General features: G+C 71.7%; 86 protein-coding genes and 1 tRNA gene (2 of these 87 running past the window's edge). 43 read left to right on the top strand and 44 right to left on the bottom strand.

Going from position 1 to position 115,343, the window contains the following annotated elements; all coding sequences use genetic code 11:
- Positions 1-349, bottom strand: the 5' portion of a protein-coding gene (locus tag ACZ67T_RS03130) for an ATP-binding protein (protein WP_469981235.1). The gene continues 2,324 nt to the left of window position 1, outside the view; only the first 349 of its 2,673 coding nucleotides appear in the window; its start codon is at positions 347-349; the stop codon falls past the left edge of the window.
- Between the two features lie 174 nt (positions 350-523).
- Between ACZ67T_RS03130 and ACZ67T_RS03125 the strand changes: the two genes are divergently transcribed.
- Entirely contained in the window at positions 524-1,585 is a 1,062-nt protein-coding gene (locus tag ACZ67T_RS03125) for a DUF2510 domain-containing protein (RefSeq protein ID WP_469981234.1), read from the top strand.
- A gap of 191 nt (positions 1,586-1,776) precedes the next feature.
- Here ACZ67T_RS03125 and ACZ67T_RS03120 read toward each other — a convergent pair whose 3' ends face one another.
- Complete coding sequence (locus ACZ67T_RS03120; RefSeq protein WP_469981233.1) at positions 1,777-2,397, bottom strand: TetR/AcrR family transcriptional regulator; 621 nt, start codon at positions 2,395-2,397, stop codon at positions 1,777-1,779.
- Between the two features lie 149 nt (positions 2,398-2,546).
- Between ACZ67T_RS03120 and ACZ67T_RS03115 the strand changes: the two genes are divergently transcribed.
- Together ACZ67T_RS03115 and ACZ67T_RS03110 are read left to right on the top strand one after the other, a co-directional pair.
- Positions 2,547-3,602, top strand: a complete 1,056-nt coding sequence (locus ACZ67T_RS03115) for a phosphatase PAP2 family protein (protein ID WP_469981232.1) — start codon at positions 2,547-2,549, stop codon at positions 3,600-3,602.
- Positions 3,599-4,660 (top strand): DMT family transporter, encoded by a 1,062-nt coding sequence (locus ACZ67T_RS03110; protein WP_469981231.1) that lies wholly within the window; start codon positions 3,599-3,601, stop codon positions 4,658-4,660. The genes ACZ67T_RS03115 and ACZ67T_RS03110 overlap by 4 nt, the downstream gene beginning before the upstream one ends.
- Positions 4,661-4,741: 81 nt before the next feature.
- Here ACZ67T_RS03110 and ACZ67T_RS03105 read toward each other — a convergent pair whose 3' ends face one another.
- A complete protein-coding gene (locus ACZ67T_RS03105) occupies positions 4,742-5,332 on the bottom strand; it encodes a TetR/AcrR family transcriptional regulator (protein ID WP_469981230.1) in 591 nt (196 codons plus the stop codon).
- A 306-nt stretch (positions 5,333-5,638) separates the two neighbouring features.
- Between ACZ67T_RS03105 and ACZ67T_RS03100 the strand changes: the two genes are divergently transcribed.
- Positions 5,639-7,123 carry an MFS transporter gene (locus ACZ67T_RS03100; RefSeq protein ID WP_469981229.1) on the top strand — a complete coding sequence of 495 codons (1,485 nt, stop codon included), beginning with the start codon at positions 5,639-5,641 and terminating at the stop codon, positions 7,121-7,123.
- A 28-nt stretch (positions 7,124-7,151) separates the two neighbouring features.
- Here ACZ67T_RS03100 and ACZ67T_RS03095 read toward each other — a convergent pair whose 3' ends face one another.
- From ACZ67T_RS03095 to ACZ67T_RS03080, 4 genes are all read right to left on the bottom strand, one after another.
- Complete coding sequence (locus ACZ67T_RS03095; protein WP_469981228.1) at positions 7,152-8,099, bottom strand: LURP-one-related family protein; 948 nt, start codon at positions 8,097-8,099, stop codon at positions 7,152-7,154.
- A gap of 160 nt (positions 8,100-8,259) precedes the next feature.
- Positions 8,260-10,317 carry a phosphocholine-specific phospholipase C gene (locus ACZ67T_RS03090; RefSeq protein ID WP_469981227.1) on the bottom strand — a complete coding sequence of 686 codons (2,058 nt, stop codon included), beginning with the start codon at positions 10,315-10,317 and terminating at the stop codon, positions 8,260-8,262.
- A gap of 172 nt (positions 10,318-10,489) precedes the next feature.
- Positions 10,490-13,567, bottom strand: a complete 3,078-nt coding sequence (locus tag ACZ67T_RS03085; RefSeq protein WP_469981226.1) for an alpha-mannosidase — start codon at positions 13,565-13,567, stop codon at positions 10,490-10,492.
- 106 nt (positions 13,568-13,673) lie between these two features.
- Positions 13,674-15,002, bottom strand: a complete 1,329-nt coding sequence (locus tag ACZ67T_RS03080; RefSeq protein ID WP_469981225.1) for a 6-phospho-beta-glucosidase — start codon at positions 15,000-15,002, stop codon at positions 13,674-13,676.
- 57 nt (positions 15,003-15,059) lie between these two features.
- On the opposite strand from ACZ67T_RS03080, the gene ACZ67T_RS03075 reads away from it, so the two are divergent.
- The 3 genes from ACZ67T_RS03075 to ACZ67T_RS03065 all read left to right on the top strand — a co-directional run bounded on the left by ACZ67T_RS03075 (position 15,060) and on the right by ACZ67T_RS03065 (position 18,547).
- A complete protein-coding gene (locus ACZ67T_RS03075; protein ID WP_469981224.1) occupies positions 15,060-15,899 on the top strand; it encodes a hypothetical protein in 840 nt (279 codons plus the stop codon).
- 51 nt (positions 15,900-15,950) lie between these two features.
- On the top strand, positions 15,951-17,306 hold the full coding sequence (locus tag ACZ67T_RS03070) for an MFS transporter (protein ID WP_469981223.1): 1,356 nt from the start codon (positions 15,951-15,953) through the stop codon (positions 17,304-17,306).
- A gap of 101 nt (positions 17,307-17,407) precedes the next feature.
- Positions 17,408-18,547: a lactonase family protein gene (locus tag ACZ67T_RS03065; protein WP_469981222.1), complete on the top strand. Its 1,140-nt coding sequence runs from the start codon at positions 17,408-17,410 to the stop codon at positions 18,545-18,547.
- A 67-nt stretch (positions 18,548-18,614) separates the two neighbouring features.
- Here the strand turns inward: ACZ67T_RS03065 and ACZ67T_RS03060 are convergent, their stop codons facing one another.
- A complete protein-coding gene (locus tag ACZ67T_RS03060; RefSeq protein ID WP_469981221.1) occupies positions 18,615-19,229 on the bottom strand; it encodes a hypothetical protein in 615 nt (204 codons plus the stop codon).
- Between the two features lie 398 nt (positions 19,230-19,627).
- Here ACZ67T_RS03060 and ACZ67T_RS03055 point away from each other — a divergent pair, with 398 nt between their 5' ends.
- From ACZ67T_RS03055 to fxsT, 12 genes are all read left to right on the top strand, one after another.
- Entirely contained in the window at positions 19,628-19,855 is a 228-nt protein-coding gene (locus ACZ67T_RS03055; protein ID WP_469981220.1) for a type A2 lantipeptide, read from the top strand.
- A gap of 101 nt (positions 19,856-19,956) precedes the next feature.
- Positions 19,957-20,760: a hypothetical protein gene (locus tag ACZ67T_RS03050; RefSeq protein WP_469981219.1), complete on the top strand. Its 804-nt coding sequence runs from the start codon at positions 19,957-19,959 to the stop codon at positions 20,758-20,760.
- On the top strand, positions 20,745-23,000 hold the full coding sequence (locus ACZ67T_RS03045; protein WP_469981218.1) for an NHLP family bacteriocin export ABC transporter peptidase/permease/ATPase subunit: 2,256 nt from the start codon (positions 20,745-20,747) through the stop codon (positions 22,998-23,000). The genes ACZ67T_RS03050 and ACZ67T_RS03045 overlap by 16 nt, the downstream gene beginning before the upstream one ends.
- A gap of 1 nt (position 23,001) precedes the next feature.
- On the top strand, positions 23,002-25,857 hold the full coding sequence (locus tag ACZ67T_RS03040; protein WP_469981217.1) for an NHLP bacteriocin export ABC transporter permease/ATPase subunit: 2,856 nt from the start codon (positions 23,002-23,004) through the stop codon (positions 25,855-25,857).
- A gap of 283 nt (positions 25,858-26,140) precedes the next feature.
- Positions 26,141-28,765 carry a TIM-barrel domain-containing protein gene (locus ACZ67T_RS03035; protein WP_469981216.1) on the top strand — a complete coding sequence of 875 codons (2,625 nt, stop codon included), beginning with the start codon at positions 26,141-26,143 and terminating at the stop codon, positions 28,763-28,765.
- 324 nt (positions 28,766-29,089) lie between these two features.
- On the top strand, positions 29,090-29,251 hold the full coding sequence (locus ACZ67T_RS03030) for a hypothetical protein (protein WP_469981215.1): 162 nt from the start codon (positions 29,090-29,092) through the stop codon (positions 29,249-29,251).
- 506 nt (positions 29,252-29,757) lie between these two features.
- Positions 29,758-31,089, top strand: coding sequence for a type VII secretion protein (locus ACZ67T_RS03025; protein WP_469981214.1), 1,332 nt, complete (start codon positions 29,758-29,760; stop codon positions 31,087-31,089).
- Positions 31,090-31,211: 122 nt separating this feature from the next.
- On the top strand, positions 31,212-33,083 hold the full coding sequence (locus ACZ67T_RS03020) for an AMP-dependent synthetase/ligase (RefSeq protein WP_469981213.1): 1,872 nt from the start codon (positions 31,212-31,214) through the stop codon (positions 33,081-33,083).
- Between the two features lie 180 nt (positions 33,084-33,263).
- A complete protein-coding gene (locus ACZ67T_RS03015) occupies positions 33,264-34,253 on the top strand; it encodes an effector-associated domain 2-containing protein (RefSeq protein WP_469981212.1) in 990 nt (329 codons plus the stop codon).
- A complete protein-coding gene (locus ACZ67T_RS03010; protein WP_469981211.1) occupies positions 34,250-35,752 on the top strand; it encodes a VMAP-C domain-containing protein in 1,503 nt (500 codons plus the stop codon). Before ACZ67T_RS03015 ends, ACZ67T_RS03010 begins: the two co-directional genes overlap by 4 nt.
- Positions 35,749-36,858: an AAA family ATPase gene (locus tag ACZ67T_RS03005; RefSeq protein ID WP_469981210.1), complete on the top strand. Its 1,110-nt coding sequence runs from the start codon at positions 35,749-35,751 to the stop codon at positions 36,856-36,858. Before ACZ67T_RS03010 ends, ACZ67T_RS03005 begins: the two co-directional genes overlap by 4 nt.
- Positions 36,855-41,285: an FxSxx-COOH system tetratricopeptide repeat protein gene (fxsT, locus tag ACZ67T_RS03000; protein WP_469981209.1), complete on the top strand. Its 4,431-nt coding sequence runs from the start codon at positions 36,855-36,857 to the stop codon at positions 41,283-41,285. The genes ACZ67T_RS03005 and fxsT overlap by 4 nt, the downstream gene beginning before the upstream one ends.
- A gap of 14 nt (positions 41,286-41,299) precedes the next feature.
- Here the strand turns inward: fxsT and ACZ67T_RS02995 are convergent, their stop codons facing one another.
- The 3 genes from ACZ67T_RS02995 to fxsA are packed head-to-tail and all read right to left on the bottom strand — an operon-like array spanning position 41,300 to position 44,441.
- Positions 41,300-42,970 (bottom strand): aKG-HExxH-type peptide beta-hydroxylase, encoded by a 1,671-nt coding sequence (locus ACZ67T_RS02995; protein WP_469981376.1) that lies wholly within the window; start codon positions 42,968-42,970, stop codon positions 41,300-41,302.
- 5 nt (positions 42,971-42,975) lie between these two features.
- A complete protein-coding gene (locus ACZ67T_RS02990) occupies positions 42,976-44,232 on the bottom strand; it encodes an FxsB family cyclophane-forming radical SAM/SPASM peptide maturase (RefSeq protein ID WP_469981208.1) in 1,257 nt (418 codons plus the stop codon).
- Entirely contained in the window at positions 44,229-44,441 is a 213-nt protein-coding gene (fxsA, locus tag ACZ67T_RS02985; RefSeq protein WP_383080540.1) for an FxSxx-COOH cyclophane-containing RiPP peptide, read from the bottom strand. The genes ACZ67T_RS02990 and fxsA overlap by 4 nt, the downstream gene beginning before the upstream one ends.
- A gap of 240 nt (positions 44,442-44,681) precedes the next feature.
- Here fxsA and ACZ67T_RS02980 point away from each other — a divergent pair, with 240 nt between their 5' ends.
- A complete protein-coding gene (locus ACZ67T_RS02980) occupies positions 44,682-46,277 on the top strand; it encodes a chloride channel protein (protein WP_469981207.1) in 1,596 nt (531 codons plus the stop codon).
- A gap of 41 nt (positions 46,278-46,318) precedes the next feature.
- Here the strand turns inward: ACZ67T_RS02980 and ACZ67T_RS02975 are convergent, their stop codons facing one another.
- The 3 genes from ACZ67T_RS02975 to ACZ67T_RS02965 are packed head-to-tail and all read right to left on the bottom strand — an operon-like array spanning position 46,319 to position 49,488.
- The gene (locus ACZ67T_RS02975) at positions 46,319-47,206 is read right to left on the bottom strand and encodes an HpcH/HpaI aldolase/citrate lyase family protein (RefSeq protein ID WP_469981206.1); all 888 of its coding nucleotides are present in this window, start codon (positions 47,204-47,206) and stop codon (positions 46,319-46,321) included.
- A complete protein-coding gene (locus ACZ67T_RS02970; protein ID WP_469981205.1) occupies positions 47,203-48,096 on the bottom strand; it encodes an HTD2 family dehydratase in 894 nt (297 codons plus the stop codon). The genes ACZ67T_RS02975 and ACZ67T_RS02970 overlap by 4 nt, the downstream gene beginning before the upstream one ends.
- 6 nt (positions 48,097-48,102) lie before the next feature.
- Positions 48,103-49,488 (bottom strand): MFS transporter, encoded by a 1,386-nt coding sequence (locus ACZ67T_RS02965; protein WP_469981204.1) that lies wholly within the window; start codon positions 49,486-49,488, stop codon positions 48,103-48,105.
- A gap of 282 nt (positions 49,489-49,770) precedes the next feature.
- Here ACZ67T_RS02965 and ACZ67T_RS02960 point away from each other — a divergent pair, with 282 nt between their 5' ends.
- The 4 genes from ACZ67T_RS02960 (at position 49,771) to ACZ67T_RS02945 (ending at position 54,216) form a co-directional block, all read left to right on the top strand.
- Complete coding sequence (locus tag ACZ67T_RS02960; RefSeq protein ID WP_469981203.1) at positions 49,771-50,976, top strand: MmgE/PrpD family protein; 1,206 nt, start codon at positions 49,771-49,773, stop codon at positions 50,974-50,976.
- Entirely contained in the window at positions 50,973-52,205 is a 1,233-nt protein-coding gene (locus ACZ67T_RS02955) for a CaiB/BaiF CoA transferase family protein (RefSeq protein WP_383662043.1), read from the top strand. The genes ACZ67T_RS02960 and ACZ67T_RS02955 overlap by 4 nt, the downstream gene beginning before the upstream one ends.
- Positions 52,202-53,368 (top strand): acyl-CoA dehydrogenase family protein, encoded by a 1,167-nt coding sequence (locus ACZ67T_RS02950; protein ID WP_469981202.1) that lies wholly within the window; start codon positions 52,202-52,204, stop codon positions 53,366-53,368. The genes ACZ67T_RS02955 and ACZ67T_RS02950 overlap by 4 nt, the downstream gene beginning before the upstream one ends.
- Positions 53,369-53,472: 104 nt before the next feature.
- Positions 53,473-54,216, top strand: a complete 744-nt coding sequence (locus ACZ67T_RS02945) for a GntR family transcriptional regulator (RefSeq protein ID WP_469981201.1) — start codon at positions 53,473-53,475, stop codon at positions 54,214-54,216.
- A 77-nt stretch (positions 54,217-54,293) separates the two neighbouring features.
- Here ACZ67T_RS02945 and ACZ67T_RS02940 read toward each other — a convergent pair whose 3' ends face one another.
- The gene (locus ACZ67T_RS02940; RefSeq protein WP_469981200.1) at positions 54,294-56,261 is read right to left on the bottom strand and encodes an oxidoreductase; all 1,968 of its coding nucleotides are present in this window, start codon (positions 56,259-56,261) and stop codon (positions 54,294-54,296) included.
- A gap of 61 nt (positions 56,262-56,322) precedes the next feature.
- On the bottom strand, positions 56,323-56,931 hold the full coding sequence (locus ACZ67T_RS02935; protein ID WP_469981199.1) for a TetR/AcrR family transcriptional regulator: 609 nt from the start codon (positions 56,929-56,931) through the stop codon (positions 56,323-56,325).
- Positions 56,932-57,099: 168 nt separating this feature from the next.
- On the opposite strand from ACZ67T_RS02935, the gene ACZ67T_RS02930 reads away from it, so the two are divergent.
- Positions 57,100-58,566, top strand: a complete 1,467-nt coding sequence (locus ACZ67T_RS02930) for an APC family permease (RefSeq protein ID WP_469981198.1) — start codon at positions 57,100-57,102, stop codon at positions 58,564-58,566.
- Here ACZ67T_RS02930 and ACZ67T_RS02925 read toward each other — a convergent pair.
- The 3 genes from ACZ67T_RS02925 to ACZ67T_RS02915 all read right to left on the bottom strand — a co-directional run bounded on the left by ACZ67T_RS02925 (position 58,512) and on the right by ACZ67T_RS02915 (position 60,237).
- Positions 58,512-59,240 (bottom strand): Mut7-C RNAse domain-containing protein, encoded by a 729-nt coding sequence (locus tag ACZ67T_RS02925; RefSeq protein ID WP_469981197.1) that lies wholly within the window; start codon positions 59,238-59,240, stop codon positions 58,512-58,514. The genes ACZ67T_RS02930 and ACZ67T_RS02925 overlap by 55 nt on opposite strands.
- A 94-nt stretch (positions 59,241-59,334) precedes the next feature.
- Entirely contained in the window at positions 59,335-59,862 is a 528-nt protein-coding gene (locus tag ACZ67T_RS02920) for a hypothetical protein (RefSeq protein ID WP_469981196.1), read from the bottom strand.
- 287 nt (positions 59,863-60,149) lie between these two features.
- Positions 60,150-60,237 (bottom strand) — tRNA-Leu (locus tag ACZ67T_RS02915).
- A gap of 142 nt (positions 60,238-60,379) precedes the next feature.
- Here ACZ67T_RS02915 and ACZ67T_RS02910 point away from each other — a divergent pair.
- Positions 60,380-61,717: a DUF2254 domain-containing protein gene (locus ACZ67T_RS02910; RefSeq protein ID WP_469981195.1), complete on the top strand. Its 1,338-nt coding sequence runs from the start codon at positions 60,380-60,382 to the stop codon at positions 61,715-61,717.
- Positions 61,718-61,834: 117 nt separating this feature from the next.
- On the opposite strand, the gene ACZ67T_RS02905 is transcribed toward ACZ67T_RS02910, so the two are convergent.
- The 3 genes from ACZ67T_RS02905 to sucC form a co-directional block, all read right to left on the bottom strand.
- The gene (locus tag ACZ67T_RS02905) at positions 61,835-63,424 is read right to left on the bottom strand and encodes an aldehyde dehydrogenase family protein (protein WP_469981194.1); all 1,590 of its coding nucleotides are present in this window, start codon (positions 63,422-63,424) and stop codon (positions 61,835-61,837) included.
- 109 nt (positions 63,425-63,533) lie between these two features.
- Positions 63,534-64,412: a succinate--CoA ligase subunit alpha gene (gene sucD / locus ACZ67T_RS02900; protein ID WP_469981193.1), complete on the bottom strand. Its 879-nt coding sequence runs from the start codon at positions 64,410-64,412 to the stop codon at positions 63,534-63,536.
- Between the two features lie 43 nt (positions 64,413-64,455).
- The gene (gene sucC, locus ACZ67T_RS02895) at positions 64,456-65,586 is read right to left on the bottom strand and encodes an ADP-forming succinate--CoA ligase subunit beta (RefSeq protein ID WP_469981192.1); all 1,131 of its coding nucleotides are present in this window, start codon (positions 65,584-65,586) and stop codon (positions 64,456-64,458) included.
- Between the two features lie 144 nt (positions 65,587-65,730).
- Between sucC and ACZ67T_RS02890 the strand changes: the two genes are divergently transcribed.
- The 5 genes from ACZ67T_RS02890 (at position 65,731) to ACZ67T_RS02870 (ending at position 73,718) form a co-directional block, all read left to right on the top strand.
- Positions 65,731-67,413 carry a thiamine pyrophosphate-binding protein gene (locus tag ACZ67T_RS02890; protein WP_469981191.1) on the top strand — a complete coding sequence of 561 codons (1,683 nt, stop codon included), beginning with the start codon at positions 65,731-65,733 and terminating at the stop codon, positions 67,411-67,413.
- A gap of 11 nt (positions 67,414-67,424) precedes the next feature.
- Positions 67,425-68,657: a formyl-CoA transferase gene (gene frc, locus ACZ67T_RS02885; protein ID WP_469981190.1), complete on the top strand. Its 1,233-nt coding sequence runs from the start codon at positions 67,425-67,427 to the stop codon at positions 68,655-68,657.
- A 3-nt stretch (positions 68,658-68,660) separates the two neighbouring features.
- Positions 68,661-70,814 (top strand): acetate--CoA ligase family protein, encoded by a 2,154-nt coding sequence (locus ACZ67T_RS02880; protein ID WP_469981189.1) that lies wholly within the window; start codon positions 68,661-68,663, stop codon positions 70,812-70,814.
- A 122-nt stretch (positions 70,815-70,936) separates the two neighbouring features.
- The gene (locus ACZ67T_RS02875; protein ID WP_469981188.1) at positions 70,937-72,322 is read left to right on the top strand and encodes an OFA family MFS transporter; all 1,386 of its coding nucleotides are present in this window, start codon (positions 70,937-70,939) and stop codon (positions 72,320-72,322) included.
- A 1-nt stretch (position 72,323) separates the two neighbouring features.
- On the top strand, positions 72,324-73,718 hold the full coding sequence (locus tag ACZ67T_RS02870) for an OFA family MFS transporter (RefSeq protein ID WP_469981187.1): 1,395 nt from the start codon (positions 72,324-72,326) through the stop codon (positions 73,716-73,718).
- An 85-nt stretch (positions 73,719-73,803) separates the two neighbouring features.
- On the opposite strand, the gene ACZ67T_RS02865 is transcribed toward ACZ67T_RS02870, so the two are convergent.
- From ACZ67T_RS02865 to ACZ67T_RS02790, 16 genes are all read right to left on the bottom strand, one after another.
- Positions 73,804-74,961, bottom strand: a complete 1,158-nt coding sequence (locus ACZ67T_RS02865) for a sugar phosphate isomerase/epimerase family protein (protein ID WP_469981186.1) — start codon at positions 74,959-74,961, stop codon at positions 73,804-73,806.
- 52 nt (positions 74,962-75,013) lie between these two features.
- Positions 75,014-76,438: a nucleotide pyrophosphatase/phosphodiesterase family protein gene (locus ACZ67T_RS02860; RefSeq protein ID WP_469981185.1), complete on the bottom strand. Its 1,425-nt coding sequence runs from the start codon at positions 76,436-76,438 to the stop codon at positions 75,014-75,016.
- Positions 76,435-77,604 (bottom strand): metabolite traffic protein EboE, encoded by a 1,170-nt coding sequence (gene eboE, locus ACZ67T_RS02855; RefSeq protein ID WP_469981184.1) that lies wholly within the window; start codon positions 77,602-77,604, stop codon positions 76,435-76,437. The genes ACZ67T_RS02860 and eboE overlap by 4 nt, the downstream gene beginning before the upstream one ends.
- 3 nt (positions 77,605-77,607) lie before the next feature.
- Entirely contained in the window at positions 77,608-78,456 is an 849-nt protein-coding gene (locus ACZ67T_RS02850) for a TatD family hydrolase (protein ID WP_469981183.1), read from the bottom strand.
- Entirely contained in the window at positions 78,456-79,103 is a 648-nt protein-coding gene (locus ACZ67T_RS02845; RefSeq protein WP_469981182.1) for an EboA domain-containing protein, read from the bottom strand. Before ACZ67T_RS02845 ends, ACZ67T_RS02850 begins: the two co-directional genes overlap by 1 nt.
- Complete coding sequence (locus ACZ67T_RS02840; RefSeq protein WP_469981181.1) at positions 79,100-79,951, bottom strand: sugar phosphate isomerase/epimerase family protein; 852 nt, start codon at positions 79,949-79,951, stop codon at positions 79,100-79,102. The genes ACZ67T_RS02845 and ACZ67T_RS02840 overlap by 4 nt, the downstream gene beginning before the upstream one ends.
- The gene (locus ACZ67T_RS02835) at positions 79,948-80,856 is read right to left on the bottom strand and encodes an SCO3242 family prenyltransferase (protein ID WP_469981180.1); all 909 of its coding nucleotides are present in this window, start codon (positions 80,854-80,856) and stop codon (positions 79,948-79,950) included. Before ACZ67T_RS02835 ends, ACZ67T_RS02840 begins: the two co-directional genes overlap by 4 nt.
- The gene (locus ACZ67T_RS02830) at positions 80,853-81,971 is read right to left on the bottom strand and encodes an inositol-3-phosphate synthase (protein WP_469981179.1); all 1,119 of its coding nucleotides are present in this window, start codon (positions 81,969-81,971) and stop codon (positions 80,853-80,855) included. The genes ACZ67T_RS02835 and ACZ67T_RS02830 overlap by 4 nt, the downstream gene beginning before the upstream one ends.
- 96 nt (positions 81,972-82,067) lie before the next feature.
- The gene (locus tag ACZ67T_RS02825) at positions 82,068-83,426 is read right to left on the bottom strand and encodes a ThuA domain-containing protein (RefSeq protein WP_469981178.1); all 1,359 of its coding nucleotides are present in this window, start codon (positions 83,424-83,426) and stop codon (positions 82,068-82,070) included.
- 15 nt (positions 83,427-83,441) lie between these two features.
- Complete coding sequence (locus ACZ67T_RS02820) at positions 83,442-85,895, bottom strand: PQQ-dependent sugar dehydrogenase (RefSeq protein WP_469981177.1); 2,454 nt, start codon at positions 85,893-85,895, stop codon at positions 83,442-83,444.
- A 217-nt stretch (positions 85,896-86,112) separates the two neighbouring features.
- Positions 86,113-87,117, bottom strand: a complete 1,005-nt coding sequence (locus tag ACZ67T_RS02815) for a sugar phosphate isomerase/epimerase family protein (protein WP_469981176.1) — start codon at positions 87,115-87,117, stop codon at positions 86,113-86,115.
- A gap of 13 nt (positions 87,118-87,130) precedes the next feature.
- On the bottom strand, positions 87,131-88,342 hold the full coding sequence (locus ACZ67T_RS02810) for a Gfo/Idh/MocA family protein (RefSeq protein WP_469981175.1): 1,212 nt from the start codon (positions 88,340-88,342) through the stop codon (positions 87,131-87,133).
- A 54-nt stretch (positions 88,343-88,396) separates the two neighbouring features.
- Positions 88,397-89,440 carry a substrate-binding domain-containing protein gene (locus tag ACZ67T_RS02805; protein WP_469981174.1) on the bottom strand — a complete coding sequence of 348 codons (1,044 nt, stop codon included), beginning with the start codon at positions 89,438-89,440 and terminating at the stop codon, positions 88,397-88,399.
- 20 nt (positions 89,441-89,460) lie between these two features.
- Positions 89,461-90,471 carry an ABC transporter permease gene (locus ACZ67T_RS02800; protein WP_469981173.1) on the bottom strand — a complete coding sequence of 337 codons (1,011 nt, stop codon included), beginning with the start codon at positions 90,469-90,471 and terminating at the stop codon, positions 89,461-89,463.
- Positions 90,472-90,592: 121 nt separating this feature from the next.
- Positions 90,593-92,113: a sugar ABC transporter ATP-binding protein gene (locus tag ACZ67T_RS02795; RefSeq protein WP_469981172.1), complete on the bottom strand. Its 1,521-nt coding sequence runs from the start codon at positions 92,111-92,113 to the stop codon at positions 90,593-90,595.
- Between the two features lie 98 nt (positions 92,114-92,211).
- On the bottom strand, positions 92,212-93,393 hold the full coding sequence (locus ACZ67T_RS02790) for an ROK family transcriptional regulator (protein WP_399968049.1): 1,182 nt from the start codon (positions 93,391-93,393) through the stop codon (positions 92,212-92,214).
- A gap of 209 nt (positions 93,394-93,602) precedes the next feature.
- On the opposite strand from ACZ67T_RS02790, the gene ACZ67T_RS02785 reads away from it, so the two are divergent.
- The gene (locus ACZ67T_RS02785) at positions 93,603-94,790 is read left to right on the top strand and encodes a low temperature requirement protein A (protein WP_469981171.1); all 1,188 of its coding nucleotides are present in this window, start codon (positions 93,603-93,605) and stop codon (positions 94,788-94,790) included.
- An 80-nt stretch (positions 94,791-94,870) separates the two neighbouring features.
- Here the strand turns inward: ACZ67T_RS02785 and ACZ67T_RS02780 are convergent, their stop codons facing one another.
- From ACZ67T_RS02780 to ACZ67T_RS02765, 4 genes are all read right to left on the bottom strand, one after another.
- On the bottom strand, positions 94,871-95,548 hold the full coding sequence (locus ACZ67T_RS02780; protein ID WP_469981170.1) for a GntR family transcriptional regulator: 678 nt from the start codon (positions 95,546-95,548) through the stop codon (positions 94,871-94,873).
- A 131-nt stretch (positions 95,549-95,679) separates the two neighbouring features.
- The gene (locus tag ACZ67T_RS02775; RefSeq protein ID WP_469981169.1) at positions 95,680-96,627 is read right to left on the bottom strand and encodes a beta-ketoacyl-ACP synthase III; all 948 of its coding nucleotides are present in this window, start codon (positions 96,625-96,627) and stop codon (positions 95,680-95,682) included.
- A 146-nt stretch (positions 96,628-96,773) separates the two neighbouring features.
- Positions 96,774-96,911: an MFS transporter small subunit gene (locus ACZ67T_RS02770; RefSeq protein ID WP_199841638.1), complete on the bottom strand. Its 138-nt coding sequence runs from the start codon at positions 96,909-96,911 to the stop codon at positions 96,774-96,776.
- Entirely contained in the window at positions 96,877-98,214 is a 1,338-nt protein-coding gene (locus ACZ67T_RS02765) for an OFA family MFS transporter (protein ID WP_469981168.1), read from the bottom strand. Before ACZ67T_RS02765 ends, ACZ67T_RS02770 begins: the two co-directional genes overlap by 35 nt.
- A gap of 191 nt (positions 98,215-98,405) precedes the next feature.
- On the opposite strand from ACZ67T_RS02765, the gene ACZ67T_RS02760 reads away from it, so the two are divergent.
- Genes ACZ67T_RS02760 through fdhD form a run of 5 tightly spaced genes read left to right on the top strand, consistent with a single transcriptional unit; the run spans position 98,406 to position 104,946 of the window.
- Positions 98,406-99,383, top strand: coding sequence for a 2-dehydropantoate 2-reductase (locus ACZ67T_RS02760; protein WP_469981167.1), 978 nt, complete (start codon positions 98,406-98,408; stop codon positions 99,381-99,383).
- Positions 99,380-101,320 (top strand): molybdopterin oxidoreductase family protein, encoded by a 1,941-nt coding sequence (locus ACZ67T_RS02755; protein ID WP_469981166.1) that lies wholly within the window; start codon positions 99,380-99,382, stop codon positions 101,318-101,320. The genes ACZ67T_RS02760 and ACZ67T_RS02755 overlap by 4 nt, the downstream gene beginning before the upstream one ends.
- 8 nt (positions 101,321-101,328) lie before the next feature.
- A complete protein-coding gene (locus ACZ67T_RS02750; protein WP_469981165.1) occupies positions 101,329-103,233 on the top strand; it encodes an NAD(P)H-dependent oxidoreductase subunit E in 1,905 nt (634 codons plus the stop codon).
- Positions 103,230-104,090, top strand: a complete 861-nt coding sequence (locus ACZ67T_RS02745) for a 2Fe-2S iron-sulfur cluster-binding protein (protein WP_469981164.1) — start codon at positions 103,230-103,232, stop codon at positions 104,088-104,090. The genes ACZ67T_RS02750 and ACZ67T_RS02745 overlap by 4 nt, the downstream gene beginning before the upstream one ends.
- A gap of 7 nt (positions 104,091-104,097) precedes the next feature.
- Complete coding sequence (fdhD, locus tag ACZ67T_RS02740) at positions 104,098-104,946, top strand: formate dehydrogenase accessory sulfurtransferase FdhD (RefSeq protein WP_469981163.1); 849 nt, start codon at positions 104,098-104,100, stop codon at positions 104,944-104,946.
- 182 nt (positions 104,947-105,128) lie between these two features.
- On the opposite strand, the gene ACZ67T_RS02735 is transcribed toward fdhD, so the two are convergent.
- The gene (locus ACZ67T_RS02735) at positions 105,129-105,575 is read right to left on the bottom strand and encodes a MarR family winged helix-turn-helix transcriptional regulator (protein WP_469981162.1); all 447 of its coding nucleotides are present in this window, start codon (positions 105,573-105,575) and stop codon (positions 105,129-105,131) included.
- 94 nt (positions 105,576-105,669) lie between these two features.
- Here ACZ67T_RS02735 and ACZ67T_RS02730 point away from each other — a divergent pair, with 94 nt between their 5' ends.
- From ACZ67T_RS02730 to ACZ67T_RS02720, 3 genes are all read left to right on the top strand, one after another.
- A complete protein-coding gene (locus tag ACZ67T_RS02730) occupies positions 105,670-106,593 on the top strand; it encodes a quinone oxidoreductase family protein (RefSeq protein ID WP_469981161.1) in 924 nt (307 codons plus the stop codon).
- Positions 106,594-106,728: 135 nt separating this feature from the next.
- Complete coding sequence (locus ACZ67T_RS02725; protein ID WP_469981160.1) at positions 106,729-108,645, top strand: exo-alpha-sialidase; 1,917 nt, start codon at positions 106,729-106,731, stop codon at positions 108,643-108,645.
- A gap of 9 nt (positions 108,646-108,654) precedes the next feature.
- Entirely contained in the window at positions 108,655-109,905 is a 1,251-nt protein-coding gene (locus ACZ67T_RS02720; RefSeq protein WP_469981159.1) for a hypothetical protein, read from the top strand.
- Here ACZ67T_RS02720 and ACZ67T_RS02715 read toward each other — a convergent pair.
- Positions 109,841-110,854, bottom strand: a complete 1,014-nt coding sequence (locus tag ACZ67T_RS02715) for a bile acid:sodium symporter family protein (protein ID WP_469981375.1) — start codon at positions 110,852-110,854, stop codon at positions 109,841-109,843. The genes ACZ67T_RS02720 and ACZ67T_RS02715 overlap by 65 nt on opposite strands.
- A gap of 158 nt (positions 110,855-111,012) precedes the next feature.
- On the opposite strand from ACZ67T_RS02715, the gene ACZ67T_RS02710 reads away from it, so the two are divergent.
- From ACZ67T_RS02710 to ACZ67T_RS02700, 3 genes are all read left to right on the top strand, one after another.
- Entirely contained in the window at positions 111,013-111,885 is an 873-nt protein-coding gene (locus ACZ67T_RS02710; RefSeq protein ID WP_469981158.1) for a LysR substrate-binding domain-containing protein, read from the top strand.
- 569 nt (positions 111,886-112,454) lie between these two features.
- A complete protein-coding gene (locus ACZ67T_RS02705; RefSeq protein ID WP_469981157.1) occupies positions 112,455-114,281 on the top strand; it encodes an AMP-dependent synthetase/ligase in 1,827 nt (608 codons plus the stop codon).
- Between the two features lie 155 nt (positions 114,282-114,436).
- Positions 114,437-115,343: the 5' portion of an ABC transporter substrate-binding protein gene (locus ACZ67T_RS02700; RefSeq protein ID WP_469981156.1), read on the top strand. 350 nt of this gene lie beyond the right edge of the window; the window shows 907 of its 1,257 coding nt (coding positions 1-907); it begins with the start codon at positions 114,437-114,439; its stop codon lies off the right edge, out of view.

Raw genomic sequence — 115,343 nt, 5'->3', positions numbered from 1 at the left:
GGGCGGGGCCGGCGATCTCGTACCAGTCGCCGAAGTACTCGCGGGCCTCCTCCTGCGAGAGCGCGAGGAGGGCGGGCTGCAGCAACTGGCGTACGACGTTGAAGGGGACGGAGGTGACGGTCTCGCCGCCGCGGGCCGACCAGACCGTGGCCCGTCCCCCCGCGATGCGGCGCACCTCTTCGAGGAGGGCGGTCTTGCCGATGCCCGCTTCGCCTCTGAACACGACGAGGCTGCCCGACGACGCCGCGTCCCCGCAGAGTTCATCGAGCGCCCGTTCGACCTCCGCGATCTCCTTGTCCCGCTCCCACAGGGCTGCCGAGGCGGCTCCCTCAGGCCGACTCTGCGTCATCCCGCACCCTCCCGAAGTCGCTCGATCGACGTACAGATGTCGAGAGTAGCCGGAGCCGGGGGATTGTGGGTGGGGGTCCGCGCAGGTCTTCGCCGTAAGTGGGAAGGTGCCCTTCCGGAACCGGACCCGGCCCCTCTCATGCCTCTTTCACGCACGCCTCATACTGTGGCGCACATGACCCAGGTGACTCCCCCCGGCTGGTACCCCGATCCCGGCCAGAAGCCCGAAGGCCCCCGCACCGAACGCTGGTGGGACGGCAGTGTGTGGACGGAGCAGACCCGTGCCGCCGAGGCCGGCGCCGCGCCCGCCCCGCCCGCGTACGCGCCGACGGCTCCCGGCGCGCATCCGCAGGCGTACGGCTATCCGCAGACCGCCCCGCCGCAGGGGCAGTTCGGCCATCCCGGATACCCGGGCTACCCCGCGTACCCGGAGCCGAAGCCGCGACGCGGCCTCAAGATAGCCATCGCCGCCGTTGTCGCCGTGGTGGTGCTCGGCGGCATCGTCGGCGGGGTGTACGCGCTGACGTCCGGGGACGGCGACGGCAAGAGCGACCGGGCCGACTCCTCGTCAAGTCCCTCTGTTTCTCCGGGACTTCCCCAGGGACCGGGGAACGGGGCGGGGGGCAGCGGGGGCGGTGACGGGTCCGGTGGCTCCGGTGGCGAGAGTGGTGCTCCGCAGGCACCGGGTTCCGGCGACGGCTTCGCCGCCGACCTGGTCAACGGGGTGTCGATGCCCGTGCTCGACGGCTGGACCGGCGGCACGACGAAGGGCGGCAACGCGGGGGTGACGACCGGCCCGTACGCCTGCCCCGGCGACACGAAGCAGCAGTGTGTGCGCGGCGGCGCGTTCTCGGCGTCGGCCGAGGCGCTGAAGCTCAAGGCGACCGACGCGGAGGCCGCGGCCAAGGAGGACATCTCCAAGAACGCGCAGGAGTCCTACGGCGGCGCGATCTACGGAAAGATCACCTCGCACAAGGAACTGGCCTCCAAGGCCGTCACCGTGGCGGGCCGGCAGGGCTATCTGGTGCGCTGGCAGGTCGTCACGGCCAAGGGCGACGACGGCTACGTCGAGTCGCTGGTCTTCCCCGCGCCGGCCAACCCCAAGTCGCTGGTCGTCGTCCGCTTCGGCATCGACGTGAACGACAAGGCCCCGGACGTGACTGCGATGGACAAGATCACCAAGGGCATCAAGAAGTCCGCGATCGCCGAGGGCGGCGGCAACGGGCAGGACGTGTAGGACCCCGCACCACACGTGCAGGACCCCGCACCACCCGTCGGGCGCCACAGGGGGAAAGCCCAGGGGCCGGGCGGGTCCCCCTCCGCTCAAGGAGGGACCCACCCGGCCCGGGGGTGCGCGCCGCGCCCGTCCCCACGGTGCGGCGCGGGCAGACCGCCGTCCGGTCATCCCGACAGACGACGGCCTCCCGTTCAGGTGGCTTCGCCCAGGCCGAGTGCGGGCAGCACCACGGCGTCGACGAAGCGGGTGAGGTAGTCCGCGTCCGCGTACCGGCCCTCGAGGACCGGGCGGATGCGCTGCACCCCGAGCAGCTGGGCGGCCAGGAACTCGAGGGCCGGATGGTCCGCGGCGATCTCGCCGCGCGCCACGGCCCGGTCGACCATCGCCCCGAGCGCGGCCAGCTCCGGCTCGACCAGGGCCTCGCGCAGCGCCCCCTGGAGTTCCTCATCACTGAGGACCGCGTGACCGAGGGCCTGGACGAGCTGAGTGTCGCGTCCTGCCTGCTGCGCCGCCGCGCGGGCGGCCGAGCGCAGGTCCCCGGCGAACGTACCCGTGTCGACACTGGCGAACTTCACGCAGCGCCCCGCCCGCAGTGCGGCGGCCACGAGCTGCGGCTTCGTCTTCCACTGCCGGTAGAGCGTGGACTTGCTGCAGCACGCCTGGGCCGCGACGCCCTCCATGGTGAGCGCCTCGTAGCCGTTCTCGCGGAGCTGGTCGAGGACCGCGTCGTAGAACTCCCGCTCGCGCTCCGGAGTGATCTTGGAGCGGCGCGAAGTGGTCACTGATGTGCCTGCCTGCTCCTGGGACTCCATGGCTCTTCTCCTCGCGATCTCCGCTATCGATACGTCAGTGTACCGGTACGCCAGCGTTTCGGTACACTGGCGTATCGATGAGCGCGGTTCACGCCGTGCTCACCTCCGCATCACCGCACCACCCAGTCGTCATGAAAAGGGGCCGGGGGATGAATTCCCTTACCGAGCCTGCCGAACCGGAGCCGGACACAGCCGGCCGCGAGACGGACGCCGTCGGCCACCAGCCGGATGTCGTCGCCCGCCCGCCCCTGGTCCGGGAGCTCCTGCTGGTCGTCGGACTGTTCCTCGTCTACAAGTTCGGCAGGCAACTGGCCAATGGCCACACCGACGAGGCGTTCCGCAACGCGCACCGCGTGTGGGACCTCGAACGCGCCGTCCACCTGCCGGGCGAGGGCGCCGTGCAGCATGCCCTGCTGCACAGCGACGGCCTCGTCCACATCGCGAACACGTACTACGCGACGGTGCACTTCCCGGCGACGGCCGCCTTTCTGATCTGGCTGTATCTGCGCAGGCCCCGGCACTACATATGGACGCGCCGGGTACTGGCCGTCCTCACCGCGGCGGCCCTTGTGCTGCACCTCACCTTCCCGCTGGCCCCGCCCCGGATGCTGGCCGCCGCACACCTCGTGGACACCGGGCAGGTGTACGGGCCGACCGTCTACGGCGCGACGCCGCAGACCGACACGATGGCGAACCAGTTCGCCGCGATGCCGTCCCTGCACTTCGGCTGGGCGCTGATGGTCGCCGTCGGCCTGATCGCCGCGACCCGCTCCCGGCTGCGCTGGCTGTGGCTCCTGCACCCGGCGCTCACTCTGTTCGTCGTCGTCGGCACGGCGAACCACTACTGGCTGGACGCGATCGTGGCGACGGCTCTCCTGGGCATCGCGCTCGCGGTGATCCGGCTGCCCGGCACCACGCAGGCCACGAAGCCCGGTCAGTCCATCGGCCGGCGCCTGCTGCCCGCCCCGCGCTCCGCGGCCTCGCTCACGGCGACCGCGGAGACCATGGGCGCGGCGGTCCCCGCCCCCTGGACCCCGGCGCATCAGCGCGGCGGCTCCCTCTCCGCGTCCGAAGTGCTCGCACGCATCCCGGTGTCGGCGACGGCGGGCTCCGCCTCCGCCGTCGACGCGCCGGTCCCGTCGGCCACCTCGGGAGCGGCACGCCCTGGGCGCACAGTCCTCACGGCGTCAGGAGCACACCGGTGAACGCCACGCTCCTCGCCGTCGCACTCTCCCTCGTCTCGGCGGTCGCCTACGCCGCTGCCGCCGTCGCCCAGGAACGCCTCGCGTCACGCATCACGGGGACCGACTCGGGCGTCCTCGGCCTGCTCGGCAGGGGCGCCTGGTGGGGGTCGGTCCTGCTCAACGCGTCCGCCGCGCTGCTCCATGTGGCGGCCCTCAAGTACGGCCCCCTCACCCTCGTACAGCCCCTGGGCGCGCTGACGCTCGTCGCCGCCGTGCCGCTCGGGGCGCGCCTGGCCGGGCGGCGCGTCCTGTCCGTCGAATGGCGCGGCACCGCGCTCACGCTCGCCGGGCTCGGCGCGCTCCTGCTCACGGCCTCGGGCCCGGCCCCCGACGACACGCTCAGCCTCGGCGAGGCGCTCGCCGTCGCCGGTGCGACGGCCGCCCTGATCGGTCTCCTGTCGCGGCGCGGCGCGAAGCCGGGGCTGCGGCACGCGACGGCCTCCGGTCTCGCCTCGGGCATCGCCTCGGCTCTCGCCCAGACCGTGACCGTCGCGGTCACCGACCGGACGGGGCCGCTGCTCAGCGTCGAGGTGATCGTCGTGGCGCTGCTGATCGCGGCGTTCGCGGCGGGCGGCCTGCTCCTGTCCCAGGTCGCCTACCGCGGTGGCCTCGGCGCCCCGCTCGCGATGGTCACCCTCTCCAACCCGGTGGCCGCGGCGATCATCGGCGTCACGCTGCTCGGCGAGCGGCTCCAGGGCGGGATCACGGGGATTCTGCTCACGGCGGCGGGGGCGACGCTGGCGGCCCGCGGCGTCCTGCTCCTCACGCGCACGTCACCGGAGACAGAGGAGACCCAGCAGACCCAAGAGACTCCGCAGGCCCGACCGCAGCCGTCGCTCACGGCGGCGGAACCGCTGCCCGAGCTGCCGCCCCGCGCGACGGAGCCGGGCCCGGTCGCGGGCCTGCCCGGGCTGCCGGGCCTGCAGAACCTTCCGCCGATGCCCGTACTGCCGGGCACGGTGGTCATCCTGCCGTCGATCCCGCCCCAGCAGGAATCGGGCGCACTCCAGGCGTCCTGAGGGCGACGCCTTCACGGCCTCCGCGTCACGCCATCCGCTTCACGGCCTCCGCCCCACGCGATCCGCTGCACGGCTCCCGCGTCACGGCTTACCGGGCGCGGGACGCATCCTCATCCCGTCGAGCGTGATGCCGTAGACCCGGTCGCGCTGCTCGGTGTCCACATAGGCCGCGCCGGTGACGCCGGAGATCAGGCGGAGCAGGTCGTCGAAGGACATGTCCTCGCGGACCTCCCCGGCGGCCTGCGCGCGCTGCAGCAGCGGTTCACCGGCGCCGATCATGGCGCTGCGGCAGGAGGCGAAGATGTCCGACTCACCGCTGAGTGCGTCCCTGATGGCGCGCTTGGTGACGGTGTAGTCCACGAACCGGCGCAGCCACGTGGCGAACCCGTCCCACGGCGCGGCGTCCGCGAGTTCGTCGGCCAGCCGGCACAGGGCGTCGACCTCATCCGCGTAGACCGTCTCGAAGAGGTGTCTGCGCGTGGGGAAGTTGCGGTACAGCGTGCCGATGCCGACGCCGGCCTTGCGGGCGATGTCCTCGAGCGACGCCTCCGCACCCTTCTCGGCGAACGCGTCGCGGGCCGCGTCGAGGAGCGCGTCGAAGTTGCGGCGCGCGTCCGCGCGGCGCGGGCGCTGGGCCGCGACGATCCCGCCGACGAGTTCCCTGTCCGTCATGCGTGCCACTCCCGGGGTGAGGCAGCGCGGGCTGCCGAGGTTGTACCGGAGGCACCCCTCCGCTATCGTTATCCAAGTCGAGGGGTGCCTCCACTTTAACAGTCGGCGCACCCCGCGCCCCTGCCGCACAGTGCTGCGGTCAGACCGGCCGAGACGGCCGGATCCCACCATCCTCCCAGCTCGCGCGCGCCGACGGACCGCGGCCCTTGCCGCAGGTCACGCCGGTGTGCCCGGCCACCTTCCGTTCAGAGAGACACCGCCTTGAACCGGAATCGCACGACGTCCTCTCGCACGACCCGAAAGCCCGTGTCCCAGAATCCCGCGGCGCCGAGCCCGGCGCCCAGAAGCTCCAACCGCCTCACCTTCGCGGTCCTCGCGACGGGTGCCGGCGTGTTCTCGATGATGCAGTCGCTGGTCGCCCCGGCCCTGCCCACCGTCCAGCACGCCCTGCACACCAGCCAGGCCACCTCGACCTGGGTGATGACCGCCTATCTGCTGTCCGCCTCGATCTTCACGCCCATACTCGGCCGGGTCGGCGACCTCGTCGGCAAGAAGCGCACCATGGTCGCCGCGCTCGTCGCGCTGACCGTGGGCTGTGTACTCGCCGCCCTCGCCCCGAGCATCACCTGGCTCATCGTCGCCCGCGTCGTCCAGGGCATCGGCGGCGCGCTCTTCCCGCTGTCGTTCGGCATCATCCGCGACGAGTTCCCCCGCCACCGGGTCAGCCCCAGCATCAGCAACCTGTCCGCCGTCATCGCGGCGGGCGGCGGTGTGGGCATGGTCGCGGCCGGGCCCATCGTGGGCGCGCTCGACTACCGCTGGCTGTTCTGGCTGCCCGCGGCCGTCGTCGCGGTGACGGCGCTGATCGCGTACCGCTACGTTCCCGAGTCGCCGACGCGCGGCACGGGACGCGTGAACTGGCTCGGCTCCGTGCTGCTCTCCGGCTGGCTCGTCGCCCTGCTGCTGCCCATCAGCCAGGCCACGTCCTGGGGCTGGGCATCCATCAAGGTCGTCGGTCTGCTGGCCGCCGCCGTGGTCCTCTTCGCCGCATGGGTGCTCGCCGAGGCGCGCTCCGCGAGCCCGCTGATCGACCTGCGCGTCATGCGGCTGCCCGCCGTGTGGACGACCAACACGGCCGCGCTGCTCTTCGGCGCGGGGATGTACGCGGTGTGGTCGTTCCTGCCCGGATTCGCCCAGACACCCTCGTCCGCCGGGTACGGCTTCGGGGCGAGCGTGACGGGCGCGGGGCTGTTGATGCTCCCCATGCTCGTGGCGATGTTCCTCGCCGGGGTGCTCAGCGGCCGGCTCGAACCGGTCGTGGGGGCGAAGGCGCTGCTCACCACCGGCGCCGCGCTGGGCGCGGTCTCCTGCGCGATGCTCGCCGCCTGGCACTCCGAGCAGTGGCAAGTCGCCCTCGCGGCAGGCGTGTTCGGGCTCGGCATCGGGCTTGCGTTCGCGTCCATGGCGAACCTGATCGTGCAGAGCGTCCCGGCGGCGCAGACCGGCGCGGCCACCGGCATGAACGCCAACATCCGCACCATCGGCGGCTCGATCGGCGCCGCCGTGATGAGCAGCCTGGTCACGGGACACCTCCAGGCGTCGGGACTCCCCTACGCCTCCGGGTACACCCACGGCTTCACGCTGCTCGCGGCGCTGTGCCTCGCCGCCGCGCTCGCTGCGCTGCTGGTCCCGGCCGCGCGCCGGGCGGGCGGACCGCGCGTCCCGGCCGCGCACGGGACGACGGCCGGGGCGGACGAGCAGGCGGGCCTGGAGCAGCCCGTGTCGCGGTGAAACCGGCGCCCGCCGGGCGCCGGCCCGGTCAGCCGAAGCCGCGGGCGTCCTGCTTGAGGGCGGTGTCCACCGTGAGGGCGGTCGCCACGACGAGGCTCAGGAGCGGCTCGGGCAGCTGGTAGTGGATCTGGAGGACGTAGTTGTCCGCGGTCGTGAACATCGTCTTGGCGAGTCCCTCCCACGTCTTCGTGATGCGGGCGACCTCGTTGTCGGCGTGGTCGACGATCGAGAAGTTCCAGGCCCGCCAGTTCTCGGCCTTGATGGCGCCGATCTGCTGGCCGTTCACGTTGATCCCAAAGTTGATCTTGCCGATCATGTTCTGCTGGACGATCTCGCCGACCGGCGAGCCGTCCGGACGCTCCACCACGACACGCGACTTCATGAACTTCGCGGGCCGCGTCATGACGAGCTGCGGCTGCCCGTACGCGTCACGGATCTCCAGCTTGTGGGTCATGAACTGGTCGAGGCTGGAGACGAAGCGCGCGACCTTCTTGAGCGTGCTCTGGCCGACCTGGACGACGGAGCCGATCTGGCCGCCGTTCTGATCCATGACGGTGTACTCGTTCGTCAGCTCGATCAGCTTGGCCTTCTGGTTCACCACCAGGACCGGCTCGGTGAAGAGGCTGCCGCCGCCCTGCGCGGTGGGCGCGACACCGGCCTGGTGCTGCACCTGGCGCTGCACCTTGGCGGGGTCGACGTACTGCTGCTGCGGGGCCTGCTGCCCGTACGGGCCGGCCGCGTGCTGCTGAGGCTGCGGCGGCTGCTGCTGTTGCGCGAACTGGCCCTGGACCGGCTGCTGCTGCACATGCTGCTGTTGAGGCCGGCGCTGCGCCTGCTGCGGGACCTGCTGGCCCGCGGGCTGCTGCACGGGGCTGGTGTGCTCGGTCCACTGCGCGCCGTCCCACCACCGCAGGGTCTGGGGCGCGCCCTGGGGGTCGGGGTACCAGCCTGCCGGGGTGTTCGAATGCGTCGTCACCCGGGCACACTACCGCGCCATCCTGTGGTGGCATCCAGGCCGGACAGATGTGACGTACGCCGCCGCCCGAACGGGTACGGAACGGGCGGCGGCGCGATTTTCGAGTGTCTTCGAGCAATCGAGTGTCTTCGAGGTACCCGAGAACGAAGCCCCTACGGGATCAGACCGTGAGGATCCCGGGGTCGCTCACACCGGCCTGTCCGTTCTCGACATGGCCCGCGAGACGGCGCAGGTACGTGCTGTCGCTGTCGGCGGTCACCTTCAGGTCGTACCAGCGCTTGGTCGCGCGCAGGTCGACGGTCTGCGTGACGGTGGCCCCGGCCCGCACCGTGTACGTCTGCGGCTGTCCGCCGTAGGCGTTGGTCACGGTGAGGTGGACGTCGGCGCCGGTGGGGTTCGTCAGCGTGAGCGTGAGGTTGCCCGTGCTCGCGTCGTGGCGGGCGGTGAGCCCGGGCTCGGCGACGGTGTTGGTGCCCTTGAAGGCGCGCAGGAACCCGTTCGGGCCGTGCACCGTGAGGTCGTACTTCCCTGCGGAGTAGGCCGAGTTCCAGGCGTCCGAGATCGACTTGCCGGCCTCGGTGGAGTACGTCCAGGGGCCGTCGGTCCGGTTCTGCGACCTGACCTGGAAGGCCGCGCCCGCGGAGGGGCCGCCGCTGAACGTGAGCTGGAACTTGCCGGTCGACGGCGTGGAGACCCCGTCGGCGTAGGGCGCGTACGGCAGCGGGCGCGCGGGCCGGGAGCCCGACTCCTGCCGGGGCAGCACGGGGTTGGCCGGCGGCTTCGGCACGTAGCTGTTGTGCCGGTCGTGGTCCGGCGGCAGGTACCCGGCGGTGCTGGGCAGTTGCGCCGGAGCCGTGTTCGTGAGGGAGAAGTCGAACGCGGAGGAGAGGTCGCCGCAGATGGCACGGCGCCACGGCGAGATGTTGGTCTCCTTGACGCCGAAGCGCTTCTCCATGAACCGCAGGATCGAGGTGTGGTCGAGCGTCTCGGAACAGACGTAGCCGCCCGTGGACCACGGCGAGACGACGATCATGGGGACGCGCTGCCCGAGGCCGTAGGGGCCCGCCGAGTAACTCGCGTTGCCCTTGAAGTAGTCGAGGGTGGTGTCGGCGGTGGACAGGCCCTGGTTCGCGGAGGCGGGGGCGTACGGCGGCACGACGTGGTCGAAGTAGCCGTCGTTCTCGTCGTACGTGATGAACAGGGCCGTCTTGCTCCACACCGCCGGATTGGAGGTGAGCGCGTCGAGCACCTGCGAGATGTACCAGGCGCCGTAGTTCGCGGGCCAGTTGGGGTGTTCGGAGAACGCCTCGGGCGCCGCGATCCAGGAGATCTTGGGGAGCTTCCCGGCCTTGACGTCGGCCTTCAGGACGTCGAAGTAGCCGTCGCCCGCCTTGGCGTTCGTGCCGGTGCGGGCCTTGTCGTAGAGGGGGTCGCCCGGCTTGGCGTTGCGGTAGTTGTTGAAGTAGAGGAGCGAGTTGTCGCCGTAGTTGCCGCGGTAGGCGTCGTCGATCCAGCCCCAGCTCCCGGCGGCGTCGAGGCCGTCGCCGATGTCCTGGTAGACCTTCCAGGAGACCCCGGCCTTCTCCAGACGCTCGGCGTACGTGGTCCAGCCGTAGCCGGCCTCCTGGTTGCCGAGGACGGGCCCGCCGCCGGTGCCGTCGTTGCCGACGTGGCCCGACAGCATGTAGTAGCGGTTGGGGTCGGTGGCCCCCATGAACGAGCAGTGGTAGTCGTCGCACACCGTGAACTTGTCGGCGAGCGCGTAGTGGAACGGGATGTCCTGGCGCGTCAGATACGCCATGGTGCCGGTGCCCTTGGCGGCGATCCAGTTGTCGTACTTGCCGTTGTTGAACGCGCTGTGGCCGCCGGCCCAGTCGTGGTCGAGGCCCGCGATGAACTGCATGCCCAGGTCCGCCGCGTCGGGGTGGTAGGGCAGGACCTCCTTGGCGCCGCTCGCCTGGTTCCACACGGGCTTGCCGCTGGGGAGCGTCACCGGTCGCGGGTCGCCGAAGCCGCGGACTCCCTTCATCGTGCCGAAGTAGTGGTCGAAGGACCGGTTCTCCTGCATCAGGACGACGATGTGCTCGATGTCCTGGACGGTTCCCTTGACGCGGGCGGCCGGAATGGCGGCGGCGCGGTCGATGCTGTTCGACAGGGCGGTGAAGCCCGCGGTCGCGCCCGCTATCTGCAGGAAACGCCGTCGGTTGAGTTCAGGCATGGGTGTGGGGCCTCTTGGGTGTGTGGGGACAGAAGCGAACAGAGTGTTCCAAGAGGACCGGTCAGAGAGGAAGGGGTGATGACACTTGCATGAAAGTTCGCCGTATGCGTCAGAAACAATCACCGAGCCGCAAACGGAGGGGAGGGCCAACCGGCCCTCCCCACTGACGACTTCAGCCCCGGCCGCCCACCGCGAGCCGCAGCGTCACGATCTGGAACGGCCGCAGCGCCACCCGCACCGCGTCATCACCGTCCGCCGGCAGCACCTGCTCCGGCTGCCGCGCGAAAGGCCGCTCCAGGAGATCGGTGACCTGGACGCCGGCGAGCGGGAAGCCCGTGCGCAGCGTGCCCGCCGCCCGGCCGCCGAGGGATTCGTAGAGCCGTACGACGACATCGCCCGAGCCGTCGTCGGCGAGCTTCACCGCCTCCACCGTCAGACCGTCGCCGTCCACCGACACCACCGGCTCCGGTGCACCGCCCGAACCGGCCACCCGTAGCGGCAGGTTGAGCGCGTACCCCTCGGCGACCGCGTCGGCGACACTCGCGCCGGGCAGCAGGGAGTAGGTGAAGCGGTGCGCGCCCTGGTCGGCCTCCGGATCGGGGACGCGCGGGGCCCGCACGAGGGAGAGGCGGACGGTGGTGGTCGTGCCGCCGTCGTCGCGGGTCGTGCGCGAGACGTCATGGCCGTACGTGGAGTCGTTCAGGACCGCGACGCCGTAGCCGGGTTCGCCGATGTGGACCCAGCGGTGGCCGTACACCTCGAAGCGGGCCGCCTCCCAGCTGGTGTTGGTGTGCGTGGGGCGCTTGACGTGGCCGAACTGGATCTCGGCGCTGGAGTGGTCGGCGCGGACGTCGACGGGGAACGCGGCCTTGAGGATCTTCTCTGTCTCGTGCCAGTCGATCTCGGTCTCGACGTCGACGCGCTTGCTGCCCGCGCGCAGGGTGACGGTCTGCGTGATGCGGGAGCCCTTGCCGAAGGCGCGCTCCACCCGGACGGCGGCACGCAGCGGCCCTTCCTCGCTCACCGTCACGGACTCGGCGTCGAGGAGGTCGCGGTAGTGGTTCTTGTAGTGCTTGTCGATGTCCCACGCGTCCCAGTAGTTGGGCAGGTCGCTGTGGAGGCGGAGCAGGTTGCCGGGGCCCGCGAGGACCTCGCGTTCCGCGGTCAGGTCGTACACGGAGGCCAGCGTCCCGTCGGGGCCGATGACGACGCGGACGAGCCCGTTGTCGAGCGTGCGGCCGTCCGTGACGGTGACGGGGCGGTCGGGGTCGGCGGGGGCCACAGGCGCCGACCCGTTGGCGGGCACGTGGGTGCGGGCCAGCTCACCTGCCGGGGTGCGGATCACTTCGGTACGGGCGTACGGGCTGGTGTTGAACACGTGCGGTCCGCCCTCGCCACCCCCCAGCGCACCCACCGCCTCCGCCGTGATCGCTTCGAGTTCGACCGCCACGCGCGCGTACTCCGCCTCGGCCTCGCGGTGCACCCAGGCGATGGACGACCCGGGCAGGATGTCGTGGAACTGGTGCAGGAGCACCGTCTTCCACAGCCGGTCGAGCTTCTCGTACGGGTACGCGTACCCCGGCGCGCGCAGGGCGGCGGCCGTGGCCCACAACTCGGCCTCGCGCAGGCGGTGTTCGCTGCGCCGGTTGCCCTGCTTGGTGCGGGCCTGCGAGGTGTACGTGGCACGGTGCAGCTCCAGATAGAGTTCGCCGGACCACACCTGGTCCTTGGGGATCTCCTTGCTCGCCTCGGCGAAGAAGGCGTCCGGGTGCTCGACCCTGACCTTCGCGGAGCCCTCCAGGTCGGCCAGGCGGCGGGCGCGCTCCAGCATCTCGCGGGTGGGGCCGCCTCCGCCGTCGCCGTGCCCGAAGGGCGCCAGCGAGCGGGTGCCCCGCCCCTTGTCCTGGTAGTTGCGGACGGCGTGCGCCATCTCACGGCCGGAGAACTCGACGTTGTAGGTGTCGACCGGCGGGAAGTGGGTGAAGATCCGCGTGCCGTCGATGCCCTCCCACCAGAACGAGTGGTGGGGCAGCTTGTTGGTCTGGTTCCAGGACAGCTTCTGCGTGAGGAACCACTCGTTTCCGGCGAGCCGGGCGAGCTGCGGGTAGGCGGCGTTGTAGCCGAACGAGTCGGGCAGCCACACGCCCTTCGTCTCGACGCCGAAGTGCTCGATGAAGAAGCGCTTGCCGTGCACGAGCTGGCGGGCGATGGCCTCGCCGCCGGGCAGATTGCCGTCGGACTCGACCCACATCCCGCCGACGGGCGCCCACTGGCCCTTGGCGACGGCCTCCTTGATGCGGTCCCACACGTGCGGGTAGTTGTCCTTGACCCACTCGTACTGCTGGGCCTGCGAGCAGGCGAAGACGAACTCGTCGTACTCGTCCGCGAGCGCCGTCACGTTCGAGAAGGTGCGGGACGTCTTGCGCTTGGTCTCGCGGATCGGCCACAGCCAGGCCGAGTCGATGTGCGCGTGGCCGACGGAGGAGAGGGTGTGCGCGCCCGCGTGCGCCGGCTTCGCGAGGGCCGGGGCGAGGACGGCGCGGGCGGCGGCGGCCGTGCCGCAGATGTCGTCGAGGTCGAGGGCGTCGAGCGCCGCTTCGAGCGTGTGCGCGATCTCGTGGCGGCGCGGCTCGTGTTCGCTCAGCTCCAGCATCAGCTCGCGCAGGACCTGAAGGTCGAGCGAGAGGTGGAAGACGTCCTCGTCGAGGATCGCGAGGTCGGCGCTCCTGAAGGTGTAGAGCGGCTGGTCGCCCGCCGTGCGCGGGTCGCCGAGCGGGGTGGGGTGGGCGAAGCGGTCGGCGAGGATGTCCGGGTTGGAGGCGGCCTCGACGAGGTAGTCGACCACTTCGCCGCCCTGCGCGGGGCGGGCCACGGGCACGTACTGGTTCTGCGGGTTGACGGCCTTGAGGGGGCGGCCGTCGGGGAGGTGGACGAGGGCCTCCGCCTGGTTGCCGGGCCAGTCGTTGACGAAGCCCAGGTCGAAGACGGCCTCGACGCGGCGGCCCGCCCACTCGGCGGGGACCGTTCCGTGCGCCGTGAACCAGGTGGTGCCCCAGGGCGGCCCCCACGGGGTGCCGACACTGAACGGCTTGTACGGGGCCGACTTCGCCTCGGCGAAGGGGACGGGCTCGCCGGGCGCGTGCCAGGCCTGGAGGTCGAGCGGGACCCGGGCGCTGTGGACGGCCGGCTTGACGCGCTGGTCGTGGACGCGGGCGACGCGCTGCTCGATGCGGCGGAGTTCGTCGTGCATACGGGCTCCTCTACTCGGGGGTGTCCGGCGGATCACGGGCCGGGGTCGCGACGCCTGGCACGGCACCTCGCCGCGACCTACCCGGCCCCGATCCGCCGGACACCCCTCAGTGGGTCAGGTAGGCGAGGCCGGGGTGGGCCGCCGTGTATCCCTCCAGGAGGCGGCGGGCCACCGTCACGGAGTCGACGAGGGGGTGGAGGGCGAAGGCCTTGACGGCGGCGGCGCGCGAGCCGCCCTCGGCCGCTTCGAGCACCTCGCGCTCGACGGCCTTGACCGAGGAGACCAGGCCCGTTGCGTGACCGGGCAGCGGAGCCACGCTGACGGGGTGCGCCCCGTTGGCGTCGACGAGGCAGGGGATCTCGACCACGGCGTCGTCGTCGAGCGACGGCAGGGCGCCGCGCCCGCGCACGTTGAGGATCAGCGTCGCGCGCTCGTCGCGGGCGATGGCGCGCATCAGGGCGAGCGCCACCTTCTCGTAGCCGCCCGACTCCTCGAGGTCGGCCGCGTCCCGCTCGCCCGCGCCGGACGCCTCGCGGTTGTGCGCCATGTACGTGGCCTCGCGCTCGGCGCGGGTGCGGTCCCAACTGGCGTACGACGGGTCGGCGTAGAAGGCGGCCTGCTGGTCGAGCAGGAACGCGCCGCGGGTGCGAGCGGCCTCCTGGTAGGCGCGGACGGTCTCGCGGTTGAAGTAGTAGTAGTGCAGGTACTCGTTGGGGATCGCGCCGAGGGAGCGGAGCCACTCCGTGCCGAAGAGGCGGCCTTCCTCGAAGGAGCCGAGCAGCTTCTCGTCGGCGAGCAGGCGCGGGAGCTCGTCGCGGCCGTTCACCACGAGTCCGCGCAGCCAGCCGAGATGATTGAGGCCGACGTAATCGATCCAGGCCTCGCCCGGGTCTGCGCCGAGGACGCGCGCCACGCGGCGGCCGAGTCCGACGGGCGAGTCGCAGATGCCGATGACCCGGTCGCCGAGGTGCCGTGACATGGCCTCGGTGACCAGCCCCGCCGGGTTGGTGAAGTTGATGACCCAGGCGTCGGGCGCGAGTTGCCTGACGCGGCGCGCGATGTCGACGGCGACGGGCACGGTCCGCAGGCCGTACGCGATGCCGCCGGCGCCGACGGTCTCCTGGCCGAGCACCCCCTCGGCGAGGGCGACCCGCTCGTCCGCCGCGCGGCCGGCGAGGCCGCCGACGCGGATCGCGGAGAACACGAAGTCGGCGCCGCGCAGCGCCTCGTCGAGGTCGGTGGTGGCGTGCACGGCGGGCGCGTCGGGGACGCCGGTGGCTTGTTCCGCCAGTACGCCGGTGACGGCCCGCAGCCGGTCCGGATCGGTGTCGTGCAGCGTGACCTGGGTGACGCGGCCTTCGGCGTGGTCGCCGAGCAGCGCTCCGTACACCAGGGGCACCCGAAATCCGCCACCGCCGAGAATCGTCAGCCTCATGCGCCGATCGTAGGGCAGCCTGGTCCGCGACCCGATCTTCGACCGGCGGAGGCCGCGATGAAACCCCCCACGCAACGACGGACAAGACGCCAACTCCTCACTCTGGCCGCCACCCTGGGCGCTCTCGCGCTCGGCGCGGGCACGGCGGTGGCCGCGCCCGCCTGGACCGAGACCGGCACCGCGCGGGTGAGTTCACTCACCGGCAGCCAGGGCCTGGCGAGCCACGCCGACGGCTCCCTGGTGTACCGGGGCCTCGCTTCCGTTCCGCTCGATCTGCGCACGGCGGGCTGGTCCCACATAGGCGACCCGGACGTGGCGCAGGGCTACACGTTCGACGCGTACCAGGGCGGCGACGCCACGACGAAGAAGATGTTCGCGGTGACGGCCCCCGACGGGAAGCGCACCACGTACGAACACAGCCTGGATCAGGGCGAGTTGCTCAACAACTCGTTCGCTTCCGTGTCGCCCGACGGGCAGTGGCTGGTGGCCGGCGAGTGGGGCACCATGAACCGGCTCCAGGTCTTCCCGGCGCCCGTGCTCAACCCGTCGGCGCCCGCGCCCGGCGCGAATCTCCCGCAGGCCGGGCAGATCACTCTCGACAAGCCGGTCGACAACATCCAGGGCTGCGACTTCACCGACGCCACCCATCTGGCGTGCTCGTCCGACGGCTCGACGAAGGAGGTCCTGGAGGTCGCCCTGGACCGCCCGCTGGACGGCTCGCCGGTCACCGGGCACGTCACGGCGGCGTTCGCGATCCCTCAACGCAGCATCTGTTCGGGCACGTTCGAGGCCGAGGGCGTCGACTACGACACCGCGAGCGGCACGCTGCGGGTGGAGATGGTGCCGCCCTCACCGTGTCTGGTGACGACGACAGTGATCTCGTACCGCAAGGGCTGACCGTGACCTCGGGCCGTAAGACCTGAGGTGTGGGACGGCGGGGTTCGGGGGATGGTCGCGATCATGACAGATCGCGCGTCCCCCTCCCCGTCGGCCCCGTCCGGCCCCTCGGACCCGTCGGATCCGGCGGCCGGATCCCTGAAAACCGCTCCCCCTCGCCGCCCCCTGCGCCAGCTCCTCGCAGCCTCCGTCGGCAACGCGGTCGAATGGTACGACTGGTATGCCTACACCTTCCTGGCCACGTACATCGCGGGCCAGGTGTTCCCCAAGGGCTCGGGCAACTCCCTCGTACCGCTGCTCTCCACGTTCGCGGTGTTCGCCGTCGGGTTCTTCATGCGGCCGGTCGGCGGGCTCCTCATGGGAGCGGTCGCCGACCGGCACGGCCGCCGGGCCGCGCTGACCGTGACCATCCTGCTGATGGGCGGCAGCAGCCTGCTCGTCGGCCTCACCCCGACGTACGGGGCCGCGGGCGTTCTCGCGCCCGTGGTGCTCGTTCTCGCGCGCCTGCTCCAAGGACTGTCCGTCGGAGGCGAGTTCGCGGCCTCGACCACCTTCCTCGTGGAGTCGGCGGGCCCGGGACGGCGCGGGCTGTTCTCGTCCTTCCAGTACGTGTCGACGTCCGCCGGACAGCTCGCGGCGTCCGGTGTCGCGGCGGCGCTGGTGAGCACGCTCGGCGACGGACAGATGGACGGCTGGGGCTGGCGCGTGCCGTTCGTCCTCGGCGCGCTCCTGAGCCTGGTCGGCTTCTGGATCCGGCGCGGCGCGTACGAGACGCGCAGCGCCGAGCAGCGTGCGGCCGAGCGTCCGGGCCTCTTCGACGCGCTGCGCCACCACCCGCGCGAGTCCCTCCTGATCTGCGGCATCACCGCGGGCGGCACGCTCGCCTACTACACATGGACGTCCTATCTGCCCACGTACGCCGAGCTGAACGCGGGCATCGACAAGGCGGACGCCCTCGTCGCGGGGACCATCGCGCTGGCCTTCTTCGCCCTCCTCCAGCCGGTCGGCGGCATGCTCTCGGACCGGTTCGGGCGCAAGCCGCTGCTCCTCTTCTTCGGCCTGGGCTTCGCTCTGCTCAGCGTGCCGCTGCTGCGCTCGCTCGGCAGCTCGTTCACCTCGCTGCTCCTGGTGCAGTGCGCGGGGATGGTGCTGCTCACCGGCTTCACGTCGATCTCGGCCGCGGTCAACGCCGAGGTGTTCCCCGCGCGGGTGCGCGCGGCGGGCATCGGGTTCCCGTACTCGCTCACCGTCGCCGTCTTCGGCGGGACGGCTCCCTATGTCGGCACGCTGTTCAAGGAGACCGGGCACGCGGGTCTCTTCCCCTGGTACGTCGCCGTGCTCTGCCTGGTGTCGTCCGTGGTGTATCTGCGGCTGCCGGAGAGCGCGCACAAGGAGCTCGACCGCTGAGGCGTGTTGCGCGGAGTGCAACCACGGTTGCGTCTCTTGCCAGTTGAAGGGGCACACACCAAGGTAGGGGCCACGTCACTCTGACCCCGGAGGTACCAGGAATGAGCAGCAGCACCGGCCGCCGCCGCTTCCTCGGCGGGATCGCGGCAGCCGCGGCCGGCGGTGTCGTCACGGCGGCGGCGGGTCCCGCGCAGGCACGCCCGCCGCGCGCGGCACAGCCCTTGTACCTCGGCACGTACACCTCCCAGGACGGCGGTGGCAGCGGCATCGGGCTCGCCGCGTACGACGCGAGCACGGGCCGCATCACCGGGACCGGGACGATCGACGGGGTGGCCGACCCCTCGTATCTGGCGGTGCATCCGCGCGGCCACACTCTGTACGCGGTCGACGAGAGGCAGGACGGCGGTGTGACGGCGGTCCGGCTCGCGGACCGGCGCGTGCTCGGCCGGCGGAGCACGGGCGGCGCGGGCCCCTGCCATCTGTCGGTGCATCCGAGCGGCCGGTGGCTGCTGAGCGCCAACTACCTTTCGGGCAGCGTCGCCGTGCACCCCGTCGCCGACTCCGGCGCACTCGGTGAACGCACCGCTCTCGTCACCCACTCCAGGCCCGCGCCCGGCCCCGGCCAGCAGGGCCCGCACGCGCACCAGATCATCACGTCCCCGGACGGGCGGCACGTGCTCGCCGTCGACCTGGGCAACGACACCGTCTACACGTACCGCCTGGACACGACGGCCGGGACGCTCACGCAGGTGTCGTACGCGTCCCTGCGCCCGGGCGCGGGCCCCCGGCACCTCACGTTCCACCCGGGTGGCCGCTTCGCGTACCTCGCCAACGAGGTGAACAACACCGTGGTCGTCTGCGCGTACGACCCGGGGACGGGACGCCTCACGCCCGGCGAACCTCAGTCCACCGGCACCGGTTCGGGCACCAGTTACCCGGCGCAGATCCTGGTCACGGCCGAGGGCGGCTTCGCCTACCTCGCCAACCGCGGGCACAACAGCCTGACCCGGTACGCGATCGAGGCGGACGGCGCGCGGCTGCGCCTGCTCGACACGGTGCCCGTCGGCGGCGACTTCCCGCGCCAGATCGCCTTCTCGCCGAACGAGCGGCTCCTGTTCGCCGCGAACCAGAAGTCCGGGTCCGTGACCGTCTTCCACGTCGACCACTGCGGCGGCGGGCTCACCCCGGTGGAGGGTCCCGCCTTCGCCGCACCGATCGCCGTCTGCGCGCTGCCGCTGTAGGGCTCGGAGTCCCGGGGCCGCGCGGACGGGCGCGGGGCCCTGAGGGCTCCAGGGGGCGGCGCTCAGGTCATCGCATGATCCCGGTGAGCGCGTCCCCTTCTTTCGCGCACTCCCACGCGCCGTCACAACACGCCTGCCAGGACCGGGCGTCGGGCCCGAGCAGCGCAACCCGCTGACCGGCGGACGGAGGCGTCAGCAGCGACAGGCGCAGTCCCGCGGTCTCGACGACCAGGTCGGTCGCGGTCCGGCCCCCTCCCGCCGGCGGGCCGTCCGGCAGCCGCGTGGCCTCGGACAGGGCCTCGGCGACCTCGGCCGCCGGGTACCCGAAGAGGTCTATGTCGTCCCAGGCGACCGGCGTCGCCGGGGCGGGGACCGTGGTGGTGACGTCGAGCCGGGACAGCCGGTCCGCGGCGCCCGGGCCGCCGCCGCTGAAGCGGAGCGTGACTCCGTCGAACTCCGCCTCGAAGGCCCAGTCCGGTTCGTGGAGGAGCCCACTGAGCCAGGCGTCGTGCGCATGCCGCAGCTCCGGGTACTGCTCGCGCGTCAGTGTCATGCACTGCCGCCTGCGTGTGATCACGCCCTCGGTGAGCCGGGAGAGCACCTCGTCGGGCGTCATCCCGAACCGCACCGCCCTCGCACCGCCGGGCAGCGTCACGCCTGTGTCCTGCGACAACTCCAGCATTGCCCCATTCTTCACGGCACGGCCCCGGAGACAACCCCCCTGCGCCCCCGCGCGTCCCTCCAGAAAACCTGCACACCGAATGCGCAGTCCGGTCACCGTGTGCTGTGAATGCGCACAACCCTCAAATGCGACCCCGGCCAAAAATGCGGGAGTGTCCATTTTGCAGAAATTCATGGAGCCCGCTCGAGAATTCGGACCTGTGGATCCTGTGAAGGGTCTGCCCCCACGGCGTGAACACTCCTGCACGCGGCGGTAATTACGTGCCCGCACAGCCTCTGACCGGGGACCTTCCGATTGGATGTGCGAGGTGTCATCGTGCTTTGATCCTCCGCACTGCGGGAGTTACGCAAGTGATTCGCGCATTCTGAGAATTACCAATGAGAAGGGCAGCTCACATCATGAACTCCACCCCCCAGGTTGAGACCCTCGAGATCTCCGACGCCGACCTCGACAACGTGTCGGGCGGCCTCGTCGGCGGTCTCGCCGCCAACCTGACCAACACGGCCGACTCGATCGCCCCCGTCTCCGGCGTCGTCGGTGGCCTGACCGGCACCCTCGAGGGCGTGACCGGCGTCAACACCGCCGCCGTCACCGGCCTGGCCACCGGCCTGACCGCTGGTCTCTGAGCCACGGCTCCGCAAGGGCCCCGGAACCTCCCCCCGGTTCCGGGGCCCTTGGGCACTCCCGGCACCCCGCCGGACCGGAAGACAGGTAAGGGAAGTACGTCGTGCAGTTCCGTCAACAGGCCCTGTCCAAGCTGCAGTCGCCCGAGGAACTCGACCTTCCCGTGCGGCTCGCGAGGCCCCAGGGCGTACTCGCGCTGGCCGTGACCCTCGTCGTGATGGCGGCGGCGTCCGTGTGGGCCGTGACCGGGTCGCTCTCCTCGACGCTGCGGGTCCCCGGCGTCCTCACCCACGCGCAGGGCAGCTACGTCCTCCAGAGCCCCGTCACCGGTCAGGTCACGGGCGTGCTCGCCAAGGAGGGGCAGCGCCTCGCCGCGAACTCCCCGCTCCTCAAGGTCAGCACGCCGCAGGGCGACCGCTATGTGCGGACCGTCGACGCGGGCCGCGTCACCACACTCGTCGCCCGGATCGGCGCGGTCGTCACCACCGGTTCCGACGTGGCGACCGTCGAGAAGACCGGCGCCGACGACCCCCTCCTCGCGATGCTGTACGTCCCCGCGGACCGCGCGGGCACCGTGCCCGTCGGAGCGGACGTCGACCTCACTGTCCAGTCGGCGCCGTCCCAGCAGTACGGCATGCTGCGCGGCCGGGTGCAGGCGGTCGGGCGCGGCGCGCAGAGCGGTCAGCGGGTCGAGGCGTTCCTCGGCGACAAGGAACTGGCCACGCAGTTCACGAAGGGCGGCCCGGCGGTCGCGGTCCTCGTGAAGCTCGTCGCGTCGCCCTCCACCAAGTCGGGTTACGCGTGGTCGTCCAAGGACGGACCCCCGTACGCGCTCGACTCGATGACCCCCGCCTCCGGCGCCGTGCACCTCGCCGAGCAGCGCCCGATCGATTGGCTGCTCCCGTGAGCCCCTCCCCCGCAGTCCAGCAGCAGCTGCCCCCGGCCGGACACGGCCGCCGCCGCGCGCGTCCCGCGCCGAAGCCGCCGCGCCGCCGCCACCGCACCGTCCGCACGCCCACCGTCCTGCAGATGGAGGCCGTCGAGTGCGGCGCCGCGTCGCTCTCGATGGTCCTGGCGCACCACGGCCGGCACGTCCCGCTGGAGGAGCTGCGCATCGCGTGCGGCGTCTCGCGCGACGGTTCACGGGCCAGCAACCTCCTCAAGGCGGCCCGCAGTTACGGAATGACCGCGCGCGGCATGCAGATGGAGCCGGCCGCGCTCGCGGAGGTCGAGGCGCCCGCGATCCTGTTCTGGGAGTTCAACCACTACGTCGTCTACGACGGCATGGGCCGGCGCTTCGGGCGGCGCGGCGTGCACATCAACGACCCTGACAAGGGCCGCAGGTTCGTGCCCTCCGAGGACTTCGACACCAGTTTCACGGGCGTCGTCCTCGTCCTCGAACCCGGCGACGGCTTCCGCCCGGGCGGGCGCAGGCCCGGTGTCCTGCGGGCGCTGCCCGCGCGCCTTCGCGGCACGACGGGCACGATGCTCGCGGCGCTGCTCGCGAGCCTCCTGCTGGTCGCGGTCGGCGCGGCGCTGCCCGCGCTCAGCCGCACGTACATCGACATGTTCCTCATCGGTGACCAGACCTCCCTGCTCGGCGCGCTGTTCGCGTCGATGGGCGCGATGGTGGCGCTCACGGCGGTGCTCACCTGGCTCCAGCAGGCCAATCTGCTGCGCGGACGTGTCATCGCGTCGACGCTGAGCAGCGCCCGGTTCTTCGGCCATCTCCTACGGCTGCCGGTGACGTTCTTCGCACAGCGCAGTCCCGCCGATCTGGTGCAGCGCCTGCAGTCGAACGACGCGGTCTCCGAGACGCTCGCGCGCGACCTGACCGCGGCGGGCGTCGACGGCGTCGTGGTCCTCCTGTACGCGGCGCTGCTGTGGACGTACGACCCGCAGCTCACGCTCGTCGGGGTGGGCATCGCGCTCGGGAACGTCGTCGCGATGCGGATCGTGATCCGGCTGCGGGCCACCCGTACGCAGAAGCTGCGCGCGGACACGGCGCGGCTCACCAACACCTCGTACACCGGCCTGCAGCTCATCGAGACGATGAAGGCGACGGGCGGCGAGAACGGGTACTTCCGGCGCTGGGCGGGGCAGCACGCGACCACGCTGGAGGAGCAGCAGCGGCTCGGGGTGCCGAGCGCGTGGCTCGGCATCGTGGCGCCGACCCTGGCGACGCTCAACAGCGCCCTGATCCTGTGGATCGGTGGCCTGCGCGCGGTCGAGGGTCATCTGTCGGTGGGTCTGCTCGTGGCTTTCCAGGCGCTCGTCACGCGTTTCACCGCGCCGATCACCCGCCTCAACGGTGTCGCCGGACGCATCCAGGACTTCGCCGCCGACGTGGCGCGCCTCAAGGATGTGGAGAGCTTCCCGGCGGACGCGCTGTACACGCGGCCCGACGCGGCGGCGAGCACGCGCCGCCTGAAGGGGCACGTCACGCTCGACGACATCACGTTCGGCTACAGCCCGCTGGACAAGCCGCTCCTCACGGGCTTCTCCCTGGCGGTCGGACCCGGTCAGCAGGTGGCGCTCGTCGGCGGCTCGGGCAGCGGCAAGTCGACGGTGTCGCGGCTGATCTCCGGGCTCTACAGCCCGTGGGAGGGCACGATCCGCATCGACGGACAGCGTCTGGAGGACATCCCGCGGGGCGCCCTGTCGGCGTCGGTGTCCTTCGTCGACCAGGACGTGTTCCTCTTCGAGGGCACGGTCCGCGACAACGTCGCGCTGTGGGACCCGTCGATCCCGGACGAGGCCGTCGTCGACGCCCTCAAGGACGCGGCGCTCTACGACGTCATCGCGCGCAGGCCCGGCGGCATCCAGGGGCGGGTCGAGCAGGACGGGCGGAACTTCTCCGGCGGTCAGCGCCAGCGCCTGGAGATCGCGCGGGCCCTGGTGCGCCGGCCGAGCATCCTCGTGCTCGACGAGGTGACCAGCGCGCTCGACGCCGAGACGGAGCAGCTCATCATCGACAATCTGCGGCGTCGCGGCTGCGCCTGCGTCGTGATCGCGCACCGCCTCAGCACGGTGCGCGACAGCGACGAGATCGTCGTCCTCGACCACGGCCAGATCGTCGAGCGGGGCCGGCACGAGGCGCTCGTCGCCGCCGGCGGGCCGTACGCCGAGCTGGTCAAGGAGCACTGACGTGACGTACACACACCAGGAGCACGCGGCCGGCGACCAGGTCACCGCCGCGTTCGGCTCTCTGGGCATGCCCGTCGACTGCGCCGGCATGCGCAGCCTTAACCTCGAAGGACCGCAGGTCCTGTGGCTGGTCGTCCAGGGCGCGCTCGACCTGTTCGCGGTCGACGCGGCCGCCCAGGGCCACTGGCACTTCCTGGGCCGGCTCGAAGCGGGGACCCTGCTGCTCGGACCGGTCGAGGGACCCCAGCACACGCTGGTGGGCCGCCCGCTTCAGGGCTGCCTGCTGCGCCGCATCGGACTGCGCGAACTCCAGCGCCCCGACTACGGCGACGCTTCGTGGTCGCACGACCAGCAGTACCTCAGCCAGTACGACACCCAGGACGCCGCCCTCAGCCTCCTCGAGCACGCCTTCGCCCTGGGTGTGGGCCGCAGCCAGCGCGTCCTGTTCGAGGCACCCCTCGACGGCCGGACGGCCGGCGACGACTCCGTGGGCGACGACGACATCCTGTGGCTGCCGATCCTGCCGGGCAGCGTGCAGTACGGCGCCTCGTACAGCGCGGACACCGTGGGCGAACTGCTCGTCGACGGCTCGATGTGGCAGCGCATGGTCAATCAGCAGTTCCGGCTCCTGTCCGCGCTCGACCGGTGGATCGAACGCCTGGAGAGCGCGCACGAGACCCGGGCTGCGGCGGGCATCAAGGCGGGCGAGACCGTCCGCGAGGAGGCCGACCGGACGCTCCTCGCGTCCATCGGCCGCCAGGGCAAGGGCGGTTCACGTCGCGGCTCGTCCTCCGGGAACAGCGACGACGCGACGTACGCGGCGTGCAAGCTGGTCGCGGGCGCGGCCGGGATCACGCTCTCGGCGCCCGAGCGCAGCGGCGCCGTCAGCGACCGCGTCGACCCGGTCGAGCAGGTCGCCGTCGCCTCACGGATCCGTACCCGCGCGGTCCGCCTCGACGGGCGCTGGTGGCGCGAGAACGCGGGTCCCCTGGTGGGGCACCGGGCGTCCGGCACCCCGGTCGCGCTGCTGTGGCGGCGCGGCGGGTACGAGGCCGTGCATCCGTCGAGCGGGCGGCGGACCCGGATCGACGAGGACAACGCGGAGGAGTTCGAGCAGCGGGCGGTCATGCTGTACCGGCCGCTGCCCGACCGGCCGCTGAGCCCGCTGCGGCTGCTGCGGTTCAGCGCGCGCGGCACGCGGGCCGACGTGCGCAATCTGCTGCTCGCCGGGCTCGTGACGGTCGCGATCGGGGCCCTGGTGCCGGTCGCCACCGGGCGGGTGCTCGGTGTGTACGTGCCGAACGCCGAGACGGACCTCATCGTGCAGGTCTCCCTCGCGGTCATGGTGACGAGCATCGTGTCGGCCGCGTTCATGCTGCTGCAGAATCTGACGATCCTGCGCATGGAGGGCCGGATCGAGAGCGCGCTCCAACCCGCCGTGTGGGACCGCCTGCTGAGGCTCCCCACGCGGTTCTTCGCGTCGCGTTCCACGGGTGAGCTGGCGAGCGCCGCCATGGGCATCAGCTCGATCCGCCGCCTCATGTCCGGTGTGGGCCCGGTGGTGGTGCAGTCCGGCACGGTCGGCGCGATGAACCTGGTCCTGCTCCTCCTCTACAGCGTCCCCCTGGCGCTGACCGCGCTCGCCATGCTCGCGGTGATCGCGGGCGTCTTCCTCACCCTCGGGCTGTGGGAACTGCGTTGGCAGCGCCGTCTCGTCGTGCTCGGCAACAAGCTCAACAACCAGGCGTTCCAGACGCTGCGCGGCCTGCCGAAGCTGCGGGTCGCGGGCGCGGAGAGCTTCGCGTACGCCTCGTGGGCCGGGGAGTTCGCGCGCAGCCGCGAGCTCCAGCGGCGCGCGGGCCGCATCAAGAACCTGACGACGGTCCTCAACGCGGTCTATCTGCCCCTGTGTTCGCTCGTGATGTTCATGCTGCTCGCCGGACCCGCGCGGGGCACCCTCTCCGCGGGCGACTTCCTCACGTTCAGCACCGCGGTGACGATGCTGCTGTCGTCGGTCACGCAGCTCACGGGCGCCCTGATCTCCGCGGCCGCCGTCCTGCCGATGTTCGAGCAGATCAAGCCCGTTCTCGACGAGGCGCCCGAGGTGCGGGCCGCCAGCACCCAGCCGGGCGAGCTGACCGGCGAGATCGAGGCGCGTGGCGTGTCCTTCCGCTACACGGACGACGGGCCGCTCGTCCTCGACGACGTGAACCTGTCGATCAGGCCGGGCGAGTTCGTCGCGGTCGTCGGCCCGAGCGGCTGCGGCAAGTCCACGCTCCTGCGCCTCCTCATCGGCTTCGACAAGCCGGTCTCGGGCGGTGTCCTGTACGACGGTCAGGACCTCGGCGCGCTGGACCAGGCCGCCGTGCGCCGGCAGTGCGGCGTCGTGCTCCAGAACGCGCAGCCGCTGACCGGTTCGATCCTGGACTGCATCTGCGGCGCCGAGGTGTTCACGCAGGAGGAGGCGTGGGAGGCGGCGGCGATGGCGGGGCTCGCCGAGGACATCAAGCGGATGCCGATGGGCCTGCACACGATGATCGCCGGCGGCGGCGCCATCTCCGGCGGCCAGCGCCAGCGCCTGATGATCGCGCAGGCGCTGATCCGCCGGCCGCGCATCCTGTTCTTCGACGAGGCCACGAGCGCGCTGGACAACGAGACCCAGCGCACCGTCATCGACAGCACCCGCGCCCTGAACGCCACGCGCGTCGTCATCGCGCACCGCCTGTCCACGGTGATGGACGCGGACCGGGTGATCGTCATGGCGGACGGCCGGGTCGTCCAGCAGGGACCGCCGGCCCAGCTGCTCGCGGACACGAACGGGCGGCTGCACGAGCTGGTGCGGCGTCAGATGGCGTAGCCCGGGGCACAGTCAGAGCCACAACCCCAGCCGCGGTCCGAGCCGCAGATCGCGCGACGGAACGCAGTCGGCCCGTGCGAGGACATTGACAGAACCCCTCAACCCTGTGAACCTTCGTGCTCGAAGTTGCTCGAAACAGCGAGAGTTCAAGCACTGGTACACATCGACCGGCCGGGCTCCATGGGTCACTCGGGTTGAGCGGAGATGCACCTTGCACGGATTGCGAAGACTGCGGCAACGGCGGCTGAGACGGCAACGACCGTCTCGCGGGGGCACCTTGGCGGTGATCGGCACCGCGGCACTCCTCGGCGCGACCCTCCTCGGGACCCCCGCCCAGCAGGCGAGGGCGGCGACTCCGGGCAGCGGCATCCTCGACGACGCCCACAAGAGCGTGACGTGGCAGAGCCCCGTGTACCCCGCGGGGACCGTGGGCGATCCCGGCAAGTGCCCGGCCGCCGCGGACGACCCCGACAACAAGGTGTGCGACCGCTTCGACCTCACGGTGTCGGTCCCTGACGGCTACTGGGACGACAACCCCGAGGGCGGCGTCCCCGTCTCGATCGAGTGGGCGAAGCAGCCCACCGACGACTTCGACATGTACGTCTTCGACGACGCGGGCAAGCAGGTCGCCGCCAGCGCGGGCACGGCGGATCCCGAGGCCACGGTGATCCCGAAGGCCGACGGCACGTACCACGTCGTGGTCGTCCCCTACGACGTGCACGACAACTCCTTCGTCGGCAAGGCGTATCTGCCCGAGACGACCGACGCGGGCGACCTGACCTCCTTCACGGGCAAGGACGGCAGCTACACCATCGGCGCCGGTGCCCTCAAGGCGAAGGCCGACTTCCTGACCGGCGGTCGGCTGCGGCTCCAGGCCGACCCGTCCGGCACGTTCAGCGACCCGGCAGGATCGCAGATCGTGCGCAAGCAGCCCGCGCTCGACCAGCACACCTCGTCGTTCGACGCGGGCGCGTACTACGGCATCCGCTCCCCCGGCGCCGTCCTGCGCGTCTACAAGAAGCCCCTGCGCTTCGGCCTCTACAAGGCCGACAACAGGACGCGGGTCTGGCAGGAGGACAAGCCCCTGCGCTGGTCCACCGGCGGCATGCGGCAGAGCCTGGAACGCGGCAAGGACGAGCAGTTCTTCGGCGGCGGCGAGCAGAACGGCTCGTTCTCGCACCGCGACAGGACGGTCTACGTCGCGAACAACACCAACTGGAACGAGGGCGGCTACAACAACTCGCAGCCGTTCTACCTCTCTTCGGCGGGCTACGGCGTCTACCGCAACACCTTCGCCCCGGGCGTCTACGACTTCGGCCCCTCCGTCCACGCGGGCCAGCAGGAGCGCCGCCTCGACGCGTACTACTTCCTCGGTGACGCGAAGAAGGTGATCGGCGGCTACACGTCGCTGGTCGGCAAGCCGTTCATGCCGCCGGTGTACGGCCTCGAACCCGGCGACGCCGACTGCTACCTCCACAACGCCAACCAGGGCGAGCGCCACACGCTCGACTCCCTGAAGGTCGCCGACGGGTACGTCGAGAACCAGATGCCGCTCGGCTGGATGCTGGTCAACGACGGCTACGGCTGCGGCTACGAGAACCTCGCCGAGACCGCGAAGGGCCTCCAGGACCGCGGCACCGAGATGGGCCTGTGGACCCAGGACGGCATCGACAAGCTCGCCGACCAGGTGAAGGCCGGACAGCGCGTCGCGAAGCTCGACGTCGCCTGGGTCGGCAACGGCTACGGCATGTCCCTGGACGCCTGCGACAAGGCGAAGGCCGGCATCGAGGACAACAGCGACGCGCGCGGCTTCGTCTGGATGCCCGTCTCGTGGGCGGGCGCGCAGCGCTGCGGCGTGCTGTGGAGCGGCGACCAGAAGCTGTCGTGGGACTTCGTGCGCTGGCAGATCCCGACGTACGCGGGCGCCACGATGTCGGGCATCGCCTACAACACCGGTGACGTGGGCAGCATTTACAGCCACGACGCCAAGATGTACGCGCGTGACCTCCAGGCCAAGACGTTCCTGCCGGCCATCATGACGATGGACGGCTGGGCCAGGGACATCACCACCGGCAAGAAGATCAACCAGCAGCCGTGGGTGGACGGCGAGCCCTACACGTCGATCAACCGCAAGTACCTCCAGCTGCGCGAGCGCCTGCTGCCGTACCTGTACACGCTGTCCGCCGAGGCGGCGAAGACCGGCGTCGGCGGCGTGCGCCCGCTCTACCTGGAGTACCCGGACGACCCCGCGACGCTGGGCGCGAACGCCAAGTACGAGTACCTGGCGGGCGACGACTTCCTGGTCGCCCCGGTCTACAAGGACTCGGACACCCGTGACGGCATCTACCTGCCCAAGGGCACATGGACGGACTACTGGACGGGCAAGACGTACCACGGTCCGACGACGATCGACGGTTACCACGCACCCATCGACACGCTCCCCCTCTTCGTCAAGTCCGGTGCGGTCGTGCCGATGTGGCCGAAGGGGACGACGTCGTACAAGTCGCGTGACGTCCACGAGCTGGACTGGGACGTGTATCCGCAGGGCCGCTCCTCCTACACGCTGTACGAGGACGACGGCGTGACCCGCGACTTCGCCAAGGGCGCGTCGGCGAGGCAGCGCGTCACGGTCGACCAGGGCGAGCACGCGACCGACCTCAACGTCGGTGCGAGCAAGGGCAGTTACAAGAACAAGCCCGACGCCCGCGCGTACCGGTTCACCGTCCACGGCGAGGGCGCGCCGCGCCGGGTGTCGGCGGAGGGGCGCGCGCTGCCCCGTGCCGACTCTGCGGACGCGCTCGCGGCGGCCGGGTCGGGCTGGTACTACGACGCGGACACGGGGGTGACGACGGTGAAGACCGCGCGCCAGTCCCTGGACCGCGGCTTCACGGTGACGCTGCGGCGCTGATCCGCAGGGCGGAGTGAGACGGGGGCGGGTCCGGTGGTGCGGGCCCGCCCCCTCTCCGTTGCGGCGGACTGCCGTATCGCGGGCGCGGGCCTCCGGACACCGGCCCCGACCCCGCGCCGCACCAGGCGGTTTGCTCGTGCGACGCGGGCTGCTCGTACGATGTCCGCGAGTACGTCCGGGATGCGCACGGAGGGAGGGCAAGGGTGTCGGCTACAGCCGATTCGCGACGTCGTGTCGGCGTTCCGCCCGGCCGGTCCCTCCCCGCCGAAACCCCGTCCACCACGCCGACCAGCACGTCTTCGGCCCGATGATAGGTTCAAACGCGTGATATCGACGGGGCCACTGAACCGTACGGCGCTGAGCGGAGTCACCTTGGCGGGTGAGCGCGGACGCGTCGAACTCGTGCTGCCGTCCCGCGAGCCGCTCGGCGTCTTCGGTGTGTACGGGCTTGCGTTCGACACCTTCGCGTATGGGCTCGGGACATGACGCAGAGCGACTGGCAGGACAACGTACTGCGGGACCTGCTCAGGCAGACCCAGGCACAACTGGGCGGGGAGGGCGGCGAGATGACGGCGTCGGATGTGTCCGGTTCCGAGGTAGCGGGGCCAGGCGCCGGGGCCGAGGGAGCGGCGGAGCCCTCGGTGGCGCCTCCGCCCGCCCCCGGGCGCGCACCGCTTCCGCGCAGGCGCCCCAATACGTCTCCGTCACCGGACGCGGGCCCCGGCCCGTCGCCCTCACCTCCTCTCGACCCGGACGACGACGCTGCAGGTGAACCGATGTCCCCTACGGCCACCCCGGCTCCACGCCGGACGGCGTCACTGGCGGCACGCCTCGCGGCGGGCCGTGCGGACCGACCGGCTCCGCCGACGGACGCGGACGCGGTACCGGTCCCGGCGGCATCGACCGACGCCCCCGCCGACGCCCCGCCGGCCCCGAACCTCCCGGCGCCAAAGCCCGGACCCGGCAGCACGCGCACGTCATCCCTGCCGAACGTGTCCATAGAGATCGACAAGAAGGCCACCCCCACACCCGCGCCCCCGCCCGGCATCACGGACGCCGTGCCCGTCCCGGTGGCAGCCACGCACCCCCCGGCCCCGGACACCCCCACTCCCGTCCCCCAAGCCGGCATCAGGGACGCCGCACCCGTCCTCGTCGCAGCCACCCACCCCCCGGCCCCGGACGCCCCGACACCTGTCCCCCAAGCCGGCATCAGGGACGCCGCACCCACCCCCGACGCGCCCGCCCCGCCCCCGAACCCCCCGGCCTCCCACCTCCCCTCCGCCCCGCCTCCCTCAGGACTCCCCGCCCCCTACACCCCCGCGCCCGCGCCGACCGCTCAGCCGTACGCGCCCGCACCCCACCCCCCGGTCGCCCCCACCCCCCGCTCGCGGAACCCCCGGCTCCCCGCCTTCACCCCCGAGTCCGTCCCCACCGTCGACCCGCGGCTGGCCGGGGCGCTCGGGCGGGCTCACCACGGGGACACCGTGGCCAGGCGCACGGGGCATTCGCTGCGCAGGATCGCCTCGTCCGCCGCGCCGGGAGCGTCCGAAGAGACGCGTCTGGCGCGGGAGGTGCAGCAGCCGGTCGCCAACGGCCGGGTGGTCGCCGTGACTTCCATCCGCGGCGGCGTGGGCAAGACCACCGTGTCCGCCCTCCTCGCCCGCACCCTCAACCACTACCGGCACGACCCGGTGCTCGCGCTGGAGGCGGATGCCGCACTCGGCACGCTGCCCGTGCGGCTGGGCGCCGAGTCGGTGCGCTGGTCGTGCCCCGACCTCGCGCAGATCCTCAAACCGTCCATGCGACTCACCGACGTCACCGGCTATCTCGTGCCGGTCACCGACGGCGGCTGGCTGCTGCCGGCGAGCCAGGGCCGCGTCGGTGCCCCGCTGGACATACGCACGTACCGGACGGTGTCGCTCGCGCTGCGGCGCTACTTCGCGGTGACGGTCGTGGACTGCGAGACGCTGCCGGGCGAGGTGGCGCGTACGGCGATGGACACGGCGCACGCGCGCGTGGTGGTCGCCCCGATGACGGTGGAAGGTGTGGGCGGCACGCGCGTGGTGCTCGACTGGCTGGCGCAGCTCCCGAAGGCGGCCCTGGCCAGTACCGTCGTCGCGCTCACGTCGAGCGCGCCCGACATGACGCTCGACCTGAAGGCGGCGACCGCGCATCTGCGCGAGACGGGAGTCGCGGTGGTGCATCTGCCGTACGACCGTCATCTGGCGGCGGGAGGCCCGATCCGGACGGCGCTCCTGTCGGAGGCGACACGCCGCGCGGCCACGGGGCTTGCGGCCGAGGCGGTGCAGCGGGCGGCGAGGTAACGGGGCGCGCCGGCGGACGCACCGCCCGGCCCCGGAACGAAAGGCCCTAGGCACTCGCCCTCGCAGGGGGTAGCTTGCGCTGCCAACGGTTCGGTCCTGACCGCCGCCACGGAAGGGGACCCATGCAGCAGTTCACCGTCCCGCGCCTCGTCGAGCCACCGCGTTCGGGCGGGCTCGCCGACTCCGTGTTCGCGACGGCCGAACGCGAGCCGGGACGCGTCCAGTTCTCACGCCCGGGCGACAGCCGTGGCGGGGGCACGTGGATTCCTGTCACCGCCGCCGCGTTCTGCGACGACGTGCTCGCCGTCGCCCGCGGCCTCCTCGCGAACGGGGTCCGTCTCGGTGACCGCGTGGCCCTCATGTCCCGTACCCGCTACGAGTGGACGCTCCTCGCGTACGCGCTGTGGACCGTCGGCGCCGAGGTCGTCCCCGTGTACCCCACGTCGTCCGTGGAGCAGGTCCGGTGGATCCTCCAGGACACGGGCGCGACCGGCATCGTCGTGGAGAACGAGAACCACGCGATGACCGTGGCCGCCGCGTACGGCTCACAGAACGCGCTCACGCGGATCTGGCAGCTCGACAGCGGCTGCGTGGCGGCGCTCGCCGACGACGGCGTGGGCGTGGCCGACGAGGACGTGCACCGGCGGCGCGCGGCCGTCGCCCCGAAGAACCCGGCGGCCATCTGCTACACCTCCGGCACCACGGGCCGCCCCAAGGGCTGTGTCATCACGCACGCGAACCTCGCGTCCGAGTGCGACAACCTGCTGGCCGGCTGGAGCAGCCTCCTCGATGCTCCCGGCGAACCCCCCTCGCTGCTCGCGTTCCTGCCGCTGTCGCACTGCTACGGCCTGATGGTCGTCGTCGGCTCGGTACGGGGCGGTGTGCATGTGGCGCACCAGCCCGATCTCTCCCCCGAGAGCCTCCTGCCGGCGCTCGCGTCGTTCCGGCCCACGTTCCTGTTCGGGGTCCCGTACATCTTCGAGACGGTCCTCGCCAGGTCCCGTGCGGCCGCGCAGCACGCGGGTCACGGCACGCTGTTCCGCAGGGCGGCGCAGGTCGCGGTGCGGTACGCGGAGGCGGCGGAGCGGCAGTCGCTCGGGCGCGGGCAGGGGCCGGGGCCGCGGCTCAGACTGCGGCACGCGGTGTACGAGCGGCTGGTGTACGCGAAGCTGCGCGCGGTCCTCGGCGGGCGGGTGCGGCACGCGGTGTCGGGCGGTTCGCCGCTGTCCCGCGAGACGGGTCTGTTCTTCGCCGGTGCCGGCATCACGGTCCACGACGGTTACGGCCTCACCGAGACGACGGCGGCGGTGACCGCTCAGCCGGTCGGCGCGGTCCGCTTCGGCACGGTGGGCCGGCCGCTTCCCGGGTGCTCCGTGCACATCGCGGGCGACGGCGAGATCTGGGTCAGCGGCGACGTCGTGTTCTCGGGATATCTCAACGACCCGAAGGCGACGCGAACGGCGCTGCACGGCGACTGGTTCGCGACCGGGGACCTCGGGCATCTCGACGACGGCTATCTCGTCATCACCGGCCGCAAGAAGGACGTCATCATCACGAGCGGCGGAAAGACCATGTCGCCGCTGGTCCTGGAGGAGGAGCTGCGGAGCCACCCGCTGATCTCGCAGTGCGTCGTCGTCGGCGACAACAGGCCGTACGTGGCCGCGCTCATCACCCTCGACCCGCAGGCCCTGCACCACTGGCAGCGCCTCAAGGGCCGCGCCCCGGCCGAACCGGGCACGCTGACCGAGGACGAGGAACTGCGCGCGCAGATCCAGCGTGCCGTCTCGCGGGCGAACACCCGGGTCTCGCGGGCGGAGTCGATCCGTGAATTCCGCATCCTGGCGGCCGAGTTCACACCGGACACGGGCCTGCTCACACCGTCGCTGAAGCTGCGCCGGAGCGCGGTCCTGGCCGCGTACGCGCAGGACGTGGAGCGGCTGTACACGCCCCGCGCGGCGGCGTCGTTCGCGCGGGAGCCGTTCGGCCGGCGCTGACGTTCCCCGTGTCACGCGTCAACCACGACCCGATTGCCTCACCCTCACCGGGGTATGGCCTGGCTAGCATGGAAGCACGGAGCGACCAGTGGTCGCAGCGCTGTCACCATCGGGCAGAATCCGCCCGCATCCGTCGGGAACGGTCGGATTCGGGCAGGCGGGGGATCGGGGGACGCACGGGTGGCGCACACGGGGGTTGCGGCGGTGCCGCGGGGGGCGGCGGACACCTGGCGGGTACGGATACGCGGCGCCGGAGGCACGCCCGTAGGCGCGGGCGTCCTGATATCCGGCGAACGCGTTCTGACCTGTGCCCATGTCGCACGGACCGCGCTCAGGCTCGCCGAGGACGAGAGCCCGGCCGGCGCTGAACTCGCCCTGGACTTCCCCGGGTCCACGACGCGCGAGCCGGTCGCGGCGTCGGTCGCTCCGCAGGGCTGGGCCCCGCCTGTCGACGGGCGCGGCGACGTGGCCGTACTGACACTGCACGGCTCGGCGCCCGACGACTGCGCGCCCGCGCCCCTGCGCGCCTGCGGCCCGGCCGGGGACCGCATCGTGCGGGTCTTCGGACAGCCGCAGGCCGCGGGGCCCGGACGGTGGGTACGGGTCCAGCTCGTCGGCTCGGGCGGACTGAGCCCCGACTGGGTGCAGTTCGAGGGCGTGACCCAGCTCGGCGACCGTGTGCAGCAGGGCTTCAGCGGGGCGGGCGCCGTCGACGCGGCCGGGGACGTGCTCGGCATCGTCGTCGCCGAGGACCTGCGGGCGGCGCAGCGCACGGGGTGGCTGATCCCCGTCGAGGCGGCGGCACGCTACTGCCCGTTGATTTCCGGTGCCGTGACCTCCCTCGGACACACGCCGAGTTGGCCGCCGCAGACGGAGCGGGAGCTCACTTCGGCCCTGGTCCGCATCGCCAGCATGTACGACCCGCAGCGCCGTGAGCGGATCCTGCGCGACACCGGCGACGACGTGGCGCTGCTCGCCGTCCGCTCGCAGGTGCTCCTGGAGGACGTACGCGCCGTGGTCGCCGTCTGCCTCCAGTACGCGGACGGCATCGACCGGCTGGCCGCGGCCCTGCGCTGGTACGAGCACGGCTCCCTGGCCATGCGGGAGTTCGAGCGCGTACTGGCACGGCTGCGGGGCGACGGCGGCATGACGCAGGAACCGGCGTCATGACGGCGGCGGCACCGACGCGCGCGGATCTCTACTGGGAACTGGCCCGCCGGCTCACCGAGGTGCACGGCGTCAGCGACGCGGCCCCCCGGGCCCGCGCCCTGCGCGCGGTCGAGGAGCGCTTCGGGCCGGTCGAGGCGGCCAGGTCGAACATGCTGATCGAGGACCTCACCGAGGTGCTGCGGGCGTGCGACCAGCGCCAGGGCGGGCTGCGCGCCTACCTGGAGGAGATCGGCCGCCACCGCACCAACACCGTGGCGTGGGGCGCCGTCGAGGAGGTCTACCGGCGGCTGCACCCGGTCCGGCTCCTTGCACCGGCCGACTACGACGCACTGGCCGGCCTGCTCAAACAGTGCTCGACAGCCGATGGCTTGCGGGCGCTCGCCCTGCGGTTCCTGCCCTTCGTCCCCGACCCGGACACGTACGGGGACGACCGCGCCGACCCCGTCGACGCCCTGCTCACCGCCTTCGAGGACGCGGCGCACATGGAGGACGAGCCGCACCCCCTGCTCGCGTTCGTCGAGGCGGTCGCGGTGCGCGAAGAGGGCGCGGCGGCACAGCAGTTGACGGTCTGGAACCGCCGCGTGGCACGGCGGCTGGGCTGCGCGGACGGCCAGCTGCAGAGGGTCCGTGCCGTCGAAGCCGCATACGCGGGGCGCCCGTTCGAGCCGAGTCGGCTGCTCATGGAGATCGTGTCGCACCCCGCGGCCCCCGACGAGTTCCACATACGCGGCTGGCTCCTCGCGCCCGGCGAGGGGCCTCGCGCCCTGCTCGGGGACCGCAAGGTCACCTCGCTGCGGCGCTTGGAGGAGATGGTCGCCGCGCTGCACCAGCTCACTCTGGACGAACTCGGCGAACTGAGCGCTGGACTGCGGGTCGAGTTCATGCTCCCGCGCCCGCTGCTGTGGCTCGCGGTCGACCAGATCATGGTGCGCCCTTCGGGGTCCGTGGCCCGCCCCCTCGGCGCCGACCACACCGTCCTGGTCCGCAGCCGCGACCGGCTCCGCAACCGCCACTGGTGGCCCGCCCTCCGTCGCCGCCTGAACTGGCTTGAGCTGCACCCCGAGGAACGTTTCGACGACGCGGCCGTCCAGTACGTGCCGCACGGCGGGAAACTGTCCCCCGCGGCGCTCGTCGCCCAACTCCGTCACGCCGAGACGCCGGTGTGCTTTGTCCTGTTCGAACCCCCGCAGTACACGGGCGACATGGCCGATGATCCGGTCACGGCGCTCCTGGAGGCGGGCATCCCGGCGATCGTCGCGGTCCGGGGCAACGGGGACCACGAGAACGCGCGTCTCGAACTGTGGAAAGTTCTCGACGGGAGGCTGGACGCGCTCCCGGAGCGGGTACGTGTCCTGAGGGGCGGCGTCGGCCCGGCGGGCGGCGCGTTGTCAACCCTGGACCTGCATCGCCACGTCACCCTAGTGTGGGACAGCCGTGACGGACTGGAGGGGGCGGAGGCCGTACTGGGGCATCCGCGGACCGGGGGTGGCATTCCATGAACGGGGACTCGACCGGCCGACAGGGCACTCCGCCACCGGCGGACCCCTCCTGGTGGGTCTTCCACGACAGCGGGGCACATCACTCCCCCGGCGACCCCCTGCCGCCGCTCCCTGCCGCACCGCCCTGGCGGCGCTTCAAGCCGGGCACCCCGGGCACCGCGATGACGGTCCCGGTGCCCCACGAGAGCACGGAGGCGGACCGCCGGCTCGGCAAGCGGCGCGGCGGCACCCTCGACCGCAAGGTCCTCGAACTCGTCAACGCCGCCATCCACTTGCGCCGCCCGCTGCTCGTGAGCGGCCGTCCCGGCACCGGCAAGTCCAGCCTCGCGTACCAGATCGCCTCCGAGCTCGGCCTCGGGCGCGTGCTGTGGTGGCCCGTCGTGAGCCGTACGTCGCTGCGGGACGGGCTCTACGACTACGACGCCATCGGCCGGGTGCAGGACGCGCCTCCCCCGTCCTCCGCCGCACGCCAACCGGTGCCCGCCAAAGGCGAGTTGGGCAGCAGCCGGCCTCTTCCGGACATCGGCAGGTATCTCACGCTCGGGCCGCTCGGCACGGCGCTGCTGCCGTGGGCGCGGCCCCGGGTCCTGCTGATCGACGAGCTCGACAAGGCCGACATCGACCTTCCGAACGATCTGCTCCACACCTTCGAGGAGGGCGAGTTCCGGATCAGGGAGCTGGAGCGGCTCGCCCAGTCGCGCCGTGAGGTCTCCGTCGCCACGGCCGACCATGCCGCGCCGGTCACCGTCCGGGACGGGCAGGTCCGCTGCCGGGAGTTCCCCGTTGTCGTGATCACGAGCAACGGCGAGCGTGAGTTCTCACCGGCCTTCCGGCGCAGGTGCCTCGAAGTGGAGATGACCGACCCCGACGAGCGGCGTCTTGCCGCCATGGTCGAGTCCCACTTCGGGGAGTCGGTCGACCCCCGCGCGGCGGAGCTCGTCCGCGGGTTCCTTGAGCACCGCGGCGACAGCGGACAGCTCGCCGCCGACCAGCTGCTCAACACGGTGCACCTGCTGACCAACGGCGCCGCCGACGCCGACGACGGATCCTGGGAGCAGCTCCGCGACGCGCTGTGGCGCAGCCTGGCAACGGACTCCTCGCCATGACGGGCACCGGCCGGGTCCCCACGGCCCGCGAGTGGGCGGAGGCGCTCTGGCTCGCGGAGCGGATCGGTACCGACGCGCCGCCGGGCGAGGCGCCGCGGGACGCCTCTCGGGTGCCACCAGCCATCGAAGCGCTCACGCCGCCGGGAGGGGACAGCGAGCTGTTACCCGAAGCACCGGCACCGCGCCCGCACCGCGAGGAGCCGTACGAGAGCGAATACGGGAGCGGATACGGGCCGGACGCTGAGACAGCCCCGCCCGGTCCTGCGTACAGCTTCGGCTTCGCCCCCGGCCCCACCCCCGATGTGTTCGACGCCGACACCCGCCCCGGTGTCCTGCGCTCGCCCCAGAGACTCGCCCGCGCCCTGCGCCCCTTCAATCGCCGTGTCCGCGACCGCCACCGGCAGGCCCTCGACGAGGAGGCGACGGCCGAGCGCGCCGCCGAACTCGGGCAGTGGAGCCCGGTGCTGAACGGTGTGCCGGACCGCTGGTTCGAGGTAGCGCTCGTCGTCGAACAGAGCGTGTCGATGTCGGTCTGGCAGGGCGTCGCCCGTGAACTGTTCACGCTCCTGCAGCGCCAGGGCGCCTTCGCCGACCTGCGGATCTGGCGCCTCGACACCGGCGACGGAAAATCGGCCGTGCTGCGGCCCGAAGGCGGCGGCGCGCGGCGCGGGCCCGCCGAGCTGTTCCACCCCGAGGGCCGGCGCCTGGTCCTCGTACTGAGCGACTGCGTCGGCGACGCGTGGGCGGGCGGCGCCGTGCCGCGGCTCCTGCACACCTGGGCGCGGCGCGCCCCGGTCGCCGTGCTCCAGCCGCTGCCGGCCCGGCTGTGGGACCTGTGCGAGGGCGTCCCGCTCGACCTGCGGCTGCGCGGCGCGGCACCGGGACTGCCGAATGCGCGGCTCCAACTGCGCCGCCGCGGCCGCTGGGCGCGCCCCTGCGACACGGGCGGACCCGTGCCCGTACCGGTCCTCGAACTGGAGCCGTCGTGGCTCGCCGGCTGGGTTCGGCTCGTCACGGGTGAGGCCACGCCGTGGTGCGAGGCCGCCGTGCTCCTCCTCGACGAGCAGGGCCTCGACCCCGAGTGCCTGCCCCCGTTCCCGTGGGAGGAGCGACGTCGGCCCGTCCCGCCCGACCAGGCCGTACGGCGCTTCCTGCACTTCGCGTCGCCCGCCGCGCGCCGCCTCGCCGCGCGGCTGGCGATGGTGCCGCTCCAGCCCAGCGTCGTGGACGCTGTCCGCCGCCAGGTCACCCGGGTCGCGGGGCCGCTGCCCTTCGCGGAGATCCTCCTCGGCGGCCTGCTGTCCCTGCGTCCCGAGCGGGCGGGCACGGGCGTCGCGGAACCGGCGTACGAGTTCCTCGACGGCGTGCGCGGGCGGCTGCTGCGCGGGCTCGGGCGCGCCGAAATCCTTCGAATGCTCCAGGAGGTGACGGCGGTCGCCGCGCGCGCGACGGGGGCGAGGCCGGGGCTCCTGGGCACGCTGGTCGCGACGCCCGCGGGCCTGGACGGGGCGGAACTGAGCGGCCCGGAACGCGAGTTGCTCGAAGCGGCGCGGGGCGCGCTCACCGCGCTCGGGCCGTCGTACCGGGAGGCGTTGGACCGCGTGGTCCCGCCTCGCTCGTTCGTCGCGTGGCCGGGTGGGGAAGAGACGCAGGGGAGCGGCGCTCCCCGCCCGGATCCGCCCGGTGGGGACGCGGCGCCCCCCGGGGCTCAGCAGCCCGGGACAGCGGACTCGAACTCGGAGGAAGAGCCTGTGGACCGCACCGCATCGCCCCTGGGACAGGCCCCGCCGGAGACCGAGCGGCCGGGCGAGCAGGCCCCGGACGGCGCCGATGCCAACGGGGCGGCGGACTCCGGCGACGGCGGCGGAGGGAGCGGACCGGGCGGCGGTTCCGCGGGCGTGGTGCCCCCACACGGACCGCGCCCGCCGGGCGGACCCGCCCGCCTGCCCCGCTCGATGCCCCTGCCCAACGCGCACTTCGCGGGCCGCGAGGACGAACTGCACGCACTGCGCAGGCTGCTCGGCGGCGGCGGTCAGGCCGCGGTCCTGCCGCAGGCGCTCTACGGACTGGGCGGCGTCGGCAAGACCCGCCTCGCCATCGAGTACATCCACCGCCACCACCAGGAGTACGAGCGGGTGTGGTGGATCGACGCCGAGCAGCCGTCCGTCATCCGCGAGCAGCTCGCCTCGATCGCGCCGGAGCTGGGCGCTGCCGCGGAAGGGCCCGGCGACGTGGTCGACCGAGTCCTGGCGGCACTGTCGGCGGGGACCCCGTACAAGCGGTGGCTCCTGGTCATGGACAACGCGGGTTCCCCGGAAGAGGTGACCCCGTACATCCCCTCGCTCCTCGGCGTGCCGGACGGGGTGGGGCACGTCCTCGTGACCTCGCGGCGTTCGGGGTGGGCGGACCGGGTGCGCGCGCTGCGCGTGGACGTGTTCAGCCGGGAGGAGAGCATCGGGTTCCTGCGTGCGCGCACGCCGTGGACGAGTCAGGACGAAGCGGAGCGCCTCGCCGAGTCGCTGGGTGACCTGCCGCTCGCCCTCGAGCAGTGCGCGGCGCTCCAGACGCAGACGGGCATCGCGGCGCAGGACTACCTGGAGATGATCGAGAACCGGATGCCGGAGCTGCTCGCGGAGCCCACGGTCTCCGGAGCACAGCCGGTGGCGGCCGTGTTCCGCACGACCATGGAGGCGCTGCGCGAGCAGCACCCGGGCGCGCTCGAACTGCTGCGCCTGTTCGCGTTTTTCGGGCCCGAGCCGATCGCCCAGTCCTTCCTGCACGACGCCCGGCTCCTTCAGCTGCCGGGGCCGCTCGCGGCGGTCGCGAGGGATCCCCTGGAGCGGGGCCGCACCATCCGTGCCATCAACCAGTTCTCTCTGCTGACCGTCAACAGCGCCGCGGGCACGGTGCAGTTGCACCGCCTGCTGCGCGGCGTCCTCCAGGACGAGCTGTCCGAGGACGAGCGCACCGCGATGCGGCACCTGGCGCACCGGGTGATCGCCGCGCACGACCCGGGCGACTCGCAGCGCCCCGAACACTGGCGCAACTACGCGGAGATCCTGCCCCACATCGAGCCCTCGGGTCTCCTCGACAGTGAGGACCGCGACACCCGCGCCACCGTGCTCGCCATCCTCGGCTATCTCATCGCGCGCGGCGACTTCCGCGGCTCGTCGACCCTCGCCCGCCGCGTCGCCGACACCTGGCGCGTGACGCTCGGCCCCGACGACCTCCAGACTCTGTGGACGCTCCGTCAACAGGCCAGCGCGCATTGGCAGTTGTCGGAGTTCGTCGAGTCCCGGCAGATCAACGAGGACATTCTGGCGCGGCTGCGGGCGACGGTCGGCGACGACCACGAGTACACCCTGACCGTGGCGGGCGCGGCCGCGGCCGACCTGCGCGCCGCGGGACGCTTCACCGAGGCGCTCGCCCTGGACGAGGACGCGTACGAGCGCAGTGTGCGGCTGTACGGCGCCGGGGAGCCGTACACGCTGCGCGTCGGGCACAACTACGGCGTGAGCCTGCGCGTCAACGGCCTGTACGCGGAGGCCCTCGCCCTCGACGAGCAGGTGTACGGCGACCGTGTGACGGCGCTCGGCGCCACCGCGCGCTCCACCCTGTTCTCCGTCAACAACGTGGCCCGCGACATGCGGGAGTGCGGTCGGTACGCGGAGGCGCTCGCCCTTCAGGAACGGACCCTTCAGCAGTACCGCGAGCAGTACGGGGACGACCATCCGCACACCCTGCGCGCCATCAAGAACATGTCGGTGACCTGCCGAAAGGCCGGCGAGTTCGAGCGGGGCCTCGCGCTGGCGCAGCAGGTGCTCGGCCTGTACCGGACCCATTTCGGACCGCGGCACATCGACACTCTCGCCGCGCTGACCAACCTCTCCAACGACCTGCGGCTCACCGGCGATCCGCAGGCAGCCCGCCAGGCCGCAGTGAGCGCCCTCGTGGACTACCGCGCGATTCTCGGCGAAGCGCATCCGCTGACCTCGACGGCGGCCGTCAACCACGGGGCGGCGCTGCGGGCGGCGGGCGAGCCCGCGGAGGCGCTGCGCCTGGACCGCTCGACGGTGGCCGTGCTCGCGCGTGCGGTGCCGGACAACCATCCGTGGCTGCTGCTGGCCCGGGTCAATCTCGCCACGGACCTGACGAGGGCGGGCGACCACGACCAGGCCCGCACGCTCGGGGCCGACACGGCGGCGAAGCTGGAGGCCCGCTACGGCGACCGCCATCCGTCGGTCCTGGCCGCGCTGCGCAACCTCGCCCTGGACATGACCGCTTCCGGCGACACGCAGGAGGGAGCCGACCTGCTCGCCTCCGTGCGCCGCCGCTATCTCGACACGCTCGGCTCCGAGCACCCGGAGAGCCGGGACGCGGCGGCCGGAATCCGCGCGGAGTGCGACATCGAGCCGCCCCCGCTGTAGTCACCGACCACCAGTCACCGCTCGGCGGACCCCCCTACTGACCGCTCGCCGGGCGCCGCCCACGGCGCGAGCCGGCGGGCGGTGGCCAGCAGGCCCGCCGGTACCCCGGGTCCGGCGACCCGCGCGTGCACCGCCCGTACGAGTTCCGGCACGGCCACCAGCGCGCGGGCACCGCGGTCCGCCGCCTCGACGACCTTCCCGGCGAGCCGGGCGACGGCATCGTCCGCGTCCCCGGCCCCGTCGGCGTCAAGCCACTCTTCCGCCGCGTCGCCGAGGCGCGCCCCGGCTCCCGGCGGGAACTCCACGGAGTCCGCGGCGAACCGGCACGCGCCCGCCGCCGGTGGCGCGGCCATGTCCCTGCCGTGGCGGACGGCGTCGGCCAGCTCCTCGACCACCCGCGGATCCGCCCACGAGTGCCGCAGCCTCCAACGCACTCGATGCTGAGCCGCTGCCCCCAACTCCCTCGCCAGTACGGCAGGTTCTACCCGCGTGGTCTCCCAGGAGGTAAGGGCGCGTGCCAGGCTGCCGAGGAGCCGCCGGCCGTGTTCGGTGGGCCAGGGCTCCCGGGCGAGGGAGGTCACGGCGGTGCCTGCCGTGAGACGCCAGCGCACAAACCGGGCCTGCGCGTTGGGATTGCCGAGCAGTAGCTCCCGGTGCCAGAAGCTCGCCGTGGCGTGGAAGGCGCAGGCTCCCTGGAGGAGCGCGGACGGCGGTCGCGGACGGTCGCTCCACGGGGCGTAGCGCAGCTCCCCCGGCGCGGGGGTGAGGAGTTCGGTGAGGTCGAGAAGGGCGTAGAGGGCGGAGTGCCGCGCCTCGTGGACCAGTGCGGCCGCGAGTTCGGCCGGGTCGTCGAGGGGGGCCAGGGCAGCGAGGCCCACCGCGTCGCCGAAGGAGGCGCTGAGCCAGGGTCCTGCGGCGCCGGGCAGGGCGTCGAGGGGGACGACGGCCGTGATGGTGCCGCTCACCGCGGTGGCCTGAGCGGGATGGCGTTCGACCAGATGGCGCCAGGCGGCATCGAGCCGTGCCTCCCATGCCTGCCGCTCCGGTGGCTCCAAGGGGTGCGGCGGCCGGGTGGGTCCGCCGAGGCGCAGCGGGTCGAGGGCGTCGATCCGCACCGGCCAGCGGTGACCACGGTGATCGAGCGTGAGGTGCCGCACCGGTTCCCAGCCCGGCTCGCGCCCCTGCGGACCGTCCGGAACGCGCACCACGGCGCCTGCCGCGCACACCCGCGTGCCCCACGCGCCCCGCTCCACCAGCGCCGTCGAAGCGCCAGGCGCAACAGCGACGACACCGAGCCCTGGAAGCGTCAGCACTCCGTGCTGCACCGGCACTTCGAGCCGGAAACCCGCCCGGCTGCGGTGCCCCGCGACCGCGGCGAGCGCACAGACGTCGGCCCGGCCGCCTTCGCGCACGGCCCGGGCGAGGCGCGCGCCGGTTGCGGGGTCCTCGATCAGGGACGTGAACACGTCGGGCGCGTGGGTCCTCACGGCCGAGAGCACCGCGACCGCCGCGCCCCATGCGCCGTCGGCTCCCCCACGCTCGTGGAGCGCCCTGAGGAGCAGGAGGTTGCGGCTGCCCCTCGCGGCGCGCAGCAGGCGCGGCGTCGCCGTGTCGGGCCGCTCCGACACGAGGCTGTCCCAGATGTCGTCGGGCAGGGCGAGCGACGGCACACCGTGCACGACCACGGCGCTCAAGGCCGCGCCTTCGCGTGGCACTCGCGGGCGCGACGGAGGTCGTCCCCGACCACCCCCGCGACATGGCTGATCAGCGCCATGAGGTCCGGGCAGTAGACGGACCGGTCGAGATAGCCGGAGCCGGCGCGGTAGCGGTGCGGGTAGTGGCCCCCTCCGCAGACCGATACGACGGGGCACTCGCGGCAGCGCCCGCACAGCCCGTCCGGGCCCAGCTGCCGCGCCACGACACCGGGATGGTCGAGCAGCGCGTCGAAGGTGTCGTTCTCGACGTCGTACCCGCTCCGGTCTGCGCGGTCGTACGCCGTCTTGAGCTGGTCGGACAGGGTGAGCGTGCCGTCGGTGTCGACGACGGCGAGCTGCGAGGGCGCCCCGCCGATGGTCTCGGTCCTCGTGGGCCCGCCGAGGAGCAGGTCGAGCAGCGACTCGAACAGAGAGATCCGTACGGGTGGCCCGGGTGTCGCCCCGTACCAGCGGTCGAAGACGGCGATGAGCCATTCGGCGTACGGCACGTTCGTCTCTTCGGGTCCCCTGCCGGGCGGGCGGTGCGTCCAGTTGCCCAGAGGGAGCAGCAGCCGGATCGCGGGCGGCTGGTAAGTGAGGAGGTGCTCGTACGTGGCGACGGGGTCGGCGCTGACGTCGACGGTGCACAGGATTCCGCCCCAGACGGCGCGGTTCTCGGGCAGGCCGAGGAGGCGCAGGGCGCCGGCGACGCGGGCGTGGCTGCCGTGGCCCGCCGCGTCACGCCGGAACCGGTCGTGGACGTCGCGCGCCCCGTCGAGGCTCACGCCGAGCTGGACGCGTTCCTCGTGGCACAGGCGCAGACAGTCGGCGTCCACGCGGGTGCCGTTGGTCTGGATCACGACGTCGCAGTGCGTGGATCGCGGGAGCAGCTCCCGCAGACGGCGAACGAAGCGGCGCAGGAACTCCGGTCCCGCCAGGAGGGGTTCGCCGCCATGGAGGATGACGCGCAGGGAAGGCAGGGCGTGGGTGGCGGCGTGTTCGGCGATGCGGCGACAGGCGCGTTCTGCGGTGCCGGCGCTCATGGTGACGGGCTGGGTACGCCAGGCCTGGTCCTGGGCCTCGTACACGTAGCAGTAGCGGCAGGCGAGGTTGCAGCGACTGTGGACCTTGACCACGAACTCCCGGAAGGGCAGCGGCTGTTGGCCTGATGCGCGCAGGGCCGATACGTCCAGGACGCCGTCGGGCCACTCAAGTGCGGCCTCGCGCGTGCCCTGGAGGGGGACGCTTGTCACGCGCCCGGACCGTCCGGCCCGAGGCGGTCCGGCAGTGAGTCCCCGCCCGAGTCGTACGCGGCGACCGGCGCCTCCTCACCCTCCAGCTGCCGCAGCACTCTCCCGAGCGCCTGGGACAGTGCGGAGTCGGTCCCCTCCAGGATCTCCTCCAGCGACAGGTCCGCGAGATCCGGAACGTCCGCCGCGCACCGACCCGGCCTTCCCCGCATGTGCTCCCCCTGTGACAGCGCCCTGGTTACCCGATGACCATTCGTTCAGAATAGCGAATAGATAAGCCCGGGCAGAGTCCTCAACAGGGCATGTCCGCGCGGCAGTTAAGCTGACGGCCGCGGTTCGCGACGCGGATCCGCATGTTCACCGCCCGGGTGGTTCCGCGCCACCGGGGACTCGCACGGGCGGCCGGTGGGCAGCCATGCAAGCGTGATCGTCGGGTGACGGGGAGAATGCCGGTGGAGTGGGCTCAGCGCGACAGGGGCGGGACCCCGGCGAACCCGGACGCCGGGCCGGTGAGCGGGCCGTGGTGGCGCCATCCCCTCACGCCGCCGCCCGACGACTCCCTGCCGCGGTGGATCGTCCCGTCCGCCCTCATCGGCGTCGTCGCGGGACTCGGCGCGGCGGCTCTCTTCGGCCTCCTGCACCTGTGCACGCGGTGGATCCTGGAGTACGTCGGCGGCTATCACCCCTATCTGACCTCGGCGGAGGGCGGGTTCCGCACGCTGACCGGTTCGAGCCATCCGTGGGCGGTCCCGCTGGTCGCCGCCGGTGGCGCGCTCCTGGCCACGCTCCTCGTGGTGTGGCTGGCCCCCGAGGCGCGTGGCCACGGCACCGACGCGGCGATCGCCGCCGCGCACCACGACCCGTCGGGCATGCGGGGCCGGGTGACGGTGGTGAAGCTCATGGCTTCGGCCCTGACCATCGGTTCGGGCGGTTCGGGCGGCACGGAGGGGCCCGCGGCGCAGATCTCGGCGGCGTTCGGCTCGGTGATCGCGCGCCGTACGGGCATGACGCGGCAGCAGGCGCGCACCGCGCTGGTCATCGGTCTCGCGTCCGGCGTCGGCGCGATCTTCCAGGCGCCGCTCGGCGGAGCCCTCCTCGGCGCGGAGCTGCTCTACCGCAAGGACATGGACCCGAAGGTGCTGCCCCAGGCGCTCATCGCGGCGTGCACGGGCTGGCTGGCGTTCGGCGCGGTCTTCGGCTTCGCCCCGATCCTGGGCACGCAGGGCGTCCACGGGTACGGATTCGCGGACTTCGCACTCGTCGCCGTGGTCGGCGTCGCGGCGGGGCTGGCGGGCCGTCTGTACGCGGGCACCTTCTACGCCGTGCACAATCGCGTCGAGTCCCGGGCCCGTACCGTCGTCTCCCGCCTCGCCGCCCCCACCTGTGCGGCACTCCTCGTCGGCGCGCTCGGCCTCGCCGTCCCGGGTGTGCTCGGCACCGGCTACGGCCTGATGGAGGCGTTGACGCACCGCCAGATCCTGCTGGACATGCCGCTGTACCTGGTCCTGCTGCTTCCGTTCGCGAAGATCGTGGGCACGTCCCTGACGGTCGGATCGGGCGGGTCGGGCGGCATCTTCGGCCCGTGCATGGTCGTCGGCGCCGGTGTGGGGGCGGCGGTGTGGCGCCTCGCGGAGCCGTCGGGACTGGCCCCGCACAGCCCGATGCTTCTGGTCGTCGCGGGCATGGCCGCCTGCCTGGGGCCGGTGGCCCACGCCCCGCTCGGTGTCCTCCTCATGGCGGTGGAGATGGTGGGCGACGCATCGCTGCTCGGGCCGGGCATCCTGGCGGTCCTGTGCGCGAGCGCGGTCATCGGCCGTACGACGCTGTACCGCAGCCAGCTGGAACACCGTACGGACGAACCCTCCACCGGGACCCGGCTCCCCCGACCGGGGCACGACCGGGCCGAACCATCGGCACCAGCCGTACCATCGGCAGCGCCGGCGGCACCGGCACCGAAGCCGAGCCCGACGCCCGCAGCCGCTCCCGAACCCGCCCCCACCCCCGAACCCGTCGCCAGGTCCGTGTCACCGGAGAGCGCCAGGGACTGAGCCGCAGTCCGGCCGTACTGCTCCCTCTCACCCGCGGGCCATCACGCCGTCCCACCCACGGACTGCACCCCGAGCAGCCGTCGTGCCCGCTCCTGCACCGGCCGGTCGACCATCACGCCGTCGACGGCCGACACCGCGTCGCCCGCGGCGAGCACTTTCCTGGCCCAGGCCAGTTCCTCGTCCGTCGGTGAGAATCCCGCGGTCACCGCCGGGAGTTGCTTCGGGTGGACGCACAGTTTGCCTCCGAAGCCGAGCCGTCGGGCGTGCCGCAGGTCCTGCGCGAGCGCGTCGGCGTCGTCGAGCGCGGTGGTGACGCCGTCCAGCGGGGGCGCGACACCGGCGGCGGCGCACGCCATGACCAGCCGGGACCGCGCGTACGCCAGCGCCAGGGTGTCGTCGTGGCGCACGCCGAGCTCGGTGGCGAGGTCGACGCTGCCGAACGCCGCGCGGACGACGCCGGGCGCGCAGCACACGTCGAGGGCGCGCTCGATCCCGGCCGCCGTCTCCACGAGCGGGATCACGGCACAGACCTCCGCGATCCGTGCGATCACGTCGGGGTCCTCGGCCTTGGGCAGCATCACCGGACAGCCGAACGCGGTGACGAGGTCCAGGTCGGCGTCCCACCAGGGAGTGCCGGGCGCGTTGATCCGCACCACCGCGTCCCCGCCCCGCGCGAGCCAGTCGGCGGCGTGCCGGCGGGCCGCGTCCTTGCCGTCCGGCGCGACGGCGTCCTCCAGGTCGATGATCACGGCGTCGGCCCCGGCCGCGGCCGCCTTCTCGAACCGGTCGGGGCGGTGCCCCGGGACGAAGAGCAGGGTGCGGGCGGCGGCGATGCGGGCGCGGTCCCGGCCGAGGCGTCCGGGGTCGGCGAGTTCGGGACGCGTGGGGTCGCCGTTCGCAGGTTCGACGGTGGTGTGCTCGGCGCTCACGCGAACGTCACCTCCGCCGTCGCATGCCGCTCGTCGCGGCGTGTGGCGATCCGCAGTCCGGCCGATCCTCCGTCGTCCGCCACCTCGCCCAGCGCGCACACCTGCTCGCCCGCGAACACGGGCTTGCGCAGCCGGTACGAGAGCGTGCGGATCTCGCGCTCCGGGGCCTCACGGCGGGCGAGTTCCAGCATCAGCTGGACGAGGAGCGGCCCGTGGACGACGAGCCCCGGGTAACCCTCGACGTCGCGGACGTACGGCTCGTCGTAGTGAATGCGGTGGGCGTTCGCGGTCAGGGCGCTGTAGCGGAACAGCAGGGTCGGCGAGGGGCGCAGGATCAACTGCCAGTCGGCAGCGGACGGTTCGGCCTCGCCGAGGTCCAGGCCGAAGCCCCCGCTCCGCCGCTCGTCCTCGCCGACTCGGTACACGAGGTCCTGCTCCTCCGTGACCCTGATCTTCCCTTCCTGTGCGATTTCATGACGGACTGTCACGAACGCCATCTCGCCGGTGCGGCCGCGCTTGATCTCGACCTTGGCGAGGGAACTCGTACGCCGGGCAGGCACGCCCACCCGCAGCGGCGCGGTGAACTCCGCGCGGCCGCCGGCGAACATGCGCCTGCGGTCCGGCAGGGGCGGCAGGAAGTGGCCGTGCGCGGGGTGTCCGTCGGCCCCCAGGTCCCGCTGTGCGGGCCATTCGAGGAAGTGCAGCCAGTGCCACAGCGGCGGCAGCGCCTCCCCCTCGCCGGCCACGGTCGTCTCCTGGTCGAGGACCTGACTCAGGGCTGCGACGGGCGCGGCGGCGACGGGATCATCGAGGCTCACGGGCGCCGGGGACCAGGCGTCCAGATACCGGGCAAGCCCGAACTCGCCCTGCGTTGCGTCTGGTTGAGACATGTGCGCTCATTCTCCGATGCGTTGCGTAACAGGTGCGGCGGGCGCCACCGGGGCAGCCGCCGCGTCGTGCAGGGTCTCCAGCGACCGGCCGCGGGTGTCGACTCCGAAGAAGAACACGGTGGCCGTGGCGACCAGCCAGCATCCCGCGATGAACACGAACACGGCGACGTAGCCGAGTCCCGGCGTGGTGTAGATCGCCGCGACGACGAGCGGCGCGATGACATTGCCGATGCGGCCCACGCCGTTGCCGAGCCCGGCGCCCGCCGTCCGCAGGCGGGTCGGGAACACCTCGGGGGTGTACGAGTAGAGCACCGCGATGAATGTCTGGCTGAGCGCGGCGACGAGCGTGCCGAACACGACGACGGCCACGACGGACGAGCTGAGCCCGTACCCGATGCCGAGCACCGCGACCACGAGACCGAGCACCACGGCGAGGTGCTTGCGCGGGTAGCGGTCGATGAACGGCCAGGCGAGGAACGCGCCGGGCACCGCCCCGATGGTGGTGACCGCGGACATCGTCATGCTCTTGGCGAAGTCCTGGCCGTGGTCGGCGAGCAGTGTCGGCACCCAGGACTGGAACCCGTAGAAGCCGACGAGCCCGAAGAGCCACAGGACCATCAGGGCCACGGTGTTGCGCCGCTGGCCCGGGGCGAAGAGTTCGGTGAAGCGGGGCCGGTCGGCCGGGGCGGGCGGCGCCGCGAGCGCGTCGGCGGACGGCTCCCAGTCGGGCACGAAGGCGCGCGTGACCTGCACGGCTTCGGTGGTCCGGCCGCGCGCGAGGAGCCAGCGCGGCGACTCGGGCAGGCGTATCAGGAGCGGTACGAGCAGGATGCCGAGGGCTCCGATGACGAAGAGGGCACGCCAGCCGCCGGGGTCGTCGGCGGTCAGGCCGCGGGCCGTGAACGCCACGACGGGGATGCCGATGAGGCCGGTGCCGAGCGCCGTCGCCTGGGCGCGGCCGCGGCGTGCGGCGGGGGTGACCTCGGAGAGGTAGGTGATCGCGACGGAGGTCATGGCGCCGAGTCCGAACCCGGTCGCGAAGCGGGCGGCGGCCATCGCGCCGACCCCGGTGACCAGTGCGTTGACCACGGAGGCCGCGGAGAAGAGCACCACGGACCCCGCCATGACCCGCCGCCGGCCCGCGAGGTCGGCGAACCGGCCGCCGAGGATCGCGCCGGCCGCCATGCCGGCGAAGGCCAGGGCGGTGACGAACGCGATGTCGTCGACGGTGAAGAGGTGCGCCCGGCGGATGGCGGGCGCGGCGAACGCGAACGTGTTCAGGTCGGCGAGGTCGAAGAAGAACATGGCGCTGACAGTGAGCAGCACCCGCCGGTGCAGGGCACCGTGGCGGGCACCGCTGAGCGCGGCGAGCAGGGGATGCGCATCGCCCATGCGAGACCTCCGGGGGACGGGCGGCCGGTCAGCCGGTGGACAGGTGGATGGCCAGGTACCTGGACGGGTGGCTGGACAGACCGGTTGATGTGGCCGCCTCAATGGTGGATTGTGCCGTACAAAACGCGGCCCAGCGTCCGCCCCGCCGGGCGTCCAGTCAACCCCCCTGGGGTGAAGTTGCATGTGAAAGCTTTAAGTTGCCCTGCGGTGGCGGCATTGACGGGCCCATCATTTGGCCGTACAAAGTAACCACGCAGTGCAGGACCTGTACGAAGGGAAGCCATGCCGGCCATCGCGGAATCGCTCGCCGAGTGGGCGTACGGATACGAACCCGACGCCGAGGACCTGGCGCTCGCCCGCCGCTCCCTCCTGGACACGGTCGCGGTCACGCTCGCCGCGCGCGACCACCCGGTGAGTGCGCTGGCGGCCGAGCTGCCGGACGCGGCTCGCTGGGCCGCGGTCGGGCACGTCCTCGACTTCGACGACCTGCACATCGAGTCCACGACACACATCAGTGTGGTGATCGTCCCCGCGGTCCTCGCGGCGGGCGGCGACGCGCGCGCCTATCTGGCCGGGGCCGGCGTGATGGCCCGGCTCGGCACGCTGCTCGGCTGGTCGCACTACGCGGCAGGCTGGCACGCCACCTGCACGGCGGGCGCCCCCGCGGCGGCCGTCGCGGCGGGCGTCGCCTGGGGCCTCACGCCCGAGCGGCTCGCGACGGCCATGGCGCTCGCGGTGCCCGGCGCGAGCGGGGTCCAGGCCGCGTTCGGCACCCATAGCAAGTCCCTCCAGGTCGGCTTCGCGGCCGAGGCGGGGGTGCGGGCGGCGCGCCTCGCCCGCGCCGGCGCCACGGCCGACCCGCGGGCGGTCGACGCGTGGCTGGAGCTGGTGGGCGCTCAGGGCGCGGCGCCGCAGACCGGCGGCCCCGCCGTGCCCGGCGGCCTCGCCATCAAGATGTTCCCCTGCTGCTACGCGATGCAGCGCCCGATCGCGGCGCTGCGCGACCTGCGCGCCGAGTGCGGCCCCGACGACGTCACGGCCGTGCGCGTCACCACCCCGGGGGCCACGGTCCACCCCCTCATCCACGACGACCCGGACACCGGCCTCGAAGGCAAGTTCAGCCTCCCGTACGCGGTGGCGACGGCCCTGCTCGACGGGTTCCCCGGCTTCGGCGCCTTCACGGACGACGCGGTGGGCCGGCCCGAGGCGCGGCGCCTGATGGCCACCGTCGGGACGGAGCGCACCGAGGGCGGTGCCGGGCTCCTCGACGGCGAGGTCGACCTCGCGGTGACGCTCACCGACGGCCGGGTCCTGCGGTCCTCCCTCGCCCATCCCCCCGGCTCGCCCCGGCGTCCGCCCACGGACGAGGAGCTGGCGGAGAAGTTCGCCGCGTGCGGAAGCGACGTACCCGCTCTGATCGAGGACACGACCTGGGAGTCGGCCCGTGCCCTGCTCCTCACCGAACTTCCCGGGAAGGACCCCGCATGACCGAGCCGCTCCCCCTCGAAGGCATCACGGTCGTCAGCCTGGAACAGGCCGTCGCCGCGCCCTTCGCCACCCGCCAGCTCGCCGACCTCGGCGCCCGCGTCATCAAGGTCGAGCGCCCCGGCGGCGGCGACTTCGCCCGCCGCTACGACACCACGGTGCACGGCCAGGCCAGCTATTTCGTGTGGCTCAACCGCTCCAAGGAGTCCCTCACCCTGGACCTCAAGTCGCAGGAGGGCCGGGACATCCTGGAGGAACTCCTCGCGGACGCGGACGTGTTCGTCCAGAACCTCGCCCCGGGCGCCGCCGACCGCATGGACCTCGGCCCGGCCGCGCTCCAGGCCCGCCACCCGCGTCTCATCCCGTGCACGATCAGCGGGTACGGCACCAGCGGATCCTGGTCGCAGCGCAAGGCGTACGACCTGCTCGTGCAGTGCCAGACGGGGCTGCTCTCCATCACGGGCTCGCCCGACGAACCCGCCCGCGTCGGCATCTCCGTCGCCGACATCTCGGCGGGCATGTACGCCTACAGCGGCGTCCTCTCCGCCCTCTACACGCGGGCCACCACCGGACGCGCGCCCGCCGTCGAGGTCTCCCTCTTCGAGGCGCTCGCCGAGTGGATGAGCCAGCCCGCCTACTACACGCGCTACGGCGGTACGCAGCCGCCGCGCATCGGCGCCCAGCACGCCACGATCGCGCCCTACGGCCCGTTCACCGCCTCCGACGGGAAGGAGGTGCTGCTCTCCATCCAGAACGAGCGCGAGTGGCAGGCCCTGTGCACCACGGTCCTCGGCCGTCCCGAACTCACCGACGACCCCCGCATGGCCACCGGCGCCGACCGCGTCGCCCACCGCGACGAGGTCAACGCGGCCGTCTCCGCGCGCTTCGCCGAGCTCGGCAGCGAGGACGCCATGGCACTGCTCGACAAGGCCGGCATCGCCAACGCGGGTGTGAACTCCATCGCCGAGTTCCTCGCCCACCCGGCCCTCGCCGAGCGCGACCGGTGGCGCGACATCGCGGTGCCGGGCGCACAGGGACCCGTACAAGCACTGCTTCCCCCGGCCGACCTCTCCGGCGTCACCCCTCGGATGGACCCCGTGCCCGCCGCGGGAGAGCACACCGAACAGATCCTCAGCGCCCTCGGCCGCAGCGCCGCCGACATCGAGCGGCTGCGCGCGCAGGGCGTCATCGACACCACGCACGACCACGAGCAAGGAGCGTCCGCGAAGTGAGCACCCTCGACACCCTCTCCTCCGACGAACAGCTGATCGTCGAGACCGTGCGCGACTTCGTGGACCGCGAGGTCAAGCCGGTCGTAAGGGAGTTGGAGCACGCCAACACCTATCCCGAGGCGCTCATCGAGCAGATGAAGGACCTCGGCATCTTCGGCCTCGCCATCCCCGAGGAGTACGGCGGCACGCCCGTCTCCACGCCCTGCTACGTGCTGATCACGGAGGAACTGGCGCGCGGCTGGATGAGCCTCGCCGGTGCCATGGGCGGCCACACCGTCGTCTCCAAGCTGCTGCTCCACTTCGGCACCGACGAGCAGAAGAACCGCTACCTGCCGAAGATGGCGACCGGCGAGATCCGCTCGACGATGGCCCTCACCGAGCCGGGCGGCGGCTCCGACCTCCAGGCGATGCGCACGGTCGCGCGGCGCGACGGGGACTCGTACGTCGTCAACGGCGGCAAGACCTGGATCACCAACTCCCGCCGCTCGCAGCTGATCGCACTGCTGTGCAAGACGGACCCGGCGGCCGAGCCGAAGCACCGCGGCATCTCCATTCTGCTCGCCGAGCACGGCCCGGGGCTCACCGTCTCGCGCGACCTGCCGAAGCTCGGCTACAAGGGCGTCGAGAGCTGTGAGCTGACCTTCGACGACTACCGCGTCCCGGCCGGCGCGCTGCTCGGCGGCGTCGAGGGCAAGGGCTTCGGGCAGATGATGAAGGGCCTGGAGACGGGCCGCCTCCAGGTCGCCTCGCGCGCGCTCGGTGTCGGCAGGGCCGCGTTCGAGGACGCGCTGCGCTACGCGCAGGAGCGCGAGACGTTCGGCGAGCCCATCTACAAGCACCAGTCGATCGGCAACTACCTGGCCGACATGGCGACTTCGCTCACCGCGGCGCGCCAGCTGACCCTGTACGCCGCCCGCGAGGCGGACGCGGGCCGCCGCGTCGACATGGAGGCGGGCATGGCCAAGCTCTTCGCGTCGGAGACGGCCATGGAGATCGCCCTGAACGCGGTCCGTATCCACGGCGGCTACGGCTACTCGACCGAGTTCGACGTCGAGCGCTACTTCCGCGACGCGCCCCTGATGATCGTCGGCGAGGGCACCAACGAGATCCAGCGCAACGTCATCGTGCGCCAGCTGGTCTCCCGGGGCGGTCTGGACGCCTGACCTGCGCACCGTCTTGTACGGCCATTAGACTCACGGCACAGGCAGGGCGGTGAACGGCAGACATGACGCGTACGACACGCACAGAGCGGACGAGGGGGACACCGATGGCGGCCCCCGGGCGTGACAGTGCCTATGTACGCCTCGCGCGCGAGCTGCGCGAGGCGATCCTGCGGCACGACTACCCCGAGGGGGTGCGGCTGCCCACCGAGGCGGAGCTCGCCGCCTCCCACGGGCTCAGCCGGCAGACCGTGCGGCGCGCCTTCCAGGACCTGGTCACGGAGGGTCTGGTGCACCGGGTCCCGGGGCGCGGCACGTTCGCGGCGCCCCGCGAGGAGCAGTATCTGCGGCAGTTCGGCTCGGTCGAGGACCTCATGGCGCTGTCCCTCGACACGACGATGCGCCTCGTGTCGCCGCTGCGCCGCCGGGTCGACGTCGACGCGGCGGGCCGGCTGCGGGTCGGCTCCGACCGCGTGGACCACCTCTCGTTCCTGCGGCTGCACGAGGACACCCCGTTCTGCCTGACGACGGTGCATCTGCCGCCGGACGTGGGCGCGCTCGTCGCGGACCGCCCGGAGCTGACGGAGGCGGGCACCGACAGTCGCGTCACCGTCATCGGCCTCCTCGACGGCCGCCTGCCCGAGCCGATCGCGGAGGCGGAGCAGTCCGTGACGGTCGCCCTCGCCTCGGCCGAGGTGGCGGCGCACCTGGACTGCCCGCCGCAGCATCCGCTGCTCCGCATCGACCGCCTCTACCTGTCGGCGTCGGGCCGCCCGGTCGAGCTGGCCGTCAGCCACTTCCTTCCGGAGCACTACTCGTACCGGGTGCGGCTGCGCCGCAATCCGCGCTGAGGCACGCACGGCGGCCGACGGCCAGGGGTGTCTGGGGTCTCTTCGGTGTCTGGGATGTCTGGCGTGTCTGAGGTGTCTCAGAGCGACGACGCCGCCGTCAGCCCCTCCAGCACCGCTTCCTCCACGGTCCGCGGCGACACGCAGTCCCCCGCCATCAGGACCTCGCCGACCTGTCCGCGCGCCAGACCGGCGAGCTCACCCACGGGATCGTGCCCCTGGGCGAGGACGAGAGCCGCGACCCCTTCGATGATCACCGGCTCCTCGGTGAGGGTGTGCTGGAAGTACGCCGTGTCGGCGTCGGCGCCGTAGGGGCGCACCGTCGGCACGGTCTCGACCCCGGCCCGCGCCGCCTCCGCGAGCATGGACGCGCGTACGTACTGCTGAAGATGCTCACCCGCACCGAATCCGGTCGTGCACAGCGTCACTTTCCGTCCCTGCCCCGCGAGTTGGACGGCCACGCCGATCCCGATCCAGTCGCCGCGCCAGTCCGCGACGACGATCCGGCCCCTGGGGACGTCGGCGGTGCCGCGGACGACGTCCCAGGCGTCCAGGACGACGGGGTCGTCGAGGAGTTCGAGCGCGGGCCGGCGCGGGACCGCTCCGGTCGCGACGATGAGCGTGTCCGCCTGTTCACGGTCGAGGAGTTCGGCGTCGACGCGGGACCCGGTGACGATCCGCGCCCCGGCACGCCGCGCCTCGCCCTCCAGGTTCGTGATCGCACCGCCGAACTCGGCTCGCCCCGGCAGGAGTTGGGCGAGCAGCACCTGTCCGCCGACGCGCCGCCCCGCCTCGTGCAGGGTGACGTCGTGCCCACGGGACGCGGCCACGGCGGCGGCCTTGAGCCCGGCCGGTCCGCCGCCGGCGACGAGGACCTTCCGGCGCCTGGTGGGCAGGGGCAGCCGTGTGAACCGGCGCTCCCTGCCGGTCTCGGGGTGCTGGATGCAGGAGATCGGGTAGCCGCGCTGGAAGTGGCCGATGCAGGCCTGGTTGCAGCCGATGCACGCCCGGATCTCCTCCGTGCGGCCGTCGCTCGCCTTGCCCGGCATGTCGGGGTCGCAGATCAGGGCGCGGGTCATGGCACACGCGTCGGCCTGGCCCTCCTTGATGATCTGCTCCGCCTCCTGGGGCTGGTTGACGCGTCCGGCGACCATGACCGGAACGTCGACCGCCGCCCGCACACGCGCCGCGAGCGGGGCGGTGTACCCCGCGGGCTGCGTCATCGGGGGCGCGATGTGCACGGCGCCGGAGACCGTCGCCGACGACCCGGCGCAGACGCTCACATAGTCGACGAGACCCTCGCGGTCCAGCCGGGCGGCTGCCTCGACGGCGAGCCCGGCGGTGAGGCCGTCATGGCTCAACTCGTCGCCGGAGATGCGCAGTCCGGCCACGAAGCCGGACCCGGTGTGCTCCCGCACCGACACGAGGGCCTCGCGCAGGAACCGCAGCCGGCCCTCCGCGTCACCCCCGTACCCGTCCGTGCGCACGTTGACCTGCGGGTTGAGGAACTGGGCCGGCAGGTAGCCGTGGCTGGCGACCACCTCCACGCCGTCGAGCCCGGCGGCGCGCAACCGGCGCGCGGCCTGTCCGTACCCGTCGACGACTTCACGTATCTCGGCCTCGGTCATGGCCCGCGGCATCACGTGGAAGCGCTCGCTGGGCGTCGCCGACGCCGACCAGGCGACCGGTGCGGAGCCGTCGCGCGACTCGAGGATCTCGCGCCCGGGGTGGAAGAGCTGCCCGAAGGCCTTGGCGCCGTGCCGGTGCGCGGCCTCGGCGAGCCGCCGGTACCCCTCGACACACGAGTCGTCCGTGGCCATCAGCACATGCGTCGTGTACCGCGCCGTCTCGTGAACTCCCGCCACCTGCACGACGATGAGCCCGACGCCGCCCTCGGCGCGCGCCTCGTGGTAGGCGACCAGATCGTCGGTGACCTGCCCGCCCTCGACGAGGACCGTGTCATGGCCGGAGGACAGGACGCGGTTCTTCAGGGTCACGCCGCCGATGGCGAGCGGGCTGAACAGGTGCGGGAATGCGGTCGACGTCATGGCGCGGTGCCTCCTGTGAACTGCGGCTCGGATCAGTCGGGTCGAGAGGGAGAGGAACAGCTCAGTCGCGTACGCCGAGGACCGAGCGGGCGGTGGCGAGGATGACGGCGGCGTAGCCCTCCGCCCCCATGCCGCTGCCCGACGCCACGGCCATGTCGCAGCCGTCGACGGCGGCGAGCACGGACCGCACCGCGACATCGGTGGGCACGACGGGCGCGAACTTCCCTGCCGCGACGCCGGATTCGGCGATGCCCACGACGAGCTCGCGCCAGTCCTCGTGGGCGCGGCGCACCCCGTCGCGCAGCTCGGGCCTGCGGGCGGCGCTCGCGCAGAACTCGGTCCAGGTCGCGCACCGCCTCTGGAGGTCGGGGTCGTCGGCCAGTTCGCGGACGAGGAGTTCGAAGCGGCGCCACGGGTCGGGCTCGGCGGACGCGCCCTTGCGCCAGCGGGCGATGAGTTCGCCGATCGACCACTCGAAGGCCTCGCGGAACAGCAGGTCGCGGGTGTCGAAGTAGTGCTGGAGCAGGCCGATGGACACGCCGGCGCCGCGCGCCACGTCCCTCATGCGCGCCGCGTCGAAGCCGCGTTCGGCCATGACCAGGGCGGCCGCCCGCAGGATCCGCTCGCGCTGCACCTCGCCCGCGTCGCCACCGTTCTCCTTCTCCCCCATGCCCGCCCCTCGTCTCCCCGTCGGTCTCTCCGGAATTGGCCATTGCCTGACCCCTATCCGGGCCAACAATAACGAATTATTGTGACCGCCGACACACCCCGGCGGCACCCACTTTCCGCCGCGCGGAACCTTCTCCCGTCAGTCCCCCGACCGAGACAGGTGGCCCTCTTGAGCCAACAGCTGCACAAGTCCCTGACCTGGCGCGACGGCCTCGCCATCGCCATGGTGATCCCGAACGGCCTGCTCCTGACGGTGGGTTACACCGTGGGCGCGATCGGAGGCTGGACGGCGATCACCATCTGGTGCGTCGGGGCGCTCGTCGCGTTCGCGCAGAACATGCTGTTCGCCGAGACCGCCGCGATGTTCCCCGGCATGTCCGGCGGCATCAGCAGATACGCCACCGAGGGCTGGAAGCGCTACTTCGCCCCGCTGGGCGCCGTGGCGTCGTACGGGTACTGGATCGGCTGGTCGTTCAGCATCGCGGTCAACGGCGCGGCGATCGGCCACCTCATCACCGCCCAGTGGTTCCCGCACGCCCCGTCGCTCCCGTTCCCCGGCCACCGCATCGGCCTCCCGGAAGCGCTCGCGGTCCTGGCGATCGCCGGCGGCTGGGCCTGCAACTACTTCGGCGCACGGCTGGCCGCGAGCGTCTCCAAGGCCGTCGCGGCCCTGGTGATGTGCGGCCTCGCGGTGGTCGTCATCGCCCCGTTCCTGCGTCCGGGCAGCTGGGACGCGTCACGTCTGACCTGGTACCACGGCGGCAGCTGGATGACGCTGATCGTGTGGTTCTACGTCACGGCCTGGACGACGTACGGCACGGAGATCTGCGCGTCGTTCGCCCCCGAGTACCGCGACACGGCGCGCGACACGGCGAAGGCCCTGCGGCTGACGTCCCTCATCTCGCTCGGCGTCTTCTTCGTCGTCCCGCTCGCGACGGTCGGCAGCGTCGGCGAGGCGACGCTGCGCTCGGACCCGGTGGGCGCGTTCGCCACCGCGTTCACCCAGGCGCTCGGCGGCTTCTCCGACGTCGGCGTCCTCATCCTGATCGTCTCGATGTTCTTCGGCATGGTGTCGTGCACGGCCGACGGGGGCCGGGCGCTGTACGGCCTGGCGCGCGAGGGCATGACCGTGAAGCAGCTCGACAAGGTGAACCGCTGGGGTGTGCCGGGCCGCGCCCTCACCCTGGACGCGCTCGTCAACGCGGCGATCGTCGTCCTGCTCGGCGAGCCCCTGAGCATCCTCATCGCCAGCAACTTCGGCTATCTGGTGGCCATGACCCTCGCCGTCGCAGGCTTCCTGCTCCTGCGCAAGGACCGCCCCGACTGGCCCCGCCCGATCCGCCGCGCCCGCGCCTGGATCCCGGTGGCCTGGGTCCTCGTGGTGTTCAACGTCGTGATCGTCTCGGTGGGCGTCACGCATCCGTCCCTCGCGGGCTACGGCGGCGCCACGGAGTCCTTCCTCGCCGTCGGCATCCTGCTGATCTCGGTGGTGCTGTACGTGTACCGAAGGGTGGTCCAGGACGGGCAGCGCATCGCCTGGCGCATCGAACCGCCCCTGATGCCGGAGGACGAAGCGGCCCCTCAGCCCCCGAACTCGGCGACGGCCCGCCCCACGATCCGCTCCAGCCGGTCGTGATGGGCGCCCCGCCAGTACACCCGCTCGCACGCGCCGCACTGCGCGAACACGTCGTACGTGCCGCGCGTCCCGCCTTGAAGCAGGTCGGCGACGTCCTCTTTACGGGCTTCCTTCAGCAGTCCGTTGCACGCGGTGCACCGGGTCCAGGGGTGCAGCTCGGGCGTGAACCGGCCGAGCACGTCACGTAGTTGCTCGTCGGGCCGGTCGCTGTAGACGTACGCGCCGGCCCACAGCTCACGCCGCCGCAGCAGCCCCCGGTCCCGGCTGAGCATGACGCGCCGCTCGGCGGCGGAGCGGGCCGCGAGGGCGGCGTCGCCGATGTCCGTGGACTCGTAAGCGGCGTCGACCCCGAGCAGCCTCAACCGCCGCGCCAGCGTGCCGAGATGGACATCGAGCAGGAACCGCAGGGGCGCTCCGCCGACGCGCTGCGGCCGGACCACGGCCCGCACCTCGACCCGCTCCCCGCCCACGGGAATGTGCCCGACGGCCACCTCGCGCCCGTCGACGACGAGCCCCCCGACCTCCGTCAGGGGCACGCCCAGCGACTCGATCACGTGCCCCAGCGTGGACACGCCGTCGGTGACGAGCGGGACGGCCGCGCCTCCGCGCCGCACATGCGGAACGAACAGCTCCAACTCGGGCACGACGCTGACGAGGATCTCCGGTCCGTTCACCGGATCAGGATGCCATGGGCGCCGGGGCGGGGACCTGGGGTTTTCCCCTCGCACACGGCGGGGTCCGCCGCACGCCGAACCTGAGCCGACCGCGTCAGCAGCCGCGCGCCCTCGGCTCGAACTTCACGCGCGCGTGCTCGTCCTTCTTCCGGACCTCGCTGTACGTGGCGGGGCCGACCCGGAACCAGAGGTCGTCCTTGGCGGCCTTCCCGTTCACGTCGTCGAGCCGCACGCACCACCGCTCGGTCCGCAGGACGCGGGTGTACGTCTCGCTGCCCTTGCGGACCTTGTGGCACTGCTTGTAGTGCTCGGTGGTGTACCAGGTACGCGTCTTCTTACGCTTACCGCTGCCGCTGCGCGAGGTGTGCTTGACCTTCCGGGTGGCCGGATCGCACTCCTTGACCATGTGGGCGCGGGTGCCCTTGACGGTCTTGCGCGGGAGATGCCGGACGGCGTCGTAGAGACCGCGCACCTGATCGGAATGCGGCTTCGAGTACCCACCACCCTTGCCACCCCCCTTGCCACCACCGTGGCCCGCCCCCTTGTCCGCACCACCGCCGCACGCACTCAGAACGGCCACGAGCATCACGGTCAGGCCGACGAGCACCGGGCGCTGTTTCACGGACTTTTCCCCTCATTGATCACTGAAAGCCATGCTCACGCCAATGGCAGCGGCCAGCGTAGCCGACCGTCACACACGACTTCCGGGCGCGGTGCCCGCGCCACACTCCGCCTGGACGGGCCGACTTACGCCACGTTCACCCCGCACGAACCAGCAGCGAGACGAATGCCGTTGCCGCAACGTGACCAGGACGACCACGTCCCCTGGCCGGAGGGCTCGGCGGGATGCCCAAATGTGTCCAGAAACGCAAAAGACCCCAGATGAACTGGGGTCTTAGCTGATTTAGCTGGTGTCCGAGGGGGGACTTGAACCCCCACGCCCGATAAAGGGCACTAGCACCTCAAGCTAGCGCGTCTGCCATTCCGCCACCCGGACTAGGTGTCTGTCGCCCGGCCGGGGTGTTCCCCGCGGCGACATGGATAACAATACCAAGGTTTCGGAGTGCCTTTCACCTGCGTATCCGTCCCCTCGGCGGCACCTCCGAGGGGTCGGGAGCGGGGCCGCCTACAGTCTCACCATGAGTAGCGAGTCGGTTACCGGAATGCGTGCGCGGCCGCGGCGGCCGCGCGCTCTGTCGCCGTTTCGGGAGCACCTTCGGGACACCTTCTGGTTCGCGCCGACCGGGGCCATGGTCGGGATCGTCGTCGTGTGGTTCCTGGCCAGTGAGCTCGACACCGCCATCGTCGACGCCCTCCGCAATGCCGGCGAGTACGACGCCATCTCCCAGCTGCAGAACATCGCCGACGACGCCCAGACGGTCGTGAGCACCGTCAGCTCCGCGATGATGACTTTCATCGGTGTCGTCTTCAGCATCTCGCTCGTGGCGCTCCAGATGGCGAGCGGACAGCTCAGCCCACGGGTGGTGCGGATCTTCATCCGGAGCCGGATCACGAAGGCGACGTTCGCCGTCTTTCTCGCGACCTTCCTCCTGTCGCTGCTGGTGCTGACCTCGTACGAGAGCGAGCCGGACCCGAAGCTCGTCACGTCCGTGCCCGTCGTGCAGTCCGTGGTCACCCTCTTCATGGTCGGGCTCAGCCTGCTGCTTTTCGTGATGTACGTGAACGCGACGCTGCGGATGATGCGCGTGGGCTACGTGATCGACCGGGTGACGACGGAGGCTTTCAAGGTCGTGGCCCGGATGCCGGTGGACGTCAGGGGTGCCGGCGCTGTGGACGAGCTGGGGCCCGAGACCGGGCGCGTCGTTCACCAGGGGCGGGCCGGTGTGCTGCGTGACGTCAATATCGCCCGGCTCGTCCGCGCCGCCCGGCACCGGCCCGGCGTCACCCTGCGGCTCCTCTCCCGCACCGGCGACTTCGTGGTGCCCGGTACGCCCGTCCTCGCCGTGCACGGCGGGCCTCCGCCGGCCCTGCGGGCGCTGCGTTACACCGTCCACGTCGGCGTCGAGCGCGCCTTCCACCAGGATCTCGGGTTCGGGCTGCGGCAGCTCGCCGACATCGCGCTGCGCGCACTCTCCCCCGCCGTGAACGATCCGACGACCGCCGTGCAGGCCCTCGACCGGATCGTTCAGTTCCTCGCCGCCGTGGCGGACCGGCCGCTCGACTCGTTGCGGTACCCGGACCGGCGCGGCACGGTGCGGCTGGTTCAGCCGCTTCCCGGATGGGAGGAGCTTGTCGATCTCGGGTTCTCGGAGATCCGGGGGTGTGCGGTCGGCAGTCCTCAGGTGTCGCGGCGCATGCTGGCCGGGCTCGACGATCTGCTGCTGCTCGCGCCCGAGGAGCGGCGCGAGCCTCTGCTGCGGCACCGGGAGCTGCTGACCGCGGCCGTGGAGCGGGCCGTGCCCGAGTCCGCCGACCGCGCTTTCGCGCTCCGGCCCGACCGGGCGGGAATCGGATAGGCATCGGGCAGGGACCGGGGCAGTGGCACCGCGCCGGCAGCGCCGCCCACCCCCGTCGCCCGGCCCCACCCGATGCCACTCACCTCGGCCCCGGCCCCGGCCCCGGCCCCCGAAGGGCTACGGCATCAAGTGGTAATCCGGGAAGTTGCCCGGCAGCCGTTCCCCCTCCGGGCCCCTCGTCACCGCCCGCACCAGCAGTTCGCCGCCCACGAACGCGCCCCGCCACGATGCTCCGAAGCCGCCGAACAGTTCGTCCCTGTCACCGCGCGAGCGCGGCTTGCCACAGCCTGTCTTGAAGGCGCGGATCTGGGGGGCGAGGCGGTCGTACGTCGTGTCGTCGTCCGTGGAGAGGGTGGCGACCAGCGCGCCGTTGGAGGCGTTCATCGCGGCGAGCAGCTCCGCCTCCGTGTCGACCAGGACGATCGTGTCGACAGGGCCGAACGGTTCGGCGTGATGGAGGGGTGAGGAGGGGGGTGGGCTCAGGAGCGTGACGGGGTGGACGTACGCGCTCGTGTCCTGACCGGGCAGGAAACGGGCGGGGTCCGGGGCGCCGCGGTGCAGCGGCACGGCGCCGCGGTCGATGGCCTCCGTGACCTGGTCGGTGAGCTCCTTCGCCTTGGCCGCGTTGACCAGCGGGCCGAAGTCGAGCTGGGGGTAGGGGTCTTGTGGGTTCGCCACTGCCAGGGGGTGGCCGATGCGCAGGGTGCGTACGGCCGGGAGGTACGCGGTGAGGAAGTCGTCGAACAGGCTGCGCTGGACGACGAAGCGCGGGTACGCGGTGCAGCGCTGCTTGCCGTAGTCGAAGAGCTTGGGGATCACCGCGGAGAGCTTGTCCCAGTCGGAGTAGTTCCAGATGCCCCAGGTGTTGAGGCCCTCCTGTTCGAGGATGTGGCGCTTGCCGAGGTCGGCGACGGCCGTGGCGACGGCGGCGCCGGTGTCGCGGCCGCCGACGAACGAGACGCAGCCGATCTCGGGCGCTCGCACCAGCGCTTCGGAGAGTTCGCCTCCGCTGCCGCTGACGAGGGTGACGGGAATGCCCTCGCGGGCGGCGAGTGCGCAGGCCAGGGTGAGGCAGGCGACGCCGCCGTCGGTGGGGGTCTTGGCGATGACCGCGTTGCCGGCGAGTGCCTGGATCAGGACGGCGTGCACGAGGACGCTCATCGGGTAGTTCCAGCTGGCGATGTTCGAGACGGGGCCGTCGAGCGGGGCGCGGCCCTCGACCATGGGCTCGATGCCGTCGACGTACCAGCGCACCCCGTCGATGGCGCGGTCGACGTCGGCCTGGGCGAGGCGCCAGGGCTTGCCGATCTCCCAGACGAGGAGGAGCGCGAGGAGTTCGCGGTGCTGGGTGAGGGCGTCGAGGGTGGCGCCGACACGGGCGCGGCGCTCGTCGAGCGGGATGTGCCGCCAGGCGCGGTGCTGGTCGAGGGAGGCACGCACCGCCTGGTGGGCGGTGGCGGCGTCGAGGCGGGGCGGTCCGGCGATGGGGCTGCCGTCGACGGGGGTACTGGCGGGCAGCGCGCGGCCGTCGGCCTGCCAGGTGCCGTTCCACAGGTTGAGTACGCGGTCGTCGCGGAACGCCTCGGGGGCGACGGCGAGGCAGCGCTGCCAGGCGTCGTGCCAGGAGGTGCCGGCCTTGAGGGTGGTCGCGACGGGGGCGTCCGGGCCGGAGGTGCGGTCAGTGGGATTGCCTGGGTTGTTTGCCATTTCGGGTTCTCCGCTCACGGTGCACAGTCGGGGCGGGGGGTGCATGGCTGGTGCGGTGGGGAGTGGGGAGGTTGCCCGGTGGGCTCGCTCCCCACTCCCGGTGCAGGCGTCAGTCCGTCAGGCGGTCGAGTACCAGGCGGGCCGTCTCCGTCGGGGTGGAGCCGACGCGGACCCCGGCCGCTTCCAGAGCCTCCTTCTTGGCCTGCGCCGTGCCGGAGGAGCCCGAGACGATCGCGCCCGCGTGCCCCATGGTCTTGCCCTCGGGGGCGGTGAACCCGGCGATGTAGGCGACGACGGGCTTGGTGACGTGGTCGCGGACGTAGGCCGCGGCGCGCTCCTCCGCGTCGCCGCCGATCTCCCCGATGAGGACGATCAGGTCGGTGTCCGGGTCGGCCTGGAACGCGGCGAGACAGTCGATGTGCGTCGTGCCGATGACGGGGTCGCCGCCGATGCCGACGCAGGTGGAGAAGCCGATGTCGCGCAGTTCGTACATGAGCTGGTAGGTGAGGGTGCCCGACTTGGAGACGAGGCCGATGCGGCCCGCCTTGGTGATGTCGGCGGGGATGATGCCGGCGTTGGACTGGCCGGGGGTGATCAGGCCGGGGCAGTTGGGGCCGATGATGCGGGTGCCCTTCGCGGCGGCGTACGCGTGGAAGGTCACGGCGTCGTGTACGGGGATGCCCTCCGTGATGACGACCGCCAGCGGAATGCCCGCGTCGGCGGCCTCCGTGACGGCCGCCTTGGCGAAGACGGGCGGCACGAAGACCACGGTGACGTCGGCGCCGGTCGCCGCGATGCCCTCGGCGACGGAGCCGAAGACCGGGACGGCGCGGTCGTCGAAGTCGACGCTCCGGCCCGCCTTGCGCGGATTGACACCGCCCACGACGTTCGTGCCGGCGGCGAGCATGCGCCGGGTGTGCTTCATGCCCTCGGCGCCGGTCATGCCCTGGACGAGGACCTTGCTCTCCTTGGTCAGGTAGATCGCCATGTCCCGCTCTCCTTGGTGAGGTGGATCGCCATGTCCCGGCTCCTTAGCCCGCGTTGGCGAGTTCGGCGGCCCGGCGCGCGGCGCCGTCCATGGTGGTGGCCTGTTCGACGAGGGGGTGGGCGCGGCCGTCGAGGATGGCGCGGCCCTGTACGGCGCTGTTCCCGTCGAGCCGGACGACGAGCGGTTTGGTCAGCCGTACGGACTCCAGGGCCTGGACGATGCCGTCGGCGACGGCGTCACAGGCGGTGATGCCGCCGAAGACGTTCACGAAGACGGACTTCACCGCCGGGTCGGAGAGGATGACGGAGAGGCCGTCGGCCATGATCTGCGCGGAGGCGCCGCCGCCGATGTCGAGGAAGTTGGCGGGCCGGGCACCGCAGCCCGCGACCACGTCGAGTGTCGACATGACGAGCCCCGCGCCGTTGCCGATGATGCCGACCTCGCCGTCGAGCCGCACATAGTTGAGGCCCTTGGCCGCGGCGGCCGCTTCGAGGGCGTCGTCGTGGGCGGACTCCTGGGTGCCCCAACGCTCCTGGCGGAAGCGGGCGTTGTCGTCGAGGGTGACCTTGCCGTCGAGGGCGAGGATCTGGCCCCCGCTCGTACGCACGAGGGGGTTCACCTCGACGAGTACGGCGTCCTCGCGGGTCAGGACGTCCCAGAGGCGGACCAGTACGTCGACGGTCCGGTCGGGGAGGCCGGCGGCCTCGGCGATCTGTGCCGCCTTCGCCGTGGTGACGCCCTCGGCCGGGTCGATCGGGATGCGGGCCACGGCCTCGGGCCGGGTCGCCGCGACCTCCTCGATGTCCATGCCGCCCTCCGCGGAGGCGATGGCGAGGAAGCGTCCGGCCGCGCGGTCGAGGACGTAGGAGACGTAGAACTCGCTCTCTATGTCGACCGGTTGGGCCAGCATCACCTTGCCGACGGTGTGGCCCTTGATGTCCATGCCGAGGATCTGGCGTGCCGTCAGTTCGGCGGCGGGCGGGTCGGCGGCGAGTTTGACGCCGCCCGCCTTGCCGCGGCCCCCGGTCTTCACCTGTGCCTTGACGACGACGCGGCCGCCCAGCCTGCGCGCGATCTCGCGGGCCTCCTTGGGCGAGTGCGTGACCTCGGCCTTCGGCACCAAGATGCCGTGTTCTTCGAAGAGTTCCCTTGCCTGGTGCTCGTACAGGTCCATCTCGGCTCCTGCCGTAAAAGTGCCGCACGCCCCCTGGACACCACCCACCGGATGCGGGATAACAAGCTTCATACAGTATTCGTCGACTGTATGCAATGTACTGCGACAGCGCACGACTCCCCTACGAAGGGACAGGACTTCGCCATGCCCGACGACAGCCAGGAACTCATCTCCGGTGGTCATCTGGTCGCCAAGGCGCTCAAGGCAGAAGGTGTGGAGGTCATCTACACCCTGTGCGGCGGCCACATCATCGACATCTACGACGGCTGCGTCGACGAAGGCATTGAAGTCGTCGACGTCCGTCACGAGCAGGTCGCCGCCCACGCGGCGGACGGGTACGCGCGCATCACCGGCAAGCCCGGCTGCGCCGTCGTCACCGCGGGCCCGGGCACCACCGACGCCGTCACCGGTGTCGCGAACGCGTTCCGCGCGGAGTCACCCATGCTCCTCATCGGCGGCCAGGGCGCGCACACCCAGCACAAGATGGGCTCGCTCCAGGACCTGCCGCACGTCGACATGATGACGCCCATCACCAAGTTCGCCGCGACCGTGCCGGACACCGCGCGCGCCGCCGACATGGTGTCGATGGCGTTCCGCGAGTGCTACCACGGCGCCCCCGGCCCGTCGTTCCTGGAGATCCCGCGCGATGTCCTCGACGCCAAGGTGCCGGTGGACAAGGCCCGCGTACCCCGGGCCGGCCAGTACCGGGCCTCGACCCGCTCGGCCGGTGACCCCGAGGCGATCGAGAAGCTCGCCGACCTCCTCGTGCACGCCGAGAAGCCGGCGATCCTGCTCGGCAGCCAGGTGTGGACGACCCGCGCGACCGAGGACGCCATCGAACTCGTCCGCGCCCTCAACGTGCCCGCGTACATGAACGGCGCGGGCCGCGGCACCCTGCCGCCCGGCGACCCGCACCACTTCCAGCTCTCGCGCCGCTACGCCTTCTCGAACGCCGACCTCATCATCATCGTCGGCACACCCTTCGACTTCCGCATGGGCTACGGCAAGCGCCTCTCCCCCGACGCGACCGTCGTGCAGATCGACCTCGACTACCGCACGGTCGGCAAGAACCGCGACATCGACCTCGGCATCGTCGGCGACGCGGGCCTCGTCCTGAAGTCGGTCACCGAGGCCGCCTCCGGACGGCTCAACGGCGGGGGCGCCAGGCGCAAGGAGTGGCTCGACGAGCTGCGGGCCGCCGAGCAGACCGCCATCGAGAAGCGGCTGCCGAGCCTTCGCTCCGACGCCTCTCCCATCCACCCGTACCGTCTGGTCAGCGAGATCAACGACTTCCTCACCGAGGACTCGATCTACATCGGGGACGGCGGCGACATCGTCACCTTCTCCGGGCAGGTCGTGCAGCCCAAGTCGCCCGGCCACTGGATGGACCCGGGGCCGCTGGGCACCCTCGGCGTCGGCATCCCCTTCGTCCTCGCCGCCAAGCAGGCGCGGCCCGACAAGGAGGTCGTCGCGCTCTTCGGCGACGGGGCGTTCTCGCTGACGGGCTGGGACTTCGAGACCCTCGTCCGCTACAACCTGCCCTTCGTCGGGATCGTCGGCAACAACTCGTCGATGAACCAGATCCGTTACGGCCAGAAGGCCAAGTACGGCGACGAGCGCGAGCGCGTCGGCAACACGCTCGGCGACGTCCACTACGACAAGTTCGCCCAGATGCTGGGCGGTTACGGCGAAGAGGTCCGCGACCCCGCCGACATCGCGCCCGCCCTGCAGCGGGCCCGCGAGTCCGGGAAGCCCTCGCTGATCAACGTGTGGGTCGACCCGGACGCGTACGCCCCCGGAACCATGAACCAGACCATGTACAAGTGAGGAGCCCTGCCATGACCACCAAGGCTCTTGAGGGCGTCCGTGTCCTCGACATGACCCATGTGCAGTCCGGGCCCTCCGCGACCCAGCTCCTCGCCTGGCTCGGCGCGGACGTGGTGAAGCTGGAGGCGCCGACCGGGGACATCACGCGCAAGCAGCTGCGCGACCTGCCGGACGTCGACTCGCTCTACTTCACGATGCTCAACTGCAACAAGCGGAGCATCACCCTCAACACGAAGACGGAACGCGGCAAGGAGCTCCTCACCGAGCTGATCCGGCGCTCCGACGTCATGGTCGAGAACTTCGGCCCGGGCGCCGTCGACCGGATGGGCTTCACGTGGGAGCGCATCCAGGAGATCAACCCGCGCATCGTCTACGCCTCCATCAAGGGCTTCGGCGACGGCCCGTACACCAACTTCAAGGCGTACGAGGTCGTGGCGCAGGCCATGGGCGGCTCGATGGCGACGACCGGATTCGAGGACGGGCCGCCGCTGGCCACCGGCGCGCAGATCGGCGACTCCGGCACCGGCATCCACGCCGTCGCCGGCATCCTCGCGGCGCTGTTCCAGCGCGAGAACACCGGGCGCGGCCAGCGCGTGAACGTCGCCATGCAGCACGCGGTGCTCAACCTGTGCCGGGTCAAGCTGCGTGACCAACAGCGGCTGACACACGGTCCGTTGGCCGAGTACCCGAACGAGGACTTCGGGAGCGAGGTGCCGCGCTCGGGCAACGCGTCCGGCGGCGGACAGCCCGGGTGGGCGGTCAAGTGCGCCCCCGGCGGCCCGAACGACTACGTGTACGTCATCGTGCAGCCCGTCGGCTGGCAGCCGCTGAGCGAGCTGATCGGGCGGCCCGAGCTGGCCGGCGACCCCGAGTGGGCGACGCCCGAGGCGCGTCTGCCCAAGCTCAACAAGATGTTCCAGCTCATCGAGGAGTGGTCCTCGACCCTGCCCAAGTGGGAGGTGCTCGAGCGGCTCAACGCGCACAACATCCCGTGCGGGCCGATCCTCTCCACCAAGGAGATCATCGAGGACGAGTCGCTCGTCGCGAACGAGATGGTCGTCGAGGTGGCCCACCCGGAGCGCGGCACGTTCACCACGGTCGGCTCCCCCCTCAAGCTCTCCGACTCCCCCGTGGAAGTGGTCAGTTCACCCCTGCTCGGCGAGCACAACGCCGAGGTGTTCGTCGGGGAACTGGGGCTCGGGGACGAGGAACTGCGCCTGCTCAAGTCGAACGGAGTGATCTGATTGATGGCCGAGGACCGTGAGCTCACGGTACGGGCGCTGCTCGCATCCGTGCGCGCGGAGGGCCGCAGCGCTCTCACCGCCCCCGAGGGCAAGGTGATCGCCGACGCGTACGGGATCTCCGTGCCCGGCGAGGAGCTGGCGACGGACGTGGACGAGGCGGTCGCGTACGCGGCGCGCTTCGGCGGACCCGTCGTGATGAAGATCGTCTCCCCCGACATCCTGCACAAGACGGACGCGGGCGGCGTGATCGTCGGGGTGGAGGGCGCGGCCGACGTACGGGCCGCCTTCTGCAAGATCGTGGAGAACGCGCGGGCCTACGCGCCGGACGCCCGGATCGAGGGCGTGCAGGTGCAGGAGCTGCTGCCGACCGGGCCCTCCTCCCAGGAGGTGATCGTCGGGGCCGTCACCGATCCGACGTTCGGGAAGGTCGTCGCGTTCGGGCTCGGCGGTGTGCTGGTCGAGGTGCTCAAGGACGTGACGTTCCGGCTCGCGCCGGTCGGCGCGGACGAGGCCGTGTCCATGCTGGACTCGATCCGGGCGGCCGAGGTGCTGCGCGGAGTGCGCGGCGCGCAGCCGGTCGACCGGTGGGCGCTGGCCGAGCAGATCCGCCGGGTGTCCCAACTGGTCACCGACTTCCCGGAGATCGCCGAGGTCGACCTCAACCCGGTGATCGCGACGCCGGAGGGCGCGGTCGCCGCCGACATCCGGGTGATCCTCGCCGACGGGGCGCCCAAGCAGCGGCCTACGTACGCGCGCGAGGAGATCCTCCGGTCGATGCGCCGGCTGATGCAGCCGCGCTCGGTCGCGGTGATCGGCGCGTCCAACGAGCAGGGCAAGATCGGCAATTCGGTCATGCGCAACCTGATCGACGGGGGTTTCTCCGGGGAGATCCATCCGGTGAACCCCAAGGCCGATGACATCCTGGGCCGCAAGGCGTACAAGAGTGTCACGGACGTCCCGGGTGAGGTGGATGTGGCGGTCTTCGCGATCCCCGCCAAGTTCGTGGCCTCGGCCCTCGAAGAGGTGGGACGCAAGGGGATCCCGAACGCGGTCCTGATCCCCTCCGGGTTCGCCGAGACCGGTGAACAGGCCCTCCAGGACGAGATCGTGACGATCGGCGAGCGGCACGGGGTACGCCTGCTCGGGCCGAACATCTACGGCTACTACTCGACGTGGCAGGACCTGTGCGCCACGTTCTGCACACCGTACGACGTGAAGGGCGGGGTGGCGCTGACCTCGCAGTCCGGGGGCATCGGCATGGCGATCCTCGGCTTCGCGCGCACGACGAAGACCGGTGTCTCCGCGATCGTCGGGCTCGGCAACAAGTCGGACCTCGACGAGGACGACCTGCTCACCTGGTTCGGCGAGGACCCCAACACCCAGTGCATCGCGATGCACCTGGAGGACCTGAAGGACGGGCGGGCCTTCGTGGAGGCCGCGCGGGCGACGGTGCCGAAGAAGCCCGTCGTGGTCCTCAAGGCGGGGCGCACCAGCGCGGGCGCGAAAGCGGCCGGTTCGCACACGGGAGCCCTCGCGGGCGACGACGCGGTGTACGACGACATCCTCAGGCAGGCCGGCGTCATCAGGGCGCCGGGCCTCAACGAGATGCTCGAGTACGCGCGGGCGCTGCCCGTGCTTCCGACGCCCAAGGGCGACAACGTCGTCATCATCACCGGCGCGGGCGGCTCGGGTGTGCTGCTCTCGGACGCCATCGTCGACAACGGCCTGTCCCTGATGGAGATCCCGGAGGATCTGGACGCCGCGTTCAAGGCCTTCATCCCGCCCTTCGGCGCCGCGGGCAACCCGATCGACATCACGGGCGGTGAGCCGCCGTCGACGTACGAGGCGACCATCAGGCTCGGCCTGGAGGACCCGCGGATCCACTCCCTCGTCCTCGGCTACTGGCACACGATCGTCACCCCGCCGATGGTCTTCGCGGAGCTGACGGCACGGGTGGTCGAGGAATTCCGCGCGCGGGGCATCGAGAAGCCCGTAGTGGCGTCGCTCGCGGGCGACGTCGAGGTCGAGGAGGCCTGCCAGTACCTCTACGAGCGCGGGGTCGTGGCGTACCCGTACACGACCGAGAAGCCGGTGGCGGCACTCGGTGCGAAGTACCGGTGGGCCCGTGCGGCGGGGCTGTTGGGGGGCGGTTCATGAGGTGACCGGACTGGGGGCCGGCCGGCGGTGCGCGCAGGCCGGCCCCGGGACCCATGCGCACGCGAAAGGAATTTGGACAGGGGGCGCTGGCCAGATCTTTCGACGCAAGGGGATCGACCGTCATGACCGCAACCGAGCTATCAACCTCCGTCCCCTACAGGGAGGTGACGGACGCCAACGGCCGGGTATTCCGGGTTGGCGAGACCGATATCGACATCATGGGCCGCAAGCGCAAGTGGATGGTGATCCTGCCCTGGGTGGGCATGATGGGGATCTCCTCCGCCGAGTACGCGTTCGCGTCCGCCGAGGACACTCTTCACACCGCGCACGATTGGAACAGCGCGCACATCTTCTGGATGATGACGGTCTGGGTGTTCTTCCAGGCCGCTGTGGCCTTCCCCGCGGGCAGGCTGCGTGAGAGCGGCAGACTGCCGGCCCGCTGGGCGATGATGATCGGCGCGTCGGGCACGCTGCTTGGCTACCTCTCACTGGCCTTCGCGCCGCACGTCGTCTTCGCCTACATCGGCTTCAGCGTGTTCAGCGGCATGGGCGCGGGCATGGTGTACGCCACCTGCGTCAACATGGTGGGCAAGTGGTACCCGGAGCGAAGGGGCGGCAAGACCGGCTTCGTCAACGGCGGCTTCGCGTACGGTTCGGTGCCGTTCGTCTTCCTCTTCACCGGCTTCATGGACCTGACCAACTTCCGCTGGGTGCTGGTCTCGGTGGGTGTCCTCCTGGCCACGATGGTCGCGGTCGCCGGTTCCTTCTTCAAGGACCCGCCGAAGAACTGGTGGCCCGCGAACATCGACCCGCTCAATCCGCCGAAGGACCCGCGCGCCCGCCGTTCCCTGCAGAAGAACCCGCCGGCCGTCAAGCAGTACACGCCTCTGGAGGCGTGGAGGACCGGCCGGGTGGCGCTGATGTGGTTCTGTCTGGCCTGCACCTCGGGCGTGAACATCTTCGGCATCGCCTTCCAGGTGGACATCGGCAACGAGGCGGGCTTCGCCGGCGGAATCGTGGCCACGGCGATGTCGCTCAAGGCGATCGTCAACGGCACCGGGCGCGGTGTCATCGGCTGGCTCTCCGACCGGTACGGCCGCAAGCAGTGCCTGTTGGCCGTCTGCCTCATCCTGGGCCTGGCCCAGTTCGGCATCATCTGGTCGGCCGAGACCAAGGTTCTGCCGCTGTTCCTCATCTTCTCCGCGATCTCCGGCTTCGGCGGCGGCGCCATCTTCCCGATGTTCGCGGCACTCACCGCCGACTACTTCGGCGAGAACAACAACGCGTCCAACTACGGCATGGTCTACAGCTCCAAACTCGTCTCCGGCCTCGGCGCCGGCATGGGATCCGTGGTCGTCGGCGCCTGGGGGCACTCCGGTGCATTCATCCTGGCGGGCTGCATCTCGATCTTCGCCGGCTTCGTCGCGCTCTTCCTGTCGCCACCCGGCAGGCGCACATCCCGTGGCATCCGACCCAACCCGCAACCGCTCGGTGAGGAGATGGCTTGATATGACGGCGGAGCCCATCGCCGCAGGCAACTCAGCGACGACCACTGGTAGCAAGTACCGAGAAATCACCGACGAGAACGGCCGCGTCTATCGCCTCGGCGAGACGGACCGCGACATCCTCGGCCATTCCCGTAAGTTCATGGTGTATCTGCCATGGGTCGCGATGATGGCCATCAGCGTCTCCGAGTACGCGTACGGTTCGGCGGAGGACACCCTGTCCAGCGCACATGGCTGGACGCAGTCGAACACCTTCTGGATCCTGAGCGTCTGGGTGTTCTTCCAGGCGGGCATCGCCTTCCCCGCGGGATGGATGCGGGAGAAGGGCATCCTGTCCGCGAAGCGAGCCATGATGACCGGCTCGTTCCTGTGCATGCTGGGCTTTCTCGCCCTGTCCCATCTGAGCAACGTGTGGCTGGCGATCCTCGGATTCGGCGTCATCGGCGGGCTGGGCTCCGGCCTCGTCTACTCGACCTGCATCAACATGGTCGGCAAATGGTTCCCGGAGCGAAAAGGCGGCAGGACAGGCTTCGTCAACGGCGGCTTCGCCTACGGCTCCCTGCCGTTCATCTTCATCTTCAACTACGCGTTCGACACGTCCAACTACCACCGGGTCCTCGACATGATCGGCGCCTACGTCCTGGTCGTGGTGCTGGTCTGCGCCTTCTACTTCAGGGACCCGCCGAAGAACTGGTGGCCGCACGACATCGACCCGCTCGCCACCTCCGGCACGGGCAAGAGCGCGAGGTCTCTCGCCAAGAACCCGCCCGCGGTGCGCCAGTACACGCCCAAGGAGGCCATCAGGACCGGCATGCTGCCGATCATGTGGTTCAGCCTGGTCCTGACGGCCGGCGTGTCGATCTTCGGCATCTCGTTCCAGGTGGACTTCGCCAAGCAGGTCGGCTTCGGTCCGCTGGTCGCGGCGTCCTCGATGGGCGTCATGGCCGTCATCAACGGAGTCGGCCGTGCCGTCGTGGGCTGGATGTCGGACCTCTGGGGCCGAAAGCTCAGCCTCGTGCTCGTGATCGTCGTGCTCGGGCTCGCCCAGTTCGGCGTGATCTGGGCGGGCGACATCAAGAGTGAGTGGCTGTTCCTCGTCTTCGCTTTCCTGTCCGGCTTCGGCGGCGGCGCGTTCTACCCGATGTTCGCGGCGCTGACCCCGGACTACTTCGGGGAGAACTACAACGCCACCAACTACGGGCTCGTCTACAGCGGCAAACTCATCAGCGGCCTGTTCGGCGGCGGCCTCGGCTCGATGGTGGTCGCCGCGTGGGGCTACAACGGGGCGTACGCGCTGGCCGGCGGGATATCGATGGTGGCCGCGGCCTTCGCGCTGCTGCTGCGGCAGCCCGGCCGGGAGAAGGCGGCTCCGACCCTGAAGGGAGTCATCGGCGCATAGAGGGAGTTCACCCGCAGAGGGAGTTCACCCGCTGAGTGGGGCCCGGCCGGACGGCCGGGCCCCACTCATTTCTGCCGTGCCGGCGTCAGCGCTTCCTGCGCAGCCCCGCCAGGTTGTCGTAGCCGATCTTCGCGTACTTCAGGGACTGGCCGAGGTCGGTGTCGCTGGGCGCGTTGTCCTGCTCGACCATCGGGTTGTGGTAGTTCATCGCCCCGACGCGGGTGAAGAACCTCTCGTAGTCGATGACTCCGGTGCCGAACGGCACCATGTCGTAGCCCATGCCGTTCGTCGTGTTGACCGTGCCGTCCTTGGCGTGGAACAGCGGGTAGCGCTTGTTGTTGCGGCGTACGAGCGCCGCCGGGTCGAAGACGTTCTCCTGCTGGGAGCCGTCGTGGGCGGTGTAGGTGTGGAACTTGTACTGGGCCACGTGTGCCCAGAAGATGTCCATCTCCAGCCAGACCGTCTTCGGGTCGGTCACCGTGAGGAAGTACTCCAGCTTGCGGATGCCGGAGCTGCGGGTCGGCTTGCCCTGCGCGTCGAGGGGCCCGCCGTCGAGCAGGAAGCCGTACGCCGCGTCGTGGTTGTGCGTGTACAGCTTGAGTCCCGCACTGTGGGCGATCTTGCCGAGCGCGTTCCACTTGTCGGCGGCGACGTCCCAGTCGGACCGGTAGGCGCTGCCGGTGGGGTCGCCACCGGTGCCCATGTGGTCCATGCCGAGGATGTTGGCTATCTCCAGGTGCTTCTTGAACGTGTCGAGGTCGGGCTGGCTGAGCGGCCACGACCCCGGGATGAAGCCGTGGTTGCCCTGGGCGCGCAGGCCGTACTCGTCGAGCCAGGAGCGCATCAGCTTGGCGCCCTCGACGGTTTCGAGGTTGGCGCCGCCGGGCGCGTTGGCGTGCTGGCCGTAGCCGGCGAACTCGACCTGCTTGTAGCCGTATCGGGCCAGCTCCTTGAAGACCTCGCGGAACCCGGACGGCAGGTTGGAGGCGAGCGGGTCCCTGCCCGTGGCGTCGCGCACGGTGTAGAGGATGATGCCGCGCCTGGACGCCGGGACGAGGGCGTGGCCGCCGCCCCCGCCGCCGTTGTGCGCGCTCTGGGCGAGGGCGGGCGAAGCGCCGAAGACGGGTGCGGCGACGGCGGCGGCCCCCGCGGCGGTGCAGGTGCTCAGAAAGCGGCGGCGGCTGACGCCGAGAGCGCGGCGCAGGGCGTCGCCGGGTCCGGATTCATCGTTGAACGCGGTCACGGTCTCTCTCTTTCTCGGGTGGGTGCGGGGCGTGTGCGGATGCGCACCGGGCTCATGCGAGACCGGCCAGGTCGAGCAACAGCGATTTCACGTCGGTGGCCGCGACACGGCCGGTGACGGCGCGGGGGGTGGAACACAGGATGAGCGGACCGTCGGGGCTGTCGTCGCTCAAGGGGAGGCGGCCGTGGCTGCCGCGGATGGGTGAGGGATCGAGGGGCACGACCGCCATGCGGTAGCGCATGCCGAGCTTCTTGCGGGCCAGGGCGCCGGCGGCCTTCACCTTGACGTAGGGGTCCTGGGGGTCCATGAACAGCTCGACGGGGTCGTAGCCGGGCTTGCGGTGGATCTCGACGAGCTGCGCGAAGTCGGGCGCACGGTCGTCGTCGAGCCAGTAGTAGTACGTGAACCAGGCGTCGGGTTCGGCGATGGCGACGAGTTCCCCGGAGCGGGGGTGGTCGAGGTGGTGGGCCTTCTTGCCCTCGTCGTCGAGGAGTTGCTCGATCCCGGGCACGTCCTTCAGCGCCTCGCGGACCATGTCGAGGTCCTCCGGGCGGCGCACGTAGATGTGCGCGAGCTGGTGGTCGGCGACCGCGAACGCCCGGGACGTCATCGGGTCGAGGTACTCCATGCCGTCCTGCGTGTGCACTTCGAGGAGTCCGGCGCGGCGCAGGACGCGGTTGATGTCGACGGGCCGCTCGACACGGGTGATGCCGTACTCGGAGAGGGCCACGACGGTGCGGCCCTCGGCCTTCGCGTCGTCGAGGAGCGGCGCGAGGGTGGCGTCGAGTTCGGCGGCGGCCCGGTGCGAGCGCGGGTCGTCGGGGCCGAAGCGCTGGAGGTCGTAGTCGAGATGGGGGACGTAGGCCAGCGCCAGGTCGGGACGGCGGGTGGCCATGATGTGGCGGGTCGCGTCGACGATCCACCGGCTGGAGACGAGGTCGGCCCCCGGGCCCCAGAAGTGGAAGAGAGGGAACGTGCCGAGTTTCTCGGTGAGTTCGTCGTGCAGGGCCGGCGGCCGGGTGTAGCAGTCGGGTTCCTTGCGGCCGTCGGCGTAGTACACGGGCCGGGGGGTGACGGTGATGTCGGTGTCGGCACCCATGGCGTACCACCAGCAGATGTTGGCGACCGTGTACCCGGGGTGGCTGCGGCGGGCCGCGTCCCAGAGCTTGTCGCCGGCGACGAGTCCGTTGTGCTGGCGCCACAGGAGTACGTCGCCCAGCTCGCGGAAGTACCAGCCGTTGGCGACGATGCCGTGCTCGGACGGCATGGTGCCGGTGAGGAACGTCGACTGGGCGGCGCAGGTGACGGCGGGCAGGACCGTGCCGAGGTGGGCCTGCGACCCCGTCCGGCCGAGGGCCTTGAGGTGAGGCATGTGGTCGAGGAGGCGCGGGGTGAGACCCACGACGTCCAGGACGAGCAGCGGGTTCGGGCTCACGTCCGGACGCTCGACTGCGGTGTCCTTAGGGGCAGTTGTCATGGGAGTTCCTTCAGGCCGAGGTCCGTCAGGAGGTCGCGGGCCAGTGTGAGCTCGGCGGCGATACCGTCCGCGAGCTGGGTGCGGGCGCGGGGGCGCAGCTCGGGCGGGAGCGCCTGCCAGGTGTACGTCTCGACCTCCAGGTGACGGGTGAGCGGATGCGCGCCGCCGACCAGACGCGTGAGCGTGTCCTTGAGCACCGGGAGCGTGGAGGTGAGGGGGGCGGCGGGTGCGGCGTGCAGCGGTACGTGGAAGTGGGCGCGCCAGGGCGCGGTGTCGGGGAGCGCGCCGCCGGCGAGCGCCTCGCCGAGGTCGTCGGTGCCGCGCAGCCCCGCGGGGGTGAGGGTGCGGGTCTGGTGGAGGAAGCGGGGTTCGTCGAACGCGGCGAGCGCCTCGCGGACCTCGGCCCTTTCGGGGTGCTCGGCGTGCAGGGCCGCGGAGAGCTGGGACTTGACGACGGGAATCCCGGCGGCGGCGAGGGCGTGGAGCGCGGTGGCCGGGTCCTCGAAGGACGTGGCGAGGTGGCAGGTGTCGACGCAGACGCCGATGCGGTCGCGGGCCACGGCCGTGAGCGGGGCGATGGCGTCGCCGGTCGTCTCGACGGTGCAGCCCGGCTCGGGTTCGAGGCCGACGCGGATGGAGCGGCCGGTCAGCTCCTCCAGGGCGTCGAGCCGCTCGGCGAGGGTGGTGAGCGACGCGTACGCGATGTCCCTGCGCGCCGGGTCGTAGCCGGTGCGCCAGGCGAGGGGCAGCGTGGAGATGGTGCCCTCGGTGATGTCGGAGGGGAGCAGCGCGGCGAGGAGCCGGGCCAGGTCGGCGGTGTGCGCGAGCCGCTCCGGATCGGCCCAGTCCGGCTTGTACACGCGGTACTTGACCTCTTCGGCGCCGAACCCCTCGTACGGGAAGCCGTTGAGGGTGACGACCTCGAGGCCGCGCCGGTCGAGTTCGGTGCGCAGGCCGCGCAGGGCGACGGGGTCGGTGGTGAGGGCGCGCGCGGCGTCCTTGGCCAGCCACAGGCCGATGCCGAGCCGGTCGCGGCCGAGGCGCTTGCGGACGGGTTCGCAGTGGTCGCGCAGCTGGGTCAGCACGCCGTCGAGGGTCTCGGCGGGGTGGACGTTGGTGCAGTACGCGAGGTGGACCGTGGACCCGTCGGGGTGGCGGAAGCGCATCGCTCACGCCCCGCCGCGCAGGATGGAGTTCCCCTCGTGGGTGGCGTCGGTCCCGGCGACGTCGAGGTCGAGCCGGCCGCTGAGGCCGTAGAACGCGACGGGGTTGCGCCACAGGACGCGGTCCACGTCGTCCTCGGTGAAGCCGGCCTTCAGCATCGCGTCGGCGACCTTGCGGGTCTTGAGGGGGTCGCTCTTGCCCCAGTCCGCGGCCGAGTTGACCAGAACCTGCTCGGGTCCGTACTCGGTGAGGATCGCGACCATCCGCTCCTCGTCCATCTTGGTGTCGGGATAGACGGAGAACCCGAGCCAGCAGCCCGCGTCCTTGGCCTCCTTCACCGTGGTCTCGTTGAGGTGGTCGATCAGCACCCGGTCGAGGGGCAGGTCCGACTCGCGTACGACGTCCAGGGTGCGGCGCAGTCCGGCGAGCTTGTCGCGGTGCGGGGTGTGCACGAGCGCGGGGAGTTCGTGGTCGGCGGCGAGCTGGAGCTGCGCGGTGAGCGCGGTGTCCTCGGCGGGGGTCATGGAGTCGTAGCCGATCTCGCCCACGGCGACGACGTTGTCCTTGACGAGGTAGCGCGGCAGCGCGTCGAGGACGGGTGCGCAACGCGGGTCGTTCGCCTCCTTGGGGTTGAGGGCGAGTGTGCAGTGGTGGGCGATCCCGTACTGCGCGGCGCGGAAGGGCTCCCAGCCGAGGAGCGCGTCGAAGTAGTCGAAGAACGAGGCGGGCGAGGTGCGGGGCTGGCCGAGCCAGAAGGACGGCTCGACGATCGCCCGTACGCCGGCCGCGTACATGGCCTCGTAGTCGTCGGTGGTACGCGACGTCATGTGGATGTGCGGGTCGAAGATGCGCATCAGGACTCCTCGGCCTTGTGGGGAGGGGGCACGACCAGGGGGGTCAGGGCCAGCACGCGGTGCAGGTCGTCGGGGACGGGGCGGCCCGCGGCGGTGCGCTCGTTCGCGTAGTCGCCGAGCATGCGGGCGAGTTCGGCGTCTCCGCGCGCCCGTTCGGCGAGCTCGGCGACGGCGGACACCGGCACGCCGGTGAACAGACACTTCAGGACGGCGTGCCGCCAGTGGTGCGCGGTGAGGTGCTCGGCGGCGTAGGGGCCGACGGCGGCGGCGACGAGCCGGGTGTCGTTCGTGCGCAGCGCGTCCTCGACGAGGGGCAGCGCCTCGGGCCCTGGCACGAGGTGGGGCAGGGCCGCGAGGACGGCACGGCGTTCGGCGGCGGCGCCCTGTTCGTAGAGGCGGGTGAGGGTGGCGGTGTCGGCGCGGGCCGCGTGCAGGAGGACGATGCGGGCACTGTCGGCGTGCTCGGCGCCACAGCGGCGTCCCGCTTCGGCGAACCTCAACTCCCATGCGGCCGACGCTTGTTGATCGCCCCCGTCGTCAGCGGCGGCCACCGCCGCGGCCTTGTCGAGCCAGCTGCGGGCGGCTTCGCCGAGGGAGGCGTCGGTGCGGGCACGGAGGGCCGCGATGCCCGGAGACGCGTCGGTCATCGGGTGCCTCCTCTGGCGGCGGCGCGCAGGAACCGCAGGGAGTCCGCGGCGAGTTGGGGCCCCGCGTGCGAGTGGCGGGGCAGTTCCACGACCGTCAGTCCCTGGTAGCCGGTGGCCTCGAGGGCTTCGAGCACCGGCGGGAAGTCGATCTCGCCCTCGCCGAACGGAAGGTGTTCGTGGACACCGCGCCGCATGTCCTCGATCTGTACGTGCTTCAGCCAGGGGGCGGCCTCACGCACGCAGTCGGCGGGCGGCAGCGGCTCGAGGCACTGGCAGTGCCCGATGTCCAGGGTCAGGCCGAGGGCTTCCGGGCCGCCGAACTCCTCACGGAGGTAGTGGAAGTCGGCGAGTGAGCCCAGGAGGTGGCCGGGCTCGGGCTCGATGGCGAGCGGGACTCCGGCGGCGCCGGCCGCGTCGAGGACGGGGGCGAGCGCGTCGGCGAGCCGCTTCCACGCCGTGCCGTCGTCCGTGCCGTCCGGGGTGATGCCGCTGAAGCAGTGCACGGCGTGGGCGCCGAGGTCGGCGGCGACCTGCACGGCCCTGATGAGGAGCCGGGTGCGGGCGGCCCTCGCGTCCGGGTCGGGATCGAGGAGCGAGGGGCCGTGCTTGCGGCGCGGGTCGAGGACGTAGCGGGCGCCGGTCTCGACGGTGACGGTCAGGCCGTGCCGGTCGAGGGCGCGGGCCACCTGCCGGGTGCGGGTGGGCAGGTCCGGGACCAGGGGGTCCAGGTGCATGTGGTCGAGGGTGAGGCCGACGCCGTCGTATCCCAGGTCGGCGAGGACGGCGAGGGCGTCCTCCAGGCGCAGGTCGGTGAGGCCGTTCGTGCCGTATCCCCAGCGGATGGTCATGTGACGCTCACCTTCGGTGCGATGCGCCGCGCGAGCGGCGCGAGGGCGGCGGTGATCAGAGCGGTCCTGGGGGCGCCGGCCCTGGCCGCGAGGACGGCCTGGAGGGGGATCATGGCGCGGATGCCACCGCCCACCGCACGCTGGGTCAGGGGCGGCGAGGGGTTGAGGGCGGCGTGGAAATAAGGGCGGGCCGCGGTGGCCGCGTAGGCGGCGGCCAGGGCGACGGTGGTGGTCCCCGACAGGCCGGGGGCGGCTGCTACCCGCCGGCCTGCCGGGAGTCGTGGGGCGCGCCCGGTGATCCGGGTCAGCGCGAGGGTCGCGGCGAGCGCGCCCAGGGGGGCTTTGATGTCGCCGCCCTGGGTTTCGTTGCGGGACACCGCGGTGACGGCGAGCGTGTGGGCGGCCAGCGTCGTGGCCGCGGGCAGTGCCGTGCGAGGGAGTCGGCCCGAGGTCGCCGCCGCGCCCAGCAGCACGTCGAGCCCTCTCGCCGCGGCCATCGCCACGGGTCCCGCCGGAGTCTTCTTCAGGCCCAGGTCGTACGCCCACACCGTCGCCGCGAGCGTGCCCGCGGCCAGGGCGGCGGGACGGCCCGCCCGGGTCGCGAGGGCCAGGCCCGCGGCGGTGAGGCCGCCCGCTGCCGCGAGGGCCGCTGCGGGGCGGATTCGCCCTGACGGCAGCGGGCGGTGCGGGCGGTCCACGGCGTCCTCGGCGCGGTCCGCCCAGTCGTTGAGGGCCATGCCCGCCTCGTAGAGGCACAGGGACGACCCGATGGCGAGGAAGGCGCCCCGGCCGGGGCGCAGGCCCACCGCCGACGCGCCCGCGAGGGCATCGCCGGGGACGGTGAACAGAGCGGGCAGACGCAGGAGCTCGACCCAGGCACGCAGGTGCTGTGCGCGGCCGGTCACCGCAGGCGTCCGGCGAGGCCGACCAGCGTCGCGTACTGCTCGGCGAGCGCCGGGGACGCGTCGCCGTCGGGGTCCTTGAAGTAGAAGCCGAGCTCCGGCAGGGGCCCCTCGACGCCCTGCTCGTGGGCGCGCAGGAGAAGGCGGGCCAGGTCGAGGACGAGGGGGGCGGCGAGCGCCGAGTCGCAGCCCTGCCAGATCGTCTGGAGGATCATGCGGGAGCCGAGGAACCCGTCGAAGGCGATGTGGTCCCAGGCGGTCTTCCAGTCCCCGAGCGCGGGCACGTCGTCGATGTGGACCTCGCCCTCGGGCGCGGCCCCGAGCGTGTCGGCGAGGACGCGCTCCTTGCCCGCGTTCTTCGCCGCCGCGGCGCCGGGGTCGGCGAGCGCGGCACCGTCGCCGCCGCCGAGGAGGTTGGTGCCGGACCAGGCCCGCACGGACAGGGAGCGCTGGAGGAACATCGGCGCGAGCACGGACCGCAGGAGGGTCTGCCCGGTCTTGCCGTCACGGCCCGCGTAAGGAAGGCCGCAGGTGGCGGCGAGTTCGGCGAGCGCGGGGTGGTGCAGGCCGGTGGAGGGGGTGAAGTTGACGTACGGGCAGCCCGCGCGCAGGGCGGCCGCCGCGTAGAGGGAGCTGGCGGGCAGCCTGCTGCTGTCGGGGGCGGGTTCCGTGGACGCCACGTTCACGACGACGGTGCCGGCGAGTGAGCCGCGGTCGGCGAAGTCACGGATGTCGGCGGCGAAGTCGGCGATGAGTTCGTCGTCGGATCGGGAGTCCCCCGGCTGGGGGCCGCCGGGGCGTATCTCGCGGTCGGCGGCGGCGAGTTCGGCGCCGACCGCGGCCGGCAGGCCGTGCGGCAGGACGCCTCCGGCGGCGAGGTGCTCGGCGCGCTTGGGCAGCGGGCAGTCGACGGTGTCGTGTCCGCCGAAGACGAGCGACGACAACGTTGGCAGTCCGGCGCCCGCGAAGGGTTCGGTCTCGGTGACCATGCCGGTCGGGGGGTGCAGGCCCGCGCCGACGGCGGCGCAGCCCGCGACCGCGGTGGTGGCGACGGAGCCACGGGCCCCGATGAGCCAGACTCCGAAGCGGGCGGTGGGGGAAGTGGGTTCGGCGGACATGGGCAGCCTCCTTGTCGTACGCGAACCAGGAGCCGGAGTTGCGGTGGTGGTGCCGGGACGGCGGGCGGGGGTCCGGCGTCCCCCGCCCGCCGTCGTCTAGTGGCCGGACCCGGCGCCCGGCTTCGCGGGCAGGTCCTTGACGCGGATGTCACGGAAGGACACCTGGTCGTCGTTGCCGTGGTTCTGGATCCCGACGTACCCGTCGCGCAGGCTCCGGGCGGGGTCGGTGTTGGTGAAGTCGTTGACCTTCACGCCGTTGAGCCAGATCCGCAGGTGCTCGCCCTCGACCCGGATCTCGTACGTGTTCCACTCCCCCGGCGGGTTCAGCGCACGGTCGCGCTTCTTCACGTCGGCGGACTGGAAGCTGTAGACGGACCCGGTGGTGCGGTCGGGTGCGTCGGTCGCGTCGATCTGGACCTCGTAGCCGTTGTTCACGGCCGACCAGGGGTCGTCGGACTCCGGGAAGCCCACGAAGACACCGGAGTTGTCGTCCCCGGCCATCTTCCAGTCGAGCTTCAGGGAGTACGAGCCGAGCGGGCGGCCCGCGTACCAGAGCATTCCCATGCCGCCGGCCGAGGTGAGCGTGCCGTCGTCCGAGAGCTCGAAGGAGCCGGGTCCGGCCTGCTTCCAGTCGTTGAGCGACTCGGCGGTCCCGTCGAACAGGGACGTGTAGCCGCTCTCGGGCCGGCAGTCGGCCTGCGCGGCACCGCTCGCCCAGCGGATCCCGCCGAGCAGATGCTGCCGGAAGGCCGGGTCGGCGTACGACTCCTTGGTGTGGCCGCCGCCGGTGTAGAAGGAGCGGCCGCCCCGGTAGTTCTGGCACCAGGAGATGGGGTGGTCGCCCGCCATGGTGCCGCCGGTGTACGAGGACTCGTCGAGCGAGGCGAGGACGTGGGCGTGCTCACGCGGGTTGGTGCGGTAGTTGTACCACTCGTCGGTGCGGTTCCACGTCGGGGCGAGGTGGGCGGTGGCCGGGTTGCCCCGGTCCTCGACCTTGACCGTGGCGGGCTGGATCGCCGGGTGGTTCTGGAAGTAGGCGCCGGCGAGCCCGCCGTAGAACGGCCAGTCGTACTCGGTGTCGGCGGCCGCGTGGACGCCGACGTAGCCGCCGCCCTTCGCGATGTAGTGCTCGAAGGCCTTCTGCTGGTCGGCGCCGAGCACGTCGCCGGTGGTGGAGAGGAAGACGACGGCGTCGTAGCGGCGCAGGTTGGCGTCGGTGAACGCGCCGGCGTCCTCGGTGGCGTCGACGGCGAAGCCGTTGGCGGCGCCCAGGTCCTGCACGGCGGCGATCCCCTCGGGGATCGAGTCGTGGCGGAAGCCCGCGGTCTTGGAGAAGACCAGGACCCGGCCCCCCGCCCCCGCGTCCCCCGGTGAGGAGGACGCGGGAGCGGAGACACCGCCGATGAGCAGGGCGGCGGCGGAGGCCGCGAGCGCGATACGGGTGGAGGTGCGCACAGTCCTGCTCCTTCCTCAGCCGGTGGTGAAGGTGAAGTCGTCCACGTCGAAGAGGGCGTCGGTGCCTGCACCCTTGAAGACCAGGAAGAGCGTCGTGGTCTTGTCGGGCGCCCGGCTGATGGTGCCGGTGACGTCCTTGTACGTCTCCCAGGACCCGGTGGGTTCGACCTTGGCGCTGCCGAGGAGGCGTCCGGTGGCGGAGCCGCTGCGGATCTCCAGCGTGCCGCCGCTGCCGGCGGACGCGACGCTCGCGGTGAACGACTTGACGTTGCTCAGGACGTACGGCTTGAAGGAGATCCAGTCGCCGTTGTTGATGTCGCCGACGGTCTTGCCGCCCTCCGCCGGGGTGTGGGCGGTGATGCTGACGCCCTTGGAGTCGCCGTAGTGCTCGGCCTGGCGGTGCTTCTGCTGCGTGACGTTCTGGTCGTGAGTGGTCAGCGCGGGCTGGCCGTTCGCGCCCTTGTCGGTGTACTCGGCGTCGAAGACCCCGAAGATGTTGGCGTTCGGGTCGTGCTCGCTGTCCGCGGAGGTCTTGATGGTGCCCGAGCAGCCGTTGGCCGAGGTGATCGGGTGGCCGTGACTGTCGTGGCCGAGGATGTGCGTGACCTTGACCTTGGAGCAGTCGATGGTCCCGTCCTCGGGGTCGGTGACCTTCACCTTGAAGGGCACCTCGTCACCGAAGGTGAACAGCTGGCCGTCCGCCGGGAGTTCGAGGGTCACCTTGGGCGCGGTGTTGCCGACGACGACGTGGGCGTCGGCGCTGCCGGTGCGGCCCGTCGCGTCCTTGGCGGTGACGGTCGCGGTGTAGGTGCCGTTCTTCTTGTACGTGTGGCTGGGCGCTGCGCCCGTGCCGGTGGTGCCGTCGCCGAAGTTCCAGGAGTACGTCAGCGCGTCGCTGTCGGCGTCGGTCGCGGTCGAGGAGAAGCGGGCCTTGAGCGGGGCCTGGCCCGAGGTCTTGTCGACCTTGGCGTCGACGACGGGCGAGTGGCCGTCGGTCGCGTTCTCGATGCGGTAGAGGCCGGAGTGCTCGTCGCCGCCGAACCAGGACAGGCCGTAGTCCAGGACGTACAGGGCGCCGTCCGGTCCGAAGGCCATGTCCATCACCTGCGTGCCGGTCCACGGGAAGGGGTTGATCGAGGTGACCTTGCCGTCCCCGTCCTGCTCGATCCGCTTGATCCACTGGCGGCCGAACTCACCGGCGAAGAAGTCGCCGTCGTAGGCCTCGGGGAACTTCACGGGCGAGGTGTTCGCCGCGTCGTAGCGGTAGACCGGGCCGCCCATCGGGGACTCCGAGCCGGTGCCGAACTCGGGCACGGAGCCGCCGTCGTAGGGGATCCAGGCCGGCTGGGCGGGCGGCAGGTCGACGAGGCCCGTGTTGTGCGGCGAGGTGTTCTTCGGCGCGGCGCAGTCGAAGGCGGCGCCGGACGTCTTGGTGGCGAAGTCGTAGTCGATGTACGCGTCGTTGTTGCCCGTGCAGTACGGCCAGCCGAAGTTGCCGGCCTTGGTGATGCGGTTGAACTCGACCTGGCCCGCGGGGCCGCGCTTCGGGTCGGCGGTGCCGGCGTCGGGGCCGTAGTCACCGACGTAGACGATGCCGGTCGGCTTGTCGACGCTGATCCGGAACGGGTTGCGGAAGCCCATCGCGTAGATCTCGGGGCGGGTCTTGTCCGTGCCCGGGGCGAAGAGGTTGCCGTCGGGTATGGAGTACGTGCCGTCTTCGTTGACCTTGATGCGCAGGACCTTGCCGCGCAGGTCGTTGCTGTTGCCGGCCGAACGCCGGGCGTCGTAGGCCGGGTTGCGGGTGGGCTGCTCGTCGATCGGCGTGTAGCCGTCGGAGGAGAAGGGGTTGGAGTCGTCGCCCGTCGACAGGTAGAGGTTGCCGTCCTTGTCGAAGTCGATGTCGCCGCCCACGTGGCAGCAGATGCCGCGCGAGGTGGGGATCTCCAGGATCTTCTTCTCGCTGGCGTTGTCGAGCGTGCCGTCCGCGTTGAGCACGAAGCGCGAGAGCTGGTTGTGGCCGTCGAAGGGCTTGAAGTCCGCGGCCGTGCCGTCGTTCGGGGCGTCGCCCGCGGGGGTGTCGAGCGGCGGCGCGTAGTAGAGGTAGATGAAGTGGTTGTCGCTGAACTTCGGGTCCACGCCGACGCCTTGGAGGCCCTCTTCGTCGTGGGAGTAGACGTCGAGCTTGCCGGCGACCTTGGTGGTGCCGTTCTCGTCGGTCAGGCGCAGGACGCCGTCGGGCGAGGTGTGCAGGACCTTGCGGTCCGGCAGGACGGCGAGCGACATGGGCTCGCCGACCTCTTCGGCGCCCTTGGCGAGGGTCACCTGCTGGAAGTCCTCCGCGGCGGCCGCGGCGTCGGGGGCGGGCGCCGCGCCGGCGTGCGGGGCGCCGATCGCGAATGAGGCTCCGGCGAGAAGTGAGCCGGTGAGGAGTGCGAGTGCCTTGCGGAATCTCGGGCGTTTCCTGTGCACGGAGTTCCTCCGGAAAAGGGCGTGCGTACGGACGGGAGCGTGTCGCGCATGCGCTTGGGGCGGGTGCGATCGGTACGCCGGGATGCGCCGTCACCCCGGAACTGTGCGTGTCCTGTACAACATTGGACCGTAGCCACGTTTGTCCGGGACGGAAAGCCCTTGCACAGCAAAGGCGTTGACTTTCTCTCCGCGCAGGACAAACGTGGCCGGCCGGCCGCTAGTCGGAGCCGCCGAAGGCCGCGTCGAAGGACGCCGTGGGCGGCTCGAAGTCGAACGCCTTGAGGTGCTTGAGCGCCTCCGGGGCACCCTGGAGCCGGTCCATGCCGGCGTCCTCCCACTCGACCGAGACGGGCCCCTCGTAGTCGATGGACCGCAGCATCCGGAAGACGTCCTCCCAGGGCACGTCGCCGTGGCCCGCGGAGACGAAGTCCCAGCCGCGGCGCGGGTCGCCCCAGGGCAGGTGCGAGCCGAGGCGGCCGTTGCGGCCGTCCAGTCGGCGCCTGGCCTCCTTGCAGTCGACGTGGTAGATCCGGTCACGGAAGTCCCACAGGAAGCCGACCGGGTCGAGGTCCTGCCACACGAAGTGGCTGGGGTCGAAGTTCAGGCCGAAGGCGGCCCGGTGGTCGACGGCGTCGAGGGCGCGCTGCGTGGTCCAGTAGTCGTACGCGATCTCCGACGGGTGGACCTCGTGCGCGAACAGGACGCCGTTCTCGTCGAAGACGTCGAGGATGGGGTTCCAGCGGTCGGCGAAGTCCTGGTAGCCGCGCTCGATCATCGACTCGGGCGCGGGCGGGAACATGGCGACCAGATGCCAGATGGACGAGCCGGTGAAGCCGATGACGGTGTCGACGCCGAACGCCGCCGCGGCCCGCGCGGTGTCCTGCATCTCGGTCGCGGCCCGCCGCCGTACGCCCTCGGCCTCGCCGTCGCCCCAGATGCGGGCCGGCAGGATCGCCCGGTGGCGCTCGTCGATGATCGCGTCGCACACCGCCTGCCCCACCAGGTGGTTGGAGATGGCCCAGCATTTGAGGCCGTACTTGTCGAGCAGGGCGCGGCGCGAGTCGAGGTAGCCGGGGTCCGCGAGGGCCTTGTCGACCTCGAAGTGGTCGCCCCAGCAGGCGAGTTCGAGGCCGTCGTACCCGAAGTCGCGGGCCAGCCTGCACACCTCTTCGAGCGGCAGGTCGGCCCACTGTCCGGTGAACAGGGTGAACTGGCGTGGCATGAGCCGTGCCTCCTCAGACCGGGATGGGGGTGTAGACGGAGTTCTTGAGCGCGCTCTCCTCCACCGCGGCGAGCACGCGCTGCACGCGCAGGCCCTCGGCGAAGGAGGGTTCGGGCTGGTGGCCGGACGCGATGGCGTGGACCAGATCGCGGGCCTGGTGCACGAAGGTGTGCTCGTAGCCGAGGCCGTGGCCCGGCGGCCACCAGGCCTCCAGGTAGGGGTGGCCGGGCTCGGTGACGAGGATGCGGCGGAAGCCCGCGCTGACCCCGGGTTCGGTGTGGTCGTGGAACGACAGCTCGTTGAGGCGCTCCAGGTCGAAGGCCAGCGAGCCCTTCTCTCCGTTGAGCTCGATGCGCAGGGCGTTCTTGCGGCCGGAGGCGAAGCGCGTCGCCTCGAAGGAGCCGAGCGCGCCGGAGGCGAAGCGGGCCGTGAAGAGCGCCGCGTCGTCGACCGTCACCGGGCCGCGCCCGGTCCCGGCGTCGCCCGCCGCGAGCCCGGCCGACGCCCCCACGGTGTCCCTGAGGACCGGTCGTTCCCGTACGAACGTCTCGGTGAGCGCGGAGACGCCGACGAGGGACTCACCCGCCAGGTACTGCGCGAGGTCGACGGCGTGCGCGCCCAGGTCGCCCAGGGCGCCCGAGCCCGCGTACTCCTTCTTCAGCCGCCAGGTGAGCGGGAAGTCGGGGTCGACGAGCCAGTCCTGGAGGTAGGAGACGCGCACGTGGCGCAGGGCGCCGATGCGGCCCTCCTCGACCATGCGACGGGCGAGCGCGGTGGCGGGCAGGCGCCGGTAGTTGAAGCCGGCCATAGCCAACTGGCCGCGTGCGCGGGCCCGTTCGGCCGCCTCGACCATCACCTCGGCCTCCTCGACCGTGTTGGCGAGCGGCTTCTCGCACAGGACGTGCTTGCCCGCCTCCAGGGCGGCGACGGCGATCTCCGCATGGCTGTCGCCCGGGGTGCAGATGTCGACCACGTCGACGTCCTCGCGGGCGATCAGCGCCCGCCAGTCCGTCTCGGCCGCGCCCCAGCCGAGCCGGTCGGCCGCGGCGCGCACGGCCTGCCCGTCCCGGCCGCAGACGGCCGCGAGGACCGGCCGCAGCGGCAGGTCGAAGACCCGGCCCACGGTGCGCCAGCCCTGGGAGTGGGCGGCGCCCATGAAGGCGTAGCCGACCATGCCGACACCCAGGGGACGCGGTCCGGCCCCGGGCTCCTCAGTCGTGCCCATGCAGTAGTCCTCCTCGTCGACTCCGGTCCCGCGAGATGCGCTGTGGGGCATCCATCACTTGAAGCCGGTCGGCATGTACTGCGCGACGTTGTCCTTGTCGACGACCGCCGAGAAGAGCGTCACGTGGGCCGGGATCTCGAACTCGGCCATGCCGCTGACGCCCTTGCCCTGGCCGAGGGCGCGCGCGAGGTCGATCGCGGAGGCGGCCATGGTCGGCGGGTAGAGGACGGTCGCCTTGAGGACGCTGTTGCCCGCCTCGATGGCCTGCATGGCGGAGAGCGCTCCGGCGCCGCCGACCATCAGGAAGTCGTCGCGGCCGGCCTGCTTGATGGCGCGCAGGGCGCCGACGCCCTGGTCGTCGTCGTGGTTCCACAGGGCGTCGAAGTTCTTCTGCGCCTGGAGGAGCTGCGACATCTTCGACTGGCCCGACTCGACGGTGAACTCGGCGGCCTGGCGGGCGACCTTCTTGATGTTCGGGAAGTTCTTCAGGGCGTCGTCGAAGCCCTGGGTGCGCTGCTTGGTGAGCTCCAGGTTGTCGAGGCCCGCGAGCTCGACGACCTTGGCGTTCTTCTTGTCCTTGAGCTGCTCGCCGATGTAGTTGCCGGCACTCAGGCCCATGCCGTAGTTGTCGCCGCCGATCCAGCAGCGGTACGCCTGCGGGGTGTTGAAGATCCGGTCGAGGTTGACGACGGGGATGCCGGCGCGCATCGCCTTCAGGCCGACCTGGGTGAGGGCCTTGCCGTCGGCCGGCAGGATCACCAGGACGTCGACCTTCTTGTTGATGAGCGTCTCGACCTGCCCGATCTGCGCGGCGGTGTCGTTGGAGCCCTCCGTCGCCTCCAGGGTGACGTCGGAGTACTTCTTGGCGCGCTCGGTGGCGTTGTCGTTGATCGCGTTCAGCCAGCCGTGGTCGGCCTGCGGGCCCGCGAACCCGATGGTGACGTGCTTGCCCGGCTTGTCGTCCGCGGCGGGCTTGTCGTTCGCCGCGGGCTTCGCGTCCTTGGGCTCGTTGCTCGTGCAGGCGGTGAGCAGTCCGCCCGTGGTGACGGCGGCTGCCGCCCCGAAGAGCAGTCCTCTGCGGCTCGTGGTCTCTGGCATGTCGGTGGGCCCTTCCCGAGTCAAGAAGTGGTGGTGGAGGTGCGTCGCTGGACCAGGACCGCGGCGACGATGATCGCCCCCTTGGCGATCTCCTGGACGTCACTCTGCAGGTTGTTGAGCGCGAAGATATTGGTGATCGTGGTGAAGATCAGTACGCCGAGCACGGAGCCGGTGATGGTGCCCCGGCCGCCGGTGAGCAGGGTGCCGCCGATGATCGCGGCGGCGATGGCGTCGAGTTCGTAGAGGTTGCCGTTCGTGTTCTGTCCGGAACCGGCCAGGACGATCAGGAGGAAGGCCGCGATGCCGCAGCACAGGCCCGACAGGAGGTAGAGGTAGAGGCGCTGACGGCGTACGTCGATGCCGGCGAGCCGCGCGGCCTCGGCGTTGCCGCCGACGGCGACGGAGCGGCGGCCGAACGTCGTACGGTTCAGGATCAGCCAGCCGACGACGGTGACGGCGGCGAAGACGAGGACGAGCGGCGGGATGCCGAGGATGTAGGCGTCGCGCTCGCCGAGCTTGAGGACGCTGTTCACGGACACGGTCTGGGTCTTGCCGTCCGTGATCTGGAGGGCGAGGCCGCGGCCCGAGGCGAGCATCGCGAGGGTGGCGATGAACGGGACCATGCCTCCGTACGCGATGAGCAGTCCGTTGACCAGTCCGCAGGCGACGCCCACGACGACGGCGGTGAACAGGATTCCCGCGAAGCCGTACTCCTGCGTCGCGACCGTGGTGGCCCAGACGCTCGCGAGGGCGACGATCGCGCCGACCGACAGGTCGATGCCGCCGGAGATGATCACGAAGGTCATGCCGACGGTGACGACACCGATGACGGACGCCTGCGTGAGGATCAGCTGCACGTTGTTCGTGTCGAGGAACGAGTCGGGCTGGGTGATGCCGCCGATCAGGACGAGGGCGGCGAGCACGCCCACCAGGGACAGGGTCCGCATGTCCGGGCGGAACCCTCTCGGGCGGGGGCCGGCGGGCGCGGTCTTCGGGGTGGCGGGCCGGGCGGGGGATGCGGGCTGGGTCATGGTGCCGGGCTCCCTTCGGGTGCGGGTTCTTGGGCGTGAAGCCGGACAGGGGCGGGGTGGTGCGCAAGGGCCTCCGGGCTGCGGGCCGGTGGGGGTTTCTCGCGCCGTTCCCCGCGCCCCTTCAGGGGCGCTGCTGGGCTCCGGCGAGGACCAGGTCCAGGACCCTGTGTTCGTCCAGGTCCGCCGCCGGCGACTCGTGGATCACCGCGCCCTCCCTCAGCACCAGGACCCGGTCCGCGAGTCCGAGGACCTCGGGGACCTCGCTGGAGACCATGAGGACCGCGAGGCCGTCGTCGGCGAGGCGGCGGATGACGGCGTAGAGCTCGGCGCGGGCGCCGACGTCCACGCCGCGGGTCGGCTCGTCGAGGAGGAGGACGCGGCAGCCCCGCAGCAGCCAGCGGGCCAGGACGGCCTTCTGCTGGTTGCCCCCGGAGAGGGTGCGCACCGGCGCGGACGGGTTGTCGGGGCGCAGGGACAGCTCGCGGGTCGCGGCCCGCGCGGCGTCGAGCTCCTTGCCCCGGTCCAGCCAGCCCCCGTACGAGAAGCGGGACATGGAGGAGACGGAGACGTTGTTGGTGACGGACTCCAGCATGAGGAGTGCCTGTGCCTTGCGCTCCTCGGGAGCGAGGCCGAGACCGGCGCGGACGGCGGCGCGGACGCTGCCGGGCCGCAACACCCGTCCGTCGACGACGACTTGTCCGGTAGTGGCCTTGCGTGCGCCGTAGATCGTCTCCAGGATCTCGGAGCGTCCCGAGCCGACGAGGCCCGCGAGGCCGACGATCTCGCCGGGCCGCAGTTCGAGGTCCAGTGGCGCGAACTCCCCATGCCGGGAGAGGCCCTTGACGGTCAGGACGGGTTCGGCGCGAGGCGGTCCCGAGGGGCGCTCGGGAAACACGTACTCGACGTTCCGGCCGGTCATGAGGGCCACCACGTCGCGGGTCGGCGTCTCCTTGGCGGGCAGTCCGCCCGCGACCGCCCGGCCGTCCTTGAGGACGGTGACGCGGTCGCCGATCCGGCGGATCTCCTCCAGGCGGTGCGAGATGTAGACGACGGCGACGCCGTCCGCGGTGAGGGAGTCGACGATGCGGAAGAGGTTGTCGACCTCGTCCGGGTCGAGGGCGGCCGAGGGTTCGTCCATGACGATGAGGCGGACGTCGTGGGAGAGCGCGCGGGCCATGGAGACGATCTGCTGCTGGGCCGCCGAGAGGTCGCCGACGAGCGTGCCGGGGTCGACCTCTTCGTGCCCGAGCCGCTTGAGCAGTGCGGCGGTCGTGGTGCGCGCGTCACGTCCGCGGACCACGAATCCGGCGGTGGTCGGCTCGTGTCCGAGGTAGACGTTCTCGGCGACGGACAGCCCCTCCACCAGGTCGAGTTCCTGGTAGATGGTGGCGATGCCGAGGCGCATCGCGGCGATGGGCGACTTGAGCACCGTGCGCTCGCCGCGCCAGGTGATCGTGCCGTCGTCGGGCTGGTGGGCGCCGGCGAGGACCTTGATGAGGGTGGACTTCCCCGCGCCGTTCTGGCCGAGGAGGCAGTGCACCTCACCGGCCAGGACCTCCAGGTCCACGCCGTCGAGGGCGCGGACGCCGGGGAACGACTTGGTGATGCCGGACATGGTGAGCAGGGGTGGTTCCGGTGCCATGAGTGATCCCCTCGGCGGGTGCGGGCCGGTGCCAGGGCAGGGCGGAGCTGAGCGCCGTACTGGTGTGGTGATCTCGTGCGGTGTTACGCCGGGCGGTGTTACGCCGGTGAGAACAGGTGGTCGCTGATCAGGCGGGCCGCGCCGATGACTCCGGCGGTGGGGCCGAGCTCGCCGAGGACGATGGGGAGGTTGCCGGTCGCCAGGGGCAGTGACTGGCGGTAGACCTGGGTGCGCAGGGCGGCGAGAAGCGTGTGGCCGAGGCCGGTCACGCCGCCCCCGATCACCACGAGGCCCGGATTGAAGAAGCTGACGAGTGAGGCGATGACCTGCCCGGTGCGGTTGCCGCCCTCGCGGATGAGATCGAGTGAGGTGGCGTCGCCGGCGGCGGCCGCGACGGCCACGTCGGCGGCGCTGAGCTTCCCGGCCGCCTCCAGCAGGGCGGCGAGTTCGTCGGAACGGCCCTCGCGGGCGGCCTCCTCGGCGTCGCGGGCGAGTGCCGCGCCGCTGAAGTAGGCCTCCAGGCAGCCCTTGTTGCCGCAGGCGCACTGGCGTCCGTCGGGCTCGACCTGGATGTGTCCGATGTCGCCGGCGCTGCCCGTCGTGCCGCGGTAGACCTCTCCGCCGACGACGATGCCGCAGCCGATGCCCGTGCCGATCTTGACGCAGAGGAAGTCGCGCGCGGAGCGGGCGACGCCCGCGTGCTGCTCCCCCATCGCCATCAGGTTCACGTCGTTGTCGACCATGACCGGGCAGCCGAGTTCCTGGCTGAGGGCCTCGCGGACGGGGAAACCGTCCCAGCCCGGCATGATCGGCGGCGCGACCGGCACGCCCTCGGGGAACCGGACGGGTCCAGGGACGCCGATCCCGGCTCCGTCGAACCCCTCGGCCAGCCCGGAGGCCCTCAACTTGGCCGCCATCGCGAGCACTTGCTCGAAGACGGCGACCGGACCCTCGCGGACGTCCATGGGCTGGTTGATGTGCCCGAGGACTTCCAGTTCGGCGTTGGTGACGGCGACGTCGACCGAGGTCGCGCCGATGTCGACGCCGAGGAAGCGCAGTTCGGGGGCGAGCCGGATGTTGTGGGAGCGGCGCCCGCCGCGCGAGGCGGCGAGTCCGTCGGCCACGACGAGGCCCGTCTCCAGGAGCCGGTCCACCTCGACGGCCAGCTTCGACCGCGAGAGGTCGATCTGGTCGCCCAGCTGGGCCCGGGAGTTGGGTCCGCCGTCGCGCAGCAGACGCAGCAGACGCGCCTGGTGCGCGTTCGCGGGTCGAGCCGTCATGCGTCTCACGTGCCCCTCCCCGCCTCACCGGGCCGCCTGTCGTCCCGTCTTCGGGCTTTCGAGGGGAACGTAGCAGTGCTTGCCGGGAGTGGGAAGAAGTTGCGCAGCAATTACCCATGACTTTCTCCAGTGAGAGGACAAAGAGCCGGGAGGGCAGATCCGCGTACCCTGTCGCTCGCACAACTGACGTGCTTCACAAGGGGGTTGGCATGACGGAGAGCACGCGCGTACCGGAGGAGAGGACACAGGAGCGACGGCCCGTCCCCGAACTGCGGGTCAGCACGCTGGAGCTCTTCTTCGACCTCGTCTTCGTCTTCACCCTGACGCAGATCACCGTGCTGCTCGCGCACGACCTGTCGTTCGCCACGGCGGGCCGGGTCGTCCTCGTCTTCGTCGTGCTGTTCTGGATGTACGGCGCCTACGCCTACCTCACCAACCAGGTGCCGCCCGACCGGCCCTCACGCCGGCTGCTGCTCATCGTCGGGATGGGCGCGTTCCTGGTGTGCGCGCTCGCCATCCCGCGCGCCTTCACCGACGGGGGCGTGATCTTCGGGCTCGGGTTCCTGCTCGTCGTCGTGGTGCACAGCGCGCTGTACACGCGCAGCCACGGCCGTGACGTGATCTGGTACGCGGTGCCGAACGCGCTGGCCGCGCTCGCCGTGACGACGGCCGGCCTCTTCCACGGGCTCGCCGCCGACGCGTGGTGGGTGCTCGCGATCCTGCTGCAGATCGTCACGCCGTTCCTGGCCCAGGCCGGTCCCCGCAGCCACGGCGGGCGCACGACGGACGACCTCAGGGGTCAGCTCGGCGGCCTGGAGCCGGGGCACTTCGTGGAGCGCCACGGCCTGCTCCTGATCATCGCGTTCGGCGAGTCCGTCATCGCGATCGGCATCGGCATCGGCGACCAGCCGCTGACGGTGGGCCTGTTCGGGGGCGCGTTCCTGGCGCTCGCGGTCGCGGTCGCACTGTGGTGGACATACTTCGTACGGGACGAGGGGGCGGCCGAGGAGACGTTCCGGGCCACGGAACCCGCGCGCCGCTTCCGCCTCGCGATGAACGCGTACTACTACGCCTTCCTGCCGATGCTGCTCGGGGTCGCGTTCCTCGCGGCGGGCGTGAAGAAGTCGCTCGGGCATCTCGGTGAACATCTGCACACCGGGCCCGCGCTCGCGCTCGCGGGCGGTGTCGCGCTGTTCCTGGCCGGCGATGTCGCGTTCCGCACGGCCATGCGGCTCTCCCCGCTCGTCTTCCGGGCAGCGGCCGTGCCGGTGGTGCTCGGCGCGGCGCTGCTCGGGATGCATGTGGCCGCCGTGGCGGAACTCACCGCGCTCGTCGTGATCCTGGTGGTGATGCTGGCGGCGGAGGCACGGGCCCTGTCGGGGCGCCGCGCCGGGTGACGGGCCGGCCGCGGCCCGCCGTGCGGTTCCGCGCGCCCCGGCCGTGCTGTTCCCCCGCGCCCCTTCCAGGGGCGCGTCCCCTACCCCTGGTCGCGCCGGTGGTACGTCTCTCGTGTGTGCTCGGTGTGGGCCCGCATGACCGCCGTCGCCCGCGCCTCGTCCCGCTGCGCGATCGCCGCGATCAGCTCGCGGTGCTCGATCCAGGACTGCTTGCCGCGCTGGCGGGCGACCGGCTGGTAGTACCAGCGCACCCGGCGGTCCACCTGTCCGGCGAGCTCGCCGAGCACGACGTTCCCCGCGAGTTCCATGACCTTGGCGTGGAAGGCCGCGTTCGTCGCCACGACGAGTTCGACGTCCCCGTCGGCGACGGCCTGCTCGCCTGTGGCGCAGAGCTCTTCGAGGGCGGTGATCCCGGCCTTGCCGGCGTTCGCTGCGGCAAGGCGGGCCGCCTCGGCCTCCAGGAGCGTGCGGACCGTGAGGAGCTGGTCGGCCTCGTCCTCGGTCGGTTCGTGCACGAAGGCGCCCTGCGCCGGACGGAGATCGACCCAGCCCTCGGTGTTCAGCCGCTGGAGCGCCTCACGCACGGGCTGCCTCGACACCCCCAGGTGACCGGCGAGTTCGCTCTCGACCAGGTGCTGACCCGGCTGAAGTGCACGCGTCGTGATCAGTTCGAGCAGCGCCTCGTAGACCCGCTCGCGCAGCGGTCCGGGGCGCTCGAGCTTGGGCACCGCCCCCTGCGGCAGTCCTGTGGACAACATCGCGGTCCCCCTCCTGGGCAACGGAGAAGCCAGTATGAATTGGCTTTCGTCTACAGTCTACCGAGCACAATGGCCAGTAGGGGCGGGAGTTGGGCTCGTCACACGCGTGAACGCCGCGAAATCACGCCTGCTCAGGGGCAGCGGACGACCTGGCCCGCGTAGGACAGGTTCCCGCCGAATCCGAAGAGCAGCACCGGCTGGCCGCTGCGGACCTCACCGCGCTCGACGAGCTTGGAGAAGGCGAGCGGCACACTCGCGGCCGAGGTGTTGCCCGAATCGACGACGTCACGCGCGACGACGGCGTTCACCGCGCCGATCTTCTCGGCGAGCGGCTCGATGATCCGCAGGTTCGCCTGGTGCAGGACGACGGCGGCCAGATCGGCGGGGGTGTACCCGGCGCGCTCGCACGCCGCGCGGGCCAGCGGCGGCAGCTGCCGTGTCGCCCAGCGGTAGACGCTCTGGCCCTCCTGCGCGAAGCGTGCCGGCTCGCCCTCGATGCGGACGGCGTTGCCCATCTCGGGCACGGAACCCCACAGGACGGGCCCGATGCCCGGCTCGTCGCCGGGCGGGCAGGCCTCGACCACGACGGCGCCCGCGCCGTCGCCGACCAGGACGCAGGTCGTGCGGTCGGTCCAGTCGGTGACGGCGGACATCTTGTCGGCGCCGATCACCAGGGCACGCGTCGCGGCGCCCGCCCGCACGGCGTGGTCGGCCGTGGCGAGCGCGTGCGTGAAGCCGGCGCACACCACGTTGACGTCGAGCGCCGCGGGCGAAGGCACGCCGAGGCGGTGCGCGACGCGCGCGGCCATGTTCGGCGAGCGGTCGACGGCGGTGGAGGTGGCGACGACGACGAGGTCGATGTCGGCCGCCGTCAGCCCGGCCGACGCGAGCGCCTTTGCCGCGGCGTGCGCGGCCAGATCGTCGACCGGTTCGTCGGCACCCGCGATATGACGGGTGCGGATGCCCACGCGGCTGCGGATCCACGCGTCGTCGGTGTCCACCATGGCCGCCAGGTCGTCATTGGTGAGGACCCTGGCAGGCTGGTAGTGGCCAATGGCGGCGATGCGCGAACCGGTCATGGGTGGGGCCCCTCGGTGCTCGGGATGCGGGTCCACCAGTCTGGTGAGCGACTCACCGGTACGAGGGCACGTAAAGCGACAGGATTGGGGCGCCCTGGTTGGAGGGTGCCCCACATCGCCCTGCGGCGTCCGGGTTCTCTTCCTTTCTACCCCGTGAAGAGCTGCCTCGCCTTCTGTACGAGTTCGTACAGGCCGTACGCGAGCGGCACCCCGACCCACAGCCAGGCGAACAGGGTGAGCGCGCGGCGGCTAGGCGGACTGCCGGCGCTCTGCGGCTGCGTCATCGGTGGCCTCCCTCGGGGCGGGGATGTGGTGGCGGGCGTGGACGGGACGGATCAGCTCGTTCGCGACGAAGCCCACGACGAGCAGGCCGATCATGATCGTGAAGGACAGGCCGTAGAGGTCCTGGCCGTGCTTGCCGGCCTCTTCCTGGCTGTCGGCGACCCGGTTGACGATCAGCGGGCCGAGCACTCCGGCGGTGGACCAGGCCGTGAGCAGCCGGCCGTGGATCGCGCCGACCTGGTAGGTGCCGAAGAGGTCCTTGAGGTACGCGGGGACGGTGGCGAAGCCGCCGCCGTAGAAGGAGAGGATCACCAGCGCGCAGCCGATGAACAGGGGCTTGGAGGAGTCGCCGAAGCGGGCGATCAGCAGGTACATGACGGCGCCCACGCCCAGGTAGAGGCGGTAGACGTTCTTGCGGCCGACCAGGTCGGAGGCGGAGGACCAGCCGATGCGGCCCGCCATGTTCGCCGCCGACAGGAGCGCGACGAAACCGGCCGCGGCGGAGACGCTGACGGGGGTGCCGCTGTCCTTGAAGAAGTCCGTGATCATCGGGGCGGCCTTCTCCAGGATGCCGATGCCCGCCGTCACGTTCATGCAGAGCACGAGCCACAGGCACCAGAACTGGGGGGTGCGCACGGCGCTGCGGGCCGAGACCTGCACCCCGTCGAGCGGCGCCGGCACCCCGGCCTTGCGCACCCCTTCCGTACGCGGCACCCGCACGAGCAGCACCCCGAGCGACATGAACACGGCATACGCGAGTCCGTGCACGAGGAACGCGAGGGCGATGCCCCGGGAGTCGGCGCCGAAGGACTCCAGCATCTGAGCGGACCACGGGGAGGCGATCAGCGCGCCGCCGCCGAAGCCCATGATCGCGATGCCGGTGGCCATGCCGGGCCGGTCGGGGAACCACTTGATCAGGGTCGACACGGGCGAGATGTAGCCGATGCCGAGGCCGATCCCGCCGACGAAGCCGTAACCGAAGACGATCAGCCAGAACTGTCCGGTGGCGGCGCCGAGGGCGGAGAGCAGGAACCCGGAGGAGAAACAGACGAGGGCGACGGTCATCGCCCAGCGCGGTCCGTTGCGCTCGACGAGCGTGCCGCCGAAGGCCGCGGAGAGGCCGAGCATCACGATGCCGAGCTGGAAGGGGAGGGCGCTCTGGGTGCCGCTGAGGTGCATGGCGGACTCGAGCGGGGGCTTGAAGACGCTCCAGGCGTAGGCCTGGCCGATGGAGAGATGGACGGACAGAGCGGCGGGCGGAACGAGCCAGCGGCTCCAGCCGGTTGGCGCGACGGGGGGCCTCATGATCCCGAACGTTAGGGAGCCGTACGGGAGTTGGGAAGAGGATGCGCCGGAATCCGTACACGGTATGCGATGCGCCACCTCTTGTCGGCCCATCTTCCATACTGTAGACAATATTCCATCGACAGTCCGACGGTCCTCCGCACTCTCCTCCCGTGAGAGCAGGAGCCCTCGACCGAACGGAGCTCGCCATCGTGAAAGTCGCAGTCCTCGGCGCCGGTGCGATCGGCGCCTACGTCGGAGCCGCGCTGCATCGCGCCGGCGCCGACGTGCATCTCGTCGCCCGTGGACCGCACCTCGCGGCCATGAGGCAGCACGGCGTCCAGGTACGCAGCCCCCGCGGTGACTTCACCGCCCGGGCCCACGCGACCGACGACCCCTCGGGGATCGGCCCGGTCGACTATGTCTTCCTCGGTCTCAAGGCGAACTCGTACGCGGCGTGCGGGCCGCTCATCGAGCCGCTGCTGCACAGCTCGACGGCCGTGATCGCGGCCCAGAACGGCATCCCCTGGTGGTACTTCCACCGGCACGGCGGCCCGCACGACGGGCAGCGCATCGAGAGCGTGGACCCCGGCGGCGCGGTCAGTGCGGTGCTCGCGCCCCAGCGGGCCATCGGCTGTGTCGTCTACGCGGCGACGGAGCTCGAAGGCCCGGGCGTGGTACGCCATCTCGAAGGAACCAGGTTCTCCGTCGGGGAGCCCGACCGCTCGGTGTCGGACCGCTGCCTCGCCTTCAGTGAGGCGATGCAGGCCGGGGGCCTCAAGTGCCCGGTCGAGCGCGAACTGCGCGGCGACATCTGGATCAAGCTGCTCGGCAACATCTCGTTCAACCCGATCAGCGCGCTGTCCCGGGCGACCATGCGGCAGATGTGTCTGCACGGCGGCACGCGCCGGGTCATCGAGATCATGATGACCGAGACGCTCGCCGTCGCCGGGGCGCTGGGCTGCCGCCCGGACATCTCCGTCGAGCGGCGCCTGGCCGGCGCCGAGCGCGTCGGCGACCACCGCACCTCGACACTCCAGGACCTGGAGCGCGGCAAACCGCTCGAACTCGACGTGCTGCTCGCGGCCGTCGTGGAACTGGCGGAGATCACCGGCGTCCCGGTCCCGACGCTCCGCACCGTCCACGCCATCTCGGATCTGCTCGCCGACCGCATGAGGAGCGCGGCATGAAGAAGCGGGACCGCACCCCGAAGACGTACACCCGCCTCACCCATCCCCTCGTCCGGGACTCCCGTGACGAGCCGTTCCGCCGCGCCACCTGGGACGAGGCACTCGCCAGGGCGGCGGACGGCTTCCGGCGCACCAAGGAGGCGCACGGCCCCGACGCGTTCGCGATGCTCTCCTGTGCCCGCGCCACGAACGAGATGAACTACGTGGCGCAGAAGTTCACACGCGTCGTGATGGGCACCAACAACGTCGACTCGTGCAACCGCACGTGCCACGCCCCCAGCGTCGCGGGCCTGTCCGCGGCGTTCGGCTCGGGCGGCGGCACCTCCTCGTACGAGGAGGTCGAGCACACCGACCTCATCGTGATGTGGGGCTCCAACGCCCGCTTCGCGCACCCGATCTTCTTCCAGCACGTCCTGAAGGGGATCAGGAACGGGGCACGGATGTACGCGGTCGATCCGCGCCGCACCTCGACCGCCGAGTGGGCGGAGAGCTGGCTCGGCCTGAACGTCGGCACGGACATCCCGCTCGCCCACGCCGTGGGCCGCGAGATCATCCACGCGGGACTGCACAACAAGGCGTTCATCGAGCGGGCCACGACCGGCTTCGACGAGTACGCCGAGCTGGTCGAGCCGTGGACCCTCTCCCTCGCCGAGAAGGTCACGGGCGTCCCCGCCGCCGCCATTCGCGACCTCGCGCACGCCTACGCCACCGCCGAACGCGCCCAGCTGTGCTGGACCCTCGGCATCACGGAACACCACAACGGCACCGACAACGTAAGGGCGTTGATCAATCTGTCGCTGCTCACCGGGCACGTCGGCCGCTACGGCTCCGGCGTCCAGCCCCTGCGCGGGCAGAACAACGTCCAGGGCGGCGGCGACATGGGCGCCATCCCCAACCGCCTGCCCGGCTTTCAGGACATCCTCGACAGCGCGCACCGCATCAAGTTCGAGCGCGCCTGGGGCGCGGCCATCCAGCCGCGGTACGGGATGACGCTCACCGACATGTTCGAGGCGATGGAGCACGGCGAACTGCACGCCGTGTACTGCATCGGCGAGAACCCCGCCCAGTCCGAGGCCGACAGCGAGCAGGCGATACGCCGTCTCGCGGCCCTCGACCACCTGGTGGTCCAGGACATCTTCCTGACGAAGACGGCGGAGATGGCCGACGTGATCCTGCCGGCGACCGCCGCCTGGGCGGAGTCCGACGGCACAACGACCAACAGCGAAAGGCGAGTTCAGCGAGTACGCGCCGCGCTCACCCCGCCCGGCGAGGCCCGCGAGGACATCGACATCATCTGCGAGGTCGCCGCGCGGCTCGGCCACGACTGGAAGTTCGCCGACTCCGAAGCCGTCTGGAACGAGCTGCGTGACCTGTCGCCGGACCACTTCGGCATGACGTACGACCGCCTGGAGGAGCACCAGGGCCTTCAGTGGCCGTGCCCGGACCTGGAGGCCCTGCCGTCGAGCTTCCTGCACGGAAGGCTCTGGGAGCAGGATCCGGCGCTGCGCGGCCGTGCGGCGCCCTTCGGGCTCGTCGCGCACGACCCGCCCGTGGACCTGACGGACGAGTCGTTCCCGATCCGCCTGACGACGGGCCGGCGTCTCGACTCGTACAACACCGGTGTGCAGAGCGGGAGTTTCGCCTCTCCGATGCGCCGCGGCGAGTACGTCGAGCTGTGCCCGGAGGACGCGGAGCGGTACGGCGTCGTGGTGGGCGAGGAGGTACGGGTGTCGTCGCGGCGCGGCGTGGTGGTGGCGCCCGTGTGGGTCGACCCGGCGCTGCGGCCCGGGCTCGCGTTCATGACCATGCACTTTCCCGACGAGGTGGACACCAACCAGCTGACGATCGAGGCGAACTGCCCGATCGCGGGGACGGCGGAGTTCAAGGCGTCGGCGATCCGTATCGAGAAGCTGCCCGTCGCGGCCGTGAGGAGCTGAGGCAGGACATGGATCTGCACTTCGGTGACAGCAAGCCCACCGACGAGGAACGCGAGGCGGTCGACGCGCTGCTCGGGCCGCCCGGCTCCGCGTGGGAAGCCCCTCTCGGTGACTCGGCGGTCCGATCGGACGCGGATCTGCGCTGGGCGCGCGGCGGCCGTGCGGCGCGGGAGCGGCGGGACCTGCTGTTGCCGGGGCTGCACGCGGTCAACGACCGGATCGGCTGGATCAGCGACGGCGCCCTCGACTACCTGTGCCGGCGGCTGACGGTGCCGCCCGCGGAGGCGTACGGGGTGGCGACGTTCTACTCGATGTTCTCCGTGAAGCCGCGCCCGGCGACCGTGCTGCACGTGTGCACGGACGTGGTCTGCGCGGCGGCCGGCTCCGCCGAGCTCTGCGCGGGGGTGGAGGGTCGGCTGCAGCTCGGCAGTGGGGTTGCCGTTGAGCGGAGTCCTTGTCTGGGGCTGTGTGAGCGGGCTCCGGCCGCGCTTGTGGTGCGGGCGGGTTCGCCTGCGGCGAGCCTCGGGGGCCAGCCCCCGGACCCCCGCTCCTCAAACGCCGGAGGGGCTGAAAAGACGCAGATGACAGCCGTCGTGGCCCCCGCCACCCCCGAGGCCGCCGTCCTCGCCGCGTCCGCCCCCGAGGCCGCCGAGCCCGAACCGCCCGCCTCGCTCGCCGTCCCGCAGGCCGGGCAGCCCGGGCTGACCCTGTTGCGCCGCATCGGCGTCGTGGACCCGGCCTCGCTCGACGACTACCGGTCCCACGGCGGATACACCGCCCTGCGACGGGCGTTCACGCTCGGGCCCGCGGGGGTGATCCGGGAGGTGACCGACGCGGGGCTCGTCGGGCGCGGCGGGGCGGCCTTCCCCACCGGCGTGAAGTGGAAGGCCACCGCATCCCAGCCCGACCATCCGCACTACCTGGTGTGCAACGCCGACGAGTCCGAGCCCGGCACCTTCAAGGACCGTGTCCTGATGGAAGGGGACCCGTACTCCCTGATCGAGGCCATGACGATCGCCGGGTACGCGGTCGGCGCCCACAAGGGGTACCTGTATCTGCGTGGTGAGTACCCGCGCGCGCTGAGGCTGCTGAGCAACGCGATCGAGCAGGCGCGCGCCCGCGGGCTCCTCGGGGACGACGTGCTCGGCCAGGGCTACGCCTTCGACATCGAGATCCGGCGGGGCGCGGGCGCGTACATCTGCGGCGAGGAGACCGCTCTCTTCAACTCCATCGAGGGCTACCGCGGCGAGCCGCGCTCCAAGCCGCCCTTCCCCGTGGAGAAGGGCCTGTTCGGGAAGCCGACGGCCGAGAACAACGTCGAGACGCTCGTGAACGTGCTGCCGGTCCTGACGATGGGCGCCGAGGCGTACGCGGCGATCGGCACGGAGAAGTCGACCGGGCCGAAGCTGTTCTGCGTGTCGGGGAGCGTCGAGCGGCCGGGGATCTACGAGCTGCCGTTCGGCGCGACGCTCGGCGAACTGCTCGCCCTCGCGGGGAAGCCGGACAACCTGCGGGCCGTGCTGCTCGGCGGCGCCGCGGGCGGCTTCGTGCGCGCCGACGAGATGGACATCCCGCTCACCTTCGAGGGGACGCGCGCGGCCGGCACGACGCTCGGCTCGGGCGTGGTCCTCGCCATCGACGACACCGTTCCGCTGCCGCGCGTCCTGCTGCGGATCGCCGAGTTCTTCCGCGACGAGTCGTGCGGACAGTGCGTGCCGTGCCGGGTGGGCACGGTCCGGCAGGAGGAGGCGCTGCACCGGATCGCCGAGCGGACGGGTGCGGCGGCCGCGGGTGACATCGCGCTGCTCAGGGAGGTGGGGCGGGCCATGCGGGACGCCTCGATCTGCGGTCTGGGGCAGACCGCGTGGAACGCCGTGGAATCCGCCATCGACCGCCTGGGGGCGTACGAATGACCGCCATACCGCTGGGAGTGCCGCGCCGCCTCGTCGAGTTCACGCTGGACGGGCAGGAGGCGCGGGTGCCCGAGGGGTCGACGATCCTGGACGCCTGCCGGGCCGCGGGCAAGGACATCCCGACGCTGTGCGAGGGCGACACCCTCACCCCGAAGAACGCGTGCCGGGTCTGCGTCGTCGAGGTCGAGGGCGCCCGCACCCTCGCCCCGGCGTGCTCGCGCAGGGCCGAGGCGGGGATGGAGGTCCGCACCGACACGGAGCGGACCCGGCACAGCCGCAAGGTCGTCCTCGAACTGCTCGCCTCGTCCGTGAACCTGTCGACGACACCGCGCGCCGCCGAGTGGATCAAGGAGTACGAGGCGAAGCCCGACCGGTTCGGCCCGGACGCGGCGCGTGTGGACGAGGAGCCGCGCGTCGACAACGACCTGTACGTCCGGGACTACGACAAGTGCATCCTCTGCTACAAGTGCGTCGACGCGTGCGGTGACCAGTGGCAGAACACGTTCGCCATCTCGGTCGCCGGGCGCGGCTTCGACGCGAGGATCGCCGTGGAGCACGACGCGCCGCTGACGGACTCGGCGTGCGTGTACTGCGGCAACTGCATCGAGGTGTGCCCGACGGGCGCGCTGTCCTTCAAGTCGGAGTTCGACATGCGGGCGGCGGGCACCTGGAACGAGGCGGAGCAGACGGAGACGACGACGGTGTGCGCGTACTGCGGTGTGGGCTGCAACCTCACGCTCCATGTGCAGGACAACGAGATCGTCAAGGTCACCTCGCCGCACGACAACCCGGTGACGCACGGAAACCTCTGCATCAAGGGCCGCTTCGGCTATCAGCACGTACAGAACCGGGACTGATCGAGCCATGGGACGAGTCACGGAACGACGCAAGGTGCTCCGCATCCGCGACGAGCAGGTTTCGAGGAGGCCGGACACGCTCGTCGCCGAGGAGCCACTGGAGATCCGGCTGGGCGGCAAGCCCCTCGCCATCACGATGCGCACCCCGGGCGACGACTTCGCGCTCGCGGCGGGGTTCCTGGTCAGCGAGGGCGTCCTCGGCGCGACGGAGGACCTGCAGAGCATCGTGTACTGCGCCGGGGCCACCCAGGACGGAACGAACACCTACAACGTCGTCGACGTGCGCACCGCTCCCGGTGTGGTGCTCCCCGACATCACGCTCGAACGCAATGTGTACACGACGTCGTCGTGCGGCCTGTGCGGGAAGGCGAGCCTGGACGCGGTCCGTACGACGACCCGGTTCGCCATCGACGACACTCCCCCGGTCCGGATCGAGCCCTCGCTCCTGGCGAGCCTCCCCGACCGGCTGCGCGAGGCCCAGCGGGTCTTCGACCGGACCGGGGGTCTGCACGCCGCCGCGCTGTTCTCGGAGGCCGGGGAACTGCTCGACATCCGCGAGGACGTGGGCCGGCACAACGCGGTGGACAAGCTCGTCGGGCGCGCCCTCCAGAACGGCGCGCTTCCGCTGTCCCGCGCGATCCTGCTCGTCTCGGGCCGCGCTTCCTTCGAGCTCGCGCAGAAGGCGGTGATGGCGGGCATCCCGGTCCTCGCGGCCGTGTCCGCGCCGTCGTCGCTCGCGGTCGACCTGGCCGCCGAGACCGGCCTCACCCTGGTCGGCTTCCTGCGCGGGCCCGACATGAACGTGTACGCGGGAGAACACCGCATCGCCCTGCGGGCCGCGGCCGCCCAGGGCTGACCGGTTTCCCCGCGTCACGGCGACGGGGCCCGGATCCGGCGGGGAGCGCCCCCTGCGCCGGCCGGGCCCCACGCGCCGACGCCTCGGTCTCCTTTTCCGGCGCCCCGTTCCCTCTCCTTCTCATGAGCCGTGCTCGCCGGGCATCCGCTTCTCATGAGCCGTGCTCGCCGGGCATCCGCTTCTCATGAGCCGTGCTCGCCGGATATCCGCTCCAGCATGTCCATGAACGCGACGCGCTCCTTGGCCGAAAGCGGCGCCAGGAGCGCGTCGTTGGCGTCCTGGGCGGCCGCGGCGCACCGCCGTATCGTCGCGCTGCCTTCGTCGGTGGCCGTGACCGCGTTCTTGCGGCGGTCCTTCGGGTCGGGGGTGCGCACGACGAGGCCCGCGTCCTGCAGGTCGTTCAGGACGCCGACCATGTCCTTGGGGTCGAGCGAGACGCTGCGCACCAGGTCGGCCTGGGCCACGGGCTGCAGGTCCGTCACCGCGCACAGGACCACGTGGTGCCACATCTTCAGGCCCTCGCGGGCGAGCGCGTCGGCGACGAGGCCCCGCCCGCGCTCCGCGGCGCGGCCCAGGCGCCAGCTGGGGAGGGTACGGATGACGCCCAGGGCGGGCTGGTTCTCGGACATGGGAGCAGTTTAGCCAAGAACCGTTGGACTTCCCAATGAATCTCGGTATCGTTGGCGCTCCCAACGACCCCCACCCCGGGAAGGCGGTGTGCCGATGCGGCGCGTCCGTTACGAACACAGTGGTGGCCCCGGCGTCCTGTTCCTGGAAGAGGCGCCCGTCCCCGAGCCGGGACCGGGTGAACTCCTCGTCCGCACCGAGGCGATCGGCGTCACGCTGCCCGTCGTCCGCAAGGTCCGGGAACCGCGCGAACCCATCCCGCTCGGCGGCGAGGTCGCCGGCGCAGTGACGGCCGTCGGTCCCGACGTGACGGAGTACGCCGTCGGTGACCGGGTCACCGGCCTCGTCTTCGGGCACGGCTACGCCGACCACGCGCTCCTGCACGTCGCCATGGCGTCACCGGTGCCGGAGGGCGCGAGCGCCACCGACGCGGTGGCACTGGTCCGCAGCGGGCTCGTGGCGTACGGCGCGCTGCAGGCCGCGCGCCCCGAGCCGGGTGAGGCGGCGCTCGTGACGGCGGCGGCCGGCGGGGTCGGCCATCTCGCCCTGCAACTCGCGACGCTGAGCGGCGCCTCCCGGGTCATAGGCGCGGTGTCGGAGCCCGGCAAGGCGGAGTTCGTACGCGGACTCGGCGCCGACGACGTGGTGACGTACGACGACGAGAACTGGGGCGCGCCCGTCGACTACGTCCTGGACGCGGTGGGCGGCGAACTGCTGACGCCGGGCCTGAAGGCGCTCGCGCCGCACGGGCGGCTCGTGGCGTACAGCTCGGGCGGCGGCACCGTCGAGGCGTACGACCTGCTCGTCGGGGCCAAGTCCGTGATCGGTTTCCAGATGGCACTCATCGCGCGCGGGACGCCCGAGACGTACGAGCGGTGGCGCACAGAGCTGTGGCGCATGTTCTTCGAGGGGACTCTGCGGCCCGCGGTGCACGCGGAGTTCGCCCTGGAGGACGCGGCGCGGGCCCACGAGGCAATCGAGGGGCGCGCCAATCTGGGCAAGGTCGTCCTGATCCCCTGATGCACGGTGCTTGTGGCGTGCCGAGCGTCCCAAGTAGCGTCTGTGGCCCGGACATTGGACGTGGGATGTCTGAATGTCCAGACGCATGAGCCGTGACATCAGCCTTGACACGAGCCGTTGAAGGGTGGCAGCACCATGCCGTCAAGCCTCCGTGTACGTCTGAGATCCCTGGGCACATCCGTCGTCGCGCTGTTCGCGGTCGCCGCGGGGGCCGCGCTGCCCGCGCGGGCCGCCGAACCGGCTGACGCGACACGAGCGACCCAGGCCACCGCGGCCCGGGCGGCCTCGGCCCAACCGCCGTTCGAGCAGCAGGTCCTCTTCAAGGCTTCCCAGGATCCCGGGTATGCCTGCTACCGAATTCCGGCCGTGGTGAAGACGAAACAGGGGACGCTGCTCGCCTTCGCCGAGGGGCGCACGAACGACTGTTCCGACGCGGGCGACATAGACATCGTCGTCAAGCGGTCCGAGGACGGCGGCCGCACCTGGAGCCCGCTCCAGGTCGTCAACGAGGGCGCCGGTGACACGCACGGCAACCCCGCCCCCGTGGTCGACCTCAGGACGGGCCGCATCGTGCTCGCGGAGACGTACAACACCGGCCGCACGGACGGAAAGAACTGCGACGTCCCGTGCGACCGCACCCCGCACCTCCAGTACAGCGACGACGACGGCCGCACCTGGTCGGCGCCGCGCGACCTGAGCGACGAGATCATGCCGAAGGACTGGAACTCCTGGTACGCGACGGGGCCGGTGCACGGCCTCCAGCTCACCCAGGGGCGCCACCGCGGGCGGCTCGTCTTCACCGTCAACGCCGAGACCTGGAACGGCAGTCGCGTCACCGCGAACCACGCCGCGCTCATGGTCAGCGACGACGGCGGCAGGCACTGGCGGGTCGGCGCGAAGGACTCGTGGCCGATCGCGGACGACGGCACGTTCCGGCAGAAGCCGTCCGAGATGACCGTCGCCGAACTGCCCGGCGGCACTCTGTACGTGTCGGGGCGCGAGCAGGACGGCACCGACCTCGGTCACCGCACGCACACCTGGAGCCGGGACGGCGGCGACTCGTTCACGCGGCGCTTCACGACGCTCCCCGACCTCTACACCCCCCAGGTGCAGGGTTCGGTCCTGCGCACCGGCAACCGGCTGCTGCTGGCCTGCCCCGGCGACCCCGACCGGCGCCGGACCATGACCATCCGTTCCTCGTACGACGGCGGGCGGACCTGGGACAGCTTCGACCGCTCGACCGTGGTGACGACCGACTGGTCCGGCTACTCGGACCTCGTGCAGGCGACCCGCGACCACGTGGGCCTCATGTACGAGGGCGGCGCGGTCGACGCCCGCGACGAGATCCGCTTCGCCCGCTTCACCGAGGACTGGCTGACGCCGCGCCGCGGCGCGGACCCGACGACGGAGGACCGGGCCCACGACGCGCGGGACGCGGCCGTGCTCGGCGGTGCCTCCCCGACCGCCGGCCGCTTCGGCGGGGCGCTGTCCTTCGACGGGACGGACGACGCCGTACGGCTCCCGTACAGCGACCGGCTGCCGCTCGGCACGAAGGACTTCACCGCGTCGCTGTGGTTCCGCTACTCCGCCACGACCGGTGAGCAGCCGCTGCTGTGGATGGGCGGCATCGGCACCACGCAGCCGCAGGTGTGGCTGCGCGCCGAGCCGGCGAGCAACCGCATCACGGGCCTGATCACCACGCGGGACGGCGCCGCGGCCCCGCGAACGGCCTCGGTGCGCACCACCGCCGCCTACAACGACGGCCAGTGGCACCGTGCCGTACTGCGGCGCGGCGCGGGACAGCTGACGCTCACCGTCGACGGGACGTCGGTCAGCACGCCCGACGTCCCGGGCTCCGTCAGCCGTAACTCGCCGTTCGGCGTGCACGTGGGCGAGCGGATGGACAGCCGGGCGCACTTCACCGGCGCGATCGACGAAGTCCGGCTCCAGGACCGGGCGTTGAGCGACGAGGAGCTCGACACCCCGGTCACCACTGTGACCCCGGACACCGTCCTGTGGCTGCCCATGGACCGGGTGCGCGGGGGCCACTAACGTCCCAGCGTGCCCGCGGACACGCAGGCGGCGCGCCGCAGGAGCCTGGGAGCGGGTCTCGGCCTGCTGCTCGCCCTGGTGTGCGCCGCCGCTCTGCTGACCGCCCTCCCGGACCACGACCGGGAGGGCGGTCGCCCGTGCGCGGCGCGCACCGTCGCCTCGTGGTCCGCCGACACCGGCCTCACGGGCGCGTTCGCCCGCTACGGCGACGACGCGTCGCGGGGCGACGACTGGACGGGCGGCGACGGCACACACTCGGCGAGGCTCCCGGACGGGCGGGTCCTGTGGCTGTTCTCCGACACCTATCTGGGACAGGTGCACGCGCCGCCCAACCCGGCGGGCCAGCCCCACTCCTGGCGCGACATCTCGGCGCCGTTCGTGCGCAACTCGGCCGTGGTGATGGGTCGTTCGGGCGCCCTGGAGCGCACGCTCCCCGCGCCCCTGTTCCCCGATCCGGCGCCGCAGCAGTGGCGCTGGCCGGTCGCGGCCCGCGTCGAGCCCCGCTCCCCCGGCTCCGCCGAGCGGGTCCTCCGCGTCCTGCTGTGGACCCGTACGACGGGGACGGGACCCTGGATCTACGGCCTGCCCGCCGCCACCGAGGTCGCCACGCTGTCCCTGCCCGGCCTGCGCGTCGAGAGCGTCGCGACGGTCCTCGACCAGCGGGGCGTGCCGGACCCGGCGCGGCGCGTCCTGTTCGGCACGACGGCCGTCGACCGGGGCGGATGGACGTACGTGTTCGGCGGTGACGACGGTCAGCGGGCCACGCGCCGCGCCTATGTCGCGCGCGTACCGCGCGGCCGGCTCGCCGAGCCGGGGTCGTGGCGCTACTGGGACGGCTCGCGCTGGACGCGCACTGCACGGCCGCGGGCGGTCCTCGGCGACGGTGAACGCCGCGGGGTCGGCAGCGCGTTCACCGTCGTGCGCGACGGCGGTACGTACGTCCTGTTCACGATGGCCGCCGGGACCGCGGGCCTGACCCGCGTCACCTCGTACTGGGCGTGTGCGCCGACCGGGCCCTGGCACGGTCCCGCGAAGGGCTTCGAGGCGCCGCTGCCGCCGGACGGGGCGCTCCGGCAGGACACGGCCGCGTACAACCCGCAGGCGCACCCCGCGCTCGGCGCCGGTGACGGGCGCCTGCTGCTCAGCTACGACGTCAACTGGCTGGACGCGGCGCCCGCCACCGCGCAGGCGCAGGTCAGCCGGAACGTGTCGCTGTACCGGCCGCGGTTCGTGGCGCTGCGACTCGCTCGACCGCGCTGACCTGCTCCAGGGGATCGCGCGCCCGGCGCTTGGCGATCACCGCGCACACCATGAGCTGCATCTGGTGGAACAGCATCAGCGGCAGCACGGCGAGGGACGCGTGCGCCCCGAACAGGACGCTCGCCATGGGCAGTCCGGCCGCCAGGGACTTCTTCGACCCGGCGAACTGGATCGCGATGCTGTCCGCGCGCCCGAAGCCGAGCGCCTTGCCGCCGTACCAGGTGACCGCCAGCATCACGGCGAGCAGCACCGCCTCGACGACGAGGAGACCGCCCAGACGCACGGCGCTGACCTGGTGCCAGATGCCCTGCACCATGCCCTCGCTGAACGCCGTGTAGACGACGAGCAGGATCGAGCCGCGGTCGACGTAGCTCAGGACCTTCTTGTGCCGCGTGATGAAGGAGCCGACCCAGCGGCGCAGGAACTGCCCGGCGAGGAACGGTACGAGCAGCTGCAGCACGATCTTGACGAGGGAGTCCGCGGAGAACCCGCCGCCGCTGTTGCCGAGCAGCCCCGCCGCGAGCAGCGGCGTGATGACGATGCCGGCCAGCGAGGAGAAGGACCCCGCACAGATCGCCGCGGGCACGTTGCCGCGGGCCATCGAGGTGAAGGCGATCGACGACTGGATCGTCGAGGGGACGAGGGTGAGGAAGAGCAGTCCGTCGTAGAGGGACGGCGTGAGCATCACGGGGACGAGGCCGCGGGCCGCCAGGCCGAGGAGCGGGAAGACGACGAAGGTGGCGGCGAGGACGGTCACATGGAGCCGCCAGTGCTTGAGCCCGTCGAGCGCCTCGCGGGTCGACAGGCGCGCCCCGTAGAGGAAGAAGAGGAACGCGACGGCGGCGGTCGAGGCGCCGGACGCGACATCGGCCGCACCACCGCGCGCGGGCAGGAGCGCCGCGAGGCCCACCGTCCCTATGAGCGCCAGGATGTAGGGGTCGACCGGCATCCAGGACGGCCAAGTCAGGCGTTTCACGGGTTCCATGTTCCTTGCTGTCGGTTCAGGTCGTGCCCTCTCCATCGTCCTCCTGATCACCGCGATCGGGAATCCTGCATACCGCACTGACTGTCATCACGTTTCGCGATGGGCGCGGTAGGGTCTCAGACATGTACGACCCCTCGCAGCTGCGTACGTTCCTCGCGGTGGCCCAGACCCTGAGCTTCACGCAGGCCGCCCGCCGCCTCGGCCTGCGCCAGTCCACGGTCAGCCAGCATGTGCGGCGCCTGGAGGACGCGACGGGGCGGACCCTGTTCACACGGGACACGCACACGGTGGAACTCACGGAGGACGGCGAGGCGATGCTCGGCTTCGCGCGCCGCATCCTGGAGGTGCACGAGCAGGCGTCGGCGTTCTTCACGGGCACGCGGCTGCGCGGGCGGCTGCGCTTCGGGGCGTCGGAGGACTTCGTCCTGACCCGGCTCACCGAGATCCTGGAGGCGTTCCGGCACGACCACCCCGAGGTGGACCTGGAGCTGACGGTCGAGCTGTCCGGGACGCTGCACGAGCGGCTCGACGCGGGCAAGCTCGACCTGGTCCTCGCCAAGAGGCGGCCGGAGGACCCCCGCGGCGAGTCCGTGTGGCACGACCGGCTGGTGTGGATCGGCGCGGAGCGGCTGCGCCTGGACCCGGACCGTCCGGTGCCGCTCATCGTGTACCCGCCGCCCGGCATCTCGCGGGCCCTGGCCCTCGAAGCCCTGGAGCGGCACGGCCGCGCCTGGCGCGTGGCCTGCACCAGCGGCAGCCTCAACGGCCTGATCGCGGCGGCCAGGGCGGGCCTCGGCGTGATGGCGCACTCGCGCGGTCTGATCCCGCCAGGCCTGGTACGCGTACCGGAGCGGGCGGGGCTGCCGGAGCTGGGCGAGGTGGACTTCGTTCTGCTGCACGGGCCTCGGCGCGGCAGCGGGTCACAGGGAGACGCGGCGCAGGCGCTGGCCCAGGCGATCCTCGACGGGGGCGACCGTCTGCACCGCAGCCACTAGGGCCTCTCGTCCGGCACGCTGGGCTCGCGGGGGCCGGCGCGCACCCGCCAAGCTCCCGGCTTCGCTCAAGCGGAGGGACCCCCATGGCGTCACTTCCCTCCCCCGCTTGGCGGCTGCACGCACCGGCCCCCCGGAGCGTGCGGGCACTGGCGGGCGGCGCGGTGGGTGCACACGGCGTCGGTGGTCGCGGGCCGTGCGGCGCTCGTCGTGGGGGTGCTGGTCCTTGCGCTGGTGAGGGCGCCGCGAGCGTCCCACCGCCCGCCGGGAGCGATCACCGCCGCGGCCGCCGGAATCGCTCGTGGACCGTCCGTGGAGAAATCGGAAGCGACCAGTCCGCCCAAAAACCCCGCAGCGGACCCCCGGTAATCACCCCGTACAGATTCCGTGGAGATTGCGCCACCGAAACTTACTGAACCGTAAGAATTCTGTCCCGCGCTTCCCCTTGTGGCCGTATTTCACCGGCTGACCAGTGCATATTCCGCGCGCTCCGGCGCATTTGGACCCCTCCCGCCGGGGCGCGCGGTGGGGTACCGTCACCGGCGCTGTGCGGAGCGCCACAAGGAGCAACATTGCGCGAGTTCACCAATCCTCCTCTGGCGTCGGCGCCGCCGGTGGGCGGCCTGGCCGACGCCGTGTTCGACCATGCCCTCGAGAATCCGCTGCGCGTCGCGCTCGGCCGGAAGGACGACGCGGGCCGCTGGTTCGACGTGACCGCCGCCGAGTTCCGTGACGAGGTCCTCGGGCTCGCCAAGGGGCTGCTCGCCCAGGGCGTCCGCTTCGGCGACCGCGTCGCGATCATGTCGAGGACCCGCTACGAGTGGACCCTCTTCGACTTCGCGCTGTGGACGATCGGCGCCCAGGTCGTGCCGATCTACCCGACGGCCTCGGCCGAGCAGGTCTTCTGGACCCTGCACGACGCGCAGGTGTCCGCCGCGATGGTGGAGCACGAGGACCACGCGATGACGATCGCCACCGTCATCGACCGCCTGCCCACGCTCAGCCGGATGTGGCAGCTGGACTCCGATCCCGTGCCCCGCCTCATCGAGGCCGGAGCCCACATCGAGGACGAGGTGGTGCACCGCCACCGGCGCGCCGTCACCCCCGACTCCATCGCCACCATCATCTACACCTCGGGCACCACGGGCCGCCCCAAGGGCTGCGTCATCAGCCACGCGAACTTCATGTTCGAGGCGGACACGATGATCACCCGCTGGGAACCCGTGTTCCACTCCAAGCGCGGCGACGAGGCCTCGACCCTGCTGTTCCTGCCGCTCGCGCACGTCTTCGGGCGCATGGTGCAGATCGCCACGATCCGCGGCGGCGTGAAGCTCGGCCACCAGCCGCAGCTCAACGCGGCGGCCCTGCTGCCCGACCTGCAGTCGTTCCGCCCGACGTTCATCCTCGCCGTGCCGTACATCTTCGAGAAGGTCTTCAACGCGGCCCGCCGCAAGGCCGAGAAGGACGGCAAGTCGGGTCCGTTCGACAAGGCCGTCGAGTGCGCCGTCAAGTACGCGGACGCCCAGGAGGCCAAGGCGTTCGGCACCGGCCCCGGGCCGTCCGCGTCGCTGCGCATGCAGCACTCGATCTTCGACAAGCTCGTCTACTCCAAGGTCCGCGAGGCGATGGGCGGCCGGGTGCGGCACGCCATGTCGGGCGGCTCGGGCATGGACCGCCGCCTCGGCCTGTTCTTCGCGGGCGCCGGCGTCACGATCTACGAGGGTTACGGACTCACCGAGTCCACGGCCGCCGCGACCGCGAACCCGCCGGAGCAGACCCGCTACGGCACGGTCGGCCAGGCCATCCCCGGCACGACCGTCCACATCGCCGACGACGGCGAGGTGTGGCTCTACGGCGGCAATGTGTTCCAGGGGTATCTGAACGACCCGAAGGCCACCGACGCCACCCTGCACGACGGCTGGCTGGCCACCGGCGACCTCGGCATGCTCGACGACGACGGCTACCTGACGATCACCGGCCGCAAGAAGGAGATCCTCGTGACCTCCGGCGGCAAGAGCGTCTCGCCGCAGCAACTGGAGGAGCGCGTCCGTGACCATCCGCTGGTCGCACAGTGCATCGTCGTCGGCAACGACCGGCCGTACATCGCCGCGCTCGTCACCCTTGAGGCCGAGGCCGTCGAGCACTGGCTCAACATGCGGGGCAAGCCCTCGCTGAAGCCCGCCCAGCTGGTCCACGACCCGGATCTGGAGACCGAGGTGCGCAGGGCCGTCGTGGCGGCCAACACCCTGGTCTCGCAGGCCGAGTCGATCCGTACGTTCCGGATACTGGCCTACCAGTTCACCGAGGAGCACGGGCTGCTCACGCCGTCCCTGAAGCTCAAGCGGAAGGCGATCGAGACGGCGTACGCGGAGGAGGTCGAGGCGCTGTACCGGGGCTGATCGCGCACCGGTACGTTCCCGACGGTAACCCCGCCGCAACGCCCTGACCCGGCCGCGAGCCGTTTCTGACGGTTCATCAATTACCGATGCGTCAGTTATTGACGGTTCATCAGGTCGCACACAGAATCACCCTCACCCGACGGAGGGGGCCCATCGTGTCGCGATCTGTCCGCGCCATCACCGCCACTGTGGCGGCACTGCTGCTCGCCACCGCATGCAACTCAGCCGCAACCGGCAACTCCCCTGACAGCAAAGGGAGTCCGGTGCGCGGAGTGACGGATGACACCATCAAGGTCGGCGGCATCGTCTCCATGACGACCGCGAGCGGCTACAGCAAGAAGGACACCGACCTCGGCGCGAAGGCCCGCTTCGCCCGCGCCAACGCGGAGGGCGGGATCAACGGCAGGAAGATCGACTACCTGGGTGCGGAGGACGACGGCCAGGACCCGGCCAAGAACCTCGCCGCGGCCCGCAAACTCGTCCAGCAGGACAAGGTGTTCGCGATCTCCCCGATGAGCTCGGTCACCTTCTCCGGCGCCGACTTCCTCCAGAAGCAGCAGGTCCCCACCTTCGGCTGGGGCACGATCCCGTCCTTCTGCGGACCCACCTACATCTACGGCTTCGGCGGCTGCATGGTCCCGATGCCCGGCGGCACCATCTCGCAGACCTGGCCCGAGGGCCTCAAGCAGGTCACGCACGGCGCCGAGGGCAAGACCGTCGCCATCCTCGCCAACGACAACGACGCGGGCACCTTCGCCATCCGCACCTACAAGCAGAGCTTCGCGTCCGCCGGCTACAAGGTCACCTACGCCAAGTCGTCCGTGCCCGCGACCTCGGTGCCGAGCGACTGGTCGGCGTACACCAAGGAGATCCTGCGCAGCGACGGCGGCAAGGCGCCCGACATCGTCGTCTCCGTCATGCAGACCCCGTACAACATCGGCCTGTTCACCGCCGTCAAGCGCTCCGGGTACCGCGGCGTCCTCACCGACCCGACCGACTACGACCCGGGGCTGCTCGCCAAGAGCGCGACGAAGGAGGCGCTCGACGGGGTGCACATCCTGC

The organism is Streptomyces sp. NPDC107517 (assembly GCF_055582645.1).
Note: the sequence above shows the minus strand (reverse complement) of the source record. Positions and strands in the feature narration are given on the sequence as shown.

What these genes read in the sequence shown, in the direction of transcription:
- ACZ67T_RS03075 (WP_469981224.1), top strand. Translation starts at nt 15,060, where the DNA reads ATGAAACCCCCCACGCAACGACGGACAAGACGCCAACTCCTCACTCTG.
- ACZ67T_RS02875 (WP_469981188.1), top strand. Translation starts at nt 70,937, where the DNA reads ATGACCGCAACCGAGCTATCAACCTCCGTCCCCTACAGGGAGGTGACG.
- ACZ67T_RS03020 (WP_469981213.1), top strand. Translation starts at nt 31,212, where the DNA reads ATGCAGCAGTTCACCGTCCCGCGCCTCGTCGAGCCACCGCGTTCGGGC.
- ACZ67T_RS02805 (WP_469981174.1), bottom strand. Translation starts at nt 89,440, where the DNA reads ATGCCAGAGACCACGAGCCGCAGAGGACTGCTCTTCGGGGCGGCAGCC.
- ACZ67T_RS02735 (WP_469981162.1), bottom strand. Translation starts at nt 105,575, where the DNA reads ATGTCCGAGAACCAGCCCGCCCTGGGCGTCATCCGTACCCTCCCCAGC.
- ACZ67T_RS03085 (WP_469981226.1), bottom strand. Translation starts at nt 13,567, where the DNA reads ATGCACGACGAACTCCGCCGCATCGAGCAGCGCGTCGCCCGCGTCCAC.
- ACZ67T_RS02725 (WP_469981160.1), top strand. Translation starts at nt 106,729, where the DNA reads ATGCCGTCAAGCCTCCGTGTACGTCTGAGATCCCTGGGCACATCCGTC.
- ACZ67T_RS02840 (WP_469981181.1), bottom strand. Translation starts at nt 79,951, where the DNA reads ATGACCATCCGCTGGGGATACGGCACGAACGGCCTCACCGACCTGCGC.
- fdhD (WP_469981163.1), top strand. Translation starts at nt 104,098, where the DNA reads ATGGGACGAGTCACGGAACGACGCAAGGTGCTCCGCATCCGCGACGAG.
- ACZ67T_RS02790 (WP_399968049.1), bottom strand. Translation starts at nt 93,393, where the DNA reads ATGACGGCTCGACCCGCGAACGCGCACCAGGCGCGTCTGCTGCGTCTG.
- ACZ67T_RS02935 (WP_469981199.1), bottom strand. Translation starts at nt 56,931, where the DNA reads ATGGGGGAGAAGGAGAACGGTGGCGACGCGGGCGAGGTGCAGCGCGAG.
- ACZ67T_RS02850 (WP_469981183.1), bottom strand. Translation starts at nt 78,456, where the DNA reads ATGCGCATCTTCGACCCGCACATCCACATGACGTCGCGTACCACCGAC.
- ACZ67T_RS03090 (WP_469981227.1), bottom strand. Translation starts at nt 10,317, where the DNA reads ATGCCTGAACTCAACCGACGGCGTTTCCTGCAGATAGCGGGCGCGACC.
- ACZ67T_RS02910 (WP_469981195.1), top strand. Translation starts at nt 60,380, where the DNA reads ATGAGTAGCGAGTCGGTTACCGGAATGCGTGCGCGGCCGCGGCGGCCG.
- ACZ67T_RS02710 (WP_469981158.1), top strand. Translation starts at nt 111,013, where the DNA reads ATGTACGACCCCTCGCAGCTGCGTACGTTCCTCGCGGTGGCCCAGACC.
- sucC (WP_469981192.1), bottom strand. Translation starts at nt 65,586, where the DNA reads ATGGACCTGTACGAGCACCAGGCAAGGGAACTCTTCGAAGAACACGGC.
- ACZ67T_RS03070 (WP_469981223.1), top strand. Translation starts at nt 15,951, where the DNA reads ATGGTCGCGATCATGACAGATCGCGCGTCCCCCTCCCCGTCGGCCCCG.
- ACZ67T_RS03080 (WP_469981225.1), bottom strand. Translation starts at nt 15,002, where the DNA reads ATGAGGCTGACGATTCTCGGCGGTGGCGGATTTCGGGTGCCCCTGGTG.
- frc (WP_469981190.1), top strand. Translation starts at nt 67,425, where the DNA reads ATGACCACCAAGGCTCTTGAGGGCGTCCGTGTCCTCGACATGACCCAT.
- ACZ67T_RS02750 (WP_469981165.1), top strand. Translation starts at nt 101,329, where the DNA reads ATGGATCTGCACTTCGGTGACAGCAAGCCCACCGACGAGGAACGCGAG.
- eboE (WP_469981184.1), bottom strand. Translation starts at nt 77,604, where the DNA reads ATGCGCTTCCGCCACCCCGACGGGTCCACGGTCCACCTCGCGTACTGC.
- ACZ67T_RS02970 (WP_469981205.1), bottom strand. Translation starts at nt 48,096, where the DNA reads ATGTCTCAACCAGACGCAACGCAGGGCGAGTTCGGGCTTGCCCGGTAT.
- ACZ67T_RS02715 (WP_469981375.1), bottom strand. Translation starts at nt 110,854, where the DNA reads ATGCCGGTCGACCCCTACATCCTGGCGCTCATAGGGACGGTGGGCCTC.
- ACZ67T_RS03055 (WP_469981220.1), top strand. Translation starts at nt 19,628, where the DNA reads ATGAACTCCACCCCCCAGGTTGAGACCCTCGAGATCTCCGACGCCGAC.
- ACZ67T_RS02785 (WP_469981171.1), top strand. Translation starts at nt 93,603, where the DNA reads ATGACGGAGAGCACGCGCGTACCGGAGGAGAGGACACAGGAGCGACGG.
- ACZ67T_RS02845 (WP_469981182.1), bottom strand. Translation starts at nt 79,103, where the DNA reads ATGACCGACGCGTCTCCGGGCATCGCGGCCCTCCGTGCCCGCACCGAC.
- ACZ67T_RS02870 (WP_469981187.1), top strand. Translation starts at nt 72,324, where the DNA reads ATGACGGCGGAGCCCATCGCCGCAGGCAACTCAGCGACGACCACTGGT.
- ACZ67T_RS03065 (WP_469981222.1), top strand. Translation starts at nt 17,408, where the DNA reads ATGAGCAGCAGCACCGGCCGCCGCCGCTTCCTCGGCGGGATCGCGGCA.
- ACZ67T_RS02810 (WP_469981175.1), bottom strand. Translation starts at nt 88,342, where the DNA reads ATGGGCACGACTGAGGAGCCCGGGGCCGGACCGCGTCCCCTGGGTGTC.
- ACZ67T_RS02745 (WP_469981164.1), top strand. Translation starts at nt 103,230, where the DNA reads ATGACCGCCATACCGCTGGGAGTGCCGCGCCGCCTCGTCGAGTTCACG.
- ACZ67T_RS02775 (WP_469981169.1), bottom strand. Translation starts at nt 96,627, where the DNA reads ATGACCGGTTCGCGCATCGCCGCCATTGGCCACTACCAGCCTGCCAGG.
- ACZ67T_RS02780 (WP_469981170.1), bottom strand. Translation starts at nt 95,548, where the DNA reads ATGTTGTCCACAGGACTGCCGCAGGGGGCGGTGCCCAAGCTCGAGCGC.
- ACZ67T_RS02955 (WP_383662043.1), top strand. Translation starts at nt 50,973, where the DNA reads ATGACCGAGCCGCTCCCCCTCGAAGGCATCACGGTCGTCAGCCTGGAA.
- ACZ67T_RS03115 (WP_469981232.1), top strand. Translation starts at nt 2,547, where the DNA reads ATGAATTCCCTTACCGAGCCTGCCGAACCGGAGCCGGACACAGCCGGC.
- ACZ67T_RS02880 (WP_469981189.1), top strand. Translation starts at nt 68,661, where the DNA reads ATGGCCGAGGACCGTGAGCTCACGGTACGGGCGCTGCTCGCATCCGTG.
- ACZ67T_RS02960 (WP_469981203.1), top strand. Translation starts at nt 49,771, where the DNA reads ATGCCGGCCATCGCGGAATCGCTCGCCGAGTGGGCGTACGGATACGAA.
- ACZ67T_RS02795 (WP_469981172.1), bottom strand. Translation starts at nt 92,113, where the DNA reads ATGGCACCGGAACCACCCCTGCTCACCATGTCCGGCATCACCAAGTCG.
- ACZ67T_RS02830 (WP_469981179.1), bottom strand. Translation starts at nt 81,971, where the DNA reads ATGTCCGCCGAACCCACTTCCCCCACCGCCCGCTTCGGAGTCTGGCTC.
- ACZ67T_RS02945 (WP_469981201.1), top strand. Translation starts at nt 53,473, where the DNA reads ATGGCGGCCCCCGGGCGTGACAGTGCCTATGTACGCCTCGCGCGCGAG.
- ACZ67T_RS02860 (WP_469981185.1), bottom strand. Translation starts at nt 76,438, where the DNA reads ATGACAACTGCCCCTAAGGACACCGCAGTCGAGCGTCCGGACGTGAGC.
- ACZ67T_RS03060 (WP_469981221.1), bottom strand. Translation starts at nt 19,229, where the DNA reads ATGCTGGAGTTGTCGCAGGACACAGGCGTGACGCTGCCCGGCGGTGCG.
- ACZ67T_RS02770 (WP_199841638.1), bottom strand. Translation starts at nt 96,911, where the DNA reads ATGACGCAGCCGCAGAGCGCCGGCAGTCCGCCTAGCCGCCGCGCGCTC.
- ACZ67T_RS02765 (WP_469981168.1), bottom strand. Translation starts at nt 98,214, where the DNA reads ATGAGGCCCCCCGTCGCGCCAACCGGCTGGAGCCGCTGGCTCGTTCCG.
- ACZ67T_RS02815 (WP_469981176.1), bottom strand. Translation starts at nt 87,117, where the DNA reads ATGCCACGCCAGTTCACCCTGTTCACCGGACAGTGGGCCGACCTGCCG.
- ACZ67T_RS03125 (WP_469981234.1), top strand. Translation starts at nt 524, where the DNA reads ATGACCCAGGTGACTCCCCCCGGCTGGTACCCCGATCCCGGCCAGAAG.
- fxsA (WP_383080540.1), bottom strand. Translation starts at nt 44,441, where the DNA reads ATGCGGGGAAGGCCGGGTCGGTGCGCGGCGGACGTTCCGGATCTCGCG.
- ACZ67T_RS02755 (WP_469981166.1), top strand. Translation starts at nt 99,380, where the DNA reads ATGAAGAAGCGGGACCGCACCCCGAAGACGTACACCCGCCTCACCCAT.
- ACZ67T_RS03120 (WP_469981233.1), bottom strand. Translation starts at nt 2,397, where the DNA reads ATGGAGTCCCAGGAGCAGGCAGGCACATCAGTGACCACTTCGCGCCGC.
- ACZ67T_RS02730 (WP_469981161.1), top strand. Translation starts at nt 105,670, where the DNA reads ATGCGGCGCGTCCGTTACGAACACAGTGGTGGCCCCGGCGTCCTGTTC.
- ACZ67T_RS02965 (WP_469981204.1), bottom strand. Translation starts at nt 49,488, where the DNA reads ATGGGCGATGCGCATCCCCTGCTCGCCGCGCTCAGCGGTGCCCGCCAC.
- ACZ67T_RS02890 (WP_469981191.1), top strand. Translation starts at nt 65,731, where the DNA reads ATGCCCGACGACAGCCAGGAACTCATCTCCGGTGGTCATCTGGTCGCC.
- ACZ67T_RS03010 (WP_469981211.1), top strand. Translation starts at nt 34,250, where the DNA reads ATGACGGCGGCGGCACCGACGCGCGCGGATCTCTACTGGGAACTGGCC.
- ACZ67T_RS03105 (WP_469981230.1), bottom strand. Translation starts at nt 5,332, where the DNA reads ATGACGGACAGGGAACTCGTCGGCGGGATCGTCGCGGCCCAGCGCCCG.
- fxsT (WP_469981209.1), top strand. Translation starts at nt 36,855, where the DNA reads ATGACGGGCACCGGCCGGGTCCCCACGGCCCGCGAGTGGGCGGAGGCG.
- ACZ67T_RS02800 (WP_469981173.1), bottom strand. Translation starts at nt 90,471, where the DNA reads ATGACCCAGCCCGCATCCCCCGCCCGGCCCGCCACCCCGAAGACCGCG.
- ACZ67T_RS03005 (WP_469981210.1), top strand. Translation starts at nt 35,749, where the DNA reads ATGAACGGGGACTCGACCGGCCGACAGGGCACTCCGCCACCGGCGGAC.
- ACZ67T_RS02905 (WP_469981194.1), bottom strand. Translation starts at nt 63,424, where the DNA reads ATGGCAAACAACCCAGGCAATCCCACTGACCGCACCTCCGGCCCGGAC.
- sucD (WP_469981193.1), bottom strand. Translation starts at nt 64,412, where the DNA reads ATGGCGATCTACCTGACCAAGGAGAGCAAGGTCCTCGTCCAGGGCATG.
- ACZ67T_RS02940 (WP_469981200.1), bottom strand. Translation starts at nt 56,261, where the DNA reads ATGACGTCGACCGCATTCCCGCACCTGTTCAGCCCGCTCGCCATCGGC.